The 112130-nt window shown below is 73.0% G+C and carries 102 protein-coding genes and 6 pseudogenes (1 of these 108 running past the window's edge); 51 read left to right on the forward strand and 57 right to left on the reverse strand.

What is annotated here, in order from left to right:
• Positions 1-114: 114 nt before the first annotated feature.
• Both ACZ404_RS32160 and ACZ404_RS32165 read right to left on the reverse strand, forming a co-directional pair.
• Positions 115-738: a DUF305 domain-containing protein gene (locus tag ACZ404_RS32160; protein WP_468446073.1), complete on the reverse strand. Its 624-nt coding sequence runs from the start codon at positions 736-738 to the stop codon at positions 115-117.
• Positions 739-817: 79 nt separating this feature from the next.
• Positions 818-1210, reverse strand: a complete 393-nt coding sequence (locus ACZ404_RS32165; RefSeq protein WP_468446075.1) for a DUF6153 family protein — start codon at positions 1208-1210, stop codon at positions 818-820.
• Between the two features lie 502 nt (positions 1211-1712).
• Here ACZ404_RS32165 and tal point away from each other — a divergent pair.
• Positions 1713-2837: a transaldolase gene (gene tal / locus ACZ404_RS32170; protein WP_468446077.1), complete on the forward strand. Its 1125-nt coding sequence runs from the start codon at positions 1713-1715 to the stop codon at positions 2835-2837.
• 50 nt (positions 2838-2887) lie between these two features.
• A complete protein-coding gene (locus ACZ404_RS32175) occupies positions 2888-3382 on the forward strand; it encodes a universal stress protein (protein WP_468446079.1) in 495 nt (164 codons plus the stop codon).
• Between the two features lie 222 nt (positions 3383-3604).
• Here the strand turns inward: ACZ404_RS32175 and ACZ404_RS32180 are convergent, their stop codons facing one another.
• Positions 3605-4072, reverse strand: coding sequence for a universal stress protein (locus ACZ404_RS32180; RefSeq protein WP_468446080.1), 468 nt, complete (start codon positions 4070-4072; stop codon positions 3605-3607).
• A gap of 198 nt (positions 4073-4270) precedes the next feature.
• Between ACZ404_RS32180 and ACZ404_RS32185 the strand changes: the two genes are divergently transcribed.
• Complete coding sequence (locus tag ACZ404_RS32185) at positions 4271-5158, forward strand: universal stress protein (protein ID WP_468446082.1); 888 nt, start codon at positions 4271-4273, stop codon at positions 5156-5158.
• 26 nt (positions 5159-5184) lie between these two features.
• Here ACZ404_RS32185 and ACZ404_RS32190 read toward each other — a convergent pair whose 3' ends face one another.
• Positions 5185-6201, reverse strand: a complete 1017-nt coding sequence (locus tag ACZ404_RS32190; RefSeq protein WP_468446084.1) for a TerC family protein — start codon at positions 6199-6201, stop codon at positions 5185-5187.
• Between the two features lie 430 nt (positions 6202-6631).
• Between ACZ404_RS32190 and ACZ404_RS32195 the strand changes: the two genes are divergently transcribed.
• Entirely contained in the window at positions 6632-7351 is a 720-nt protein-coding gene (locus tag ACZ404_RS32195; protein ID WP_468446086.1) for a lysophospholipid acyltransferase family protein, read from the forward strand.
• An 80-nt stretch (positions 7352-7431) separates the two neighbouring features.
• Here the strand turns inward: ACZ404_RS32195 and ACZ404_RS32200 are convergent, their stop codons facing one another.
• The 8 genes from ACZ404_RS32200 to ACZ404_RS32235 form a co-directional block, all read right to left on the reverse strand.
• On the reverse strand, positions 7432-8997 hold the full coding sequence (locus ACZ404_RS32200) for an alpha/beta hydrolase (RefSeq protein ID WP_468446359.1): 1566 nt from the start codon (positions 8995-8997) through the stop codon (positions 7432-7434).
• Positions 8998-9162: 165 nt separating this feature from the next.
• Positions 9163-9933: an urease accessory protein UreD gene (locus ACZ404_RS32205; protein ID WP_468446088.1), complete on the reverse strand. Its 771-nt coding sequence runs from the start codon at positions 9931-9933 to the stop codon at positions 9163-9165.
• Positions 9921-10598 carry an urease accessory protein UreG gene (ureG, locus tag ACZ404_RS32210; protein ID WP_468446090.1) on the reverse strand — a complete coding sequence of 226 codons (678 nt, stop codon included), beginning with the start codon at positions 10596-10598 and terminating at the stop codon, positions 9921-9923. Before ureG ends, ACZ404_RS32205 begins: the two co-directional genes overlap by 13 nt.
• 61 nt (positions 10599-10659) lie before the next feature.
• Complete coding sequence (locus ACZ404_RS32215) at positions 10660-11334, reverse strand: urease accessory protein UreF (protein WP_468446092.1); 675 nt, start codon at positions 11332-11334, stop codon at positions 10660-10662.
• The gene (locus ACZ404_RS32220) at positions 11334-13055 is read right to left on the reverse strand and encodes an urease subunit alpha (protein ID WP_468446094.1); all 1722 of its coding nucleotides are present in this window, start codon (positions 13053-13055) and stop codon (positions 11334-11336) included. Before ACZ404_RS32220 ends, ACZ404_RS32215 begins: the two co-directional genes overlap by 1 nt.
• Positions 13048-13359: an urease subunit beta gene (locus ACZ404_RS32225; protein ID WP_361240474.1), complete on the reverse strand. Its 312-nt coding sequence runs from the start codon at positions 13357-13359 to the stop codon at positions 13048-13050. Before ACZ404_RS32225 ends, ACZ404_RS32220 begins: the two co-directional genes overlap by 8 nt.
• A 9-nt stretch (positions 13360-13368) precedes the next feature.
• Positions 13369-13671: an urease subunit gamma gene (locus ACZ404_RS32230; RefSeq protein ID WP_468446096.1), complete on the reverse strand. Its 303-nt coding sequence runs from the start codon at positions 13669-13671 to the stop codon at positions 13369-13371.
• 225 nt (positions 13672-13896) lie between these two features.
• Complete coding sequence (locus tag ACZ404_RS32235) at positions 13897-14175, reverse strand: type II toxin-antitoxin system Phd/YefM family antitoxin (RefSeq protein ID WP_468446099.1); 279 nt, start codon at positions 14173-14175, stop codon at positions 13897-13899.
• 85 nt (positions 14176-14260) lie between these two features.
• Here ACZ404_RS32235 and ACZ404_RS32240 point away from each other — a divergent pair, with 85 nt between their 5' ends.
• From ACZ404_RS32240 to ACZ404_RS32250, 3 genes are all read left to right on the forward strand, one after another.
• Positions 14261-14896 (forward strand): ATP-dependent Clp protease proteolytic subunit, encoded by a 636-nt coding sequence (locus tag ACZ404_RS32240; protein WP_468446101.1) that lies wholly within the window; start codon positions 14261-14263, stop codon positions 14894-14896.
• Positions 14897-14903: 7 nt separating this feature from the next.
• Complete coding sequence (locus ACZ404_RS32245) at positions 14904-15212, forward strand: hypothetical protein (RefSeq protein WP_468446103.1); 309 nt, start codon at positions 14904-14906, stop codon at positions 15210-15212.
• Positions 15213-15779: 567 nt separating this feature from the next.
• Entirely contained in the window at positions 15780-16253 is a 474-nt protein-coding gene (locus ACZ404_RS32250; protein ID WP_468446105.1) for a C40 family peptidase, read from the forward strand.
• A gap of 191 nt (positions 16254-16444) precedes the next feature.
• Here the strand turns inward: ACZ404_RS32250 and ACZ404_RS32255 are convergent, their stop codons facing one another.
• Positions 16445-16903 carry an ATP-binding protein gene (locus tag ACZ404_RS32255; RefSeq protein ID WP_468446107.1) on the reverse strand — a complete coding sequence of 153 codons (459 nt, stop codon included), beginning with the start codon at positions 16901-16903 and terminating at the stop codon, positions 16445-16447.
• 212 nt (positions 16904-17115) lie between these two features.
• Between ACZ404_RS32255 and ACZ404_RS32260 the strand changes: the two genes are divergently transcribed.
• Positions 17116-17976 carry a helix-turn-helix domain-containing protein gene (locus ACZ404_RS32260; protein ID WP_468446109.1) on the forward strand — a complete coding sequence of 287 codons (861 nt, stop codon included), beginning with the start codon at positions 17116-17118 and terminating at the stop codon, positions 17974-17976.
• A gap of 9 nt (positions 17977-17985) precedes the next feature.
• Positions 17986-18210 (forward strand): DUF397 domain-containing protein, encoded by a 225-nt coding sequence (locus tag ACZ404_RS32265; RefSeq protein ID WP_468446111.1) that lies wholly within the window; start codon positions 17986-17988, stop codon positions 18208-18210.
• Between the two features lie 54 nt (positions 18211-18264).
• Here ACZ404_RS32265 and ACZ404_RS32270 read toward each other — a convergent pair whose 3' ends face one another.
• The gene (locus ACZ404_RS32270; RefSeq protein ID WP_468446113.1) at positions 18265-19392 is read right to left on the reverse strand and encodes an 8-amino-7-oxononanoate synthase; all 1128 of its coding nucleotides are present in this window, start codon (positions 19390-19392) and stop codon (positions 18265-18267) included.
• Between the two features lie 147 nt (positions 19393-19539).
• Here ACZ404_RS32270 and bioB point away from each other — a divergent pair, with 147 nt between their 5' ends.
• The 4 genes from bioB to ACZ404_RS32290 all read left to right on the forward strand — a co-directional run bounded on the left by bioB (position 19540) and on the right by ACZ404_RS32290 (position 23958).
• A complete protein-coding gene (bioB, locus tag ACZ404_RS32275) occupies positions 19540-20835 on the forward strand; it encodes a biotin synthase BioB (protein WP_468446115.1) in 1296 nt (431 codons plus the stop codon).
• Complete coding sequence (locus tag ACZ404_RS32280) at positions 20828-22108, forward strand: adenosylmethionine--8-amino-7-oxononanoate transaminase (RefSeq protein WP_468446117.1); 1281 nt, start codon at positions 20828-20830, stop codon at positions 22106-22108. The genes bioB and ACZ404_RS32280 overlap by 8 nt, the downstream gene beginning before the upstream one ends.
• Positions 22109-22121: 13 nt before the next feature.
• Positions 22122-22847 (forward strand): dethiobiotin synthase, encoded by a 726-nt coding sequence (gene bioD, locus ACZ404_RS32285; protein WP_468446119.1) that lies wholly within the window; start codon positions 22122-22124, stop codon positions 22845-22847.
• A 418-nt stretch (positions 22848-23265) separates the two neighbouring features.
• Entirely contained in the window at positions 23266-23958 is a 693-nt protein-coding gene (locus ACZ404_RS32290; RefSeq protein WP_468446121.1) for a class I SAM-dependent methyltransferase, read from the forward strand.
• 22 nt (positions 23959-23980) lie between these two features.
• On the opposite strand, the pseudogene ACZ404_RS32295 reads toward ACZ404_RS32290, so the two are convergent.
• Positions 23981-24260, reverse strand: a pseudogene (locus ACZ404_RS32295) (fic family toxin-antitoxin system, toxin component); the annotation flags it as partial.
• 155 nt (positions 24261-24415) lie between these two features.
• On the opposite strand from ACZ404_RS32295, the gene ACZ404_RS32300 reads away from it, so the two are divergent.
• The 8 genes from ACZ404_RS32300 (at position 24416) to mug (ending at position 33998) form a co-directional block, all read left to right on the forward strand.
• The gene (locus ACZ404_RS32300) at positions 24416-25225 is read left to right on the forward strand and encodes an ABC transporter ATP-binding protein (RefSeq protein ID WP_468446123.1); all 810 of its coding nucleotides are present in this window, start codon (positions 24416-24418) and stop codon (positions 25223-25225) included.
• A 4-nt stretch (positions 25226-25229) separates the two neighbouring features.
• A complete protein-coding gene (locus tag ACZ404_RS32305) occupies positions 25230-27797 on the forward strand; it encodes an ABC transporter permease (RefSeq protein ID WP_468446125.1) in 2568 nt (855 codons plus the stop codon).
• Between the two features lie 294 nt (positions 27798-28091).
• Positions 28092-28517 carry a GNAT family N-acetyltransferase gene (locus tag ACZ404_RS32310; RefSeq protein WP_468446127.1) on the forward strand — a complete coding sequence of 142 codons (426 nt, stop codon included), beginning with the start codon at positions 28092-28094 and terminating at the stop codon, positions 28515-28517.
• Positions 28518-28667: 150 nt separating this feature from the next.
• Complete coding sequence (locus ACZ404_RS32315; RefSeq protein WP_468446129.1) at positions 28668-30023, forward strand: hemolysin family protein; 1356 nt, start codon at positions 28668-28670, stop codon at positions 30021-30023.
• A complete protein-coding gene (locus ACZ404_RS32320; protein WP_468446131.1) occupies positions 30020-31033 on the forward strand; it encodes a hemolysin family protein in 1014 nt (337 codons plus the stop codon). The genes ACZ404_RS32315 and ACZ404_RS32320 overlap by 4 nt, the downstream gene beginning before the upstream one ends.
• 93 nt (positions 31034-31126) lie before the next feature.
• On the forward strand, positions 31127-31915 hold the full coding sequence (locus ACZ404_RS32325; RefSeq protein ID WP_468446133.1) for an SGNH/GDSL hydrolase family protein: 789 nt from the start codon (positions 31127-31129) through the stop codon (positions 31913-31915).
• A 98-nt stretch (positions 31916-32013) separates the two neighbouring features.
• Positions 32014-33456 carry an adenylosuccinate lyase gene (gene purB / locus ACZ404_RS32330; protein ID WP_468446135.1) on the forward strand — a complete coding sequence of 481 codons (1443 nt, stop codon included), beginning with the start codon at positions 32014-32016 and terminating at the stop codon, positions 33454-33456.
• Complete coding sequence (gene mug, locus ACZ404_RS32335) at positions 33453-33998, forward strand: G/U mismatch-specific DNA glycosylase (protein ID WP_468446361.1); 546 nt, start codon at positions 33453-33455, stop codon at positions 33996-33998. The genes purB and mug overlap by 4 nt, the downstream gene beginning before the upstream one ends.
• 42 nt (positions 33999-34040) lie before the next feature.
• Here mug and ACZ404_RS32340 read toward each other — a convergent pair whose 3' ends face one another.
• On the reverse strand, positions 34041-34478 hold the full coding sequence (locus ACZ404_RS32340; protein ID WP_468446136.1) for a hypothetical protein: 438 nt from the start codon (positions 34476-34478) through the stop codon (positions 34041-34043).
• Positions 34479-34700: 222 nt separating this feature from the next.
• On the opposite strand from ACZ404_RS32340, the gene ACZ404_RS32345 reads away from it, so the two are divergent.
• Positions 34701-35858 (forward strand): ROK family transcriptional regulator, encoded by a 1158-nt coding sequence (locus tag ACZ404_RS32345; protein ID WP_468446138.1) that lies wholly within the window; start codon positions 34701-34703, stop codon positions 35856-35858.
• 76 nt (positions 35859-35934) lie between these two features.
• Here the strand turns inward: ACZ404_RS32345 and ACZ404_RS32350 are convergent, their stop codons facing one another.
• Both ACZ404_RS32350 and ACZ404_RS32355 read right to left on the reverse strand, forming a co-directional pair.
• Positions 35935-36696: a GntR family transcriptional regulator gene (locus ACZ404_RS32350; RefSeq protein ID WP_468446140.1), complete on the reverse strand. Its 762-nt coding sequence runs from the start codon at positions 36694-36696 to the stop codon at positions 35935-35937.
• Positions 36697-36830: 134 nt separating this feature from the next.
• Positions 36831-37633: pseudogene (locus tag ACZ404_RS32355) on the reverse strand (sigma-70 family RNA polymerase sigma factor).
• Positions 37634-37754: 121 nt separating this feature from the next.
• Here ACZ404_RS32355 and ACZ404_RS32360 point away from each other — a divergent pair.
• The gene (locus ACZ404_RS32360; protein WP_468446142.1) at positions 37755-38420 is read left to right on the forward strand and encodes an NADPH-dependent F420 reductase; all 666 of its coding nucleotides are present in this window, start codon (positions 37755-37757) and stop codon (positions 38418-38420) included.
• Positions 38421-38560: 140 nt separating this feature from the next.
• Complete coding sequence (locus tag ACZ404_RS32365; RefSeq protein WP_468446144.1) at positions 38561-39391, forward strand: alpha/beta fold hydrolase; 831 nt, start codon at positions 38561-38563, stop codon at positions 39389-39391.
• Between the two features lie 87 nt (positions 39392-39478).
• On the opposite strand, the pseudogene ACZ404_RS32370 reads toward ACZ404_RS32365, so the two are convergent.
• A pseudogene (locus tag ACZ404_RS32370) lies at positions 39479-40375 on the reverse strand (EamA family transporter); the annotation flags it as partial.
• Between ACZ404_RS32370 and pdxR the strand changes: the two are divergent.
• The 3 genes from pdxR to ACZ404_RS32385 all read left to right on the forward strand — a co-directional run bounded on the left by pdxR (position 40366) and on the right by ACZ404_RS32385 (position 45100).
• Entirely contained in the window at positions 40366-41796 is a 1431-nt protein-coding gene (pdxR, locus tag ACZ404_RS32375; protein WP_468446146.1) for a MocR-like pyridoxine biosynthesis transcription factor PdxR, read from the forward strand. The pseudogene ACZ404_RS32370 and the gene pdxR overlap by 10 nt on opposite strands.
• Positions 41797-41913: 117 nt before the next feature.
• Positions 41914-43500, forward strand: a complete 1587-nt coding sequence (locus ACZ404_RS32380) for an alkaline phosphatase D family protein (RefSeq protein WP_468446148.1) — start codon at positions 41914-41916, stop codon at positions 43498-43500.
• Between the two features lie 169 nt (positions 43501-43669).
• Positions 43670-45100 (forward strand): GNAT family N-acetyltransferase, encoded by a 1431-nt coding sequence (locus ACZ404_RS32385; protein ID WP_468446150.1) that lies wholly within the window; start codon positions 43670-43672, stop codon positions 45098-45100.
• A gap of 412 nt (positions 45101-45512) precedes the next feature.
• Here the strand turns inward: ACZ404_RS32385 and ACZ404_RS32390 are convergent, their stop codons facing one another.
• On the reverse strand, positions 45513-46715 hold the full coding sequence (locus ACZ404_RS32390) for a trans-sulfuration enzyme family protein (protein WP_468446152.1): 1203 nt from the start codon (positions 46713-46715) through the stop codon (positions 45513-45515).
• Between the two features lie 59 nt (positions 46716-46774).
• On the opposite strand from ACZ404_RS32390, the gene ACZ404_RS32395 reads away from it, so the two are divergent.
• Positions 46775-47266, forward strand: a complete 492-nt coding sequence (locus tag ACZ404_RS32395) for an Lrp/AsnC family transcriptional regulator (protein WP_468446154.1) — start codon at positions 46775-46777, stop codon at positions 47264-47266.
• Between the two features lie 33 nt (positions 47267-47299).
• Positions 47300-48991 (forward strand): DUF885 domain-containing protein, encoded by a 1692-nt coding sequence (locus ACZ404_RS32400; protein WP_468446156.1) that lies wholly within the window; start codon positions 47300-47302, stop codon positions 48989-48991.
• Between the two features lie 13 nt (positions 48992-49004).
• Here ACZ404_RS32400 and ACZ404_RS32405 read toward each other — a convergent pair whose 3' ends face one another.
• On the reverse strand, positions 49005-49832 hold the full coding sequence (locus ACZ404_RS32405; protein ID WP_468446158.1) for an SDR family oxidoreductase: 828 nt from the start codon (positions 49830-49832) through the stop codon (positions 49005-49007).
• A gap of 173 nt (positions 49833-50005) precedes the next feature.
• On the opposite strand from ACZ404_RS32405, the gene ACZ404_RS32410 reads away from it, so the two are divergent.
• The 4 genes from ACZ404_RS32410 to ACZ404_RS32425 all read left to right on the forward strand — a co-directional run bounded on the left by ACZ404_RS32410 (position 50006) and on the right by ACZ404_RS32425 (position 53749).
• On the forward strand, positions 50006-50683 hold the full coding sequence (locus ACZ404_RS32410) for a hypothetical protein (RefSeq protein ID WP_468446363.1): 678 nt from the start codon (positions 50006-50008) through the stop codon (positions 50681-50683).
• 161 nt (positions 50684-50844) lie between these two features.
• The gene (locus ACZ404_RS32415; protein WP_468446160.1) at positions 50845-51099 is read left to right on the forward strand and encodes a ferredoxin; all 255 of its coding nucleotides are present in this window, start codon (positions 50845-50847) and stop codon (positions 51097-51099) included.
• On the forward strand, positions 51089-52480 hold the full coding sequence (locus ACZ404_RS32420) for an NAD(P)/FAD-dependent oxidoreductase (protein ID WP_468446162.1): 1392 nt from the start codon (positions 51089-51091) through the stop codon (positions 52478-52480). The genes ACZ404_RS32415 and ACZ404_RS32420 overlap by 11 nt, the downstream gene beginning before the upstream one ends.
• Before the next feature lie 33 nt (positions 52481-52513).
• Entirely contained in the window at positions 52514-53749 is a 1236-nt protein-coding gene (locus ACZ404_RS32425; RefSeq protein WP_468446164.1) for a cytochrome P450, read from the forward strand.
• Between the two features lie 31 nt (positions 53750-53780).
• Here the strand turns inward: ACZ404_RS32425 and ACZ404_RS32430 are convergent, their stop codons facing one another.
• Positions 53781-54296 (reverse strand): immunity 21 family protein, encoded by a 516-nt coding sequence (locus ACZ404_RS32430; RefSeq protein WP_468446166.1) that lies wholly within the window; start codon positions 54294-54296, stop codon positions 53781-53783.
• A gap of 37 nt (positions 54297-54333) precedes the next feature.
• A complete protein-coding gene (locus ACZ404_RS32435) occupies positions 54334-54807 on the reverse strand; it encodes a rhodanese-like domain-containing protein (protein ID WP_468446168.1) in 474 nt (157 codons plus the stop codon).
• A 94-nt stretch (positions 54808-54901) separates the two neighbouring features.
• Between ACZ404_RS32435 and ACZ404_RS32440 the strand changes: the two genes are divergently transcribed.
• On the forward strand, positions 54902-55348 hold the full coding sequence (locus ACZ404_RS32440) for an Lrp/AsnC family transcriptional regulator (RefSeq protein WP_468446170.1): 447 nt from the start codon (positions 54902-54904) through the stop codon (positions 55346-55348).
• A 6-nt stretch (positions 55349-55354) separates the two neighbouring features.
• Here ACZ404_RS32440 and ACZ404_RS32445 read toward each other — a convergent pair whose 3' ends face one another.
• The 5 genes from ACZ404_RS32445 to ACZ404_RS32465 all read right to left on the reverse strand — a co-directional run bounded on the left by ACZ404_RS32445 (position 55355) and on the right by ACZ404_RS32465 (position 61578).
• Complete coding sequence (locus ACZ404_RS32445) at positions 55355-58345, reverse strand: AAA family ATPase (protein WP_468446172.1); 2991 nt, start codon at positions 58343-58345, stop codon at positions 55355-55357.
• Entirely contained in the window at positions 58342-59505 is a 1164-nt protein-coding gene (locus ACZ404_RS32450; protein ID WP_468446174.1) for an exonuclease SbcCD subunit D, read from the reverse strand. Before ACZ404_RS32450 ends, ACZ404_RS32445 begins: the two co-directional genes overlap by 4 nt.
• A gap of 107 nt (positions 59506-59612) precedes the next feature.
• The gene (locus tag ACZ404_RS32455) at positions 59613-60239 is read right to left on the reverse strand and encodes a YigZ family protein (RefSeq protein WP_468446176.1); all 627 of its coding nucleotides are present in this window, start codon (positions 60237-60239) and stop codon (positions 59613-59615) included.
• 35 nt (positions 60240-60274) lie between these two features.
• Positions 60275-60844 (reverse strand): SixA phosphatase family protein, encoded by a 570-nt coding sequence (locus ACZ404_RS32460; RefSeq protein ID WP_468446178.1) that lies wholly within the window; start codon positions 60842-60844, stop codon positions 60275-60277.
• The gene (locus ACZ404_RS32465) at positions 60841-61578 is read right to left on the reverse strand and encodes a hypothetical protein (RefSeq protein ID WP_468446180.1); all 738 of its coding nucleotides are present in this window, start codon (positions 61576-61578) and stop codon (positions 60841-60843) included. Before ACZ404_RS32465 ends, ACZ404_RS32460 begins: the two co-directional genes overlap by 4 nt.
• Before the next feature lie 146 nt (positions 61579-61724).
• Between ACZ404_RS32465 and ACZ404_RS32470 the strand changes: the two genes are divergently transcribed.
• The 3 genes from ACZ404_RS32470 to ACZ404_RS32480 all read left to right on the forward strand — a co-directional run bounded on the left by ACZ404_RS32470 (position 61725) and on the right by ACZ404_RS32480 (position 64262).
• Complete coding sequence (locus ACZ404_RS32470; RefSeq protein ID WP_468446182.1) at positions 61725-62144, forward strand: CoA-binding protein; 420 nt, start codon at positions 61725-61727, stop codon at positions 62142-62144.
• A 202-nt stretch (positions 62145-62346) separates the two neighbouring features.
• Positions 62347-63984: an APC family permease gene (locus ACZ404_RS32475; RefSeq protein WP_468446184.1), complete on the forward strand. Its 1638-nt coding sequence runs from the start codon at positions 62347-62349 to the stop codon at positions 63982-63984.
• Positions 63985-64121: 137 nt separating this feature from the next.
• A complete protein-coding gene (locus ACZ404_RS32480; protein ID WP_468446186.1) occupies positions 64122-64262 on the forward strand; it encodes a hypothetical protein in 141 nt (46 codons plus the stop codon).
• A gap of 130 nt (positions 64263-64392) precedes the next feature.
• Here the strand turns inward: ACZ404_RS32480 and ACZ404_RS32485 are convergent, their stop codons facing one another.
• The gene (locus ACZ404_RS32485; protein WP_468446188.1) at positions 64393-64767 is read right to left on the reverse strand and encodes an ArsR/SmtB family transcription factor; all 375 of its coding nucleotides are present in this window, start codon (positions 64765-64767) and stop codon (positions 64393-64395) included.
• 59 nt (positions 64768-64826) lie between these two features.
• Here ACZ404_RS32485 and ACZ404_RS32490 point away from each other — a divergent pair, with 59 nt between their 5' ends.
• On the forward strand, positions 64827-65873 hold the full coding sequence (locus ACZ404_RS32490) for a cation diffusion facilitator family transporter (protein ID WP_468446190.1): 1047 nt from the start codon (positions 64827-64829) through the stop codon (positions 65871-65873).
• A gap of 2 nt (positions 65874-65875) precedes the next feature.
• Here ACZ404_RS32490 and ACZ404_RS32495 read toward each other — a convergent pair whose 3' ends face one another.
• The gene (locus tag ACZ404_RS32495) at positions 65876-66433 is read right to left on the reverse strand and encodes a YbaK/EbsC family protein (RefSeq protein ID WP_468446192.1); all 558 of its coding nucleotides are present in this window, start codon (positions 66431-66433) and stop codon (positions 65876-65878) included.
• Between the two features lie 58 nt (positions 66434-66491).
• Positions 66492-67064 (reverse strand): helix-turn-helix domain-containing protein, encoded by a 573-nt coding sequence (locus ACZ404_RS32500; protein WP_468446194.1) that lies wholly within the window; start codon positions 67062-67064, stop codon positions 66492-66494.
• A 111-nt stretch (positions 67065-67175) separates the two neighbouring features.
• On the opposite strand from ACZ404_RS32500, the gene ACZ404_RS32505 reads away from it, so the two are divergent.
• Positions 67176-68033 (forward strand): EamA family transporter, encoded by an 858-nt coding sequence (locus tag ACZ404_RS32505; RefSeq protein ID WP_468446195.1) that lies wholly within the window; start codon positions 67176-67178, stop codon positions 68031-68033.
• Between the two features lies 1 nt (position 68034).
• On the opposite strand, the gene ACZ404_RS32510 is transcribed toward ACZ404_RS32505, so the two are convergent.
• Positions 68035-68799 carry an acyltransferase gene (locus ACZ404_RS32510; RefSeq protein ID WP_468446197.1) on the reverse strand — a complete coding sequence of 255 codons (765 nt, stop codon included), beginning with the start codon at positions 68797-68799 and terminating at the stop codon, positions 68035-68037.
• Positions 68800-68907: 108 nt separating this feature from the next.
• On the opposite strand from ACZ404_RS32510, the gene ACZ404_RS32515 reads away from it, so the two are divergent.
• A complete protein-coding gene (locus ACZ404_RS32515; protein ID WP_468446199.1) occupies positions 68908-69435 on the forward strand; it encodes a gamma carbonic anhydrase family protein in 528 nt (175 codons plus the stop codon).
• A gap of 11 nt (positions 69436-69446) precedes the next feature.
• On the opposite strand, the gene ACZ404_RS32520 is transcribed toward ACZ404_RS32515, so the two are convergent.
• The 8 genes from ACZ404_RS32520 to ACZ404_RS32555 all read right to left on the reverse strand — a co-directional run bounded on the left by ACZ404_RS32520 (position 69447) and on the right by ACZ404_RS32555 (position 87607).
• The gene (locus ACZ404_RS32520; protein WP_468446201.1) at positions 69447-70094 is read right to left on the reverse strand and encodes a DedA family protein; all 648 of its coding nucleotides are present in this window, start codon (positions 70092-70094) and stop codon (positions 69447-69449) included.
• Positions 70095-70177: 83 nt separating this feature from the next.
• On the reverse strand, positions 70178-71245 hold the full coding sequence (locus tag ACZ404_RS32525; protein WP_468446203.1) for a class I SAM-dependent methyltransferase: 1068 nt from the start codon (positions 71243-71245) through the stop codon (positions 70178-70180).
• A 16-nt stretch (positions 71246-71261) separates the two neighbouring features.
• Positions 71262-72446, reverse strand: coding sequence for a glycosyltransferase (locus ACZ404_RS32530; protein ID WP_468446205.1), 1185 nt, complete (start codon positions 72444-72446; stop codon positions 71262-71264).
• Positions 72443-73249, reverse strand: coding sequence for an alpha/beta fold hydrolase (locus ACZ404_RS32535; protein WP_468446207.1), 807 nt, complete (start codon positions 73247-73249; stop codon positions 72443-72445). The genes ACZ404_RS32530 and ACZ404_RS32535 overlap by 4 nt, the downstream gene beginning before the upstream one ends.
• 3 nt (positions 73250-73252) lie before the next feature.
• Positions 73253-73573, reverse strand: coding sequence for an acyl carrier protein (locus ACZ404_RS32540; protein ID WP_468446209.1), 321 nt, complete (start codon positions 73571-73573; stop codon positions 73253-73255).
• Positions 73570-78090: a beta-ketoacyl synthase N-terminal-like domain-containing protein gene (locus ACZ404_RS32545; protein ID WP_468446211.1), complete on the reverse strand. Its 4521-nt coding sequence runs from the start codon at positions 78088-78090 to the stop codon at positions 73570-73572. The genes ACZ404_RS32540 and ACZ404_RS32545 overlap by 4 nt, the downstream gene beginning before the upstream one ends.
• Before the next feature lies 1 nt (position 78091).
• A complete protein-coding gene (locus ACZ404_RS32550) occupies positions 78092-85273 on the reverse strand; it encodes an SDR family oxidoreductase (RefSeq protein WP_468446213.1) in 7182 nt (2393 codons plus the stop codon).
• Between the two features lie 375 nt (positions 85274-85648).
• Positions 85649-87607, reverse strand: coding sequence for an RICIN domain-containing protein (locus ACZ404_RS32555; RefSeq protein ID WP_468446215.1), 1959 nt, complete (start codon positions 87605-87607; stop codon positions 85649-85651).
• Positions 87608-88016: 409 nt separating this feature from the next.
• Between ACZ404_RS32555 and galU the strand changes: the two genes are divergently transcribed.
• Positions 88017-89033, forward strand: a complete 1017-nt coding sequence (gene galU / locus ACZ404_RS32560; protein WP_468446217.1) for a UTP--glucose-1-phosphate uridylyltransferase GalU — start codon at positions 88017-88019, stop codon at positions 89031-89033.
• Between the two features lie 69 nt (positions 89034-89102).
• Here the strand turns inward: galU and ACZ404_RS32565 are convergent, their stop codons facing one another.
• Positions 89103-89555, reverse strand: coding sequence for a DUF4442 domain-containing protein (locus ACZ404_RS32565; protein ID WP_468446219.1), 453 nt, complete (start codon positions 89553-89555; stop codon positions 89103-89105).
• 70 nt (positions 89556-89625) lie between these two features.
• On the opposite strand from ACZ404_RS32565, the gene ACZ404_RS32570 reads away from it, so the two are divergent.
• From ACZ404_RS32570 to ACZ404_RS32580, 3 genes are all read left to right on the forward strand, one after another.
• Positions 89626-90636, forward strand: coding sequence for a DUF8017 domain-containing protein (locus ACZ404_RS32570; protein ID WP_468446221.1), 1011 nt, complete (start codon positions 89626-89628; stop codon positions 90634-90636).
• Positions 90637-90711: 75 nt separating this feature from the next.
• Positions 90712-91776 carry a DUF8017 domain-containing protein gene (locus tag ACZ404_RS32575; protein WP_468446223.1) on the forward strand — a complete coding sequence of 355 codons (1065 nt, stop codon included), beginning with the start codon at positions 90712-90714 and terminating at the stop codon, positions 91774-91776.
• 220 nt (positions 91777-91996) lie between these two features.
• A complete protein-coding gene (locus ACZ404_RS32580; protein ID WP_468446225.1) occupies positions 91997-92143 on the forward strand; it encodes a hypothetical protein in 147 nt (48 codons plus the stop codon).
• Positions 92144-92166: 23 nt separating this feature from the next.
• On the opposite strand, the gene ACZ404_RS32585 is transcribed toward ACZ404_RS32580, so the two are convergent.
• The 3 genes from ACZ404_RS32585 to ACZ404_RS32595 form a co-directional block, all read right to left on the reverse strand.
• Positions 92167-93012, reverse strand: coding sequence for a spermidine synthase (locus ACZ404_RS32585; protein WP_468446227.1), 846 nt, complete (start codon positions 93010-93012; stop codon positions 92167-92169).
• 18 nt (positions 93013-93030) lie between these two features.
• On the reverse strand, positions 93031-94200 hold the full coding sequence (gene tuf, locus ACZ404_RS32590; protein ID WP_468446229.1) for an elongation factor Tu: 1170 nt from the start codon (positions 94198-94200) through the stop codon (positions 93031-93033).
• 99 nt (positions 94201-94299) lie between these two features.
• The gene (locus tag ACZ404_RS32595; protein WP_468446375.1) at positions 94300-94467 is read right to left on the reverse strand and encodes a hypothetical protein; all 168 of its coding nucleotides are present in this window, start codon (positions 94465-94467) and stop codon (positions 94300-94302) included.
• Positions 94468-94530: 63 nt separating this feature from the next.
• Here ACZ404_RS32595 and ACZ404_RS32600 point away from each other — a divergent pair, with 63 nt between their 5' ends.
• Positions 94531-95295, forward strand: coding sequence for a TVP38/TMEM64 family protein (locus ACZ404_RS32600; RefSeq protein ID WP_468446231.1), 765 nt, complete (start codon positions 94531-94533; stop codon positions 95293-95295).
• 24 nt (positions 95296-95319) lie between these two features.
• Here the strand turns inward: ACZ404_RS32600 and ACZ404_RS32605 are convergent, their stop codons facing one another.
• Positions 95320-96489, reverse strand: coding sequence for a thiolase family protein (locus ACZ404_RS32605; protein ID WP_468446233.1), 1170 nt, complete (start codon positions 96487-96489; stop codon positions 95320-95322).
• Between the two features lie 118 nt (positions 96490-96607).
• On the opposite strand from ACZ404_RS32605, the gene ACZ404_RS32610 reads away from it, so the two are divergent.
• Positions 96608-97078 (forward strand): winged helix-turn-helix transcriptional regulator, encoded by a 471-nt coding sequence (locus ACZ404_RS32610; protein ID WP_468446235.1) that lies wholly within the window; start codon positions 96608-96610, stop codon positions 97076-97078.
• Between the two features lie 116 nt (positions 97079-97194).
• Here the strand turns inward: ACZ404_RS32610 and ACZ404_RS32615 are convergent, their stop codons facing one another.
• Entirely contained in the window at positions 97195-98124 is a 930-nt protein-coding gene (locus ACZ404_RS32615; protein WP_468446237.1) for a DUF6807 domain-containing protein, read from the reverse strand.
• Positions 98121-99278, reverse strand: coding sequence for a Gfo/Idh/MocA family protein (locus ACZ404_RS32620; protein WP_468446239.1), 1158 nt, complete (start codon positions 99276-99278; stop codon positions 98121-98123). Before ACZ404_RS32620 ends, ACZ404_RS32615 begins: the two co-directional genes overlap by 4 nt.
• Before the next feature lie 225 nt (positions 99279-99503).
• On the opposite strand from ACZ404_RS32620, the gene ACZ404_RS32625 reads away from it, so the two are divergent.
• A complete protein-coding gene (locus ACZ404_RS32625) occupies positions 99504-99683 on the forward strand; it encodes a hypothetical protein (protein ID WP_468446241.1) in 180 nt (59 codons plus the stop codon).
• Positions 99684-99703: 20 nt separating this feature from the next.
• Here the strand turns inward: ACZ404_RS32625 and ACZ404_RS32630 are convergent.
• Positions 99704-100162, reverse strand: a pseudogene (locus ACZ404_RS32630) (DUF4291 domain-containing protein); the annotation flags it as partial.
• A gap of 142 nt (positions 100163-100304) precedes the next feature.
• Here ACZ404_RS32630 and ACZ404_RS32635 point away from each other — a divergent pair.
• The gene (locus tag ACZ404_RS32635) at positions 100305-101780 is read left to right on the forward strand and encodes a pentapeptide repeat-containing protein (RefSeq protein WP_468446243.1); all 1476 of its coding nucleotides are present in this window, start codon (positions 100305-100307) and stop codon (positions 101778-101780) included.
• On the opposite strand, the gene ACZ404_RS32640 is transcribed toward ACZ404_RS32635, so the two are convergent.
• From ACZ404_RS32640 to ACZ404_RS32655, 4 genes and pseudogenes are all read right to left on the reverse strand, one after another.
• A complete protein-coding gene (locus ACZ404_RS32640; RefSeq protein WP_468446245.1) occupies positions 101781-102563 on the reverse strand; it encodes a hypothetical protein in 783 nt (260 codons plus the stop codon).
• A 230-nt stretch (positions 102564-102793) separates the two neighbouring features.
• Positions 102794-103144: pseudogene (locus tag ACZ404_RS32645) on the reverse strand (hypothetical protein); the annotation flags it as partial.
• A 159-nt stretch (positions 103145-103303) separates the two neighbouring features.
• A complete protein-coding gene (locus ACZ404_RS32650) occupies positions 103304-103942 on the reverse strand; it encodes a Cap15 family cyclic dinucleotide receptor domain-containing protein (RefSeq protein ID WP_468446247.1) in 639 nt (212 codons plus the stop codon).
• A gap of 2 nt (positions 103943-103944) precedes the next feature.
• The gene (locus ACZ404_RS32655) at positions 103945-104829 is read right to left on the reverse strand and encodes a nucleotidyltransferase domain-containing protein (RefSeq protein WP_468446249.1); all 885 of its coding nucleotides are present in this window, start codon (positions 104827-104829) and stop codon (positions 103945-103947) included.
• 293 nt (positions 104830-105122) lie between these two features.
• Here ACZ404_RS32655 and ACZ404_RS32660 point away from each other — a divergent pair, with 293 nt between their 5' ends.
• Positions 105123-105821 (forward strand): DUF4291 domain-containing protein, encoded by a 699-nt coding sequence (locus ACZ404_RS32660; RefSeq protein ID WP_468446251.1) that lies wholly within the window; start codon positions 105123-105125, stop codon positions 105819-105821.
• A 625-nt stretch (positions 105822-106446) separates the two neighbouring features.
• Here the strand turns inward: ACZ404_RS32660 and ACZ404_RS32665 are convergent.
• The 5 genes and pseudogenes from ACZ404_RS32665 to ACZ404_RS32685 all read right to left on the reverse strand — a co-directional run bounded on the left by ACZ404_RS32665 (position 106447) and on the right by ACZ404_RS32685 (position 110007).
• On the reverse strand, positions 106447-106812 hold the full coding sequence (locus ACZ404_RS32665) for a hypothetical protein (RefSeq protein WP_468446253.1): 366 nt from the start codon (positions 106810-106812) through the stop codon (positions 106447-106449).
• Positions 106813-106907: 95 nt separating this feature from the next.
• Positions 106908-107549, reverse strand: a complete 642-nt coding sequence (locus tag ACZ404_RS32670) for a hypothetical protein (protein WP_468446255.1) — start codon at positions 107547-107549, stop codon at positions 106908-106910.
• An 89-nt stretch (positions 107550-107638) separates the two neighbouring features.
• Positions 107639-109150 carry a restriction endonuclease gene (locus ACZ404_RS32675; RefSeq protein WP_468446257.1) on the reverse strand — a complete coding sequence of 504 codons (1512 nt, stop codon included), beginning with the start codon at positions 109148-109150 and terminating at the stop codon, positions 107639-107641.
• A gap of 209 nt (positions 109151-109359) precedes the next feature.
• Positions 109360-109536, reverse strand: a pseudogene (locus ACZ404_RS32680) (DUF4291 family protein); the annotation flags it as partial.
• Positions 109537-109593: 57 nt separating this feature from the next.
• The gene (locus tag ACZ404_RS32685) at positions 109594-110007 is read right to left on the reverse strand and encodes a cytidine/deoxycytidylate deaminase family protein (protein ID WP_468446259.1); all 414 of its coding nucleotides are present in this window, start codon (positions 110005-110007) and stop codon (positions 109594-109596) included.
• A gap of 306 nt (positions 110008-110313) precedes the next feature.
• On the opposite strand from ACZ404_RS32685, the gene ACZ404_RS32690 reads away from it, so the two are divergent.
• Positions 110314-110796, forward strand: coding sequence for a nuclear transport factor 2 family protein (locus ACZ404_RS32690; RefSeq protein ID WP_468446261.1), 483 nt, complete (start codon positions 110314-110316; stop codon positions 110794-110796).
• A gap of 70 nt (positions 110797-110866) precedes the next feature.
• Positions 110867-112130, forward strand: the 5' portion of a protein-coding gene (lnt, locus tag ACZ404_RS32695; RefSeq protein ID WP_468446263.1) for an apolipoprotein N-acyltransferase. It continues 311 nt past the right edge of the window; only the first 1264 of its 1575 coding nucleotides appear in the window; the start codon lies at positions 110867-110869; its stop codon lies beyond the right edge, outside the window.

Raw genomic sequence — 112130 nt, forward strand, 5'->3', positions numbered from 1 at the left:
TCTGGGGGGGGGGTGGGTGCGGGGGGGGGGGGTGGGGGGGGGTGGGGGGGGGGGGGGGGGGGGGGGGGGGGTGGGTGGGTTTGTTCCCCCCCCCCCCCCCGCCCGCTCATGCGGTCAGCTCGCGCTCAGCAGCCGCCGCATCTCCTCGATCTCGGCGTTCTGCGCGGTGACGATGCCGGCGGCCAGGCGCTTGGCGGGGCCGTAGGCGCCCTTGGTGCGCTCCGTGGTGGCCATCCGCACGGCGCCCTGGTGGTGCTCGACCATCAGGGACAGGAACCTCCGGTCGAACTTCTCGCCGGTGGCCGCTTTCAGGCCGGCCATGTCCTGCTCGCTCATCATGCCGGCCATGCCGGCCATGCCCGCGTGGCCGGAGTGATCCATGTCGGCGGCGGGGACCTGCTCGCCCCAGGACTTCAGCCAGCCGGTCATGGTGCGGATCTCCGGGTCCTGGGCCTTCTCGATCCGGGAGGCGAGGTCCTTCACCCGAGCGGAGGAGGCCCGCCCGTCGGCCAGCTGCGCCATCTCCAGGGCCTGCCGGTGGTGCGGGATCATGTCCTGCGCGAAGGACACGTCCTGGGCGTTGTGGCCGGTGGCCGGGGCGGTCCCGGCCGGGCTCGCCGGGCTGCCGTGGTCCGCGCGGGCCGCGCCGTCGTCGCTTGCGCAGGCGGCGAGGACGAGGGAGGCGACGCCGGTCACCGCGACGAGGGCGGCACGGCGCATCGGGGTACGGGTGGTCATGCTGGAACTCCGTCTGTTCTGAGGGTGTCTTCGGGCATGCGTGAGCACGACCGCACCGGGGGCGCGGCCGTCGCGGCCTCTAGATCCGCAGGAGTTGGAGTTCCGCCAGGGACGGTGGGGCACGGGCGCCGTCCGGTGCCGTGGCCGCCCGGACACGCGCGGCACGGGCCGGCACGGGAGCGGCCACGGGGTCGGGGGCGAGCGCGGGCAGCTCCGGTCCGCCCTTCACGGCGCCGGACGCGCAGGTGGGGTCCGCGTGGTGCATCCGCGGGCCGGCGTCGCACCCGCAGTCGTCCTGCGCGGTGACCACGACGCCCGGGTGCGCGGCACGGGCATGCACCTCGTGTCCCGCCATGCCGCCGCCCGGCGCCAGGGCGTGCATGCCCAGGAGCCCGGCGAGCACCGCCAGCACCAACAGCACGCCAAAACGCCGGCTGAGCGGCAACGGGGCATGCGGTGCGGTGGCGGCCATCGAGATCATCCTACTGGGCCCCTGGACGACTCGGCCGCCGGGACGCGCTCGGGTGCCGCCGGGACGGGCGTCCCGCCGCCGACCGCGCCCGGGGCACCGGGCCCGACGGCTCGTCCCGGTCAACGCCCTGGCCGGCGGTCCGTGCCCCGACGTGAACGTGCCACGGCCGGCCGCGCACGAGGCCCAGGTGGACGGTGAGCTTCCCTTCCGCCGCGTTCCACTCCGCGGTGCCGTCGCTCGAGCCGGGGTGGAGCACGATCGGCTGGAGACGCGTTTCTCGCAGATGAGACGGCGTGGCCATCCGTCGCGGGGAATTCATCGACCGCAACATCGTCGGTGCGCGTGCTGCGTGACTTCACGACCGCCCTCGGGACAGATTGCGGGCCGCTGACCTGCCAGAGACCATGGGGCTACGGACAAGCTCTGGTGCGGGCCGCGGACGGGCAGCAAGAAAGCCTTCGGCTACTCACTCCGCCTTTCGCGCGGGAGGAGCGGCAGCGTCATGCATCCCTTGAACACACTCAGCGATGCCGGAGTGTCGATTTGGCTGGATGATCTCAGTCGGGAGCGGCTGGTGTCGGGGAGCCTGGCGGACCTTGTCAGGAACGACCGGGTCGTGGGGGTGACCACCAATCCGACGATCTTCGCCAAGGCCATCACGAGCGGCAACGCGTACGACGCACAGATCCAGGATCTGGCGGCCCGCCGCGTCGGGGTCGACGAGGCGCTGCGGGCGCTGACCACAACCGACGTCCGATGGGCGTGCGACGTCCTGCGCCCGGTCTACGACGCGACGGACGGCGTCGACGGGCGCGTCTCCATCGAGGTCGACCCCCGGCTCGCGTACGACACCGCGGCGACTGTCGCAGAAGCGCGGGCCCTGTGGTGGCTGGTCGACCGGCCCAACCTGTTCGTGAAGATCCCGGCCGCCCGGCAGGGCCTGTCGGCGATCGCCGCCTGCCTGGGCGAAGGAATCAGCATCAATGTCACGTTGATCTTCTCCCTCGCCCGCTATGACGAGGTCATGGCCGCCTTCCTCGAGGGGATGGAACGCGCCCGCGACACGGGCCGGGAACTGGCCGGGATCGGCTCGGTGGCTTCGTTCTTCGTCTCCCGAGTCGATGCCGAGGCAGACGCACGCCTGGACAAGGCCGGCACCGCGCAGGCGGCCGAGCTGCGAGGACGAGCGGCGATCGCGAACGCGAGGCTGGCCTACCAACACTACGAGCGGGTCTTCTCCTCACCGCGCTGGCACGCCCTGCGGGATGCGGGGGCCCATCCGCAGCGTCCGCTGTGGGCTTCGACCTCTGTCAAGGATCCCGCGTACGACGACACCCGCTACGTGACCGAACTCGTCGCACCCGGCGTGGTCAACACCATGCCCGAGGCCACCTTGCGTGCGGTCGCCGACCACGGCCGCGTACCGGCCGACTCGGTCCGCGCCCACTATGACGACGCTCAGCAGGTTCTCGATGGGCTGCGGACAGTCGGCGTGGACTACGACGACCTCGTGCAGCACCTCGAGGACGAAGGCGTGTCGAAGTTCGACGCCAGCTGGGCGCGGCTGTCCGAGCAGCTCGCCAAGACGTTGCGGAGCCGGCCCGCAGCCAAGGAATCCGCACGCTGAAGGACCGCTGCTCGTTCGGTCACTGTCAACAGCTGCGGAAGGATCCCCCGATGACCGACACTCCCGCGCACGTCCCGGTTGGTCCCGTCGTGGTCGGCACGGACGGCTCCCCGGACGCCCGGCGCGCTGTGCTCTTCGCTCTGCGCGAGGCACAGCTGCGTGGCACCGGTCTGAGGGCGGTCTGTGCCTACGACTACACCCCTGCTCGCCACACGGCCTACGGATGGATGGCTGCGCCGGAGGGCGACGTCAGCGTGTACGAACAGCTCCGCGATGTCGTCCGGCAGGGGGTGACCGACACGGTCAACGAGCTGCGTCAGCAGCTCGGCGGGCCGCACGTGGAGGTGGAGATCATCGCGGCGGCGGGACGCCCTGCGCAGGTCTTGCTGGATGCGAGCAAGGACGCCTCTCTGCTGGTGGTCGGCACTCGTGGTTCGGGCGCCTGGGGGCGCCTCATGCTCGGATCGACCAGCACGGAGGTCGTGCACCACGCCCACCTGCCCGTCGTCGTCGTGCCGGCCGACTCCCGCGGTGCCCCCTCCTGACGATCCGAGGACTCGCGGGCATGCTCTGGCGGCTGCAGCTGCAGCGGACGGTCTTTGCTGATGGCCCCAGTGGGGTGATCGCCTCGGGACTTCGCCGGCCCGGCCCGGCCGGCCAGCGGATCGGGAGCCCCGGCTGGGAACAGGCGATGGACGCGTTGCGCTGCCCGCCACCCCTCTCGAGCACGCGGTTCCTGAACCGCACTGACTGGGCCCTGTGCCGCCTCACTCGGCCGGTGTACTGGAGTCCGTCGTCTCGACGGGCGCACGAACGATGACGACCGGACAGGTGGCGTGCTGCGCACACTTCTGACTCACGGAGCCCAGCAGCGTTCGACGGAATCCACCCATACCCCGGCTGCCCACTACCAGGGCCTCGGCCCCCTTGGCCTCACCGATCAGTACCTCGGCGGGGTTGCCCCTGACCAGACGCTTTCGCACTTTGGCAGCGCCGGACTCACCGAGAACCTGGTGCACCTGGTTGGCGAAGCTCTGCTCGGCGATGGTTCGGTCGAAAGTAGGGTCCACCGCGGGCGCGGACCACCCGTACGCCCAGGGCACCTCCCAGGCAGCCACTGCCACGACATCACCGCTGATCAGCTCGGCATACCGGACGGCCCAACGAAGCGCGACATGCGACGAAGGCGAGCCGTCGACACCCACCACGACGCGGGCCGACTCCTGCTTCCCCATGAGATGTGCCCTTTCTGGTCTCGTATGCGTCCAGACTGTGCGACGCAGGGGCGTTTCGCCATGCAACCCCGGCCGAGAGATGCACAACCAGCTTGCCGACCCAGGACGGTCGAGCCGACGGCCGCGCGGTCGGCCCCTTGATCTTTGGCAGCAGGAAGTCGTCGGAGCGAACCTGGATGTACGCATACAGGAGGTGTGATGAGCGGTCTGGTCGTGGTGGGCGTAGACGGTTCGGCCTCGAGTCTGGCTGCGGTCGAGGCGGCGGCCCGGGAGGCACAGTGGCGCGGCGCAGGGTTGCGGCTGGTGCATGCGTTCATCTGGCCCGCCATGCACGTGCCGTTGGGCCGGTCGCCGCTCGGCCCTCCTGAGGGCGGCTTGAGCAACATGGTGGAAGGCCTGCTGACCGAGGCGGAGGAGCGCGCCAGGTCTGTGGCCCCTGAGGTCGACATTTCCCGCGCTGTGGTGACAGGGGACGCGCTGACGGTCCTGGAGGGGCAATCGCGTGCTGCGCAACTCGTGGTTGTCGGGTCCCGCGGTATGGGGGGCTTCGTCGGGCTGATGGTGGGATCGACGGCGGTGCATCTCGCGGCGCACGGCCGGTGCCCGGTGCTGGTCGTCCGTGAGCAAGGTGAGCGCTCAGGGCCGATCGTGGTCGGTGTCGACGGTTCCTCGGCCGGTGCCGGAGCGGTCGATTTCGCCTTCACCGAGGCGGCCCTACGCGGAGTCGACCTCATTGCCTTGCACGCCTGGACCAACTGGAACGCACCGATGCCGGAGCCGCATGACGTGGAGATGCCGTACGCGAACGGCCCGGAGGCGCTGCCTGCGCAGGAGGAGCGTCTGCTGTCCCAGGCGCTCGCCGGCTACCAGGAGATGTACCCGGGCGTGAGCGTGAAGCGCGAGGTGGTCCAGGGCGGGACGCGGGAGGCGCTGATCGAGGCGAGCCACAAGGCCCAGCTTCTGGTGGTCGGTGCACGTGGACGCGGCGGTTTCGCCGGACTGGTGCTCGGATCGGTGAGCCAGGCCATGCTGCATCATGCACACTGCCCAGTGGCGGTGGTCCGCAGCCCCGACAACAGTCGCTGACCAGCTCCAGGCGGCCTCTGGGCACGTCAACCGTCGGTGCGGCTGCCGTGCTCGGCACCCCGGAGTGGTGGGCTGCCCAGTACGGCACCGGCGTGAGCCCGGGCTGTGGGATCGCGGCGGGACTTGATCAGGCTCGCCACGACGGTGGCCGCGAGCACCGCACCGACGACAGCCAGCGAAACGGCGGTGCTGATCTCCGGGATGCGGGATTCGATGCCGTGGCCCCAGTGCAGGACGAGCTTCGCGCCGATGAACGCAAGAATGACCGACAGCCCCGCAGCGAGGTACACCAGGCGATCCAGCAGCCCGGTGACCAGGAAATACAGCGCCCGAAGGCCCAGCAGGGCGAACGCGTTCGCCACGAAGACGACATACGGCTGCTCGGTCACACCGAAGACGGCCGGGATCGAGTCCAGGGCGAACAGGATGTCCGTGCCGCCGATGGCGATGAACACCACGAACAACGGGGTCACCGCGCGCCGTCCACCCATACGGCTCACCATCCGCCCACCGTCATAGCTGTCGGTGACAGGCAGGAGCCGTCGGCAGGACCGCACCAGCACGTTGTTCTCGATATCGGGGACCTGGTCACGGTGCCGGTAGAGCTGGACTGCCGTCCACAACAGCAGCAGGCCGAAGATGAGGAACATGAAGGAGAACAGTGACAGCAGCGCCGCCCCCAGGGCGATGAAGACGGCCCGCAGGACGAGGGCCGCGACGATGCCGAAGGTCAGTACGCGCTGCTGATGCTCACGTGGCACCGCGAACGTGGACATGATGATCACGAAGACGAAGAGGTTGTCGACGGACAGGCTTTTCTCCACGATGTAGCCGGCGTAGTACTGCGCGCCGTACTCCCACCCCACCACTTGCGCGAAGACCACGCCGAAGATCACCGCGACCGCGATGTAGAAGATCGACCAGAAGACGGCTTCCCGGAATCCCACGGCGTGCGGGCGGACCGAACCCACCACAAGATCGACGGCAAGCAGCGCCACGATCGCGGCGATGGTCAGGACCCAGCCGAGCGCGGTAACCGACATACCAAGACCTCCGCATCGCAGGACACAAGGACATGGTTTCCGACCACACCGGCCCCCGCTGCGCAGAAGCTGCTGAAAGCACTCGGCAGACGCAGGGCCAGTTGTCCACGGAAGGAGCGGGCGAGAAATCGGCGTCCGGCGTAGTGAAATCCGACAGGATGGGCTTCGATCTCTCAGGGGTGTCGTCGGTTCGCCGGCAGGCATGCACGCAGTGTGAGCGGGTTCGCCTGTGGGCTTCTTGCTCGGGCTGTGGTTTCTGCGAGGTCGAAATCCTGACGGAGCATCAGGTAACTCGGTGAAGAGTCAGCATGAGACCGACCGAACGTGGCTACAGATGACGACAGGTGCACATCCGTCTACACCCGCCATTGATCGGTCGACCCGGGGAAACGCCGGTTCCGTGGGGAGCTGGTGACGTGAGGAGCGAGCCGTGTTCTACTACCTGCTCAAGTACGTGCTGCTGGGCCCCCTGCTGAGACTGGTCTTCCGGCCACGGATCGAGGGGCTGGAGCATGTGCCGGCGTCGGGGCCGGCGATCGTCGCCGGGAACCATCTGTCCTTCTCCGACCACTTCCTGATGCCGGCGATCCTGAAGCGGCGTATCACCTTCCTCGCCAAGGCGGAGTACTTCACCGGACCGGGCCTCAAGGGCCGGCTCACCGCGTTCTTCTTCCGCAGCGCCGGGCAGATCCCGGTGGACCGCTCCGGCAAGGACGCGGGGCAGGCCGCGATCCGCGAGGGGCTCGGCGTACTGCGCCGCGGTGAGCTGCTCGGGATCTACCCGGAGGGGACCCGGTCGCACGACGGGCGGCTGTACAAGGGCAAGGTCGGCGTCGCCGTGATGGCGCTGACGGCGGGGGTGCCGGTGGTGCCGTGCGCGATGATCGGCACGTTCGAGGCGCAGCCGCCGGGGAAGGTCGTCCCGAGGATCCACCCCGTCGTCATCCGCTTCGGCAAGCCGCTGGACTTCTCCCGCTACGCGGGCATGGAAGGCGAGAAGGCCATCCTGCGGGCCGTCACCGACGAGATCATGTACGCGATCCTGTCCCTGTCCGAGCAGGAGTACGTCGACCAGTACGCGGCCGTCGTCAAGGCGGAGCAGACGGCGGCGAAGAAGGAACGGAAGTTCCCGCGGGCGCCGCTGAGTTGAGCTCCCTCTGCCGAGTCGGGCGGGCATGGCGAAGGGGCGGCCGGAGGTTCCGGCCGCCCCTCGGTGCCGTACCGGGGTGGCTACGGCTTGGGCGTCGCGTGCGGCGCGCAGGTCATGTCGGAGGTGTCCAGCTTGCCGGAGAGCAGGTAGGCGTCGACCCGCTCGTTGATGCAGGGGTTGACCAGGCTGGTCACACCGTGGGAGCCGGCGCCCTTCTCGGTGATCAGGCGGGAGCCCTTGAACCGCTTGTGCAGGGAGACGGCGCCCGGGTACGGGGTCGCCGCGTCACGCGTGGACTGCACGATCAGCACCGGCGGCAGACCCCGGTGGGTGCGCACCTCGACCGGGGTGTGCTGCTTGGCCGGCCAGGTGGCGCACGGCAGGTTCATCCAGGCGTTGGCCCAGGTCATGAAGGGGTAGTCCGTGTTGAGCCTGGTGTTGTCCCGGTCCCACTTCTTCCAGCTCGTCGGCCACTTGGCGTCGGCGCACTCGACGGCGGTGTAGACGGCGTTGCCGTTCTCCGCGCTGATGTTGCCGGCCGTGTCCGACAGGTCGGGTGCGGCGGCGTCGACCAGCGCCTGGGTGTCCCCGGCGACGTACTTGCTGAACACCGAGGCGACCGGCACCCAGGAGGAGTCGTAGTACGGGGCGCTCTGGAAGAAGGAGATCAGCTCGGCCGGGCCGACGACCCCGCCGATGGGGTGCTTCTTGGCGGTGGCGCGCAGCTCGAGCCACTGGGCCTGGACGGCGGCGCGGGTGGTGCCGAGGTGGAAGGCGGCGTCGTTGGCGGCGACCCAGTCCTCCCAGTCCTTCCAGCGGCCCTCGAAGGCGATGTCCTGGTTCAGGTTGGCCTCGTACCAGATGTTCTCGCGCGAGGGGTCGACCACGCTGTCGACGATCATGCGGCGCAGGTGGCCCGGGAAGAGGGTGCCGTAGACGGCGCCGAGGTAGGTGCCGTAGGAGACGCCGAGGTAGTTGAGCTTCTTCTCGCCCAGCGCGGCGCGGATGACGTCCAGGTCGCGGGCGGTGTTCGGCGTGGTCATGTACGGCAGCATCCGGCCGCTGCGCTCGGCGCAGCCCTCGGCGTACTCGCGGGCGAGCTTGCGCTGGGCGTCCTTGTCGGCCTTGCTGTCCGGCACCGGGTCCATCTTGGGTGCCTTGACGAATTCCTGCGGGTCCATGCAGGAGATGGGCGCCGAGTGGCCGACGCCGCGCGGGTCGAAGCCCACGAAGTCGTAGGCCTTGGACACGTTGGTCCACAGCGGGTTCTTGGTGGTGACGCGGCGCGGGAAGCGCAGTCCGGAGCCGCCGGGGCCGCCGGGGTTGTAGACGAGGGAGCCCTGGCGCTCCTTCGCGGTGCCGGTGTTGCCGATGCGGTCGACGGCGAGCTTGATCTGCTTGCCGTAGGGGTGGGCGTAGTCGAGCGGCACGCTCACCCAGCCGCACTGGATGGGCTTCTCCAGGCCCCAGTCGGCGGGGCAGTCCTGCCAGTCGATGCCGGTCTTGGCGGCGCGGGCGGCGGCGATCTCGGCGCCCCGGGCCTCCCGGTCCCGGCCGTGGCGGCTGTCGGCGCTGGCCGCGGGCGCCGAGACGGCACCGGCTATCAGGGTCGCGGTGACGAGTGCTCCGGCCGAACCGAGCGCCATCAGGCGGCTCTTCGGTCTGTTGTGCCTCAAGTGGGCCCCTCCCCCTGTGTGGTTGTCAGTGGTCAGCGGGGATCCTCTCGGCTGTGAGCCGCCTGAGAACAGGGGTCACCGGCCTTCTTTACCAATCCGATAAACGGTTGATCGCGTCCCGCTGAGCGGAACGGCTCAGACCGGCAGGGCGGCCAGCGCCTCGTCCAGCAGGCGCCGCAGCCGCAGCGCGTCCGGGGCCACGGCGCTGACGAGTACGGCCGGTCCGGCGAGCGGCATCAGCGCGGCGCACTCCCCCAGCATCCGTGCCTCGGCCGGCCGCTCTGCAAACTCCGGCCGTACGACGATCAGTTGGCCCACCGACCGGAGTCCCCCGAGCACGGCGGGCCCGTCCCAGCCGTCCGGAGCCCCGGGCCCGCAGCGCAGCTCCTGGTCCAGCACCGTGCGGCCCGCGACGCGCACCGTGAGCCGGCTGGTGAGCCGCCCGGGCTCCTCCCCCACGCGCCCCAGCACCTGCTCCTCGCGCAGCACCAGCCGCGCCCCGGCGGCGAGTTCGGCGCGCGTGGTGACGTGCAGGTCGCTGCCGCCGGCCGAGATCAGCTGCTCGGGCAGCCAGCGCAGCTCGGCTCCCCGGGCCACGTCGAGCCGTACGTCGTACCGCGCCTCGCCCTTGGCCTGGCCGGGCAGCGCGATCGTGGCGGCCGCCGACCCCACGGACAGCCGGGCTCCCTCCTCCACCCGTGTCTCGACGGTGAACCGGTCGCCGCCGAGCGGCCCGCTCATCGCGCCGACCAGCATGACCCGCGCCCCGTCGCCGGTCGCCCGGGTGCGGCGCGGCGCGAGCGGGCCCGCGCCGTCCAGCACCGGCAGGGCCGTACCGCCCCGTCCGTCGGCGCGGGCGACGATCCGCGCGTGCGCCCGGACGCCGGCCGCCGTCACGCCGTCCACGCCGCGAGCCGCTCCCGCACCCACGCGGCCACGTCCGCGACCCCGGTCCCACCGCGCAACGACTGGAGGACCACCGGGAGTTCGGCCCGCTGCGCCTTGGCGTCGGCGGCCATCCGGGCCAGGTCGGAGCCGACGTACGGCGCGAGGTCGGTCTTGTTGACGACGAGGAGGTCGGCGGTGGTGACGCCGGGGCCGCCCTTGCGCGGGATGTCGTCGCCGCCGGCGACGTCGATCACGAAGATCTGGGCGTCCACGAGCCCCTTGGAGAAGGTGGCGGTGAGGTTGTCCCCGCCGGACTCCACCAGGATCAGGTCCAGCGGCCCGACCGTGTCCTCCAAGTCCTCCACGGCCTCGAGGTTGGCGGAGATGTCGTCGCGGATCGCGGTGTGCGGGCAGGCGCCGGTCTCCACGGCCGTGATCCGCTCGGGCGGCAGCACGGCCTCCCGGAGCAGGAACTCGGCGTCCTCCCGGGTGTAGATGTCGTTGGTGACGACGGCCAGCGACAGTTCGTCGCGCAGCGCCCGGCACAGCGCGGCCACGGTCGCGGTCTTCCCGGACCCGACGGGACCGCCGAGCCCGATCCGCAGGGCGCGGCGGGCGCCGTCGGGACGGTGGGCGTCCGCGCTGACGGCGGCGGGGCCGGGGTGGGTGTGGTCGAGGTGCATGTCAGCGGCTCCGTTGGGCAGCAGGGACGGTGTGTGCGGGGCGCAGAGGCCCCTGGCGGGCTCAGGACGCGAACAGCCGCACGGCCCACCCCGCATGCCACTGCGCCCCGGTCTCCAGCAACGGCCCGGACGCCGCCGGCAGTGCGTCGACCCCCTCGTCGAGCGCCTTCCGCGCGGCCTCCACCGCCGTGTCCGCGACCCGGTCCAGCTCGGGTGCCAGCCGCGCCAGGACGCCGGTGGCGTCGAACGGGTCCAGGCTCAGCAGCCGCACCGTCGCCGTCGCCGGGCCGCTCACGCTCTCGTACAGCGCGCAGTACGCCGCGTCCTCGGGCGCCAGTCCGGCCGCCCGCGCGGTCACGCCGAGCACGACCGGCTGGTGGGCGCCCTTGGGGAACTCCCGGGCGAGCCCGTCGAGTTCGGCCGACGGCCAGCTCGCACGGGCGGCCCGCACGAGCTGCCGCCCGAGCCGCCGCGCGGCGGCGCGCAGCGCGGGCGAGGGTGTACGGGCGTCCGCCGCCGCGTCCAGCTCGGCCGGCGGGACGCCGAGTACGGCGGCGGCCGCCAGGGCCCCCGCGACGAGTCCCGCGGTGTGCAGCCGTCCCCGGCAGAATTCCTCCAGGCCGGCCGCCGAGGTGATCCGCCCCGCCTTGACGGCGGCCTCCGCCCCGCCGGAGTGCGCGTGCCCTCCGGCGGGGAAGCGGCCGTCGGCCAGGACGAGCAGTGCTGCCCTGGACATCAGAAGAGGAAGTAGCGCTGGGCCATGGGCAGTTCTGCCGCCGGTGCCGCCTCGACCAGTTCGCCGTCGATGTGCACGGCGAAGCTGTCTGGGTCGATGCGCACGTGGGGCCGCGCGTCGTTCTCGCGCATGTCGGCCTTGGTGACCGGCCGCGTGGACTCGATGGCGGTGAACCGCTTGCCGAGCCGCAGCCGTTCCGGCAGCCCGTCCTCCAGCGCGAGCGGTGCCACGAAGTTGACGGAGTTCGCGGCGGGCGCGCGCCCGATCGCGCCGTACATCGGGCGGGGCAGGATCGGCTGCGGGGTGGGGATGGAGGCGTTGGCGTCGCCCATCTGCGCGTACGCGATCTGGCCGCCCTTGAGGACCAGGTGCGGCTTCACGCCGAAGAACGCGGGCTCCCACAGGACGAGGTCGGCGAGCTTGCCGGTCTCGACCGAGCCGATCTCCCGGGCGAGTCCCTGCGCGAGGGCCGGGTTGATCGTGTACTTGGCGACGTAGCGGCGGACGCGCCGGTTGTCCGCCCGGCCGTCCCCGGGCAGTGCGCCCCGGCGGCGCTTCATCACGTGCGCGGTCTGCCAGGTCCGCAGGATCACCTCGCCGACCCGGCCCATGGCCTGGGAGTCGGAGGAGATGATGGAGATGGCGCCGAGGTCGTGCAGGACGTCCTCGGCCCCGATCGTCGACGGCCGGATCCGCGACTCGGCGAAGGCGAGGTCCTCCGGGACCGCCGGGTTCAGGTGGTGGCACACCATCAGCATGTCGAGGTGTTCCTCGGCGGTGTTGACGGTGTAGGGCCGGGTGGGGTTGGTGGAGCTCGGCAGGACGTGCGGCTCGGAGACGACCGTCATGATGTCGGGCGCGTGCCCGCCGCCGGCGCCCTCGGTGTGGTACGCGTGGATGCCCCGCCCGGCGATCGCGGCGAGGGTGTCGCCGACGAACCCGGCCTCGTTCAGGGTGTCGGTGTGGATCGCGACCTGGATGCCGGTCCGGTCGGCCACGGTCAGCGCGGCGTCGATGACGGCCGGGGTGGAGCCCCAGTCCTCGTGCAGCTTCAGCCCGAGCGCGCCGCCGCGGATCTGCGACAGCATCGCCTCGTGCGAGACGGTGTTGCCCTTGCCGAGGAAGCCGATGTTGAGCGGGTAGTGCTCCATCGCCTCGAACATCCGGGCGAGGTGCCAGGGGCCCGGTGTCACGGTGGTCGCCTTGGAGCCCTCGGCCGGTCCGGTGCCGCCGCCGACCAGGGTGGTGACGCCGGAGGACAGGGCCTCGTCGGCGATCTGCGGGCAGATGAAGTGGACGTGCGCGTCGATGGCGCCGGCGGTGAGGATCCGCCCGTTGCCCGCGATGACCTCGGTCTCGGGGCCGATGACCAGGTCGGGGTGGACGCCGTCCATGGTGTCCGGGTTGCCGGCCTTGCCGATGCCGGTGATCCGGCCGTCCCTGATGCCGACGTCGGCCTTGACGACGCCCCAGTGGTCGACGACCACGGCGCCGGTGATCACGGTGTCGGGGGTGCCGTCGGCGCGGGTCGCGCGGGACTGGCCCATGGACTCGCGGATGACCTTGCCGCCGCCGAAGACGGCCTCGTCCCCCGAGCGCCCGGGCCCGCCGGACCGGTCCTCCTCGATCTCGATCAGCAGGTCGGTGTCGGCGAGCCGGATGCGGTCGCCGGTGGTGGGCCCGAACAGGTCGGCGTAGGCGGCGCGGGAGATCTCAGGCATCGAGGGCACCTCCGGTCTCCCCGCGCAGCCCCGGCACGATCCGCGCGCCGGCGAGGGGCACGAGTTCCACGTCGACGGGGATGCCGGGCTCGAAGCGCACGGCGGTGCCGGCGGCGACGTTCAGCCGCTTGCCGCGGGCGGCGGCGCGGTCGAACTCCAGGCCGGGGTTGGCCTCCGCGAAGTGGTAGTGGGAGCCGACCTGGACCGGCCGGTCGGCGGCGTTCAGGACGGTGAGCCGGGTGACCTCGCGGCCCTCGTTGCAGACGACGGGACCGTCGGCGAAGAGCACTTCTCCGGGAATCATCGGGGCCCCTCAGACGATCGGCTCGTGGACGGTGACGAGCTTGGTGCCGTCCGGGAAGGTGGCCTCCACCTGCACGTCGTGGATCATCTCAGGGACGCCCTCCATGACGTCGTCCCTGGTCAGGAGCTTCCGTCCGGAGGACATCAGGTCGGCGACGGTACGGCCGTCGCGCGCGCCCTCGAGGATGTGCGACGTGATGAGGGCGACCGCCTCCGGGTGGTTCAGCCTGAGCCCCCGGGCCCTGCGCTTCTCGGCCACGTCGGCCGCGACATGGATCAGCAGCCGCTCTTGCTCGTGCGGGGTCAGGTGCACGTCCCACCTTCCAATCCTCGGTCGACACAGGCAGAAAAACCCCTGGTCGCGTGGATCGGCAGGCTAGTTCCCCGGAGTTTCAGGGACGTTAACCGGGCCTTGGGCAGTCCATGACCGGGCGATGGGACCGCTCATACCCGGCCGGAAGTCGGCTGCCCGCGCCCGCGAAGCGGCTGCCCGGGAAGACGACTGCCCGGGAAACGGACCGGAACGGGCCAGAACAGCTCAGGAGGCGCCGGGCCCGCGGTGTTCGGCGGCGATGCCGAACCGCTGCCGGTCGCGGGCGGCGGGCGCGGCCTCGCGCACCCCGGACACCGAGCTGATCACCTGCTCCTCGGCCGGCTCGTCGAGCGCGTCGAGCCGCTCCAGGTCGGCGGCGGAGACCAGGGCGACCAGAGGCTTGCCGTGCCGGGTCACGACGACCCGCTCACCGCCGTACACCACCCGGTTGATCAGATCGGCGAGCTCAGCCCTGGCTTGCGTCACCGGAATCTCGTAGGCCATGCCCCCCATCGTACGTCAGGTACGTCCTGTACATTTTTTACAGAAGCAGAGCCGCGGAGGCCCTGCCGCGAGGAGGGGTATGCCCATGACCCGACCGTCCGCCCGTCACGTCCTGCCCGAGTTCACCGAGCGCACGAGCACGGGACACCGCACGCTGGATCCGTACTCCAAGCTGTTCGAGAGCCGGGTCGTCTTCCTCGGCACGCCCCTCGACGACTCGGCGGCGACCGATGTGATCACGCAGTTCATGCACCTCGAACACGCCGCCCCGGACCGGGACATCACGCTGTACCTCAACTGCCCGGGCGGCTCGTTCAGCGCGATGACGGCCGTCTACGACACGATGCGGTACGTCACGTGCGACGTGGCGACCTACTGCCTGGGCCAGGCGGCCTCGGTGGCGGCGGTGCTGCTCGCCGCCGGCGCGCCGGGCAAGCGGTTCACCCTGCCGGGCGCGCGCATCGTGGTGCGGCAGCCGGCGCTGCCCGAGCCGGCCGAGGGGCAGCCGAGCGACCTCGTCATCCAGGCGGAGGAGCTGTCCCGGATGCGGGCGCTGATGGAGGAGATGCTCGTCCGGCACACCGGGCGCACCGCGGAGCAGGTCCAGCAGGACCTGGAGCGGGACCTGATCCTGGACGCGCCCGGCGCGCTGGCGTACGGCCTGGTGGACGGTGTCGTCCCGAGCCGCCGGGACACCCCCGGCGCCCGGCACGCGGGGTGAGCCGCCGATGCTGCCACCGGAGCTTCCGCCGCTGCCCGCGCTGACGCGCGCGGAGGGTGAGTTGATCGACCGTTATCTGGAGGTGGTGGACCTGCTGGGCCGGATCAACCCGGCGCAGTCCGCGGACACCTATCGCGCGCTGCGCGCGGCGCAGGGCCTGGTGCGCACGGCGGCCGGGCTGCGCGACGCGCTGGCCCTGATGCACCAGCGGGGCGAGACGGAGCTGCACGGGGACACGCTGGCACGGGCTCTGCGGGTGCTGGACGGTGAGCGCCGCACCGCGCGCGTCGCGCTCCCGCCGGACTGCGTCGGCTGAGCGGGACGCGTGTCCGGCCCGCACGACACCCCGGTGTCGAGGGGCCGTGGGGGCCGGAGTTGAAACGGGCCGAACGATGGTCGCCCGGCCGGCGTATCCATGGACGAGTTTCCGGACCTCCCGACTTGCGCACCGTCCGGCTCCGAAGGTCGCCGGACGGTGCGTCGTCCCAGGTCCGGGGCTACGCAGGGGAATTGACGGTGACTCGAACAGAGCAATGTCCACCCGAACGGGCGAGTGGTGAGTAACGCCACAAACTCGCGGTTCCGTTGGGATTTTCGGACAGGTGTGGGTGAAGATCCCTGACTGACGACAAGCCCCCGCCACCGCGGCGGGGCGGTCCGGGCGGACGCCGAGTCCTGCCGCCGCCCGGATGACCGGTCGACAGGAGTGGATCGGCAGGAGTGGAGGACCCGAGCAAGACGGGTCGCCGGGAGGAACGTTCGTCGGTGACGGGCGGTCGTGCCGAGCAGCCCTTGGGGTGAAGCCGTGGCAACGCGGCCGGGCAACTTCGCCAGCCCGAATCCGACAGGTCATCCTTCACAGGCGGCTGACGAAGGGTTGCGCATGACTGCGCTCAATCGTGTCCCGTCGCTGATGGCCCGGGCCGGTACGGCCTCGGCACTCACCCTCGCCGCCGTGGGCGGCTCGATCGTGGTCCCCGGTCTCGCCACCGATGCCTCGGCCGCGACCATCGCGTCCAAGGCGCTGAAGATCGCGGCGTCCAAGAAGGGGGCGCCGTACGCCTGGGGTGCCACCGGGCCGCGCCGTTTCGACTGCTCGGGACTCACGCTCTACTCGTTCAAGAAGGCGGGCAAGAAGCTGCCGCGTACGGCGGCTCAGCAGTACAACAAGACGCACCACATCTCCGCCGGCCACCGCAAGGCCGGTGACCTGGTCTTCTTCCACTCGGGTTCCTACGTCTACCACGTTGGCATCTACGCCGGTCACGGCAAGATCTGGCACGCCCCGAGGACCGGGGACGTGGTCCGGCTGCAGAAGATCTGGACCCGCAGCGTCTGGTACGGCCGCGTGAGCTGACCCCCGCACGACCAGGAGCCGGCTCCAGCCCCAGGGCCGCTCCTCGAGCCACCCGCGCCGCCTCGGTGCCCCGCCTGAAGCCGCGGGGCGGGACCGGGGCGGCGCGGCGACGCACCGGGCCGCTCCTCCCCCCAGCGCCTGCCGTCGGCACCGCCCGGCTCCCGCAGGCGAAGCCCGCCCCTCCCGCCGGGCTACGGCTCGGTCTGGCCCGCCGTTGCGATCGGTTCCGGTGTCAGGGTCCAGGGGAGTTCGATGGTGACCGTCTTGCCGCCCTCCCGGGTGGGGCGGACGTGGAGTCTGCCGCCGTACTCCGCGGTGAGCCAGCGGACGATGACCATGCCGCGGCCGTTGTCCTGCTGCACCGCGGCGGGCAGTCTCTTCGGGAAGCGCGGATGGCTGTCCGTGACCCCGATGCGCAGATGTTCGTCACGGTCCAGCGCGATGTCGACCGTGAAGGTGGGTGACTGACCGAAGGTGTGCTGTACGGCGTTGGTGGCGAGTTCGGAGACGATGAGACGCACGGTGTCGGCCGTCTCGGTGTCCGACGGCAGGCCCCACTCCGCGAGCGTCCCCACCACGTAGGAGCGGGCGGCGGAGACCGAGGCGGGATCGCTCGGCAGAGTGACGGATGCTTCCAGATGGTCTGCCATGGCGACGTCGTCCCTTTCCCACGGGACCGCAGTCCGACGAGGAGCGGATGGTTCGAGTACGGTCCCGGACTGGTGCTTCTTCGTCAGACTGCCACCACCGGGCCGGTCAGGGGAGCGATCCACCAAGATATGCATATATCTGTCGCTCAAAGCGGTGAACCCTGCGACGCGTAACCGTATTTGGGCGGCCCTCGAGGAGTAAGGAGGAGCCCATGCAGAACGGGCCGGCGGTGCGCCGTCGCAAACTGGGCGCCGAACTGCGCACGCTGCGCACCGGAGCGGGGCTCACCAGCGGCGATGCGGCCCGTCTGGTGGGCTGGCACCAGTCGAAGGTGAGCCGTATCGAGACCGGCGCGAGTGGCGTGAAACCGGCCGATGTGCGGTTACTCCTGGACGCCTACGGCGTACGGGACCGCCAGCTGCGCGAGTTGCTGCTGATGCTGGCGGGGTCGGAGGAGACCGGTGCCCGCAACCGCTGGTGGCACGCCTACCGGGGGATCCTGCCGCCCACCTACCGGGACTTCATCAGTCTGGAGTCGCAGGCCAGCGGCATGCGTACCCTGGAGACCACGGTGGTCCCCGGCCTGCTGCAGACACCCGAGTACGCGCGCGCGGTCACCCGGGCCGCCGTGGAGGGCGTGGCCGAGGAGCGGCTGGACGCGCTGGTGGAGGTGCGGCTGGCCCGGCAGGACGTGCTGCGCTCGGATCCGCCGCTGGCGCTGAGCGCCGTCCTGGACGAGGCGGTGCTGCGGCGCGAGGTCGGCGGGCCGGAAGTGATGGCGCGCCAGCTGGAACGGCTGGTGGAGGCCGCGCGGCTGCCCCAGGTACGGCTCCAGGTGCTGCCGTTCGCCTCGGGGGCGCATGTCGGCCTCACCGGGCCTTTCGTTATCTTCTCATTTCCGAGCACTTCTGATCTGGACGTGGTTGTTCTCGACCAGTTGACGAGTAGCCTCTATCTGGAACGGAAAGAAGACCTCTTGGCCTACTCCGAGGCCTTCAACACCCTTCAGTTCCACGCCCTTTCACCCGAGGACTCGTTGGATTACATCGCCGGGATAGGTGACGGCGCGTAAGGAGGCACCATGTCAGCACTGCCTCGGAACGTCCCTGCCAGTACCGATCTGCACGACGTGCACTGGCTGCGCAGCAGCTACAGCACGGGAGCCAACAACTGCGTGGAGACGGCCCGGCCGCGCTCCGGCCCCCGGGCCGGGCTGCTCGCCGTGCGCGACTCCAAGAACCCGGCCGGACCCGCGCTGCTCTTCTCCCCCGGGAGCTGGGCGGGGTTCGTGGCCACGCTCCGCTGAACTGATTTCAGCCCCAGCCGCTCCTCGCGCGAAGCCCGGCCGTGTCACGCCGACTCATGGTCGAGTCTCGCCGATCACCCGTACAGCGCGTTCGATCTCGGCCCCGGACAGGTCCGCCCGGGCGGTCAGCCGCAGCCGTGAGATGCCGTCGGGCACGGAAGGAGGACGGAAGCATCCGACGGCGAGTCCCGCGGTGCGGCAGTCGGCCGCCCAGCGCACGGCCTGGTCCGGGGACGGTGCCCGCACGGAGACCACCGCGGCGTCCGGTCGTACCGCCTCCAGACCCGCGGCGGTCAGCCGTGCGTGCAGTTCGGCGGCGACCTGCCGGGCCCGCGCGGCCCGCTGCGGCTCGCCGCGCAGCAGGCGCAGCGCCGCCAGCGCCGCGCCCGCGGCCGCCGGGGCCAGGCCCGTGTCGAAGATGAACGTGCGGGCCGCGTTGACCAGATGGTCCACCACCCGCGCCGGACCGAGCACCACCCCGCCCTGGCTGCCCAGCGACTTGGACAGCGTGGCCGTGACGACCACGTCCTCGGCGCCCGCCAGCCCGGCCGCGTGCGGGGCGCCCCGGCCGCCGTCGCCGAGGACCCCGAGCCCGTGGGCGTCGTCGACGACGAGCCCGGCGCCGTACTCCCGGCAGGCCTCGGCCAGTGCGGCCAGCGGGGCCGCGTCCCCGTCGACGGAGAAGACGGTGTCGGAGACGACGATCGCCGCTCCCTCGTGCGTGCCGAGCGCCTTGCGCACGGCCTCGGGGTCGGCGTGTCCCACGACCTGCGTCGTGCCGCGGGCGAGCCGGCAGCCGTCGATGAGCGAGGCGTGGTTGCCCGCGTCGGACACGATGAGGGAGCCGTGCGGGCCGAGCGCGGTGACCGCGGCCAGGTTGGCGGCGTACCCGGAGGAGAACACCAGGGCCGCCTCGAAGCCGCAGAAGTCCGCGAGCTCGCGCTCCAGCTCGGTGTGCAGCTCGGTGGTTCCGGTGACCAGCCGGGAGCCGGTGGCACCGCCGCCCCAGGTCCGGGCGGCCCGGGCGGCCCCTTCGGCGACCTCGGGATGGTGGGCGAGGCCCAGGTAGTCGTTGCTCGCCAGGTCCAGCAGCGGCGAGTCGGCGGGGCGTGGCCGCAGGGTCCGCACGAGTCCGGCGCGCCGCCGCGCCTCGGCCTGCTCGCCGATCCAGCCGAACGCCATGACTCCTCCGTGCTTTTGTAGGTAGCGGACAGACCCTAGCGGCACGGCCCGCCACCCAGGGTGTGGCAATACCCACACGATGAAGCGTCCGCAGTTGTGCAGACTCTCCTTGGCCCGAAGCGGTCGCGTAGGAAAGGATCAGGCCTCATGGACCTGCTGAACACGCTGGTGGACAAGGGGCTGCGGCGCGAGCTGCCGACCCGTGACGAGGCGCTCGCCGTGCTCGCCACCTCCGACGACGACCTGCTCGATGTGGTGGCCGCGGCCGGCAAGGTGCGCCGGCACTGGTTCGGCCGGCGCGTGAAACTCAACTACCTGGTCAACCTCAAGTCCGGCCTGTGCCCGGAGGACTGCTCCTACTGCTCCCAGCGCCTGGGGTCGACGGCGGGCATCCTGAAGTACACCTGGCTCAAGCCCGAGGAGGCCTCCGAGGCCGCCGCGGCGGGCCTGGCCGGCGGTGCCAAGCGCGTGTGCCTGGTGGCGTCCGGGCGCGGTCCGACGGACCGGGACGTGGACCGGGTCTCCGAGACCATCAAGGCCATCAAGGACCAGAACGAGGGCGTCGAGGTGTGCGCCTGCCTGGGCCTGCTCTCCGACGGCCAGGCCGAGCGACTGCGCGACGCGGGCGCCGACGCCTACAACCACAACCTGAACACCTCCGAGGCCACCTACGGGGACATCACCACCACCCACACGTACGCCGACCGGGTGGACACGGTGAACAAGGCGCACGCGGCCGGGCTGTCCGCCTGCTCCGGTCTCATCGCCGGCATGGGCGAGAGCGACGAGGACCTGGTGGACGTCGTGTTCTCGCTGCGCGAGCTGGACCCCGACTCCGTTCCGGTGAACTTCCTCATCCCGTTCGAGGGCACCCCGCTCGCCAAGGAGTGGAACCTCACCCCGCAGCGCTGCCTGCGCATCCTGGCGATGGTCCGGTTCGTCTGCCCGGACGTCGAGGTGCGCATCGCGGGTGGCCGTGAGGTCCACCTGCGCACGCTGCAGCCGCTCGCGCTGCACCTGGCCAACTCCATCTTCCTCGGCGACTACCTGACCAGCGAGGGCCAGGCGGGCAAGGCCGACCTGGAGATGATCGCGGACGCCGGGTTCGAGGTGGAGGGCGCCGGCGAGGTGACCCTGCCGGAGCACCGGACGGCGGCCACCGGCGGCGGCTGCGGCTCCCACGCGGAGGCCGGCTGCGGCTCGCACGCCGAGGCCGGCTGCGGCTCGCACGCCGAGGCCGGCTGCAGCTCGCACGCCGAGGCCGGCTGCAGCTCGCACGGCGACGCGGGGTGCGGCTCGCACGCCGAGGCGGGGTGCGGCTCGCAGGAGGGCGGCGGTGTCTGCGGGACGGCGTCCGCGCCCGCCCCGGCCGGCCAGCCGCGCACCGACCTCGTCGCCGTCCGCCGCCGGGGTGCCGGAACGGACCTCGCGCCCAATGCCTGAGCTGGGCGTGCCCGAGCTGCTGGAGCTGGACCGACGGCACGTGTGGCATCCGTACGGCCCGATGCCCGGACGTGTCGAACCGCTCGTCGTGGAGTCGGCGAGCGGGGTCCGGCTGCGGCTCGCGGACGGCTCGGGCGAGCTGGTCGACGGCATGTCCTCGTGGTGGTCGGCGATCCACGGCTACAACCACCCCGTCCTCAACGAGGCGGCGCGGGAGCAGCTCGGGCGGATGAGCCACGTCATGTTCGGCGGCCTCACGCACGAGCCCGCCGTACGGCTGGCGAAGCTCCTTGTCGACATGTCGCCCGACGGCCTGGAGCATGTGTTCCTCGCCGACTCCGGCTCCGTGTCGGTCGAGGTCGCGGCGAAGATGTGCCTGCAGTACTGGCGCTCCCTCGGCCGGCCCGGGAAGCACCGGCTGATGACCTGGCGGGGCGGCTACCACGGCGACACCTGGACCCCCATGTCGGTGTGCGACCCCGAGGGCGGGATGCACGAGCTGTGGAGCGGGGTCCTGCCCCGGCAGGTGTTCGTGGACGCGCCACCGGCGGACTACGAGGAGTCGTACGCCGAACAGGTGCGCGCGGCGATCGCACGGCACGCCGGTGAGCTGGCCGCCGTGATCGTGGAGCCGGTGGTGCAGGGCGCGGGCGGCATGCGGTTCCACTCCCCCGCCTATCTCCGGGTGCTGCGCGAGGCGTGCGACGCGCACGACGTGCTGCTGGTGTTCGACGAGATCGCCACCGGGTTCGGGCGCACCGGCCGGCTGTTCGCGGCGGACCACGCGGGTGTCACGCCCGATGTGATGTGCGTGGGCAAGGCGCTGACCGGCGGTTACCTCACCATGGCCGCCACTTTGTGCACCGCGCGCGTGGCCGACGGCATCTCGCGCGGCGAGGTGCCGGTGCTCGCGCACGGCCCGACGTTCATGGGCAACCCGCTGGCGGCGGCCCTCGCCTGCGCCTCGATCGAGCTGCTGCTCGGGCAGGACTGGCAGACCGAGGTCAAGCGGATCGAGGCGGGCCTGCGGGCGGGGCTCGCTCCGGCCGCCGCTCTGCCGGGCGTGCGGGACGTGCGCGTCCTGGGCGCGATCGGCGTCGTCCAGCTCGACCACGCGGTCGACATGAAGGCCGCGACGGACGCTGCCGTACGCGAGGGCGTGTGGCTGCGCCCGTTCCGCGACCTGGTGTACACGATGCCGCCGTACGTCACGTCGGACGAGGACGTGGCACGGATCGCGCGCGCGGTGTGCGCAGCCGCGCGAGAAGGATGAGCAGGGTGATGACATGCCGGTACTGGTGATCACGGGGACGGGCACGGAGGTCGGCAAGACGGTCACGACCGCGGCCGTCGCCGCGGCGGCGCTCGCGGCCGGGCGGTCGGTGGCCGTGCTGAAGGCCGCCCAGACGGGCGTACGGCCGGACGAGCGCGGGGACGCCGACGAGGTCGCCCGCCTCGCCGGTCCGCTGACGGCCACCGAACTGGCCCGCTACCCCGAGCCGCTGGCGCCGGGTACGGCGGCCCGGCGGGCCGGGATGGCCCCGGTGCGCCCGCGGGAGGTGGCCGATGCGGCGGCCAAGCTGGCCGCCGAGCACGACCTGGTGCTGGTCGAGGGCGCGGGCGGGCTGCTCGTACGGTTCGACGCGGCGGGCGGCACGCTGGCGGACGCGGCCCGGCTGCTGGACGCGCCGGTGCTGGTCGTCGCCACGGCGGGCCTCGGCACGCTGAACACCACGGAGCTGACGGCCCGTGAGCTGCGCGCGCGGAAGCTGGAGCTGGCCGGCGTGGTGATCGGCAGCTGGCCGGACGACCCCGACCTCGCCTCCCGCTGCAACGTCCTGGACCTGCCCGAGGTGGCCGACGCCCCTCTGCTCGGCGCGCTGCCCGCCGGCGCGGGAGCCCTGCCACCCGCGGACTTCCGCACCTCGGCCCCCGGTTGGCTGGCCCCATCCCTGAACGGCACCTGGAACGCGGAGACCTTCCGGACCCGGGAGGCACCGCAGGGGCGATGAACCCTGCCATACCCGGCGAGGTGCCTCCAGCGGGCGCTTCGCCGGGGAGAAGCACCGGCGCCCCGTGCCCGGCGCCCCGTTGCCCGGCGGGCCGGGGCTGTGCCGCACGCCGTCTTCCCTTCGGCAGCGGGTGGTTGGGCGGCACCCGGGGACGCCGGGACCTTCGCGATCCGGCAGACACCGCTGGGCAGTGACCCCCACGACGCGCGGCGAGGCGTCTTCGCCGCGTTGCCCGCCCGGGCCAGGGGCGTGCCGCCCGCGGTCTTCCGTGCGGCCGTGCCCGGTTGACCGGCCCCCGCAGGAGCGAGCCGTTTCGGGTTCGCGAAGCGGCTGCAAGGCAGTCGAGGCGTGCACGGCGGGGGTGTGATGCGGCTTCGCGGGGGAGAATCTCCCTAGGCCCGTCCTCCGGGAGGTTGCCATGCGGCTGTCGTCGGCCGGTTCCGGCAAGGTGGCGAAGAGCCCCGTCCACCACCCGCTGTTCGCCCGCTGCTACGCCCGGGCCAGCGTCGGCGCGGAGACCCGGCTGGGCCTGGCCGAGGTACGCGAGCGGCTGCTCGCGGGGCTGTCCGGACGGGTGATCGAGATCGGCGCGGGCAACGGGCTGAACTTCGGCCACTACCCGGGGACGGTCGCGGAGGTCGTGGCGATCGAACCGGAACCGCTGCTGCGGCGGCTGGCGCTGGACGCCGCCCTGCGCGCCCAGGTCCCGGTCGACGTGGTGCCCGGCACGGCGGAGGCACTGCCGGTCAAGAGCGAGGCCTTCGACGCGGCCGTGCTGTCACTGGTGCTGTGCAGCGTGCGGGACGTGGCGCGGGCGCTCGGCGAGATCCGGCGGGTGCTGCGGCCCGGCGGCGAGGTCCGGTTCTTCGAGCACGGGCGGGGCGGCGGCAGCGCGATGCGGCTGACCCAGCGCGCCCTGGACCGCACGGTGTGGCCCGCGCTGAGCGGCGGCTGCCATCTGTCCCGGGACCCGGTCGCGGCCCTGCGCGAGGCCGGGTTCGACCTCGGCCCGCTTCGCCGGACGATGCTGCCGGAGCGGGGCCCGGCGCTGCCCGCCTCCTACTGCACGCTCGGCACGGCCTGGCGTCCCGAGGAGCCGGACGCACGGTGACCCGCCGACGGGTCACCGGCTCCGCCTCACCGCTGTGCACCAGCCGTGCCAGAATCGCGCACCTGCTCGGGTGTGAGACGACCTTCTGCCCGGTGGCCACCAGGCAGCCGTAGGCCACGGCGGAGGCGAACAGCGCGTGGGAGCGTTCCAGCGCCGGCACCCGGATGAGGAGCTGGAAAGGGCGGCGGCGCGCGGGTGCGGGGTGTCGTAGATGGGCACGCCGCATACTCGGCCCGGTGCCGGGCGACGGCGGCGACGAGCGCGCCCCAGTGGGTGGCCTGCGGATTCTCGGGCGGGACCAGCTGCGGCCCTCGCCGGAACCGGTGCCTGCTCGACGCCGGCGCTCGGGTGCCGGCAGGGGCAAGGATGTCCGGCTGTCGTTCTGCTGTGCGGCGGGTCACACTAGGCTCGGCCGGAGCGAGGCAGTCACGAGGGAGTCGAGGACCGGGAGGCGGTCTTGTCCACACCTGCTGCGGAACACGCGCCGGGCCGGTCACCGGACGGCGGGATCGCGGCCCGCGCGCGCGGGCTGACCAAGGCGTACGGCTCGGGCGAGACGGCCGTACTGGCACTGGACTCGGTGGACGTGGACATCACGCGCGGCCGTTTCACCGCCGTGATGGGCCCCTCCGGGTCGGGCAAGTCCACGCTGATGCACTGTCTGGCGGGCCTGGACAGCGTCTCCGCCGGTCAGGTCTGGCTCGGCGACACCGAGATCACCGGTCTCAAGGACCGCGAGCTGACCCGGCTCAGACGGGACCGGATCGGCTTCATGTTCCAGTCGTTCAACCTGATCCCGACACTGAACGCGGCCGAGAACATCACGCTGCCGATGGACATCGCGGGCCGGAGACCCGATCCGCGGTGGCTGGACCAGGTCATCGACACGCTCGGGCTGCGCGAGCGGCTGACCCACCGCCCGGCGCAGCTCTCGGGCGGCCAGCAGCAGCGCGTGGCCTGCGCACGGGCGCTGGCCGCACGGCCCGAGCTGATCTTCGCCGACGAGCCGACCGGCAACCTGGACTCCCGGGCCGGCCTGGAGGTGCTGGGCTTTTTGCGCAGCGCCGTGGACGACCTCGGGCAGACCGTCGTCATGGTCACCCATGACCCGGGCGCCGCCGCCCACTCCGACCTGGTGCTCTTCCTCGGCGACGGGCGGATCGTGGACGAGATGGAGCGGCCGACGGCGGAGGCGGTCCTGGAGCGCATGAAGGCGTTCGACGTGGTGCGCGGCCGACTCGGCGACAGCGCCGCGAGAGAGGACTGACCCGGTGCTCAAGGCGACCTTGCGGAGCTTCCTCGCGCACAAGGGCCGGCTGGCGCTGTCCGCGCTGGCCGTGGTGCTGTCCGTGGCCTTCGTCGCGGGCAGCCTGATCTTCTCCGACACCGTGACCCGCACCTTCGACCGGCTGTTCGCCTCGACCGCCGCCGATGTCACGGTCGGGCCGAAGCAGGACCTGAGGTCGCCGGTGCCGACCGGCGCGGTCCAGACCGTGCCCGCGGCTCTCAGAAACCGGGTGCTGAAGGTCGACGGGGTCGCGGCGGCGTACGCGGACGTGTCGGTGCAGAACATCGTGGTGGTCGACCGTCACGACAAATCGGTCGGCCCGACCACCGGCGCCCCCACCATCGCCACCGCCTGGCACGTCACCCGTCGCAGCCCGGTGCAGCTGACCTCCGGTCACGCGCCGCACGGCCCGGGCGAGGCGCTGCTCGACGCGGACACCGCCGGCAAGAAGCACGTGCGGATCGGCGACCCGCTGACGATCCAGGCACAGCCGGGCACGTTCCGGGTCCGGGTGGTCGGCATCGCCACGTTCACCACCACCAATCCGGGCGCGGCCCTGGTCTTCCTGGACCCGGCGGTGGCCGGCCGCGAGCTGCTCGGCTCCGCCGCCCGGGCCACCAGCATCTCGGTGGACGCGGCACCGGGGGTGACCGACGCGCAGCTCAAGCACCGGGTCCGCGCGGCGGTCGGCACCGGCAGGTACGACCTGAGGACCGCCGGCGAGCAGGCCAAGTCGGCCGCGGCGGACCTCGGCACCTTCCTGGACGTGATCAAGTACGTGATGCTGGGCTTCGCCGGCATCGCCGTGCTGGTCGGCATCTTCCTGATCGTCAACACTTTCGCCATGCTGATCGCCCAGCGCACCCGCGAACTGGGCCTCCTGCGGGCCCTGGGTGCCGACCGGCGGCAGGTGCGGCGCTCGGTGCTCACCGAGGCGGTGCTGCTCGGCGTGGTCGGCTCCACGGTGGGCCTCGCGGCCGGCATCGGGCTCGCGCTGGGGCTGATCCACCTGATGAGCGCCTTCGGGATGAACCTGAAGGCGACCGAGATGGTCATCGGCTGGGGGACGCCGGTGGCGGCGTACGCCGTCGGCGTGGGGGTCACCTTCGTGGCCGCCTATCTGCCCGCGCGGCGCGCGGCGGCCGTCTCACCGATGGCGGCGCTCGTGGACGCCGAGGTGGCGGGTGTGGGCAAGCCGCTCAAGGTCAGAGCGATCGCCGGGGGCGTGGTCGGGGCGGCCGGGGCCGCGGCGCTGGCCGGATGCGCAGCGGCTTCGAGGACCGCCTCCGCGGTCTCTCTGCTGGGTCTGGGCGTGGTGCTGACGCTGATCGCGACCGTCGTCGCCGGGCCGCTGCTGGTCCGGCCGGTGATCCGCGTGCTGGGCGGCGCGTTCCCCGCGGTGTTCGGGCCGGTCGGCCGGATGAGCCAGCGCAACGCCCTGCGCAATCCGCGCCGCACCGGGGCCACGGCGGCCGCGCTCATGGTGGGGCTCGCGCTGGTCGGCGGGATGTCGGTGGCGAGCGCCTCGATGTCGGCGTCGTTCGACCGGCAGATCGACAAGACGCTGGGCGCCGACTTCACCGTCCAGAACGCCAACTTCACGCCGTTCACCAAGGAGGTCACCAAGGCGGTGGCCCGGACGCCCGGCGTCGGGCTCGTCGTACGGCAGCGGATCACACCGATCGCCGTACGGCTGCCGGACGGCAGGCGCGTGGAGACGGCCGCCGCCGGGTACGGGCCCCGGCTCGACGACGTCGCCCACATCACCTACGCGCGGGGCGGCTCGGCCACCGCGCTGGCCGCCGGGCACCTCGCCATGGACGCCGGTTTCGCCGAGGACCACGGGGTGCGGGTCGGCAGTGTGCTCCCGGTGGAGTTCCCGGGCGGCCGGCGGGCGGACCTGACCGTGGGGGCGCTCACCGACCAGGAGTCCGCCGAGGGCTTCGGCACCCAGGGCGGCATCTTCTTCGGGCTGACGACGCTGGAGAAGCACGCGCCGCGCGGGCAGGACTCCGCCCTGTTCGTCAACGCGGCCGCCGGCACGAGCGCCCAGCAGTTGCGCGCCGCCCTGGAGCAGGCACTCAAGCCCTATCCGCAGGTGCAGGTGCGCGACCAGGCCGACTACAAGAAGCTGGTGCACGACCAGATCTCGGTGCTGCTGTACCTGGTGTACGCGCTGCTCGGGCTGGCGATCGTCATCGCCGTCCTCGGGGTGGTCAACACCCTCGCGCTGTCGGTGGTGGAGCGCACCCGGGAGATCGGGCTGCTGCGCGCCATCGGTCTGGGCCGGCGGCAGCTGCGGCGGATGATCCGGCTGGAGTCGGTGGTGATCGCGGTGTTCGGCGCGGTGCTGGGGCTGGCCCTCGGGCTGGTGTGGGGCGTGTGCACGCAGCAGGTGCTGGCGCTGCAGGGCCTGACCGCGCTGGCGATCCCCTGGGGCACGATCGTCGCGGTGGTGATCGGCTCGGCGGTGGTGGGCATCGTGGCGGCGTTGCTGCCGGCGCTGCGGGCGTCCCGGATGAACGTCTTGGCGGCGATCGCGCACGAGTGACGGAAATCGCGACGACAGCTCAAGTCACCACCGCACGGGGAGAGTTCCTGCCGCGTCCGTTCCGCTTCGGGGCCGGCCTGCTCACGTCCGGACCCGCCGGGTGGCAAGCCCGGTGCCGCCGCGCCGAGGAGCTGGGCGCCCGTGGCGGCCGCGGCGGTGACCGGGCGGCCCCGGCTCGGCACGCTCGTGTGCGCAGCCTCTCCCGGGAGTTCGGTCCGAGGTGACCCGTGGGGTCACGTCGTGCCGAGCGGAAACCGATCGCCCATCCGGGCGGCGTTCTGATTGGCTCGGCCCATGAGCGATCTTCACATCCGCCACGCCATCCTCTCCGACATCGACCCCGTGCTGCGGTTCTGGGGCACCGCCGCGGAGGGGACGAGCATCAGCGACGACCACGACGGAGTGGCCCGGCTGATCGCACGAGACCCCGAAGCCCTCCTCCTCGCGGAGCGCGACGGCCGCCTCGTCGGAACCGTGATAGCGGGCTTCGACGGATGGCGCTGCTCCGCCTACCGGCTGGCCGTACACCCCGACCACCGTCGGCAGGGGATCGCCACCGCCCTGCTGGAGGCGGCCGAACAGCGCTTCGTCGCCCTGGGCGGACGGCGGGTCGACGCCATGGTTCTGGAAGCCAACGAACGGGCACAGCACGCGTGGGCCGCTGCCGGCTACCGGCGGGAGGACCACTGGCGGCGCTGGGTGAAGCCGCTCGGCCGGTGAATTTTCCGGCCTCTTTGCCCATCCTTTACCATTGAGGGAGCACTCGGCCCTCCATGAAAGGTGTGAGCCTCCGCCCATGGGCGATCCTCCCAGTCCGCGACACCGCGCGTTCCGTCCCGCCCTGTCCGATCATGGGACGGGGGTGACCCGATGACCGAAGTGCTGCTCCTTCTGGTGGCGGTCCTGCTGTCACTCGCCTGCGGTGCCTTCGTGGCGGCGGAGTTCTCGCTGACCACGGTCGAACGCGGCGAGCTGGAGCGTGCCGCCGAGCGCGGCGAGCGGGGCGCCCAGGGTGCCCTGAAGGCCGTACGGAACCTCACCTTCCAGCTCTCCGGCGCGCAGCTCGGCATCACCGTCACCAACCTGGTGGTCGGCATGCTCGCCGAACCGTCGATCGCCAAGCTGCTCGCCGGGCCGTTCCAGGCGATGGGTCTGTCCCGGACGACGGCGAGCTCGGTGGCGCTGGTGCTGGGCACGGCGCTGTCGACGGTGTTCCTGATGGTCGTGGGCGAGCTGGTGCCCAAGAACTGGGCGATCTCCTCGCCGCTCAAGGTGGCCCTGCGGGTGGGCAGCGCGCAACGCTGGTTCAGCGCCGCCTTCCGGCCGTTCATCACACACCTGAACAACACGGCGAACCGGGTGGTGCGCCGGATGGGCCTCGAGCCCGCCGAGGAGCTGGCCTCCGCGCGCGGGCCGCAGGAGCTGGCGGCCCTCGCCCGGCACTCCGCCAAGGCGGGCGCGCTGGAGCCGGACACCGCCGAGCTGTTCGTCCGCACACTGAACCTGGCCGAGCTGACCGCCGCGAGCGTGATGACGCCACGCGTGCAGGTCCTCGCCCTGGACGCCCAGGCGACCTGCGAGGACGTGGCGAACGCGACCAGGGCGACCGGCCTGTCCCGGTTCCCGGTCTACCGCGGCAGCCTCGACTCGGTGGTCGGCATCGCCCACATCAAGGACGTCCTCGCGGTGCCCGCCGAGCAGCGGCCGCGCCGCACGGTCGCCCAGGTGATGCGCGACCCGCTGCTGGTCCCGCAGTCCCTCACCGTCGACCGGCTCCTGGACCGCCTGTCCGGCAGGCACACCATGGCCGTCGTCATCGACGAGTACGGCGGCACGGCGGGCGTGGCCACCCTGGAGGACATCGTCGAAGAGGTCGTCGGCGAGGTGCGCGACGAGCACGACCCGCACGAGACGCCCGACCTGGCCTCGGCGGGCGCCGACGACACGGGCCGGGCGCTGTACGCGGCGGACGGCGCCGCCCGCACGGACCAGCTCGCGCGCGTGGGCCTGCGGGTGCCCGAGGGGCCGTACGAGACCCTGGCCGGTCTCGTCGCCACCGAGCTGGGCCGCATACCCGCGGCCGGCGACACGCTGGAGGTGGCCGGCTGGCGGCTGGAGGTCGTGGACGCCTCCGGGCGCCGGGCGGCCCGGGTGCTGCTGCACGCGCCACTGACCGACGAGGACGGCACCGCCGGGCGCCGTGAGAGGACGGAGGGGGCGCGATGACCGCCGTGCAGCTGCTGATCGGTCTGGCGACGCTGGTCGTCAACGCCTTCTTCGTGGGTGCGGAGTTCGCGCTGATCTCCGTGCGCCGCTCGCAGATCGAGCCGCTCGCCCAGGAGGGCGACCGGCGGGCGAGGAGCGTGGTGTGGGGCCTGGAGCACGTCTCCGCGCTGCTCGCCGCCGCCCAGCTGGGCATCACACTGTGCACCCTGGTGCTGGGCGTGGTCGCCGAGCCGGCGATCGCGCATCTGCTGGAGCCGGTGTTCCACGCGGTCGGCGTCTCCACGAGCGCCGGCCACGTGGTGTCCTTCGTCATTGCGCTGACCCTGGCGACGTACCTGCACATGCTGATGGGCGAGATGGTGCCGAAGAACGTCGCGCTGGCCGAACCGGTGCGCAGCGCCCTGCTGCTCGGCCCTCCGCTGGTGGCGCTCTCCCGGGCGCTGCGCCCGGTGATCTTCACGATCAACGCCTTCGCGAACGGGCTGCTGAAGCTGCTGCGGGTGGAGGCCAGGAACGAGGTGGCGGCCACCTTCACGGACACCGAGCTCGCCGAGATCGTCAAGGATGCCAGCGAGGCCGGCCTGATCGACACCCGGGCGCAGGAGCGGCTGCACGACGCGCTCGAGCTGGGCAGCCGCCCGGTGCGGGACGTGGTCGTACCGCTGCAGCGGGTGGTGTACGTGCGCGTGGGCGTCACGCCCGGCCAGTTGGAGCGGCTGTCGGCCGAGTCCGGCTTCTCCCGCTTCCCGGTGGTCGACGTGGGCCGCCGGATCGTGGGCTACCTGCACGTCAAGGACGCGCTCGACGCCCTCGCCCGCGACGCGCCGTTCCGGCTGCGCGACATGCGGTCCATCGCGCGCGTCCGCGAGGGCACCCCGCTGGACGACGTGCTCACCGCCATGCGCGGCAGCCGTACGCACCTGGCGGCCGTGCTCGGCGAGGACGGGCGGCTGGCGGGGCTGGTGACCATGGAGGACGTGCTGCGGGAGCTGTTCGGGCAGCCGGCGTGAGTGGCCGATGTACGGCACGGAACGGAGGCCGCCGTCGGCGGACCGAGGGCGACCGACCGACGGGTATGGAGCCGGGATACCATCGCTGTCGCCATGCAGACGAATCCCGCATCTCCCGCCCACACCAGCCTCGTCGCGGTCGGCGACTCCTTCACCGAGGGCATGTCGGACCTGCTCCCCGACGGCTCCTACCGGGGCTGGGCCGACCTCCTCGCCGCCCGGATGGCCGCCCGCACCGAGGGCTTCCGGTACGCCAACCTCGCCGTGCGCGGCAAGCTGATCCGGCAGATCGTCGATGAGCAGGTGGAGGTGGCGGCCGCGATGAACGCGGACGTCGTCACGCTCGTCGGTGGGCTGAACGACACGTTGCGACCCAAGTGCGACATGGGCCGGGTACGTGGCCTGCTGACCGAGGCCGTGGAGCGGCTCGCCCCGTCCTGCAAGCAGCTGGTGCTGATGCGCAGCCCCGGCCGGCAGGGACCGGTGCTGGAGCGGTTCCGGCCGCGCATGGAGGAGCTGTTCGCCTGCGTCGACGAGCTGGCCGAGAGGCACGGCGCCCTCGTGGTCGACCTGTACGGCGCGCCCTCGCTGGCCGACCCCCGGCTGTGGGACGTGGACCGGCTGCACCTGACCGCCGAGGGGCACCGCCGGGTCGCCGAGGCGGTGTGGCAGACGCTCGGCTACGACGCCGAGGACCCCGAGTGGCGCACGCCGATGCCGGCCACGCTGCCGCCGGGCTGGGTGACGCGCCGGGTCGCGGACGCACGGTTCGCCCGGCAGCACCTGCTCCCCTGGATAGGCCGCCGCCTGACCGGCCGCTCCTCCGGCGACGGCCGCCCGGCGAAGCGCCCGGAACTGCTGCCGTACGAGGGCCGGGCCTGACCTCCACACGGCTGGGGTGAAGTGGCGCAGGTCTCGTAGCTTCCACCGAACGGAACCGTGGCGCTGGCCTGCACGAATCGCCAGTAGACTCTGGACACGTGACTTCTGCGCCCGCCAAGCCCCGCATCCCGAACGTCCTCGCCGGACGCTACGCCTCCGCCGAGCTCGCCACGCTCTGGTCGCCCGAGCAGAAGGTGAAGCTGGAGCGGCAGCTCTGGCTCGCCGTGCTGCGGGCCCAGAAGGACCTCGGCATCGAGGTGCCGGACGAGGCGATCGCCGACTACGAGCGTGTCCTCGACACCGTCGACCTGGCCTCGATCGCCGAGCGCGAGAAGGTCACCCGGCACGACGTGAAGGCGCGGATCGAGGAGTTCAACGACCTCGCCGGGCACGAGCACGTGCACAAGGGCATGACCTCCCGCGACCTGACCGAGAACGTCGAGCAGCTGCAGATCCGGCTGTCGCTGGAGCTGATGCGCGACCGCACGGTGGCCGTGCTGGCGCGCCTCGGCAAGCTCGCGGGCGAGTACGCGGAGCTGGTCATGGCCGGCCGCTCGCACAACGTGGCCGCGCAGGCCACGACCCTCGGCAAGCGCTTCGCGACCGCCGCCGACGAGCTTCTGGTGGCGTACGGCCGGGTCGAGGAGCTGCTGGGCCGCTACCCGCTGCGCGGCATCAAGGGCCCGGTGGGCACCGCGCAGGACATGCTGGACCTGCTGGGCGGGGACGCCACCAAGCTCGCCGAGCTGGAGCGGCGGATCGCCGGCCACCTGGGCTTCTCGCAGGCCTTCACCTCCGTCGGCCAGGTCTACCCGCGCTCGCTGGACTACGAGGTCGTCACGGCGCTCGTGCAGCTCGCCGCGGCCCCGTCGTCGCTGGCGAAGACCATCCGGCTGATGGCCGGGCACGAGCTGGTCACCGAGGGCTTCAAGCCGGGCCAGGTCGGCTCCTCGGCCATGCCGCACAAGATGAACACCCGCTCCTGCGAGCGCGTCAACGGCCTGATGGTGATCCTGCGCGGGTACGCGTCGATGACCGGCGAGCTGGCGGGCGACCAGTGGAACGAGGGCGACGTGTCCTGCTCGGTGGTGCGCCGGGTCGCGCTGCCGGACGCGTTCTTCGCGCTGGACGGCCTGCTGGAGACCTTCCTGACGGTGCTCGACGAGTTCGGCGCGTTCCCGGCCGTCGTCGCCCGCGAGCTGGACCGGTACCTGCCGTTCCTCGCCACCACCAAGGTGCTCATGGGCGCCGTGCGGTCGGGTGTGGGCCGTGAGGTGGCGCACGAGGCGATCAAGGAGAACGCCGTCGCCACCGCGCTGGCGATGCGCGAGCAGGGTGCCGAGCGCAACGACCTGCTCGACAAGCTCGCCGCCGACGAGCGCCTCCCGCTCGACCGCGAGCAGTTGGCCGCGCTGATGGCCGACAAGCTGTCCTTCACCGGTGCGGCCGCCGACCAGGTCGGTGTGGTCGCCGGCCGGATCGAGGAGATCGTCAAGCAGCACCCGGAGGCCGCCGGCTACACCCCCGGAGCGATCCTCTGACCCGCTTCACCCGGGCGGAACTGGAGGCCGCCCGCGACCGCCTCGTCCCGGACGTGGTCGCGGACGGTCTCCGTGTGCTGTTCTGCGGGATCAACCCCGGTCTGATGACGGCGGCCACGGGCCACCACTTCGCGCGGCCCGGCAACCGGTTCTGGCCGGTGCTGCACCTGTCCGGCTTCACCCCGAGGCTGCTGAAGCCCGCCGAGCAGCAGGAGCTGCTCACGTACGGGCTCGGCATCACGAACGTGGTGGCACGGGCGACGGCGCGGGCCGACGAGCTGACCGCCGAGGAGTATCTCGAGGGCGGCAGGCTGCTGGCGGCCAAGGTGGCGCTGCTGAAGCCGGCATGGCTGGCGGTGGTCGGGGTGACCGCGTACCGGGCCGCCTTCGGGGATCGCACGGCCCAAGTGGGGCCGCAGGAACGGGGCATCGCAGACACCCGGGTGTGGGTGCTGCCCAACCCCAGTGGCCTCAACGCGCACTGGACGACGGCGACGATGGCGGAGGAGTTCGCCCGGCTGCGGGAGGCGGCACCGGCCTAGCCCCGGCGGCCGTGCGGCCGTGCGGCCGTGCGGCCGTGCCGGTCAGGGTGGGTCCGTGGAGGTGACCACCGCCAGGAGCTGGAAGGGGAGTTCGCCGTCCCACTGGGATATGCCCAGGACGATCCAGCGGCCCCCGGCCCGCCACGCCTGCACGTCCGGGACATGCGTGGCGAGGGTGGCCCAGGGCTCGGGTATCTCCTCCCCCGCCAGCGTCCGCAGGAACACCCCCGCCAGGCCGAACGCGTCCGCCGGACCCCATCGCTCGGCCAGCCGCTCCCCCAGCGCGTCCCGGTCGGCCTCGAACTGCGCCTCCGTCTCCTCCCGCTCGCTTCCGTCGTCCTCGTAGAAGTCGCCGCTGGTCTCCAGCGCCGCTGTCAGGTACCCCGGCCCGCCCGTGCCGACGTCCGTCCGGCCGTGCTCCGCCGGGAACTCCCGGGCGCACAGCTGGTCGATCACGGCAAGACAGTTCGCGATGTCCATGTGATCCAGTAAAGCGGGCACCACTGACAATTGGCGGCCCGTCAAGCACCCCTGTGCCCGAGGAGCTTCACGGCCCACGCTCCCGTGAGCGTCGGCGCTCCCGCCACGCCGCCCGGATCCGCGTGACGGCCGCCTGCGGATTCCGGCCCGCCCGGCGCTCGCCGGGGTGGGCCGGGCCGAGTACGATCCGCCCAACACGCCCGCGAGCTGGGAGGACGGACGGTGGGGCAGCTGACCGGTGGCGATCCCTCGCTGCTGCGGAGGATCAACTCGGCGGTGGTGCTGCACGCGCTGCGTGCCACGGACTGCGCGACGCTCACCGAGGTCACCCGGGTCACCGGACTGTCCCGGCCGACCGTCGAGGGGGTCGTGGAAGGGCTCATCGAGGCGGGGCTCGTGGTGGAACAGGCGGCCGAGGAGGGCACCGCGCGCCGTCAGGGTCGGCCCGCCCGCCGGTTCCGGTTCCGTGCCGAGGCCGGGCATCTGCTGGGCCTGGAGATCGGCGCGCACCGGGTGGCCGCGCTGCTGTCCGACCTGGACGGCCGGCTGCTGGGCGCGCAGGCCAAGGAGGTCGACGAGACGGCTCCGGCGGACGAGCGGCTGGACCGGCTGCGCGGTGCGGTCGCCGAGCTGCTGCGCCGGGCCGGGGTGGCGCGCAGCTCCCTGCGGGCGGTCGGGGTGGGCACGCCGGGCATCGTGGAGGCCGACGGCACGATCCGGCTGGGGACGGCGCTGCCGGAGTGGACGGGCCTTCGGCTCGGTGAACGGCTCAGCCGCTCCTTCAAGTGCCCCGTGCTGGTGGAGAACGACGCCAACACGGCGGCCGTCGCGGAGCACTGGAAGGGGGCGGCGACGGAGACCGACGACGTGGTCTTCGTGCTGGCCGGGCTCAGCCCGGGCGCGGGTTCGCTGATCGGCGGGCGGCTGCACCGCGGGTACGGCGGGGCGGCCGGGGAGATCGGCGCGCTGCATCTGCTGGGCCGGGAGGCGACCCCGGAGACGCTGCTGTCCACCACCGACGAGCCGCTGCATCCGCTGGACGAGCAGGCGGTCGCCGAGGTGTTCGCGCTCGCCCGGCAGGGCGACCGGCGGGCCCGGGCGGCCGTCGAGAGGTTCATCCAGCGGCTGGTGCACGACGTGGCCGCGCTGGTGCTGGCCCTCGACCCCGAGCTGGTCGTCATCGGCGGCTGGGCGGCCGGTCTGGACGGCGTCCTCGATCCGCTGCGCCGTGAACTCGCCCGCTACTGCCTCAGGCCGCCCCGCGTCGCCCTGTCCCTGCTCGGCGAGGCGGCCGTTCCCACGGGTGCCCTGCGCCTTGCCCTCGACCATGTCGAGGAGCAACTCTTCGCGGTGGAGGGCACGGTGACGGCCCGCCGCTGATCCGGCCGGGGCGCGCGATCACCACGAGCCGGACCGGCGGCGGGCCGCTCGGGTGCGACCGTTCGACGCAGGCGGGTCAGGAGGCTCGCTGTTCCGGGTCGTGGTGTATCTCCACGTCGGGTGACTCGCCGAAGGTGAGCCGGCAGGTGTCCGCGCGGTAGGTGGCCACGGAGAGGGCGGCGGTGCGGCCCTCGGCGTGGAAGCGGGTGGTGACGACGAGGACGGGGGCGCCGGGCAGCCGGTCGAGGTCCTTGGCGTCGTCCGCGCGGGCCGAGCCCAGCTCGACGGCGCGGTCCTGGCCCTCGAGCTCCAGGCGCTGCAGCTCGCGCAGCACCGCACGGGCGCGTGCCGGGCCGTTCGGGGCGTCGATCGCGGTGAGGTCCGGCACGGAGGCGGCCGGGACATAGAGCAGTTCGGTGGCGACGAGCTGGCCCTGGGACGTCCGGGAGCGGCGCACCGTGTGCACGCTCTCGCCGGCGCCGGTCTCCAGCGCGGCGGCGACGGCGGCGGGCGGGGCGGCCCGGACGCAGTCCGTGGGCTGCCACGCGTCGTCGGAGGCCCCCGGCCAGGCGTGCTGCCGGGTGCCGACGGCCACGCCCACGCGCGGGGGCGCGACGGTCGTGCCGACGCCGCGGCGGCGCTGCAGCCGGCCTTCCAGCTCGAGCTGTTCGAGGGCCTGGCGGAGCGTGGCCCGGGCCACGCCGAAGCGGGCGGCGAGTTCGCGCTCGTTGGGCAGGATCTCACCGACCGAGAACTCGGAGTCCAGTGCCTCACTGAGTACGGTCCTGAGATGCCAGTACTTCGGTTCCGGCACCGATTCCAGCTGCGTGGTCCCCACCCTGTCCTCCGCAAGAGCCGTGGTCCGGCGGCTTTTAGCGCCCTTGTTTATTAAAGGTTGTTGCACTTATCTGCGACCATAGGGCGGCCGTACCCCTTGGTCAAGACCAATCCCCGTACGCGGGGGCGTCCGGCTCAGCCGGTCAGGGACCGCAGCTTGTCGGGGTTGCGGACGATGTACACGGCCGTGATGCGCCCGTCGGCGACGTCGACCCGGCCCCCGGCGCGGCGGTGCGCGCGGCGCCGGCCAGGAAGCGGCCCACCTTGTCGGCGGTGTGCAGGATCCGCACGGGCGCCTTCGCCTTGCCGCCGCTGTCGCCGACCAGCCGGACGTCGGGCGCGAGCAGGGACATCAGCGCGTCGAGATCGCCCCCGCCCGCGGCCGCGAGGAAGCGTTCGGCCAGGTCCCGGCGCCGGCCGGGATCCACCTCGTGGCGCGGCCGGCCCTCGGCGACATGCCGGCGGGCCCGTGCGGCGAGCTGCCGTACCGCCGCCCCGCCGCGCTCCGGGAGGCCGGCGATCTCGGCGTACGGAGCCCAAGGCCTCGCGGAGCACGAAGACGGCGCGCTCCAGCGGCGTCGGCGTCTCCAGGACGACGAGTACGGCGAGGGAGACGGAGTCGGCGAGCACGGCGCGCTCGGCGGTGTCGGAGACGGTGTCGCCGAAGTCGGTGACGTACGGCTCGGGCAGCCAGGGGCCGACATGGGTCTCGGCGCGTGCCTGAGCCTGACGCAGCCGGTCGATGGCCGGCCGGGTGGTGATGCGCACGAGGTAGGCGCGCGGTTCGCGGCCTCGGCGCGGTCGGCGCGGAACCAGCGCAGCCAGGCGTCCTGGACGACGTCCTCCGCGTCGGCGACCCGGCCGAGCATGCGGTGGGCGACCCCCATGAGGAGTTGCCGGTGCTCTTCGAAGACCTCGGTCGCGGTGTCGTCGCCCACCGGCCCCTCCCATCCGACACACCCCCCGGTGTCCAGGCGGAATCGGCCCGTCCAGGGCCGGTGCGGACCACAATGTCGGCGGACCGCCGGTGGCCGGCGGCCGGGGTCCGGGAGGTGACCGATGCGGTACGCGGTGCTGGGCACGGGCGAGGTGGGCCGCACACTGGCCGGCCGGCTGGTGGAGCTGGGGTACGAGGTGACCCTCGGCTCGCGTGCGAAGGACAACCCGGTGGCCCAGGAGTGGGCCACGGTCGCGGGCGGCCGGGCGCACGCGGGGACGTTCGCGGAGGCGGCCGCGGCGGCCGACGTGGTGGTGAACGCGGTGGGCGGCCGGGTGGCGCTCGCGGCGCTGCGGGCGGCGGGCGCGGAGAACCTGGACGGCAAGGTCCTGGTGGACGTCTCCAACCCGCTGAAGGTGGAGGACGGGGACGTGCGTCTGGACCCGGTGGAGTCCGACAGCGTGGGCGAGCAGATCCAGCGGGCCTTCCCGCACGCGCGCGTGGTGAAGACGCTGAACACCGTCAACTGCCAGGTGATGGTGGATCCGGGCCGGGTGCCGGGGGAGCACAACCTGTTCGTGTGCGGGGAGGACGCGGGCGCGAAGGACCAGGTGCGGGAGCTGCTCGGCGAGTTCGGCTGGCCGGCAGAGCGGGTGCTGGACCTCGGCGGGATCCGGTCGGCGCGGGCGGTGGAGATGCTGCTGCCGCTGTGGCTGACCCTCTTCGGGCGGTTCGGGCACCCGGACTTCAATGTCGAGGTGCGCCGCGCGCACCAGCCGCGCGCATGAGGGGTGCGGACGCGCGCGGTGCAGGACCGCGCGGTGGGCGGTACGGCGGGACACGCACCCCTCCGGGGGCTACCGGCGGGTAGTAATTGCTGACAAGCTGTCTACGGCGTCCGTCAGCAGCCCAGACGAGGAGCACCCCCATGTCCGCCACCGTCTCCTTCCCGGTCCGCACCGCCCTCGGCGCGCAGGACGTGACCGTGTCCTGCGCGCGGGTGGGCCGCGGTGAGCCGCTGGTCCTGCTGCACGGCATCGGCCACCACCGGCAGGCGTGGGACCCGGTGGTGGACATCCTCGCCACCGAGCGCGAGGTGATCGCCGTGGACCTGCCGGGCTTCGGGGCGTCCCCGGGCCTGCCGGCCGGCCTGGCCTACGACCTGCCCACGACCAACTCCGTGCTCGGCGCCCTGTTCGAGGCGCTGGAGCTGGACCGTCCGCACGTGGCCGGCAACTCCCTGGGCGGTCTGCTGGCCCTGGAGCTGGGCCGCGAGAAGCTCGTACGGTCCGTCACCGCCCTGTCCCCGGCCGGATTCTGGACCGAGGCCGAGCGGCGGTACGCCTTCGCGGTGCTGCTCGCCATGCGGGGCATCTCGCAGCGGCTCCCGCTGCCGCTGGTGGAGCGGCTGTCCCGCAGCGCGGCCGGCCGTACCGCGCTGACCAGCACCATCTACAGCCGCCCGGCCCGCCGTTCACCCGAGGCCGTGGTCGCCGAGACACTCGCGCTCGCGGGGGCCACCGGGTTCGACGCGACCCTGCGGGCGGGCACCACCGTCCAGTTCACCGACGGCCTGCCGGGTCTGCCGGTCACCGTGGCCTGGGGCACCCGGGACCGGCTCCTGGTGCGCCGCCAGGGCGTCCGGGCCAAGACGATCATCCCGCACGCCCGGCTCGTGCGACTGCCCGGCTGCGGCCACTGCCCGATGAACGACGACCCGGCGCTGGTCGCGCGCGTCCTCCTCGACGGCAGCCGCTGACCCGCGCGGACCGAGCGCGCCGGAGCCGAGGGCGACCCCGGCGCCCACCAGGGCGCTGCCCGCCGCCTGTGCGGGCCCGTAGGCGCCCGTGCCGAGCAGCGGGGCGGTGCATGCGGCGGCCACCGGGATGAGCCCGGAGAACAGCGTGGCGCGCTCCGCGCCGAGCCGCTGCATCCCCCGGTACCAGCACACGAAGCCTACGACGGTGACGACCACCGCCTGCCAGACCAGCGCGAGGGTCTCGGTGGTGTCGGGGCGGCGCAGCCAGGCCCCACCGTCGAGCACCGCACCGGTGAGCGCGGCCTCGGCCGCGGCGACACCGCAGACCGTGGCGGACAGCAGCCGCGGCCCGAGCGGGCGCAGCACCGGTGCGGCGAGGACCGCGAACCCCACCTCGCCGCCGAGCGCACCCGCCGAGAAGGCGAGCCCGGGTCCGTCCGTGCGCCCCCAGCCCTGCACGGTGAACGCGCCGACGGCGACGAGCAGCGCCCCCTGGAGCACCGCGCGCTGCGGACGGCGTCCGTCGAGGAGCGGGACGACCACGGCGACCACCACCGGCGCGCAGCCGACGAAGACCCCGGGGACGGCCGGTTCCGCGGTGCGTTCCGCGGCGAGGACGGCCAGGTTGAAGCCGACCATGCCGACGGCGGCCAGCAGGGCGAGACGTGCCCACCGGCGGGCACCGAGCGCGCGCAGCCTCCGGCCCGCGTCCCGTCCGGCGAGCGGGGCGAGCAGCAGGCAGGCCAGGGCGTAGCGCAGGAACTGGCCGCCGGCGTACGGGTAGTGGCCGAGGACGCTGTTGGCGGTGAAGGATCCGCCGACGAGGACGCAGGCGAGGGCGGCGAGCAGGGCGCCGTGGCGCGTGGCGGCCGTCATGCGCGCGTGCGGGTGTCGGTTGCGGGCGGTGGCAGGGGCTGCGGCGTTCATGACGGCGACGCTAGGAAGCCGGGCGGTCCGGTTTAAGGTCCACTTCCATGACGTCATCGGGGACCACTGGGGGCGGGCTCGCGGGTTCCGCGGCGTGGGAGTTGCTGCTGCCGGCCGCCTCGGCACCGGCACGCGCGCGGGGGCGTGCCCTTCAGGAGGCGTTGCGCGAGGCGATCCGCTCGGGCCGGCTCGCCCCCGGCACCCGGCTGCCCTCCAGCCGCGACCTGTCCGGCGACCTGGGCGTGTCCCGGGGGCTGGTCACCGAGGCGTACGAGCAGCTGACGGCCGAAGGCTATCTGCGCAGCGGGCGGGGTGCGGGGACCTGGGTGGGTGAGGACGTGCGGGCCGCCCGCCCCCGCGCGCGTGACCTCGCCCCCCGCTCCCCCGGCGCCCGCGCGGACTTCGTCCCGGGGACGCCGGACCTGTCGCTGTTCCCGCGGGCCGCCTGGGCGGCCGTGCACCGCGCGGTGCTGGCCGAGGCGCCGCACCACGAGCTCGGCTACCCGGACCCGCGCGGGCTGCCCCGGCTGCGCACCGCGCTCGCCGGGCTGCTCGCCCGCCGGCGAGGGGTGGTCGCCGACCCGGAGCGGCTGGTGATCGTCTCCGGTGTCGCGCAGGCGGCCACGCTGCTCGGATCCGTGCTCCACGCGCGCGGGGCGCGCACGATCGGGGTCGAGGATCCGGGCAGCCCGCAGCACGGCGCCCTGTACGCGGCGGCCGGCCTGGGCGCCGTACCGCTGCCGCTGGACGAGGACGGGCCGGCGCTCGGGGCGCTGCGCGACTCGGGCGTACGGGCGATGGTGACGACGCCCGCCCACCAGTACCCGACCGGGATCGCGTACTCCGCGCGGCGGCGCACCGAACTGCTCGCCTGGGCGCGGTCGGTGGACGGACTGGTCCTGGAGGACGACTACGACGGGGACTTCCGCTACGACCGCGCACCGGTGGGCGCCCTGCAGGGCCTGGATCCGGAGCGCGTCGCCTACATGGGGTCGGTCAGCAAGTCCCTCGCCCCCGGGCTGCGGCTCGGCTGGCTGCTGGTGCCCGAGGCGCTGGCGGAGGAGGTCGTGGAGCGCAAGCGGACCATGGACCTCGGTCATCCCTCCCTGGACCAGGCGGTGTTCGCGCGGTTCGTGGAGCGCGGCGACTACGACCGGCAGCTGCGCCGCTGCCAGCGCGCCTACCGGGAGCGGCGCGACGCCCTGGTGGCCGCCCTGGCCGAGCACTTCCCCGGGGCCCGGGTGTCGGGGATCGCCGCGGGCCTGCACGCCATCGCGGACCTGCCCGAACGGTACGGCCCGCAGGACGCCTTCCTGCGGCGGGTCGCCGCCGCCGGGGTCGCCGTACTCCCGCTCAGTGCCTGCACGCACGCGCGTACCGGCGACGAACGGGTCCGGCTGGTGCTCGGGTACGCGCATCTGTCCCCGGCCCGGACGGCGGCGGGCGTACGGCTGATGGCCGAGGCACTGGAGGGCTAACGGGGTGATGCGGCGGCGCGCGGGCCGTTGTTCACCTGCGGTTCGCGTGCGCGCCGCGGCGCACCAGTAGGTGTGGCTCCGCACACTGGCCGGATCCCCGTCCCTGGAGGCGCAGCCATGTCACACCGTCCCTTCCCCGGCCGCCGCAGCGTTCTGCGCGGCTCCCTCGCCGCGTCGGCGGCCCTGACCCTGCCCGCGGGCCTCGGCGCGGCGCCTGCGTTCGCCCTCTCCGGGCGCCCCGAGGCCCGGTGGGGCGTGCAGACGGGCGACGTGAGCGCCGACTCCGGTCTGGTGTGGGTACGTTCGGACCGCCCGGCGCGGATGATCGTGGAGACCTCGGCCACCGAGTCGTTCCGCGACCCGCGCAGATGGCACGGGCCGCTGCTCGGCGCCGGCACGGACTTCACCGGCACCACCCGGCTGCACGGCCTGCCCGCCGGCGAGCAGATCCACTACCGGGTGCTGCTCGCCGACCCCGACGACCCGCGCCGCACCGGCGAGCCGGTGACCGGCACCTTCCGCACCGTCTCCCGGCGGCGCCGCGACGGGCTGCGGTTCCTGTGGTCCGGCGATCTGGCGGGCCAGGGCTGGGGCATCAACCCCGACCGCGGCGGCTACCGGATCTACGACGCGATGGCGAAGCTGGACCCGGACTTCTTCCTGTGCAGCGGCGACAACATCTACGCCGACGGCCCCATCACCGCCACCCAGGCCCTGCCCGACGGCACCACCTGGCGGAACGTCACCACCGAGGAGAAGGCGAAGGTCGCCGAGACCCTCGCCGAGTTCCGGGGCAACTTCCGGTACAACCTGCTGGACGCGAACCAGCGCCGGTTCAACGCCCAGGTGCCCGGCATCATCCAGTGGGACGACCACGAGGTGCGCAACAACTGGTACCCGGGCGAGGTGATCGCCTCCACCGACACCCGGTACACCGAGAAGAGCATCGACGTCCTGGCGGCGCGGGCCCGGCGGGCGTTCGGCGAGTACTTCCCCGTCTCCACGCTGCGCCCGGGCGCCCGGGAGGGCCGCGTCCACCGGGTGCTGCGCCAGGGCCCGCTGCTGGACGTGTTCGTCCTCGACATGCGGACCTACCGCAACGCCAACTCGCCCGACGACCAGACGGTGGACCCGCAGGGCATCCTCGGCCGGGAGCAGTTGGAGTGGCTGAAGCGGGAGCTGGCCCGGTCGCGGGCGGTGTGGAAGGTGATCGCCGCGGACATGCCGCTCGGGCTGGTGGTGCCCGACCCGGTGGAGAGCAGGCCGAACTTCGAGGCGGTGGCGCAGGGCGACCCGGGCGCCCCGCTGGGCCGGGAGCTGCAGATCGCGGAGCTGCTGCGGTTCATCAAGCACCGCCGGATCACCGGCACGCTGTGGCTGACGGCCGATGTGCACCACACCTCGGCCCAGCACTACCAGCCGTCGCGGGCCGCGTTCACCGACTTCGAGCCGTTCTGGGAGTTCGTCTCCGGGCCGCTGAACGCGGGCGCCTTCCCGGCCAGTGCGCTGGACGGCACCTTCGGCCCTGAACGGGTGTTCGTCAAGGCGCCGACCGCGTCGAACGTCTCGCCCGCCGGCGGCTACCAGTTCTTCGGCGAGGTCGACATCGACGGCGACAGCGGTGAGCTGACCGTCCGTCTGCGCGAGCAGGACGGCACCGTGCTGTTCACCCGGACGCTGCAGCCGGGGCGGGTCGGCCAGTAGAACGCCGTAGGGGCGCCCTTGTCCCGTAGGCTCGGACGTGTGCCGCGCACCGGCGTCATCCCCCGGTGCGCGGCGCGGCACTTTTGGCGCAAAAAGGGCGCAAGCATGCTTTACCCATCGGTCACAAAGCGTTCGTGATCACGCAACACCGTTCCTTCACAGTGGATGCATGACTCCAGACATCTCTCCTGCGCACCGCACGAAGCACGGACGGCCGGTGCACCACTGGCGGCGGGACCTCGTCGAACTCGCCGCGCTGTTCACGGCCGTCGCGGTGGCCGACGGGGTGGCGAACCTGATCGGGCACGGGCCCGACGGACCGGCGCTGCTCGTGATCTCGGCGCTCGTCCTGGCGGCGACGGTGGCCTTCCACACCTGGTGGGCCAGGCGTCACGGGCACGCACCGCCGGCCGTGGATACCGGTGCCCGGCCGGCCGCGGGGGTGCGGCCGGCCGGGCCCGCCGAAGCCGTCTCCCCGGTACGGGACGTGCCCGGGGGGAGCGTGCTGTGGCGGATGCGGACGACGGTGCGCGACGAACCCGGCTCGCTGGCGGCGCTGTGCGCGGCGCTGGCCGGGCAGCGGGTCGACATCCTGAGCCTGCAGACGCATCCGCTGGCCGAGGGCACGGTGGACGAGTTCCTGCTGCGGGCACCCGAGGCGCTGGCCGCGGCCGAGATCACCCGGGCGGTGTCGCTGGCGGGCGGCGCGTCCACCTGGATCGAGCGGGCCGACACCCACGACCTGGTGGACGCACCCACCCGGGTGCTGGGCCTCGCGGTGCGTACGGCGCTGGACGCGGCGGAACTGCCGCTGGCGCTGCGGCAGTTGCTGGGCCGGTGCACGATCCGGTCGCTGCCCGCCGCGCCGGTCGGCGGGGGCCGCGGGCCGGAGCAGGTGTCCGACGAGGGGGTGCTGGAGGACACCGTGATGCGGCTGCGGGCGCCGGAGGGCGGCGTGATCACCGTGGAGCGGCCGTACCTGCCGTTCACCCCGGCCGAGTTCGCGCGGGCCCGGACGCTGGTGGAGCTGGACAGCCGGCTCGGTCCGCGCATCCCGGCCGGCCATGACGTCCTGACGCTGCCGGAGGGCAACGACATCACCGTGCGCCGGGTGGACACAGGTGACCTGGCCGCGGCGCGGGCGATGCACGACCGGTGCTCGTCGCGCACGCTCGGCATGCGCTATCACGGCCCGGTCGGTGACGCGGACCGCTACCTCAACCACCTGCTCAGCCCCCGCTTCGGCCGGACCCTGGCCGCCCAGACCGCCTCCGGCCGCATCGTCGGCCTCGGGCATCTGCTGTGGGACGGCGACGAGACGGAGGTCGCGCTGCTGGTCGAGGACGACTGGCAGCGGCGGGGCATCGGCGCCGAGCTGCTCGGCCGGCTGGTGGCGATGGCGGTGGAGGCGGGCTGCGAGAGCGTGTACGCCGTGACCCGGTCCTCCAACACCGGCATGGTCGCCGCGATGCGCAACCTCGGGCTGCCGCTGGACTACCAGATCGAGGAGGGCACCCTGGTCATCACGGCCCGCCTCGACACCGCCCGCGCCGCGACACGGAACGGCGAACCGCTCAGCCACCCGGCAGCCCGCGACTGACCCCGCCCCTCGACGAACGGACACCCCGGCCCCTTGCCGGACCGCCCGCTCCTCCCACCCACCAGCCCCGACAGCACCCGGCCGGTACGACGGCGGCCGACGGTGCCGTGGCCCGCGCGGCCCCGGGCCGGATGCCGTGCGGCGCCCGCGCGGTGGTCAGCCGGTCATGCCTGACGTGGCCGGGGCCGTGCGGGACCCGCGGCGGTCGGCCGGTGCACGCCCGGGCGGGGCAGCCGGTGCAGGCCGGGGTCAGGTCGGCCCCGACCGCGCCGGTGCCGCGCGGCCCGGCGGGATCCTGCGCAGGCGCCTCGCCGGAGGCCCCGGGCGCCGCGCCCGGGGCCTCCGGCGGGCCACCCGCACCGCCGGGCGCGCAGTGGGCTGCGCACCCCTTGGCGGTGGTGGTCGCGTCGGGTCAGCGGCCCACCGCCTCGCGCAGGGGGACCGCCTGCGGAGTGTGTTCGCCAAGGGCCCGGTCCAGGTCCGCCCAGAGGTCGTCGACGTCCTCCAGGCCCACCGACATCCGCAGCAGTCGGTCGCTCACGCCGGCGCCGCGCCGGTCGTCGGCGTCGACGATGCGGTGGCTGATGGACGCCGGGTGCTGGATGAGCGTGTCGACGCTGCCCAGGCTCACCGCCGGGGTGATCAGCCGGACCCGGGAGATCACCTCGTGCGGGTCGCCGTGCACCTCGAAGGCGACCATCGCGCCGCCCAGACGCGGATAGTGGACGCGGGCCACGCGCGGGTCCGCGGTGAGCCGGCGGGCCAGTTCGGCGGCGCTCGCGGAGGCGGCCCGCACCCTGACCGGCAGCGTGGACAGGCCTCTGAGCAGCAGATAACCGGCCAGCGGGTGCAGCACGCCCCCGGTGGCGAACCGTATCTGCCGCAGCTGCCCCGCGAACTCCTCGTCGCAGGCCACCACACCGGCCAGGACGTCGCCGTGCCCGCCGAGGTACTTGGTGGCGCTGTGCAGCACCAGCCGTGCCCCCTGCTCGGCCGGGCGCTGCAGCACCGGCGTGGCGAAGGTGTTGTCCGCGAGCAGCGGGACCGAGCCGCAGGCGTGGGCGACGGCCCGCAGGTCGACCTCGGCGAGTGTGGGGTTGGCCGGGGACTCGACCATCACCAGGCCGGTGTCGGCACGCAGCGCGTCGGCGATGCCGGCCGGGTCGGTCCAGGTGACCTCGGTGCCGAGCAGCCCGGCGGTCAGCAGATGGTCGCTGCAGCCGTACAGCGGCCGTACCGCGACCACATGCCGCAGTCCCATGGCCGACCGGGCGAGGAGGACGGCGCTGAGGGCCGCCATGCCGCTGGCGAAGGCGACGGCGGACTCGGTGCCCTCCAGCCGGGCGAGGGCGGTCTCGAAGCGGGCGACGGTCGGGTTGCCGAGCCGGCCGTAGATCGGCGGGCCGGCCGGGTCGGCCCCGCTGGTGGCGAAGGCGTCGATGCGGGCGGCCTCGGCCCGGCTGTCGTACGAGGGATAAGTGGTCGACAGGTCGATCGGCGGGGCGTGCAGACCCTGGCGGGCGAGGTCGTCGCGGCCGGCGTGCACGGCCTCGGTGGCCAGTGCTCTCGATGCGGTGCGTACGCCGTCGTAGGCACCGGTGCGGCTTGAGTCCATGGCGGAAGGGTGAACAGCGGACGGGGCTGTGGGGCTGGATCCCGTGTTACGTTCGGCGCATGGCCGAATCTGTCGTACTGGATCCGGTGGATCTCCATCTGCTGCGGCTGTTGCAGAACGACGCCCGGACCACGTACCGGGACCTCGCCGCGCAGGTGGGGGTGGCGCCGTCGACGTGTCTGGACCGGGTGACCCGGTTGCGCCGCTCCGGGGTGATCCTGGGGCACCAGCTGCGCCTGGACCCCGCGAAGCTCGGGCGCGGCCTGGAGGCCCTGTTGTCGGTGCAGGTCAGACCGCACCGACGGGAGCTGGTGGGGCCGTTCGTGGACCGGATCCGCGCACTGCCGGAGTCACGGACGGTGTTCCATCTGACCGGCCCGGACGACTATCTGGTGCACGTGGCCGTCGCGGACATGGCCGACCTGCAGCGGCTGGTGCTGGACGAGTTCACCGCCCACCGCGAGGTGGCCCGGGTGGAGACCCGGCTGATCTTCCAGCAGTGGGACTGCGGGCCGCTTCTGCCCCCGGCTGAATCCGGGAGGCACGGGTGACGCGGGCACAGTCGGCGTATGAGGATGGGCGGCATGTCTGAGATCCGCATCCCGCTGCCCCGTCAGGTCGCCGACGCGTACGTGGACGACCTCATCGCCCTCGACCCGGTCACCGGTACCTACCTCGGTGTCAAGGAGAGTTCGACCAGGCTGCCCGACTACTCGCCCGCCGGCCACGCGGCTCGCGCTCGGCTGGCGCGGGCGACCCTCGCGAAGCTCGACGAGGCCGAGCGGCAGCCCGGTGCGGACAGCGACGTGGAGCGGCGCTGCGGGCGGCTGCTGCGGGAGCGGCTGACCGCCGAACTGGCCGTGTACGAGGCGGACGAAGACCTGCGCGCGGTGGGCAACATGAGCACGCCCGGCCACTCGGTGCGGGACGTTTTCACGGTGATGCCGGCGCAGACCGAGGAGGACTGGGCGGCGATCGCCGAGCGGCTGCGCGCGGTGCCCGGCGCGGTCGCGGGCTATCGGGAGTCCCTGGAGCTGGGCCTGGAACGCAAGCTGTACGCGGCGCCCCGGCCGACGGCGACGTACATCGACCAGCTCAGCGAGTGGACGGACACCGACGGCAAGGGCCGCGGCTGGTACGAGGACTTCGCCTCCGCCGGTCCGGACGCGCTGCGCGCCGAGCTGGACGAGGCGGCCCGCTCGGCGACCGCCGCGCTGGTGGAGCTGCGGGACTGGCTGCGGGACGTGTACGCGCCCGCCGTCGAGGGGGCGCCGAACACGGTGGGCCGCGAGCGGTACGCCCGCTGGGCCCGCTACTTCAACGGCACCGACCTGGACCTGGACGAGGCCTACGCGTACGGCTGGTCGGAGTTCCACCGCATCCTCGGCGAGATGAAGCAGGAGGCGGAGAAGATCCTGCCCGGCGCCGGGACGCCGTGGGTGGCGCTCGCGCACCTGGACGAGCACGGCCGGCACATCGAGGGCGTCGACGAGGTCCGCGAGTGGCTGCAGGGGCTGATGGACCGGGCCATCGCGGACCTGGACGGCACGCATTTCGAACTCGCCGAGCGAGTACGCAAGGTGGAGTCGTGCATCGCCCCGCCCGGTGGCGCCGCGGCCCCGTACTACACGGCCCCCTCGGAGGACTTCTCGCGGCCGGGCCGGACCTGGCTGCCGACCATGGGACTGACCCGGTTCCCGGTGTACGACCTGGTGTCGACCTGGTATCACGAGGGCGTGCCCGGGCATCACCTGCAGCTCGCGCAGTGGGCGCACGTCGCCAAGGACCTCTCCCGCTACCAGGCCACGATCGGTGGCGTCAGCGCCAACGCGGAGGGCTGGGCGCTGTACGCGGAGCGGCTGATGGACGAGCTGGGCTACCTCACGGACCCGGAGGAGCGGCTCGGCTATCTGGACGCGCAGATGATGCGGGCGGCGCGGGTGATCGTCGACATCGGCATGCACCTGGAGCTGGAGATCCCGGCGGACTCCCCGTTCCACCCCGGTGAGCGGTGGACGCCGGAGCTGGCGCAGGAGTTCTTCGGCTCCCACAGCAGCCGGCCGGCGGACTTCGTGGAGAGCGAGCTGACCCGGTACCTGACGATCCCGGGCCAGGCGATCGGCTACAAGCTGGGCGAGCGGGCCTGGCTGCTGGGCCGGGAGAACGCCCGCGAGCGGCACGGTGACGCGTTCGACCTGAAGGCCTGGCACATGGCGGCCCTGTCGCAGGGTTCGCTGGGCCTGGACGACCTGGTGGACGAGCTGTCCCGGCTGTGACCTCCCCGAGGTCTCAACGCCGGAAGCCGCCCTCGGAGTTGACGACCTCGCCGGTGACCCAGCCCGCCTCGTCGGTGGCGAGCCACGCGATGAGCCGGGCCGGGTCGTCGGGGGCGCCCCAGCGTCCCGCCGGGAACCGTGCGGCGACGGCCGCGTGGGCCTCGCCGGTGGCGTAACCGGTGTCCACGGGACCGGGGTTGACGGTGTTCACCGTGATGCCGTGCTCGGCGAGGGCGGTGGACAGCGAGCGGGTGATCGAGGCGAGGGCGCCCTTCTGCAGGGCGTAGGCGATCTCGCCGGGCATGCCGCCCCCGAGGTCCTGCCCCGAGGTCGTCATCACCACGCGCCCGCCGCCGGTGCCCGACGGAAGCCGGGCGCGGGCCCGGGCGTACGCCTGGACGAGCAGCAGCACCGAGCGGGTGTTCACCGCCCAGTGGGCGTCCAGCATCGCGGCGTCGATCTCGTCCAGGGCGCCGTCGGACCCGCTGAGGGCGTGGTTCGCGACGAGGATGTCGAGTCGCCCCAACTCGCCCACGACCGTCTCGACCAAGCGGGCCGGTTCGGCGGGGTCGGACAGATCGCCGGGCCCCCGCACGACGCGCGTCCCGGGATCACCGAGCACCTCCCGGACGGATTCGGCCACGGCCTCGGGGTCGTCGGCGCCCCACGGCATGGCGGCGTCGTGCGGCACATGGTGATGCAGGTACACGCTCGCGCCGTGGGCGGCCAGCCGCCGGGCGACGGCACACCCGATCCCGGCCCGCCGGGAGGCCCCGGTGACCAGGGCGGTACGGCCGCGGAGGGGCAGGGGGTCGCGGTACAGGTCTGCGGGTCGTGACATGGGGGGCCACGGTAGGCAGTCCGGTCCGCGGGACGCGAGTGAATTACCGGCGCGGGCCGGGACCGCAGGGCGATGAGGTCCGGGCTCCGCCAAGTGGCCTCCCCCGGTGGCGCGGCGGGGCCGGGCTCGGCTTGCTGGGCACGTGGGCCGGTGCGGAAGGAGGCATGGCGCCGATGCGAGGAAAGGGGCCGGGGCAGCAGGCGCTCGAGACGCCGCGGGCCGCCGGGCTGGCCGGGGTGGTGTTCGCCCTGTTGCTGGCGGCGGCGATCGTGCTGGTCCGGCTGGGGATTCCCCAGGGCGCCGACGCGGTCACCGCACAGGGGTTCACGGACTCCGCCCGGCGCGGTGCCGTGCAGACGGCGCTCGCGCTGGTGCCGTTCGCCGGGATCTTCTTCCTGTGGTTCATCGGCGCCGTACGGGCCCATGTCGGTGCGGTCGAGGACCGGTTCCTCGCCACCGTCTTCCTGGGCAGCGGCCTGGTCTTCACCGCCACGATGTTCGGCGCCGCCGCGGCCGCCGCGGCCGTCCTGGCGGTCACGCACCCGGCGGGCAGCGCCCCCTCCCCCGCCTCCTGGGACTTCGGCCGGCACTTCGCGTACACCCTGATGACGGGGTACGCGATGCGCATGGCGGCCGTCTTCGTGTGCTCCCTGTCGGTCCTCGGGCACCGCCTGGGCGTGCTGCCGCGCTGGCTGTCGCTGCTGGGCTTCCTCACGGCGCTGGTCCTGCTGGCCCTGGCGTCGAACGTGCCGTGGGCGGAGCTGGTCTTCCCCGCCTGGTCGCTGGTGCTCAGCGTGCACATCCTCGTGGTGAGCCGCCGTGCGCGGCCCCGTACCGCCGAGCCGGCCTGAACCCGGCCGCCGACGGCACCTCACCCGAACGGCCCTCCCGCCGCGCGACGCCCCCGCCCGGGATCCCATGCTGGCGAGCGGGACATGACCGCCGTCCGGAGGTGCCGCACCCTACGGGCGGTGCGCCACCGGACCTGGCCGCCGGAAGGGGCGCAGCGTCGATGAGGCTCGTCGTCGATCTCAACAAGTGTCAGGGGTACGCGCAGTGCGCGTTCCTCGCGCCCGACGTCTTCGCCATGCACGGCGAGGAGGCGCTGGTGTACAACCCGCGGGCGGAGGAGGAGCAGCGGGAGCGGCTGGCACGCGCCGTCGCCGCCTGCCCGGTGCAGGCGATCACGGCCGACGGCCTGGACGGCGCGGGCGGCTCGGCCGGTGCGGCGGCCGGGTCCGGGCAGGAGGCGTCCGATGGTCGCTGACTACGTCGACTGGCTCCGCCGTGAGGGCCGGATCGTGATCGTCGGTGCCTCGCTGGCCGGTCTGCGGGCCGCCGAGACCCTGCGCGAGGAGGGCTTCGCCGGGTCGCTCACGCTGATCGGCGACGAGCCGTACGAGCCGTACGACCGGCCGCCGTTGTCCAAGGCGGTTCTGCTCGGCAGGGCCTCCCCGCGCCACACGGAGCTGCCCCACCGCCGGGAGGTCGACGCGAAGTGGCGGCTGGGTGTCGCGGCGACCGCGCTGGACCTGGCCGCCAAGCGGGTACGGCTGGCCGACGGGGACGAGGTGGAGTACGACCGGCTGCTGATCGCCACCGGTGTCCGTGCCCGGCCGTGGCCGAAGGAGGAGGAGGCCCGGCTGGACGGCGTCTGTCTGCTGCGCACCCGGGACGACGCGGTCGATCTGTACCAGCGGCTGAAGTCCGGGCCGCGCAGGGTGTTCGTCATCGGTGCCGGGTTCGCCGGGTCGGAGGTCGCCTCCGCGTGCCGGGAGATGGGGATCCCCGTCACGGTGGCGGAGCGTGCCGGCGCCCCGCTGGTCGGGGCGCTCGGCGGGGTGATCGGTGCGGTCGCCGCCGATCTGCAGGTGGAGAACGGCGTGGATCTGCGCACCCGTGTCACGGTGACCGCGCTGGAGGGCGACGCGGTCGGGCGGGTGCGGGCGGTCCATCTGTCCGACGAGAGCGTCGTCGAGGCGGACGTGGTCGTCGTCTCGCTGGGGTCGCAGCGCAACACCGAGTGGCTGACCGGGTCGGGGCTGGGCGCCGGGCCCCGGGGGATCGCCTGCGACGCGGGCTGCCGGGCCTTCGACTTCCGGGGCATCGTCACCGACGACGTCTTCGTCGCCGGGGACGTGGCGCGCTCCCCGCACGCGCTGTTCGGCTACCAGTTCCTGTCGCTGGAGCACTGGGGCAACGCCGTCGCCCAGGCGGAGACGGCCGCGCACAACATGATCTGCCATGGCGCCGACCGGCGGCCGCACCTGTGGATGCCGGCGTTCTGGTCCTCGATGTTCGGCGTCAACGTCAAGTCGGTCGGCGTACCGCCGATGGGCGAGCAGCTGATGATCACCCAGGGTTCGCTGGCGGAGCGCCGGTTCGTGGGCGTCTACGGCCACCAGGGCCGGATGGTGGCGGCGGTGAGCTTCGACAACACCCGCTGGCTGGAGTTCTACCAGCGGCAGATCGAGCGGGGCGCGCCGTTCCCGGTGGAGTTCCCGACGGTCGACCGCCGCCCGGAGGGCCGGCATCCCGTCCCGGCCGACTTCCCCGACCCCTCCCTGCCCACGCACGGCCCCACCGTGACCCTCAGCGGCTACTCGCCGGCCGACCGCCAGCTGGTCTTCACCCCGGCCCGGCACTGACCGCCGCCCGGCCCCGACGCTCAAGGACCTGTCATGACGCAAGCCTCGCTGGTGCGCCAGATCACCGACTTCGCCAACCGCGCCGACCCGTATCCGCTGTACGAGGAGCTCCGCAAGACGCCGGTGCTGCACGAGGAGGAGGGCGGTCCGTACGTCATCAGCTCGTACTACGACATCGAGAGCCTCCTGCACGACCCGCGGATCAGCTCCGACGCCGCCAATCTGGCCGCCGCCGGGGACGACGAGGTGTCCCAGACGGAGAGCACCGGGCTGCCGCCCTCCTTCATCCGGCTCGACCCGCCGGAGCACGACCGGCTGCGGCGCATCGCGAACAGTGCGTTCGGGCCGCCGCACAAACCGCGCCGGGTGGCGGACATGCGGGGCGAGCTGGCCTCGATCGTGGCCGGGCTGATCGACGGTTTCGGGGACGCGCGCGAGATCGACCTGGTCGACCAGTTCGCCTATCCCTTCCCGGTGACGGTCATCTGCCGGCTGCTCGGCGTGCCCCGGGAGGACGAGCCGCGCTTCCGGGCCTGGGTCGACCCGCTGGTCGCGACCCTGGACCCGGAGACGCGGCAGGAGGCGGACCCCGAGTTCGTGAAGTCGGCGCAGGAGGCGCGGATGCAGCTCGGCATGTACCTGGCCGGGCTGGTCGAGCAGCGCACCAGGGAACCGCAGGACGACATGCTGTCCGACCTGGTGCACAGCCAGGGGCCGGACGGTGCCATGACGATGATGGAGGTGCTCAGCACGTCGGTGCTGCTGCTGATCGCCGGGCACGAGACGACGGTCAACCTCATCACCAACGGCATGCTGACCCTGCTGCGCCACCCGGAGATCCTGCAGCGGCTGCGGCAGGACCCGGGGCTGTCGGTCAACATCGTGGAGGAACTCCTGCGCTACGAGCCTCCGGTGCAGCTGGTGCCGCAGCGCACCTGCATCGCCGACATCGAGGTACGCGGCGTGACCATCCCCAAGGGGTCGCGGATCTGGCTGGTGCTCGCCGCCGGCAACCGGGACCCGGAGCGGTTCCACGATCCCGAGCGCTTCGACCCGGACCGCGGGGACATCCAGCACCTGGGCTTCGGCAGTGGGATCCACAGCTGCTTCGGCGCGCCGGTGGCCCGGCTGGAGACGCAGATCGCGCTGGCGGAGCTGGCCCGGCGGCTCGAGAACCCGCGCCTGGTCGAGGACCCGCCGCCGTACCGGCAGAACGCGGTGCTGCGCGGCCCGCGCCATCTGAGGATCGCCTTCGACGCGCTGCGCTGAGCGGGCCGTGGGGAGCGGGCCACCGGGCGGCTCAGGGTGCCAGGCGTCTGAGCTGGACCAGGCCGAACCAGGTCTCCGGGCCCGGCTGGGCGTAGGTGGCGCGCACGGCGTACGACCCCGCCGCGAGGGGGATCCTCAGGTGCTCCTGGTGGTCCGCCTCGCCGCCCGGCCACGCCGAGTCGAAGAGGACCACCGGGCCGGGCACGTTCCAGCACATCTCCTGCTCCCACACGGCGGTCTCGAGCGCGGCGGGGACCTGCGCCAGCAGTTCGTGCTCGGAGCCGGCGGCGGACCAGCGGACGAAGGCGGCGTGTTCGGGAAGGTAGGAGGTGGATGCGGGTTCGTCACCGAGGACGAGGGCGGCGCTGTCGCCGACGGGGAGCAGGCCGACGTAGCCGTCGACCTCGCAGGCGCGGTCGTAGTCCGTGTCGAGTTCCTCGCTGTCGGCGCCCGCCCAGAACGGCAGCACCGTCTCCGGTACGGCTATCAGCGGGCCGCCGCCCGACTCCACCCACTCCAGCGCGCCTGGTTCCGCGTATCGAGCCATGCGCAGAACCTACACGCCCCGCACGGGGCACCTCGGTTCAGCAGCCGCACTCGCCGGCGACGGGGGCGGTCAGCGGGTCGGCGCCGCGCCGGGCCGCGCCCTGCCAGGTCTCGTACGGGAAGCCCTCCCGGGCCCAGTACTCGAAGCCGCCGAGCATCTCCTTGACCCGGTAGCCGAGTTCGGCCAGGGCGAGCGCGGCGCGGGCGGCCCCGTTGCAGCCCGGCCCCCAGCAGTACGTCACCACGGGTACGGACCGGTCGAGGAGCTGCCCGGCCTGCTCGGGAACGAGCGCGGTCGGCAGGTGCACGGCGCCCGGGACGTGCCCCTGGTCCCAGGACTCGGTGGAGCGGGTGTCGACCAGGACGAAGCCGGGGTCGCCGCCGGCCGCGAGCGCCGCGGCCACGTCGGAGACGTCGGTGTGGAAGGCGAGGCTCGCCCGGAAGTGGGCGGCGGCCTCGGCGGGGGCGGCGGGGGCGACGCGCAGGACGGGGTTCACGGTGTCGATCGTCATGGCGGAAAATCTATGGCCGCCCGCTCGCACACTGAACCGACGATCCCCGGGGTCGGCCTTGATCGGCCGGGGATTTCCCTGCTATCCATCCGGCATGACCATGTATTCCCCGGACGCCACCGACTGGCGCATCCTGGACGTCCTGCAGCGCGAGGGCCGGGCGAGCTACGCCGAGCTGGCCCGCGCCGTCTCCATGTCGCCGAGCGCGGTCACCGAGCGGGTGCGCCGCCTGGAGGAGGCCGGGGTCATCCAGGGGTACGCGGCGGTCGTCGACCCCGAGCGCCTCGGCCTGCCGATCCTCGCCTTCGTGCGGCTGCGCTACCCGAACGGCAACTACAAGCCGTTCCACGACCTGGTGGCGGTGACGCCGGAGATCCTGGAGGCCCACCATGTGACGGGGGACGACTGTTTCGTGATCAAGGTCGCCGCCCGTTCGATGCCGCATCTGGAGGAGATCTCCGGCCGGATCGGCGCGCTGGGCTCGGTCACCACGAGCGTGGTGTACTCCTCTCCCCTGCCCCGGCGCCCCGTCGGCCGCTGAGCCGCCTCACACGCCCCGCCGGCGCAGCGAGGAGCCCGATCTGCCCTTCACGACCTCCAGTTGGGCGTGGATCCGCCGCCGCAGGTCGGGGACGTGGCTGACGATGCCGACGCTGCGGTCGCGTTCACGCAGGGAGTCGAGGACGTCGAGGACCTCGTCCAGGGTCTGGTCGTCGAGGCTGCCGAAGCCCTCGTCGATGAAGAGGGTGTCCAGCCGGACACCGCCCGCCTCGTCGGTGACCACGTCGGCGAGGCCGAGGGCGAGGGCGAGGGAGGCGAAGAAGGTCTCGCCGCCGGAGAGGCTGGCGGTGTCCCGCTCGCGGCCGGTCCAGGCGTCGACGACGTGCAGGCCGAGGCCGCTGCGGCCGCGTCCGGTGCGGTCGTCGGAGTGGACGAGGGTGTAGCGGCCGGAGGACATGCGCTGCAGGCGCACGGTCGCGGCGGCGGCGACCTGCTCCAGGCGGGCCGCCAGGACGTACGACTCCAGGCGCATACGGCGTTCGTTCTCGGCGGAGGTGCCCGCGGTGAGGGCGGCGAGGCGGGCCACCCGGTCGTACTCCTCGCGCAGCGGGCCGAGCCGGCGGACGGCGTCGGTGGCGCGTGCGGAGAGGCGGTCCAGCTCCGTGCAGCAGCGGGCGGCCGCGTCGCGTGTGGAGGCGGCCTCGCGCAGCCGCCGCTCTGCCCCCACCGCCGCCCGCTCCGCGGCGGCGGGGTCGGCGGGCGGCTGCCGGGCGGCCGTCGCGGCGTCGGTCTCGGCGAGCATGGCCCGGACGGCCGCCTCCTCCGACTGCCAGGCGTCCAGGCGGTGTTGGAGCTCGCGGTGGGCCGCGGCATCGAGGAGGGCGGCGGCCGCGGCGCGGGGGGTGTCGAAGCCGGCGCGGTAGGCGGCGTCGGCGAGGCGGGCGTCGGCGTCCTTGAGTCGCTGGGCGGCGTCCTCGGCGGCGCGGGCGGCCTCGGCGGCGTCGGTGAGCAGGGCGGCCTGCCGCTCCAGCTGGGCGGCGCGGGCGGCCACACTGGCGGCGGTTCCGCGCGCCTGCGCCAACTCCTCCTCCAAGGCCGCCTGTTCGCGTTCCAGGGCCTCGCGCCGGGTGACCCGGGAGGCGGTGCGGACGGCGGCCTGCTGACGGGCGTCCAGGCGCTGCTCGCGTTCCCGCTCGGCCTTGCGCAGCTCCTCGTGCGCGGCGTGCAGGGCGGAGGCGTCGCGGCGGGCGCGGGCGTACTCCTGCTCCAGCGCCTCGGCCTCGGCAGCGAGTCGGTCGGTCGGGGTGTCGCCCGCCTCGGCGGTGGCGGCGGCCAGGGCCTCGCGGACGACGCCGAGGCGCCGCTCGTCCTCGGTGTGCTGTTCCGCGGCCCTCTGGTGGGCGGCGAGGGCCTGCTCCTCGGCCGCGCGGTCGACGTGTCCGGCGTCCTTGCGGGCGGGCGCGGGGTGCTCGGTGGCGCCGCAGACGGCGCAGGGCTCGCCGTCGGTGAGGTGCGCGGCCAGCTCCGCCGCGATGCCGTTCAGGCGCTGTTCCTTCAGGTCCAGCCAGTGGGCGCGAGCGTCGAGAGCCCGCTGTTCGGAGGCGCGGATCCGGTGCCGGGCCTCCTCCAGGTCCGCGGCCAGTGCGTCGCGGGTGCGCGCGGCGGCCAGGCGGCGCCGGGCGGGCTCGCGCTGCACATCCAGCTGTTCGGCGCGGGTGGCGGCCTCCTGGGCGGAATCGATGCGGGACTGCAGTGCCGTGCGCAGGGCGTCCCACCCGGCCAGCCAGGTGTCGGCCTCGCGCAGCACCTCCTCGTCGGCGTGCTCCTGCCGGTCCAGGCCGGCCCGTTCCTCGGCCAGGCCGGCGAGCCGCGTCTCCGCGCGCCGGGCCGACTCCAGGCCGCCCAGCTCCTCGGCGGCGCGACGGGCGGCGGCCGCGAGTCCTGCCGGGCCGGCATCGGCGTGGGAACCGGGGAGCGTGCCGCGCGCGCGTGCCTCGGCCTCGGCGGCGTTCCGGTGCTCGGCCTCGGTGGCCTCCCGCAGCTCCAGCGCGGGCGCCACCGCCTCCGCCTTGCGGGCGCGCTCCATCCGCTCCTGGTCCTCGCGGTGGGCGCCGGACCGTTCCTGGAGGCGCTCGGCGCGCCGCCGGGCCTCGGCGAACCTGCCCTGCAGCCGGGCGAGTTCGCGCTCCTGCTCCAGGGCGCGGCGCGCCGCGGCGTGGGCGGACTCGGCGGCCTCGAGGCGGCAGTGGGCGAGGGTGAGCCGTTCGCGGGCGGTGCTGCGGGCGACGGCGGCGGCGCCGAGCACGGCCTCGGCGAGGCCCGGTTCGCCGGCGGCGAGCTCGGGCAGCTCCATGGCGTCGCCCGCCTCCTGCTGCATGCGGTGCGCGTCGGCGAGGAGCGCGGCGTCACCCTCCCGCACCCGCGCCTCGGTCGCCTTCCGGCGTTCGGCGAGCCGCTTCTCGACGTCGGCGAAGCGCCGGGTGTCGAAGAGGCGGCCCAGCAGCCGGCCGCGGGCCTCGGCGTCGGCGCGCAGGAAGCGGGCGAAGTCGCCCTGGGGCAACAGGACGACCTGGCAGAACTGCTCGCGGCTCATGCCGAGGAGCTGGGTGATCTCCTCGCCGATCTCCTGGTGGGAGCGGCTGCGGTCCTTCCAGGCGCCGGCCGGTGCGTCGTACTCGCGCAGCCACGTCTGGGCCTTGTCGACGGTCGTGCCCGTGCCGCGCAGCTTGCGGCGCTCCCACGGTGGCTGCCGGGTGATCTCCAGCCGGCGTCCGGCGACGGTGAGTTCGAGCCGGACCTCGGTGCGGGTGCCCGGCTCGGCGTGGTCGCTGCGCAGGTTCATGCCCTGGCCGCTCTGCCGGGCGCCGGGCACGGAGCCGTAGAGCGCGTAGCACACGGCGTCCAGGACGGAGGTCTTGCCGGCGCCGGTCGGGCCGTGCAGCAGAAACAGCCCGGCGGCGGACAGGGCGTCGAAGTCGACGCTCTGGGTGGCGCCGAAGGGCCCGAAGGCGGTGAGGTCGAGCCGGTGCAGCCTCATCGCGCCACCTCACGGACGGCGTCGTCGGCGCGCACCGCGTCGAAGGCCTCGCGGAGCACGGCCGTCTCCTGCGCGTCGGGCCCGGCGCCGCGCACATGGGCGACGAAGTCCTGGGCGATCTGCTGGTCGCTGCGGCCGGCGAGGCGCCGGGCGTACGACACCTCGGGGTCGTCGGGGGCGCGCTCGGGCGCGAAGACCAGGCTGAGCGTGTGCGGGAAGCGCTCGGCGAGCCGGGCCATGGGGTCGGCGGGACGGACCGGGTCGGTGAGGGTGGCCTCCACCCAGGCGCCGGTGTGCCGGGCCAGACCGGGGTCGGCGAGCAGGTCCTCCAGGGTGCCCCGGATGCGGGCGAGCGGGCGCGGCACCGGGCAGTCGAGCCGCTCGGCGGTGACCGAGCCGGCCGCGTCCAGGTCGATCAGCCACATGCTCTTGCGGTGGTCGGCCTCGGAGAAGGAGTAGGCGAGCGGGGAGCCCGAGTAGCGCACGCGCTCGGTCAGGGTCTGGCAGCCGTGCAGATGCCCGAGCGCCACATAGTCCACGCCGTCGAAGACCGCGGCCGGTACGGCGGACACGCCGCCGACGGTGATGTCCCGCTCGCTGTCGCTGGCCTGTCCGCCGGTGACGAAGGCGTGGGCGAGGACGACGGAGCGGGTACCCGGCGCGCGGGTGGCGAGGTCGGCGCGCACGCGGTCCATGGCGGCGGCCAGCACGGCCTCGTGTCCCGCACGGTCGACCCCGAACTCGTCCTTCACCAGGGCCGGTTCGAGATACGGAAGCCCGTAGAAGGCCACGTCCCCGTGGGCGTCCCGCAGCACGACGGGGGTGCCGGCGGCGGACGGCTCGGTGCGCAGATGGATGCCGGCGCGGTCGATGAGCCCGGCGCCGACACCGAGGCGGCGGGCGGAGTCGTGGTTGCCGGAGATCATCACCGTGGGCACACCGAGGCCGGCGAGGCGGTGCAGGGCGTCGTCGAACAGCTCGACGGCCGCCAGCGGGGGCACCGCCCGGTCGTACACGTCGCCCGACACGACCACCGCGTCCACCGCGCGCTCGCGCACGGTGGCGACCAGGTGACCGATGAACCCGGTCTGGGCCCCGAGCATGTTCACCCGGTGGAAGGCCCGGCCGAGATGCCAGTCGGACGTGTGCAGGATCCTCATGATCCCCGAGACTAACGGCCGGGTCCGACAGCACGGGCGGTTACTCCCGTATCGAACCGTCATGACCGGCCCGCCGAAAGACCGTTATGTCCGATTGATCCGGAAGGTCAGGCATCTCCGTAGGCTTCTCCGCCCAGTTCGAACCCGGCCGTGCCCGCCGTCACATCCGCCAGCCACGCGCGGAAGGCGTCCACCTCGGCGTCCGGCAGGCCGACCTCCAGGGTCACGGCCTCGCCGTAGCGGACGTCGCGCACCTCGCGCCCGGTGGACCTGAGGTCGTTCTGGACCTTGCCCGCGCGCTGATGGTCCACGGTCACCGTGGCCAGCCGGAAGCGGCGCCTGGTGCGGGTGCCGAGCGCGTCGAGGGCCTCGCCGACCGCTCCGCCGTAGGCCCGGATGAGCCCGCCGGCGCCGAGCTTGACGCCGCCGTAGTAGCGGGTGACGACGGCGACGACGTACCGCATGTCGCGGCGCAGCAGCATCTGGAGCATGGGGACGCCGGCGGTGCCGCCCGGTTCGCCGTCGTCACTGGCCCGCTGGACGGAGGCGTCGGCGCCGATGACGTACGCCCAGCAGTTGTGCGTGGCGTCGGCGTGCTCCCTGCGCACGGCCGCGATGAACTCCTGGGCCTCCTGCTCGGTGGCCGCGGGGCCGAGCGCGCACAGGAAGCGGGAGCGGTTGACCTCGGTCTCGTGCACACCCGCGCGCGCGACGGTGCGGTACTCGTCCTGCATCCCGCCAGCCTATGCGGGGCGCCGGGCCCCCACGGCTACCCCTTCCTGCCGCCGTCCCGCCCGCCCCCCTTCTTCCCGCGCGGCACGGTGAACGACGTCAGCAGGGCCGTGCCCGGGCCGAGGGCCGGCCAGCCGGTGCCGCGCCAGGACAGGACGGCGACGGCGGAGGTGGGGAACTTCACGCGCACCCGGGCGAGCGTGTCGTCCAGGCCGTCCCGGGCCAGTGTCACGACCAGCTCCTCCAGCCCGGGGTTGTGCCCGACCAGCAGCAGCGTCTCGACCTCGCGCGGCGTCTCGCGCACCACCTCCAGCAGCTCCGGTGCGGCGGCCCCGTACAGCCGCCGGTCGTAGCGCACCGGGGGCGGGGTGCCCCACTGCGCGGAGGCCAGTTCCCAGGTGCGGCGGGCGCGGACGGCGGGGGAGCACAGAGCGAGGTCGGGCAGGCAGTCGGCCTCGGCGAGGGCGCGGCCCGCGGCCGGGGCGTCCCGCAGTCCGCGCGGCGCCAGCGGGCGGCGGTGGTCCGCGACGCCCTCGGGCCAGTCGGACTTGGCGTGCCGCAGCACGACCAGCCGCCGCAGCGGGCCCGCGCCCGCCCGCTCGATCACGCGAGGCTCCCGAGGTCACGGGCCAGGTCGAGGGCCAGCAGACGGTCGGCGTAGGCGTAGGTCTCGAAGCGGGCGCCGTCCGGCAGGCCGGGGGCGCTCTCCACGTCGCCGAGCACGCCGAGCACGCCGGGCAGGTCGAGGTCGTCCTCCCAGGCGGCCCGCAGCCGCGCCCGCACCTCGTCGGGCACGGGCCGCGAGGGGCTCCGCGCCCACCCGGCCACGGCGCGGCGCCAGCGGGCGAGCCGGTGCTCGGCCTCGCCGAGCACACCGGCGTCCAGCCGCACCGGCTCGCCGCGCGGGGCGGTGAGCAGGGCGAGGCGCAGGGTGGTGGGAGAGGAGAGGAGTTCCGCGAGCGGCGTGTCGGCCTCCGACGAGAGCACCGGCGCCACCGACAGCACCGTCCCGTTCCCGGGGACCGGGTCGTCCTCCCCCAGGACGTGCACCACCTGCGCCTCCCCCAGCCCCGAGGCCAGGTCGCGGCCGTCCTCGAAGGGGCGGATGGCGAGGATGGTCGCGGCGGTGCGCAGTTCCACCGGGTCACGGGGTGCGGCGAGGGTCGCCCAGACGGGGGTGCCGCCGAGTTCCAGGGCGCGGACGAGGAGGTCGGCGGTGAGCAGGACGCGCAGGGCGGTCGGGTCGAGGCCACGGGCGTGGGCCTCGATGCGGGTCAGGCCGCGGCGCGCGGGCGCGGCGGCGACGGACTCACCGGTTCGGGCGTCGAGGATGCGCAGCACGGCCCGAGCGTAGGCGTGCGGGCGGCCGTACGTGGGCACCTTGCGCCGATTCCGGGCACCGTGGCGGGGTACCGGGGGCGGGAATCAGCCCCTGACGGGCGCTGTTGCCCGTCACGACGGTTCCCCCGCAGCCCGAGGAGGCACGTGTGCACGGCGACGACGCGACGGTCCGCAGGATCCTGACCGAGCTGGGTGACACCTGGGCGGTGGTCGGCCTGTCCGCCAACCGGGGGCGGGCCGCCTACGGGGTGGCGCGGGTGCTGCAGCGGTTCGGCAAGCGGATCGTGCCGGTGCATCCCAAGGCGGAGACGGTGCACGGCGAGCGGGGGTACGCCTCGCTCGCGCAGATCCCGTTCGAGGTGGACGTGGTCGACGTTTTCGTCAACAGCGGCCTGGCCGGCGCGGTCGCCGACGAGGCGGTGGCGAAGGGCGCGAAGGCGGTGTGGTTCCAGCTCGGTGTGGTGGACGAGGCCGCCCAGGAGCGGACCCGGGCGGCCGGACTTGACATGGTCATGGATCGCTGCCCGGCGATCGAAATTCCCCGCCTCCAGCTGCCCGCCTCCTAGGCTGTCTCACCGTCTTCTCACAATTCACGGCTGAATATTGACATTCGACCCGCGGTCTGACCTGTACGAAGGCTGTGACCAAGACAGGCAAGATCCCGGGTCAAAATTTGGCAACCACTCTTTTGTCGGCGCGGAAAGACTTCCTAACCTGTGGCGTCCTTGCTCGTTAATCCTGCGTTTACGATCTGAGAGGCCACTTGACATGGTGAAAGTCGACCATGCTGTGCCGGTTGCCACGAAAGACCCTGGCGGCCTGCGCCGGGACGTGGGGCTGATCGGACTGATGTGGGCCTCCGTGGGCTCCATCATCGGGTCCGGTTGGCTCTTCGGCGCCGAGAAGGCGGTCGTGGTGGCCGGTCCCGCGGCGATCATCTCGTGGGTGATCGGCGCGGTGGCCATCGTGCTGCTGGCGCTCGTGCACGCCGAACTCGGCGGCATGTTCCCGGTGGCGGGCGGCACCGCCCGCTACCCGCACTACGCGTTCGGCGGCCTGGCCGGCATGTCCTTCGGCTGGTTCTCCTGGCTCCAGGCGGCGACCGTGGCCCCGATCGAGGTCGAGGCCATGATCGGGTACGCCAAGCACTGGAAGTGGGCCGAAGGCCTGCAGCACGCCGACGGCACCCTCTCCACCAGCGGTTTCCTCACCGCACTCGTCCTCATGGCGATCTTCGTCGCCGTGAACTTCTTCGGTGTCCGTGCCCTCGCGCACACCAACAGCGCCGCCACCTGGTGGAAGATCGCGGTCCCCCTCGCGGCGATCTTCGTCATCGCGATCGGCAACTTCCACCCGGGCAACTTCACCTCCGAGGGCTTCGCCCCCTTCGGCGCCAAGGGCGTGCTCGGCGCGATCAGCTCCAGCGGCATCATCTTCGCCCTGCTCGGCTTCGAGCAGGCGATCCAGCTCGCCGGTGAGAGCCGCGACCCGAAGCGCGACCTGCCCCGCGCGACGCTCGGCTCGGTCGCCATCGGCGCCGTGATCTACATCCTGCTGCAGGTCGTGTTCATCCTCGCGCTGCCGCACAGCTCCTTCGCGCACGGCTGGGCCAAGCTGGACTTCCCGGGCATCAGCGGCCCCTGGGCGGGCCTGGCGACCCTGGTCGGCCTCGGCTGGCTGAGCTTCGTGCTCTACCTGGACGCGATCATCTCCCCCGGCGGCACCGGCCTGATCTACACCACCGCCACCTCCCGCGTCTCCTACGGCCTGGCGAAGAACGGCTACGCGCCGAAGCTCTTCACCAAGACCGACAAGCGCGGTGTGCCGTGGTTCGGCCTGATCATCTCCTTCGTCACCGGCGTGATCTGCTTCCTGCCGTTCCCGAGCTGGCAGGAGCTGGTGGGCTTCATCACCTCGGCGAGCGTCCTGATGTACGCGGGTGCGCCGCTGGCGTACGGCGTCTTCGCCGACCGGCTGCCGCACATGGAGCGCCCCTACCGTCTGCCCGGCGGCAGGTTCATCTCGCCGCTGTCGTTCGTGGTCGCCAACCTGATCATCTACTGGGCCGGCTGGGACACTCTGTGGCGCCTCGGCTTCGCGATCCTGCTCGGCTACGTGCTGCTCGGCTCCTACGCCTGGTACGCGATCCGCAAGAACCTGCCCGACGCGCCCCGGCTGGACTTCAAGGCCGCGCAGTGGCTGCCCGGCTACCTGGTGGGCATGGGCGTGATCTCCTGGCTCGGCGGCTTCGGCGGCCGGGGCTACATCGGACTGTGGTGGGACATCGCGGTCGTGGCGGTGTTCTCGCTCGGCATCTACTTCTGGGCCAAGGCCACCGCGTCGAAGCCCGAGGCGATCGAGCGCAGCATCGAGGAGGTCGTGGTCACCGACGCTCCGGCGCACTGACCGCACCCGCACCCCTGTGTCCCGTCAGCCCGGGCGGCAGTTCCGCCCGGGCTGACGGGACACCGTCGTCATGCCGGGGTGACAGACCCTTCCCCCACCCCTGCTCCGCGTCCGCGCAGCGCCGTGCGGTCGTCGTCGTGGGCGCCGGGCCCGCCGGGTTCACCGTCGGCAACCTGCTGCGGGCCGCTTCCGTCGACCTGAACCTCGCCCAGCACGACGCCTTCCTGCTCGCCGACCTGCTGGTAGTCCACACCCGGCGCAAGGACGCCTCCGAGTAGCCGTCCGGACCGCGGTGTCCTCCGGGGATCCGTTCCGCGCGGGCACCACGCCGGCCCGGCTGTGCCGGCTGTTCACCTCGTCGGCCGGGGCGGCGGCCTTCGCGGAGCAGTACCCGGGCTCGGCCGCCGCCTACTGGGCCTCGGACGGGTCGTCGGGGCGCCGTTCGGCGAGGCGGTGGTCGGCCACCTTCAGGGCCTCCTCGACCAGCCGGCGCAGATGGCCGTCGCGCAGGGAGTAGACCACCCGGCGGCCCTCCTTGCGGGTGTTCACCAGCCCGGCCAGGCGCAGCCGGGCCAGGTGCTGGCTGACGGCCGGGCGGGCGGCGGCGCACGCTCCGGTCAGCGTGGTGACGTCGGCCTCCCCCGCCGTCAGCGCGTGCAGCAGGGTCAGGCGGGTGCGGTCGCCGAGCAGGCCCAGAAGCTCGGCCGCCACGGTGAACTGCTCGTCGCCCGGGGTGCGCTGCTGCTCATGATGCGCAGGTGACAGGTGCATGCGTGCGCTCATAGGCACATAATGGTCCCCGTGGACGCGGTACGTCCACTCCCGGACGGAAGGGGATCCCGGTGAGCGACCGGCACACGCATCGGCACCACGAGGCACCGCACGGCCATGCCCACCCGTCCCCCGGGCTGCGCCACCGCCTCACCCATCTCCTGACCCCGCACTCGCACGAGACCGCCGACAGGCTCGACCCCGCCCTGGAGTCCTCGGCGCGGGGCATGCGGGCGCTGTGGGTGTCGCTGGCCGTGCTCGGGGCGACCGCGCTGGCGCAGGCGGCGGTGGTCGCGGTGTCCGGGTCGGTGGCACTGCTCGGGGACACCGTGCACAACGCGGCGGACGCGCTGACGGCCGTACCGCTGGGCATCGCCTTCGTCCTGGGCCGGCGCGCGGCCACCCGGCGGTTCACCTACGGCTACGGGCGCGCGGAGGACCTCGCGGGTCTGGCCATCGTGCTGACCGTCGCCGCCTCCGCCGCGTTCGCGGCCTGGGCGGCCGTCGGCCGGCTGCTCGACCCGCGCCCGGTCGCGCACCTGCCGGTGGTGGCGGTGGCCGCGCTGGTGGGGTTCGCGGGCAACGAATGGGTCGCCCGTTACCGGATCCGGGTGGGCCGGGAGATCGGCTCGGCCGCGCTGGTCGCCGACGGGCTGCACGCCCGCACGGACGGGTTCACCTCGCTCGCCGTGATGCTGGGCGCGGGCGGCTCGGCGCTGGGGTGGCACCTGGCCGATCCCGTGGTGGGGCTGGTGATCACGGCGGCGATCGCGCTGGTCCTGCGGGACGCGGCGCGGGAGGTGTTCCGCCGGGTGCTGGACGCCGTCGACCCGGCGCTGGTGGACGAGGCCGAGCAGGCGGTGCGCACGGTGCCGGGTGTGCGGGGGGTGGGCGAGCTGCGGCTGCGGTGGATCGGGCACCGGCTGCGGGCCGAGCTGGCGGTCGTCGTGGACGGCGCGGCGACGGTCCGTGAGGCCCACGCGATCGCGGTCGAGGCCGAGCACGCCCTGCTGCACGCCGTGCCGGGACTCACGGCCGCCCTGGTGCACGCCGATCCGGCGCCGGTGCCGGGCGAGACCGACCCGCATCTGGCGCTGGCCCACCATCTGACGGGCTGAGCTCAGGCCACCCCGAGCCCCTCGATCACCACCGCGCCGGGCAGCTCGGCGAGCGCCTTGCCCGGCACCAGCAGCTTGCCGCGCCGGCGTCCGCTGCCGACCAGGACGTAGGGCAGGTCGACCACGGCCGAGTCCACCAGGACCGGCCAGTCGGCGGGCAGCCCGACCGGGGTGATGCCGCCGTACTCCATGCCGGTCTCGCCGGTCGCGGTGTCCATGGACGCGAACGAGGCCTTGCGGGCGCCGAGCCGGCGGCGCACGACGCCGTTGACGTCGGCCCGGGTGGTGGAGAGCACCACACAGGCCGCGAGCGTGGTCCCACCGCCCCGCTTGCCCGCGACCACCACGCAGTTCGCCGAGCGCTCCAGCAGGTCGCGCCCGTAATGCTCGACGAAGACGGCCGTGTCGGCCCAGCGCGGGTCGGTGTCGACCCAGACGATCCGGTCGGCGGGTACGCCGCCCCGCCAGTGGCGTACGGCGTCGGCGACCGGGGCGATCAGCTCGTCCAGGCAGTCGGGGGCCGGGACGGCGGTGTCGAAGTGTCCGATGGGGGCGCGCATGCCCGCACGCTAACAGTCCGTGCGGGGGGCGTTCGGCGACAGCCCGGGGGCCGGGTGCTCAGCGCACCGGGGGCACCGAGACGGTCATCACCATCTCCACCGGGACGTCGCCCTCGTTGCCGTAGACGTGCGGGGTGTTGGCCTCGAAGGTGGCGCTGGCGCCCGCCGGTACGACGTGCGGCACGCCGTCCACGGTGAGGGTGAGGTCGCCCGCCGTGACATGGACGAGTTCCACCGTGCCGGCCGGGTGCGGGTCGGACGGGCTGCGGTCGCCGGGCATCAGACGCCAGTCCCACATCTCCAGCGGGCCGGGGGCCTCGGTGCCGGCCAGCAGCCGGTTGTAGCTGCCCGCCTCGGTGTGCCACAGCCGTACGGCCTGGTCGGCGGGGACGATGCGGACCTTGGGGCCCTGCTCGTAGTCGAGGAGCGTGGTGACGCTGACGCCGAGGGCGTCACCGATCTTGACGACGGTGCCGATGGAGGGGTTGGTGCGGGCCTGCTCGATCTGGATGAGCATGCCCCGGCTGACTCCCGCCCGGGCGGCCAGCGTGTCCAGGGTGAAGCCGCGTTCGGTGCGCCAGCGCTTGACGTTGCGCGCCAGGGACTGGGTCAGCAGGTCGAGGTCCGACACGTCACATCCATCGGTTCCGTCGGGGTCACTACAGTGAATGACAGGGTCCATCTTGCTGAACTACGGTGGGGTGTACCCGTTCGTTCATCGCACTGTACTGCGAGGTGGCCCGTGACAGCATTCTTCGCGCTGACCACCAGTCTCCTGTGGGGGCTGGCCGACTTCGGCGGAGGCCTGCTCACGCGCCGCACGCCCGCGCTGACCGTGGTGGTCGTCTCGCAGGCGATCGCGGCGGCCGTGCTGGGCGCGATCGTGGTGGCGACCGGTGGCTGGAGCGAGGCCGGTCCGCGGCTGTGGTTCGCGGTGGCGGCCGGTCTGGCCGGCCCGGTGGCGGTGTTCTCCTTCTACAAGGCCCTGGCGCTGGGCCCGATGGGGGTCGTCTCCCCGCTCGCCACGCTCAGCGTCGCCGTGCCCGTCGGAGTGGGCCTGGTGCTCGGCGAGCGGCCCGGTCTGCTGCAGGTCTCCGGCATCGCGGTCGCCGTCACGGGTGTCGTCCTCGCGGGCGGCCCTCAGCTCCGGGGCGCGCCCGTGCAGCGCCGGACGATCCTCCTGACCCTGGTCGCCGCGCTGGGCTTCGGCACGGTGTTCGCACTGATCACGGAGGCCTCGACCACCGTCACCGGCCTGTTCCTGTCCCTGTTCGTCCAGCGCGTCACGAGTGTCGCGGCGGGCGGTGCGGTGCTGTACGCCTCCGTCCGGCGGGGCACCCCGGCGCTGCCGGAGGGCGGGCTCGGCCGGGCCGCGCTGCCGGCCCTGGCCTTCGTCGGCCTCGCGGACGTGGCCGCCAACGGCACCTACGCCGTCGCCGCCCAGCACGGCCCGGTCACCGTGGCGGCCGTGCTGGCCTCGCTCTACCCGGTGGTGACCGCCCTGGCCGCGCGCGGCTTCCTCAGCGAGCGGCTGCGCGGCATCCAGGCGGCGGGGGCGGGCCTCGCCCTGCTGGGCACGGTGCTGCTCGCGACGGGCTGATTCAGCTCTCGGCCTCCAGCCGGGCCAACTGCTCGGCGCCCTCCTCGTCCAGCTCGGCGAGGGCGCGCAACTGCTCGGGGGTGATGCCCTCCGGGAGCGGCACCGGTGCCGGGGTGCGCAGCGGCGGCTGCCAGCCGTCCTCGGGGGTCCAGCGCCGTACGACCCGGGCGGGCGCCCCCGCGACCACCGCGTGGTCGGGCACGGTGCCGCGCACCACCGCGCCGGCCGCCACGACCACGTTCCTGCCGATCCGCGCGCCCGGCAGGATCACCGCGCCGGTGCCGATCCAGCAGCCCGGGCCGATCTCCACCGGCTCCATGCGCGGCCACTGCCGGCCGATGGGCTCGTGCGGGTCGTCGTAGGAGTGGTTGGTGGAGGTGACGTAGACGTACGGGCCGAAGTAGCAGTCGCGGCCGATGGTGACCGTGGTGTCGGCGATGACATGGCTGCCCCGGCCGAGCACGACGCCGTCGCCGATGCGCAGGATCGGCTCGGGGCCGAGATCCAGGTCCGGCATGAGGCCGGCGGTGAGGGTGACCTGCTCGGCGATGATGCAGTGGGAGCCGAGGTGGATCCAGGGCTCGCCGAAGACCGTGCCGAGCGGGAAGGCCAGCCGGGTGGCCTCGCCGATCGAGCCGAAACGGAACCGGCCGGGGTTCCCGGCCGTCACCGAACCCGTGCGCTGCACCCAGGCCCAGCCCGCGTGGACGGCGCGCTGCACCAGGTGGCGTCTCCAGGACGAGAACGTGTTCTTGCGCTTCGGCACGGGGTCACGTTACTCACCGGTTGCCCCCGAGGAGAGGGCGTCCTGCTGTGATCTTCACCCCAGCCGGTGTCGTACCGTGCGGGGTACGACGGACGCGAGGAGACGGTGATGACGCACAAGGCGCTGATCGTGGGCATCGGCGGCAAGGAGCCTCAGGTGGATCCCGAGGCGTTCGTGGCGCCCACGGCGTCCGTGATCGGCGATGTCACGCTGCAGGCGGGGGCCAGTGTCTGGTACGGGGCCGTCGTGCGCGGCGACGTCGAGAAGATCACCGTGGGGGCGAGCGCGAACGTGCAGGACAACGTGACGCTGCATGCCGACCCCGGGTTTCCGGTGCGGATCGGTGAGCGGGTGTCGATCGGGCACAACGCGGTGGTGCACGGGGCGACCGTGGAGGACGACTGCCTCGTCGGGATGGGGGCGACCGTGCTGAACGGGGCGGTGATCGGGGCGGGGTCGCTGGTCGCGGCGCAGGCGCTGGTCCCGCAGGGGATGGTGGTGCCGCCGGGGTCCCTGGTGGCGGGGGTGCCGGCGAAGGTGCGCAGGGCTCTGTCGGCGGAGGAGAAGGAGGGGGTCACCCTCAACGGCACGCTGTACGCCGAGTTGGGCAAGGCGCATCGCGGGGTGCATGAGTAGGCCGTGGAGCCTCAGTCTCCGGCACCCACCGGTTCCGCTTCTCGCTCTGCTGTCGTCTGGGCCTTCTTGGCCCTGCGTTTGATGATCAGTACGGAGGCCAGGCCGATCAGGACCGCTGCTGCCAGGCCCAGGTAGGAGAACTTCTTCAGCCAGCCCTCGGCCACGACGCCCACGTAGTAGATGACCGCCGTGGTGCCGCCCGCCCAGCAGATGCCGCCGAGGACGTTGGCGATCAGGAACTTCCAGTACGGCATGTGCAGGACGCCCGCGAGGGGGCCCGCGAAGATGCGCAGGAGGGCGACGAACCGGCCGAAGAAGACCGCCCACATGCCCCACTTCTCGAAGGAGCGCTCGGCGGTCGCGACATGGCCCTCGCCGAAGTGTCGGGGGAACTTGGCCCCCAGCCAGGCGAGCAGGGGCCGTCCGCCCTTGCGGCCGATCGCGTAGCCGATGGAGTCGCCGATCACGGCGCCGGCGGTCGCGCAGGCGCCGAGGACGACGGGGTTGACCCCGGTGTGCTGGGAGGACATGAGCGCCGCCGACACCAGGACGATCTCACCCGGCAGCGGGATGCCCAGGCTCTCCAGACCGATCACCAGGGCCACCACGGCGTAGACGGCGGCCGGGGGCACCGTGTCGAGCCATTCCTGGACGTGCACCGCCGGTTCCTCCCGTGTAGCTGTCCTCGGCCTGCCGGGGCGTGGTGTGGTCAGCGGCCCCAGGGGAAGGCTACCTGGTTCGGTCAGTCGCGGCGGGCGACCAGACGGTAGGCGTTGGCCAGGCCGAGGCGGTGGGACAGGGACCGTACCGCGAAACGGTCCAGGAGGGCGGCCGTGAGCAGCGCGGGCACGCCGGCCAGGAGCAGCGCGGCGCGCAGGGTGCGCCGGAGGGTGCCGGGCGGCTCGGGCAGCCAGGGCGCGTCCTCGCGCGGGGCGGCGTGGTCGAGAGCCAGCCAGACGGCAGCGAGCAGGTCGACCGGGTCGTGCGGTTCGGCGTGCTGCTCCGCGACCACCGTGAAGCCGTGCTCGGCCAGCCTGCGCCGCAGGTTCGCCACCGGCATGAAGTGCAGGTGCTGCGGCTGCAGCCAGGGCAGCCACCAGCGACCGAGCAGGCGGGCGTAGCGGCTCTGCGGGTCCGGCACCTCGATCAGCAGGTGCCCTCCGGGGCGCAGGGCCTGGTGGGCGGCGCGGATCTCGCGGTCGGGGTCGGTGCTGTGCTCCAGGTAGTGGAACATGCTCAGCACGTCGTAGCGGGCGGCGAGGTCCGGGGCGAGGTCGGGGAAGGCGCCGCGGTGGGCGTGCTCCACGCGGCCCTCGCGGGCGGCGAACTCGACGCCGTCGGTGAAGTCGAGCCCGTCGAAGGTGGTGCCGGGCAGCACGGTCCGCGCGGCCTCGCAGAAGTGGCCGTGGCCGGTGCCGACGTCCAGCCAGGTCTTCGGGGCGGGGTCGTGCGGCAGCATCGCCTCGGCCCGGCCGCGGTACATCGCGGTGCGGCCGCCGAAGGTGCCGCTCATGCGCTGCTCGCCGAGCCCGTCGTAGAAGTCCCGGTAGTAGAACTCCAGGCCCTCCTCGGTCAGCCGCGGGTTCTGGAAGACGTGGCCGCAGTCCGTGCAGCCCTCGAGGGTGAAGCGGCCGGGCTTGTGCTGGAGCAGGTCGGTGGTGCGCAGGCGGCGGGCCAGGCGGCTCGAGCCGCACCAGGGGCAGGTGGTGCGGCGGGGGGCGAAGAAGCGCTCGGTGCCGCCGGCCAGGTCCGCCCGGTAGGCGGGGCGCAGGGCGGCGATGCGCTCGCTGTCCTTGGAGTGATCGCTCATCGGCTCTCCTTGGCCGTCATCGGCTGCTGTGCGCCGCCAGTCGTTCGAGGTGGGCGGCGGCCGCGCGGGCGCCGCCCGCGGCGCGGAACGCCGTGCGGACGCGCGCGGCGGCGGCCCGGTGGGCGTGGTCGTACAGGACGGTGTCGAGGGCGGCGCCCAGCCGGTCGGCGGTGACCCGGCCGAAGCGCACCCGGACGCCCGCGCCCGCGTCGACGACCTGGCCGGCCACGACGGGCTGGTCGTCGCGGATGGGGGCCACGACGAGCGGTACGCCGTGCCAGAGCGCCTCGCACACGGTGTTGTGCCCGGCGTGGCAGACGACGGCGTCCGTCCGTTCGAGCAGCGCCAGTTGTGGCACGGACGGCAGGATCAGGACGTCCTTGTCGGCGGGGTCGGCGGGCAGCGTGCCGCCGGGGTCGACGAGCACCGACTGCACCCGGTCGGCGCGTGCGCGCAGCGCGGTGAGGCACTCGGCGAGGAAGCGGCCGCCCGCGTCGGCGTTGGCGGTGCCGAGGGTGACCAGCACCTTCGCCCGGCCGGGGTCCAGCCGGTCCCAGGGGAACCCGGGGCCGGCCGGCCGGTCTGTCGGCGCGGGGCCCACGTAGTGCACCCGCTCTCCCAACGGTGCCTGGGGACCGATGAGTTCGGGGGTGCTGAAGACGAGGAGGAGGTGGGGCGAGTAGCGCGGGTCGGCGTCCCCCGCCGGGTCGCCGATGCGGGTGCGCAGCTCGGCCAGGCGCCGGCGCAGCCACTCGGCCACCTTGGGCAGGCCGTCGTAGGCGCCGGTGAACTCGGCGGAGGTGGTGGCGGAGGTCGCCCAGGGCAGGCCGAGGCGTTCGGCCACCAGGGCGCCGGCGAAGGCCTGCTGGTCGGCGACCACCACCCGCGGGCGGAACTCTGCCACGGCCGCGCGGACGCCGGGGGCCATCGCGTCGGCGAGCGGCACCAGATACGCCTCCCACAGGAACTTCAGCGCCTCCGCGCCCCGCAGCCCGGGCGGCCGTACGGCGCCCTCGGCGCCCGGCACCGGGCCCGCGCAGGGGAAGACCCGCGTGTGCTCGCCCGCGAGCCGCCGGACCAGTGCCGGGTCGGCGCACGCCCAGGCCACCCGGTGGCCGCGCGCGGTGAGCCGGGCGGCGACACCGACGGCCGGGTTGACGTGCCCGACCAGGGGCGGGACGACGAACAGGAAGCCGCTCACCGCACCCCCGCCCCGTCCACCGAGCGGATCAGGTCCAGGATGTGGCCGCCCACGGCCGGGGCCGCCTCGACCAGCACCGAGTGCTCGTGCCCCGGCAGCACGACCGGCCGGAAGTCGGCGAGCAGGGCCTCCTTCAGCGGCACCAGGTCCACGAGGTCGGAGTCGCCGCCGTACACGCCGAGGACCGGGCAGCGTACGGCCCTGATCTGCTCCTCGGTCAGCACCCGGCTGGCGGGGATGTCCCGGCCGAGGGTGGTCTCCCGGGCCAGCCGGGCCGCTCCCCTGGCCAGGCGGGCGGTGTTGTGGCCGCGGTGCGCGGTGATCCAGGCGAGGGCGTCCGGTTCGTTGTGGGCGAGTTCGCTGATCACGCGGCGCAGGATGCCGCCCAGTTTGGCCGCCCAGGCCGCGGTGGCGGGTTCGGACTCGATGAGGGTGAGGCTGGCCGTGCGGCCGGGGTGGCGGGCCGCGTGGCCGAAGGCGACGGTGCCGCCGTAGGAGTTGCCGACGAGGTGCACGGGGCCGGTGACCGCCAGCCGGTCCAGCAGCGCCTGAAGGTCGTCGATGTTGTGGTCGAGGGTGTAGCCCTCCGGTGGGCGCTCGCTGCGGCCGTGCCCGCGCAGGTCGTACATGACGACGTCGAGGCCGGCCGCCGCGAACCGGGGGGCGACGGTGAAGTAGTAGCTGGCCAGGCTGTCCGTGAGCAGTCCGTGCACGAGGACGACCGTGGCGTGCGGCGTGCGGCCGTCCGGGGGCCGCATCCGCTGGACGTGCAGCCGGATCCCGCCGGCGTCGATCATCGCCATGGATCAGCCCGCCTCCGTGGCCCGCAGGCTCGCCACCACGTACTCCACGAGCCGGCCCACGGTCAGCTCGATGATCTCGTCGAACTCCATGCCGGCCAGGAACTCGGCGAGGTTGACCCGCCGTCCGTACCGCTCCTCCAGCAGGCCGGCCAGGGTGACCAGGTCGATGCTCTCCAGCTCCAGGTCGCGGTTGAAGGTGGTGGACATGCCGATCACCACGTCGTCCTCGCCGTACTCCGCGAGCAGGGTGCGGAGCATGCCGGTGACCTCGGCGAGCACGGTGTCGGTGGTGGACCGCGCCGGCACCGGCGGGGTGGGGTTCATCGGGTGTACTCCTCGGCTGCTCGGTCGTCTTGTCCAGGGCCGGTGGCGGGTCCGGCCGTCCAGGCCACGACGTAGGCGCGTCGGGGCAGGGAGGGCGGGTTGTCCGCCGGGGCGCAGTGCACGGGGTAGGCGCGCTCCAGCCGCCCGGAGACCACCAGCCGGGTTCCGTCCGCACCGGCCTCCCGGACGGCGAAGTCCCGTGGCCGGCCGCCGAATCCGGCGCCCTCGGCCTTGGCGACGGCTTCCTTGGCGGCCCAGAAGCGGGTGCACCACAGCGCCTCGGTGTCGGGGCTGCCGCCGGAAAGGGCGCGCAGCAGCCGGAGTTCGTCCCGGCCGAGGGCGGTGGCGATCGTCGCCGGGTCGCGTGCGGTGACCTCTTCGATGTCGATGCCCGGGCCCGGGTGCGGGGCGTGCGGCCGTACGATCGCCACGCCCGCCTCGGCCCGGTGGGCGAGCGAGACGTCCAGCGGGGGCAGCGTCCGGCCGTGCACGCCGGTGACGTACGGGCGGCCCGTCCCGTCGTTGTGCACGCGCAGTTCGGCCGGGAAGACGGGACCCTCGCCCTGCTGCCAGAGCCACTGCCGTACGGCGTCCTTGACGGCGATCCGGCCGAGCAGCCACTGCCTGCGGCCGCGCGGCGGACGCCCGGCGTACGCGGCCCGCTCGGCGCTGCCCAGTGAGTTGCGCATGATCAGCTCGCGGGAGGCGAGGTCCGGCCAGCGCTCGTGGACCAGCGTCCAGCCGCCGGGCCGGGGTTCGGAGAGGGTGTGCCGCTCGGGGAAGCGTTCGACGGGCCGGGTCGTCGGGTCGTTGTCGAAGCGGCGGTCCTGCCAGCCGGTGAGGACGGCCCACACCCGGCCGCCGACGGTCAGCTCCGCGTCCGCCTCCAGGACGGTGTCGGTCAGCGTGGTGATCCGCAGCAGGCACGCGACCCGGGTGCCGGGCGCCGGGTGGGGCCCGTGGAACCGCATGTGCCGCATCTGCACGGGGAACACCACGGTCCGTTCCGTCCGGGTCGCCATGATCCAGTAGCCGAGCAGCTGGCCCACGTTGTCCAGCAGGGCGCCGGGGGCGGCGGGCGCGGTGATGACCCCGCGGATGTGCCGCTCGCCGATCGCGGTCAGCTCGGTGAGGCCCTGGAACGCCGGGCCGTGGAACATCCAGCGGTCGCGGTAGATCCGGTCGGCGGTGTGCTCGGGGAGCCGTTCCGGGGCGTCCGGGCGCGGGCTCGGCGGGGGCGGTGCGGGGTGGCGCGGGGCCAGTTCGACGACGGCGCGGGCGGTGGGACCGAAGGTGACGGACACGCGCTCCGGGTGGCCGGGCTCGGGGGTGAGGGTGATCTGCACGTCCACCGGCGGGGTCGCGGTGAGCCAGCGGTCGAACCGGGCTCCGTGCACGGCGACCGCGCGCATGCCGGGGGCCGCGGCCTCCGCCGCGTCCATCATGTGCCGGACGATCGTGGTGGCGGGCACCACGGGCCAACGGTCCTCCGCGTCCGGCCAGTCGGGGCGTTGCGGGAAGAAGCAGTGGTCCAGGAGGTGGGGCATGGACCGGGCGGAGACATGAAGGGTCGTGGCGGCCCGCACGACCGCTTGCGGGGCCGTGGCCCTGTGTCGTACGGGTGGCTCGGCGCCGGGGCCCCGTCCGCGGCCCGCCGCGATCAGTTCGGCGGCGGTGTCGGCGGTGTCCCGGAGCAGGGCGGTGAGTTCGGCGGCGGCCGGGAGGTGCGGGGCGAGGGCGTCGAGCGGTGAGGGCTGTGCCGTGGGGCGGCTCTGCCGCATCGACGAGCGCAGTGCCTCCAGGGCCGGCCCGCGGAGCGACACCAGGGCGCCGTCGAGGTCGAGAGGGACCGGTGGGCGCGTTGCCGCGGAGGATCGCGCCGGCGGCACCGCCGGGCTCACCCGGGCCCCGCCCGTCCACAACGCGGTGGCCACGCGGCGCAGTTGCGCCATGCCGGTGCGGTGGGGCGCGTTGGCGGTGACGGTGAGGTGGTCGCGGTCGGCGAGGGTGTCGGCGATGAGGGACGACAGGCGGCCGGAGCCGGTCTGGACGAAGGTGCGGTGGCCTGCCGCGTACAGGGCCTCGATCAGTTCCCGGAACCGCACGGGCTCCAGCAGGTGCCGTACGAACAGCTCGCGCACCGCCGCCTCGTCGCGCGGGAAGGGTGCCGCTGTGGTGCCCGACCACACCGGTACGGCCGGGCGGTGGAGGTGGAAGCGGCCGGCGGCCTCCTTGATCGGGGCCAGGTACGGCTCCAGCATCGGCGTGTGGAAGCCGGAGCGGAACGGCAGCACCTGGCACAGCACACCCTGGGCGCGGAAGGACCGTACGAACTCCTCGACCGACGTGTCCGGCCCGCAGACCATCGACTGGCGGGGCGCGTTGTCGTGGGACAGCACGACCCCGGATCCGGCCCACTCCCCGGCGAGGGCCTCGCGGACCCGCTCGGCGGACGCCCCCACGGCAGCGAACACGAGCCCCGGCACGGTGACCTCGTCCGGGTCGAACGCAGCCATGAACGCGTCGACCTGGCCGCCCGAGTAGAGCCCCGCGGCCACCATGGCGGTCCACTCGCCGACGCTGTGCCCGGCGACCGCGTCCGGTACGACCCCCATGCGCCGCAGCGCGGCGTCCAGCAGACGTCCGACGCCGACGACCCCGAAGCCGTGCCGCCCGACGTCGCCGACCCGTACGTCCGTTCCGGTGAGCGGGGAGAGTCCGAAGTGGGCGGCGATGTCGTCGACGCGGGGCTCGAAGTCGCCCTCCAGGCCCGGGAAGACGAAGGCCAGCCTGCCGCCGTCGGGACCGAGCAGCGGGGCGGGCCGGAACCAGACGTCGCCACGGCCCTGCCAGGCCGTGCCCCGGCCGACCGCGCGGCGGGCCAGGGCGAGCCGCTTGGCGGTGGGCCCGACGACGCCGAGCCGGACGGGCCCGGCGTCGGGGTGTGGCCGCGCGGGGTCGAGGCCGGCGGCCAGGACCGCCGGGTCGTCGGCGTCCAGGAGCGCGGCCAACCGGTCGGGGCTGTCCGCGGCGAGCAGGAGGACGCGTTCCGGCTCGGCGACCGGGGTCCGGTTCCGCCGTGGCCTCGTCCCGGCCCCCGGTGCTTCCTCCAGCACCACGTGGGCGTTGATCCCGCCGAACCCGAAGGCGTTCACGGCGGCCCGCCGGACGGGCTGGTCCGGGTGGGTCTCCCAGGGTCGCGCGCGGTCCAGGGTGCGGAAGCGGGTGGCCGCCAGGCCCGGGTGGGGGTCGTCGCAGTGCAGGGTGGGCAGGAGGGTGCCGTGGTGCAGGGCGAGAGCGGCCTTGACCAGGCCGGCGACTCCGGCGGCCGGCATGGTGTGGCCGATCATCGACTTCACCGAGCCGAGTACGGCGCGTTCCCCGGCGTCGGTGGTTCCCGGCCCGAACACCTCGGCCAGGGTGGTGAGTTCGGCCGTGTCCCCGGCCGGGGTGGCGGTGCCGTGCGCCTCCAGCAGGCCGAGGGAGCGGGGGGCGGCGGGGTCGAGTCCGGCGGCCCGCCAGGCCTGGCGGACGGCCCGGGCCTGGCCCCCGGGGTCGGGGCTGACGAGCCCGGCGGTGCGGCCGTCGCTGGCCACGCCGGTGCCGCGGATCACCGCGTAGACGCGGTCGCCGTCGCGGGCGGCGTCCGCGAGCCGTTTGAGGACGACGACGCCGGTGCCCTCGCCGATGAGGATGCCGTCGGCGGCGCGGTGGAAGGGGCGGCTGCGCTCGGTCGGGGACAGGGCGCGGAGCTGGGAGAAGACACTCCAGAGAGTGATGTCGTGGCAGTGGTGCACTCCCCCGGCGAGCATCAGGTCGCAGCGGCCGGTGGCCAGTTCCGTGACGGCCTGGTCGACGGCGACCAGCGAGGAGGCGCAGGCCGCGTCGACGGTGTAGGCGGGGCCGCGCAGGTCGAGCCGGTTGGCGATGCGGGAGGCCGCGAGGTTGGGGACCAGGCCGATCGCGGACTCGGGGCTGTCGGGACCGAGCCGTTCGGTGAACGCCTCCCGTACGCGGTCGAGCTGGGCCGAGGACAGCTCGGGCAGCAACTCGCCCAGGGTGCGTACGAGTTGCCCGGCGGTGCGCACCCGCTGGTCGAGCCGGACCAGGCCGGGAGTGAGGTAGCCGCCGCGTCCCAGGGCGACGCCGATCCGGTGCCGCTCGGGCAGCCGGTCCTCCCCGCCCGCGTCGGCCAGGGCGGCGGCGGCCACGTCCAGGGCGATCAGCTGGTCCGGCTCGGTGCCCGGCACGGAGGCGGGCATGATGCCGAACCGGGTGACGTCCACCGCGGCCAGGTCGTCCACGAATCCGCCGCGCCGGCAGTAGATCCGGTCGGCCGCGGCGGGCCCGCCGGCCGTGTCCGGCCGGTAGTAGTCGGCGTCCCAGCGGCCCTCGGGCACCTCGCGGATCGCGTCCACGCCGTCGCGCAGATTGCGCCAGTAGGCGTCGAGACCGGCGGCGCCGGGCAGCAGCACCGCCATCCCGACGACGGCGACGGGAGTCTGCGGCTCCGTCATGTCACCAGCCCGACGCGGTGTAGACGACGGCGCGTGCCGAACGGTCGCCCCAGGCCAGCTCCCTCAGCAGGGCCGCGGTGCCCTCGTCCGGGTCGATCAGCCGCACGCCCCGGCGGGCGTACTCCCGGCCGAGTTCCTCGCCGACCATGCCGGTGTGCGGGCCGGACGGCGCCCAGGGGCCCCAGTGCACGGTGAGCGCGCGGTGGCCGGTGCGGGCGGCCCAGTCGGCGCCGAGGCGTTCCAGGGCGTCGTTGGCGGCGGCGTAGTCGGCCTGGCCGCGGTTGCCGAGCACAGCGGCGATGCTGCCGAACAGCACCGTGAAGCCCGGCCCGTCGGGCAGGTCCTCCAGCGCGGCGAGCAGGGCGGCGGCGCCGGCCGTCTTCGTGCCGTAGACGCGCCGGAAGGACTCGGGGGTCTTGTCGGCGATCAGCCGGTCCTCGATGACCCCGGCGGCGAAGACCACCCCGTCGAGCCGGCCGTGTTCGGCGTGGATCTCCTTGACCGCCTGGAGCGCGGCGTCCCGCTCACGGAAGTCGACCGAGCGGTAGCGGGCCCCGCTGCCGAGGGCGGTCAGCTCGGTGAGCGTCGCGGTGATCTCCCGCTGGGCGAGGATCAGTTCGGCGGCCCGGTTGACCTCGGCGGGCGTGCGCGAGCCCTGTGCGGCGAGGACGGTGCGCAGTTCCACGGCGGTACGGGCGGCGGCGGTCTCCGGGGGCTCCGGCGCGGTGGGTGCCGGGGTACGGCCCAGCAGCTCCAGGCGGCAGCGGCTCGCCGCGGCCAGCGTGGCGGCGAACCTCGCGGTGATGCCACGGGCGCCGCCGACCAGCAGCACGACGGAGTCCCGGTCGAGCCCGAGCGCGGCGGCCTCGGCGGCACCGACGCCGGCCGGTCCGGCACCGGTGCTGCCGAGCGGGCCCAGCGGCGCGGGCACCAGCTCCAGGCCGTGCCGCCGGCCGGTGGCGGTGCGCAGCACGACGGGGGCGGGGTCGGGCGCGAGCAGCTCGGCGAGCAGGGTGTCGGCGAGGGCATCGGGTGCCGACGCGGGAGCGGTTCCGGGGACGGTGACGACCCGGGCGAGGGTGTCGGGGTACTCCCGGGCGACGGTGCGGAAGAGGCCGTCGAGCCCTGCCGCCCTGGTCGCGCCCTCGCCCTCGGCCGGGCGGACGGCCAGCAGGCTGCGCGGGGCGCGCGCGAGGGCCGCCCGCAACACCGGGTACGCCTCGGGCAGCACCGGAAGCTCGGCACCGGAGAGCGCGCCCAGGTACAGGACGCCGTCGACTCGGCCGTCCGCCTCGCCGAGGAGGTGGGTCGCGTCGGCGGTCACCGTCTCGGCGCCGTGGGCCCGAAGCCGGGCGGCGACCTCGCGGGCCGCGCCCCCGCCGGTGCCGAGGAGCACGAATCGGCTGCCGGAGAGGGTAGTTGCGGGGTCGGCCGAGGGTTCCGGGAGCGGGGTGGGGCGCAGTGCGCAGCGCTTGGGCGGGTCGCCGAGGCCGGCCGGGGTGGTGGGTGCCCGGGGTGCCGTTTCGGTGGGGGGCGGTGCCTGGTCGCCGCCGGTGACCCGCTCCGCCAGCCACGCCGTCACCGCTGCCGCCGTCCTGGCCCTGGCCAGTTCCTCCAGCTCCGTGTCGTCCAGCAGCTCCGCGCCGCCCGCGATGCCCAGGCGTCTGGCGAGTTCGCCCGCGATCTCGGCCCGCTTGATCGAGTCGATGCTCAGGTCCGCCTCGAGGTCGAGGTCGGGCTCGATCATGTCGACGGGGTATCCGGTGCGCTCGCTGATGATCTCCCGTACGACGCGATCGATGTCGCGCTCGGGCTCCGGGGCTGCCGACGGGGGCTGCTCGGCAGGTCGTTCGGCCTGCGCGGCGGGCGCGGCCTGCGCGAGCGGAAGGGCAGGAACGACGGGTGCGGCGGGGGTCTGCGGCATCGCTGTGGGCGTCGCGCCGAAGTAGGTGAGCAGCACGTCGCGCTGGGCCGCGATCATCTCCCGGCTGGTGCGCAGGAACTCGGAGATCAGCGCGTCCCGGTCGGCCGGGGTGCCGTACGGCGGGTTCGTCGTCACAGTCGTCTCCACGACGCGTCGGGCCGGTGCCAGGGAACCGGCGAGGGGTGCTCCGTCGGCGGTGCGCACGAGGTGACCGTCGACCGTCCAGCCGGGCCGCCGGGGCGCCGGTGTGCGCAGCGCGTCGACGGCGTCACGGCCCCGCAGGAGCCAGGCGGTGCGCACCGGCAGCCCCAGGACGGCGAGTCGGGCCAGTGCGTCGAGCCAGCCGGGCAGTCCGCTGTCGGCGCGGGGCTCGCAGGCGACGGTGCGGTGCGGGCGGTCGCCGAGGATCTGGCCGACGAGCCGGGTGAGGACGGTGCCGGGGCCCGCCTCCACGAAGATCCGCGCTCCCGCCTCGTACATCGCCTCGATCTGGGCCGCGAAGGCCACCGGCGCACCGATCTGCGCGGCGAGTTCGGCGCGCACGGCGTCGGGGTCCGGCGGGTACGGCGCCGCGGTGCGGTTGGCCCAGACGGGGAACTCGGGTGTCCGTACCGTCTTGTCGGCCAGGACCTTCGCGAACCGCTCCCCGGCGGCGGCCACCACCGGGCTGTGGAAGGCGCAGGCCACCGGGATGCGACGGGCTCCGTACCCGGCCTCGCGCAACAGGCGTACGGCGGCCTCGACGTCCGCCGTCGGTCCCGAGACGACCGACTGCTCCGGTGAGTTGTGATTGGCGAGGACGACCGACTCCGGCGCCTCGCGGGCGCGCAGCGCGCGGGCCACGTCCTCGGCGGAAGCCGCTACGGCGGCCATGGTGCCGGGCTCGTCGCCCGCTGCCGCCAGGATGGCGCTCGCGCGCTCGCCGCTCAGCTCCAGCAGGGTCTCGGGGTCGAGGGCGCCGGCCGCGCTCAGGGCGACCAGTTCGCCGTAGCTGTGCCCGCCCGCGAGGTCCGGCTGGATGCCGGCGGCGGTGAGGAAGGCGTGGGCGGCGAGGCCCGCGATGCCGAGCGCGGGCTGTGCGGCCCGGGTGTCGGTGAGGGCTGCCCGGCGGCGTTCCCGTGCGGCCTCGTCGAAGGCGGCGGGCGGGTACAGCGTGTCGGCGTGGGCACGGCCGAGATGCAGATAGTGGCGCAGTTCGGGGAGGGTGACCAGCAGGTCGGCGAGCATGCCGGGGCGCTGGCTGCCCTGGCCGGGGAAGAGGAAGGCGACCTGGGCCCGGTGATCGCCGCCCGGGGTGGAGGCGTCGCTGCCGTCCCCGGCCGGGGCCGGGTCGTGGAGGTGTATCCCGGCCGCCGGGTCGTGCTCCCCGGCCAGCACCCGGCGCAGTTGTCCGATCAGCTCGTCCACGTCGCGGGCCACGACCGCCGCCCGTACCGGTTCGTGGGACGTGTCCGCGCGGTGGGCCGCCGTGAGCGCCAGGTCGCGCAGGCGCCAGGGCCGGCCGTCGGTGTCGGCGGCCCGCAGGATCTCCTCGACGTCCCGGGGGGCCGCGGCCGTGTCCCGCCCCCGGAACAGGAACAGCTCGGCGGGCCAGGCGTCCAGGGTCTGCTGCGGCGGTACGGCGTCGCCGTACGCGCTCAGCACTGCGTGGAAGTTGGTGCCCCCGAAGCCGAACGCGCTGACGCCGGCGAGGCGTTCGGCGGCCGGTGCCGCCCAGGGCTGGGCCCGGGTGTGGAAGACGAAGGGGCTCTCCTCCTCCGACCAGGCCGGGTTGGGTGTGTCCAGGTGCAGGGTGGGCGGCTTGACGCCGGTGTGCAGGGCGAGGGTGGTCTTGATCAGGCCCGCGAGCCCGGCGGCGCACTTGGTGTGCCCGATCTGAGACTTGACCGAGCCGAGCGCGCAGCCGCCGCGGGCTGCGCCCGCCTCGGTGAACACCTCGCCGAGGACGCGGAGTTCGGTGCGGTCGCCGACGACCGTGCCGGTGCCGTGCGCCTCGACCAGGCCGACCTCGGCGGGTGACACGCCGGCCTGGCGGTAGGCACGCTCCAGGGCGGCCCGCTGTCCTTCCGGGCGAGGTGCGGTCAGGCCGAGGGAGCGGCCGTCGCTGGCGGAGCCGAGGCCCTTGATCACGCCGTACACGCGGTCGCCGTCGCGTTCGGCGTCCGCGAGCCGCTTGAGGACCACGCAGGCCACGCCCTCGCCGAGGGCGATGCCGTCGGCGGAGCCGTCGAAGGCGCGGGAGCGGCCGGTGGGCGACAGGGCGTGCACCGAGGAGAACAGGACGAAGTCGTTGATGCCGTTGTGCAGGTCGGCTCCGCCGCACAGCACGACGTCGCTGGTGCCGGAGACGAGTTCCTTGCAGGCCACGTCGAGCGCGGCGAGGGAGGAGGCGCAGGCGGCGTCGACGGTGTAGTTGGCGCCGCCGAGGTCGAGGCGGTTGGCGATGCGGCCGGAGATGACGTTGGCGAGCATGCCGGGGAAGGAGTCCTCGGTGAGCCGGGGCAGCTGCTCCTCGAGGCCGCCGGGGACTGCGCCGTAGTAGGACGGCAGGACGGCGCGCAGGGTGGCGGCGTTGGAGAGGTCGCTGCCGGCCTCCGCCCCGAAGACGACGGAGGTGCGGGAGCGGTCGAAGTCCCGGCCGCCCTCGCCGTATCCGGCGTCGTCCAGGGCCCTGCGGGCGGCCTCGAGGGAGAGCAACTGGACCGGTTCGATGCTGCCGAGGGAGGCGGGCGGGATGCCGTAGCGCAGCGGGTCGAAGGGGATGCGGGGCAGGAAGCCGCCCCACTTGGAGGCGGTACTGCCGGACGCGTGGTGCACGGCGGGGTCCCAGCGGTCGGGCGGGACCTCGGTCACGGCGTCGTGTCCGGCGACCACATTGGCCCAGAAGGCGGCGAGGTCGGGGGCGCCCGGGAACATGCAGGCCATGCCCACGACGGCGACGTCCAGCGGCGCGGGCGGAACCGGCTCGGCGGCGGGACGGGCGGTCGGGCGTGCGGCCCGGGCGGTGAGGAGGGCGGCGGCGCCTTCGGTGACGGCGTGGTGCAGCTTCGCGACGGTGGTGGTGGCCGAGCGCAGCACGGCGACCTCGCCTGCCATGAACATCCCGTCGGTGAGCTGCCGTTCCTCTCCCACGTCGGCCAACTCGCCCGGTCCGGACCGCTCCACGCCCTTGCTGGCGATCCGCAGGCGCCCGACGTTGAGCCGCTCCAGTGCCTCCCACACCTCGCGGTCGGGCAGCCCGGACGCGCGTAACGCGGCTTCCTGGTGCCGGTAGCCGGCGGTGAAGGGGCTGGGGACGCAGCGGGTGGCGTGGCCGGGCGCGGTCTCCAGCAGCGCGGTCCTGGTGGCGGTCAGCACCTGGCGCTGGAAGAGGGGCTGGATCGCGCCGTGGGTCACGGCCTCCTCGGTGAACAGGTAGGCGGTGCCCATCAGGACACCGACGGCCGCTCCCCGGGCGGTGAGGGGTGCGGCCACGGCGGCGGTGATCGCGGCGGACCTCGCGTCGTGGATGCCGCCCGCGAAGAACACCTCGAGCTGCGCGGGCGTCCCGGCGTCGGCGCCGTCCAGGAAGTCCTCCAGTACGGCGAGTTGGGCCTCCCAGAGCGGGAAGGAGGCGCGTGGCCCGACGTGGCCGCCGCACTCGGAGCCCTCGAACACGAACCTGCGCGCCCCTGCGCGCAGGTACTGCCCCAGCAGGCCGGGCGAGGGCACGTGCAGGAAGGTCCGGATCCCGGCCCGCTCCAGCGCCTCCGCCTGGGCGGGCCGTCCGCCCGCGATGATCGCGTGCGTCGGGCGCAGCTCCCGTACGGCTTCCAGTTGGGCGTTCCTGATGTCCTCGGGCGCGAAGCCGAGCACGCCGACGCCCCAGGGCCGGCCGTCGAGCACGGCACGCGCCTCGGTCAGCATCGACCGGGTCCGCTCACCGTCGGCGAGGGCCAGCGCCAGGAACGGCAACGCCCCGTCGGCGGCGACGGCAGCGGCGAAGGCCGCCTGATCACTGACCCGGGTCATGGGCCCCTGCGCCACCGGCAGCCGGGTACCGAGCGCCCGACTCATCGCCGACCCCGCCCGCAGCGCGCACGCCGGCCCACTGCCGTCCAACTCCCCTGACCTGCCGGCCGATTCGCGCGTCCCGGCCCACCCGCCCCCGACCGGCTTCATACGCCGGGTACCGGTGCCGCCTGCGAGGGCATTGGCCTGCGATTCCCCTGCGGCCGACCCCGCGCCTTCTGCGCCGGCCGGCCGTCCGGTGCCACTGGCCGGCGGTTGCCCCGGGGCCGCCCCGCTGCCCTCCGCGCCGGCCGGCCGTCCCGGGCCACCGGCCGGCGGCTCGCCCGCGCCTGCTCCTGCGGGCAGCCCTCCTGCCCCGCGGCCCCCCGGTTCCCCCGCCCCTTCGTCCTCGGTCGCTGCGACGACCTCCCGTATCGCCGCCCGCACCCCCCGCACCGTCCCCCGTACATCCCCCCACCGCTCGGCGAACCGGGTGGCGAGGAAGCCGTCCTGGCCCACGGGGAGCAGTTGGCGGCCCAGGTCACGGGCGCCGAGGAGGGGCGCCGGCGCGTCGGGGTCGTCGGACGGCGGAGGCGGCGCGTCGGGGCCGCGGCGGCGCAGTACCCGGTGCCCGGCCAGCACCACCGTCTCGGAGCCGTCGAGCGACCGCAGCGCCGCCCGGACCGCCTCCGGCAACCGCGACTCGGCCAGCAGGGCCAGTTGGCTGTCGAGGACGACACCGGCCGCCCCGCCGGCCACTGCGGCCGCAGCCGTACGCGGGCCGATGCCTCCACAGGCCCAGATCGGTACCGTCAACTCCTCGTCGCTGAGCAGCTGTTGCAGCAGGACGAAGGTGCTCAGCTCGCCGACCCGGCCACCGCTCTCGGCGCCCCGCGCGATCAGCCCGTGCGCCCCGGCACGGACCGCCTGCCGGGCCTGCGCCAGATCGGTGACCTCTGCCAACACCCGGTGGCTCGCGGCCACTTCGACCGTGTCCCAAGGTGCGTCCGGTGCCAGGACCACGGTGTCGGGAGCCCCGTCCAGTCCGGCGAGGTCGAGCCCGCAGCGCGCGGTCGCCCGGACCCCGAAGGGACCCGGTGCCGTCCGTCTCAACCGGTGCAGCTCCTCGCGGGATCTTCGGTCCCCGGCACCGAGGTCGAGGATGCCGAGCGCACCGGCGCCGCACGCGGCGGCAGCCAGTCCGGCGTCGGGTTCTCCGAAGGGGGTGAGGCACAGGATCAGGTCGTGGGCGCGCACGGGCGAGGTCATGATGCTCCGAAGAATCGGCAAGACAGCACGGTGGGGGGTGTGCGGCAGGACACTCTGGTGCGGAGGCCCCCGGAAACTAGCGAGGGACTTACTGACGGGTCAATAAGGCCGCGCCCTTTTCATGAGCGACGGCATCGATTCGGCCAGCGCACCGAATTCCCCGCAAGGCCCGACAATCCGAGCAGGCCTCTGTGGCCGGATGGGCGGCACCGACGTCACGGGCCGCCCACCAGATCTCCACAACTCCGTCAATCCACCGGGCCGACCCACCGTGCGTTCACCCGGCGACGCCCCGCCGGGACACATTCCCGGCGTCTGTAAATTCCAGGTCGTCTCCACCCGGTGGCGCGATCCCGGCGCATGGCCTCTCGGACATCAGCCGAGCGCCGGGTCCACGCCCGCCGGCACGGAGGCGAGGACCCCCGCGACCGGGGTAGCCACCCGAGAGACGACCGGGGAGACAGCCGGGGGAACGACACGGGAGACGACGGGGGAAACGCCATGGGAGACGACCCGGGCCACAGCGGCCCCCACCGGCCCGTGCGGGCCGGCAGGCCGGGCCGGACGCGGCTCCTCCTCGTCGCCGACCTGGGCCACCCGGGTCTCGTACACCGGCGCCGACGGCTGCCCCTGCTGCCCTGGGCGCCCCGGCCTCCCGTGCGGCGTCTCCTCATCCGGCCGCCCGGGCGGCTGCCCGGCAGCCCCCTCCGAGGGCCCGGGCCGCCCGAGTCCCGGAGTCCCCGGCGTACCCGGCGCCTCACCGCCGGCGTCGGGCCCCGCGTCCGGCTCCAGCACCCACCGCTGCCCCCGCGCCCCGTCCCGCGCCGCCACCACCACGCGTCCCGAGGAGTGCCCGGCCCCCGGAGCGAGGACGAGGCCCTTGGGCCCCCGGAGGAGCAACTCCCCCCGGATCGTCAGGTCGTACGCCACCTCCCCCGCGTGCACGACGCAGCCGGAGACCACCACCGCCCGCGTTCCGGGATCGGCGGCCAGGCACAGGCCGGGGTCGACGGCGCTGCGCAGCAACCCGTCCTCCTCGTACGACCACTGCTGCGAGGCGGCGGAGGAGCACTCCGCGAGCCGGGCCTCGGCGCCCGCCTCGACCCTGCCCCCGGGCACGTCCAGGCAGCGCCCGGAGGCAAGGCTGCGCAGCCTGCCGTGAGCGATCTCGGCGGACCGGCCGGCCGGGGCGGTGGACGACGAGGCCGCGGCGGACCGCCCGCCGGCCACGTCGCTCGCGCCCGTCGCGCCGGGCCCGCCGGAGTGACTGACCGGGGCACCCCAGGTCCCGTCGGAACCGCCCCCGCCCTCGGACCAGCCCCTGGCGACGAGCACGGTGGCCAGCAGCGCGAGCGAGGTCAGCCCGACGCCCACCGCCAGGGCGGCACGGCGCCGCGCCTCGGGTGTCATGCCGGGGCCGCCCTCCACCGCCGTGCGGTGCCGCCCGCCCGCCGCCGGGCGTTCGGCGGAGGGTTCGGACGGCGCCTCCTGCGCCGCGGCGCCGTACCCCGGGCGCGAGTCGAGGTACCGGCGGGCGCCCCAGCCGAGCACGGTCTCGGCGAGCAGGACCTCCAGGCCACCGTCGAAATGGCCGAGCTGTTCCGCGGCGAACCGGCAGTGACGGCAGGCCGTCAGATGCTCCTGGACATCGGGCAGCAGGGAGCCGCCGCGCCGAATGGGGACGTCCAGGAGCCGGCTGTAGAAGCGGCATTCCCTGGTGGGCGCGAGTTCCCGGTGGGCGCGTACGCAACCGGCCCGGAATTGCTCACGGGCCTGTTCCAGAGCGGTCGCGGCGGTGGCCGTGTCGATCCCCAACAGACCCGCCGGTATGGTTATGGGCTCCGCCTCGACCTCGGTATGCCACAGAAGGCATTGAGAGGCGCCGGGAAGGGCCTGGAATGCGCGCTCGGCGAGCTGCCGCCTTTCCGGCGTCCCGGGCGTCGTCGCGCGTAGACCACGGCCTCCGTTGGGTTTGCGCAGTTCGGGCATGACGACGCACGCCCCCTCGTCCGCGGCCCAGCCGCGGACGGTCTCACGGACGGCCACCAGCAGTTGCGGACGCAGCGCACCGCCGACCGCCCCGCCCGTCAGCCGCCCGAGCACGTGATGGAAGGCGGCGGTGGCCACCAGGTGCGCCGAGGCGTCGGCGGCGGCCAGGCAGACGACGGCGTAGTCGCGGGTGGCCCGCCAGTGGCGGGCGAGCAGCAGGGCGACGGCGTGGTGCCGGCGGGCGTGCGGTCCGGCCAGCAGGGCGACGAGATCGCGGTCGGACTCCCCGGGCAGCGAACCGGGGCGTGGCGGGAACGGCGGGCGTGGGGGGTAAGGGGACTGCATGGAAACCTTTTCCTTTCCAGCCGACAGGGCGGCATGCGAAAGGGCGCCCCGTCGAAAAGCAGTGCCTGATTGGTGCATACCTGGAAGGGCGAAGGCCGGAACCGAACGCCATGACCACGCCCTCGAGGAGTGGCTCACCTTGACACAGGCCATCCAGGGGAAACAAGAACTGAGAATGCATCAGTTTCCACGCCGAGGAAATGCACAATGGTTACCGGCGGTATCCCCGTGCGTCTGCGTGACGGAAGGTCACACCAGCGTCAACTTGTGCGCGCCAAAAGCCGGATGACACACCAAATCTCCAAGTTCCCGCCCCGGCCGGCGGACGACACGCACGGTGCCGGCCACCCACAGCCCGCTCCCATGCTTCTTACGGCGCACTCTCATCCGCGTGCCCCAGCATGGCCGCATGACCGCCCCCCACTCCATGATCACCCATTCCCCGGCCCCCGGCTCCCCGTCCGCGCGTACGGTGCGCAAGGCGGTCGTCCCGGCGGCCGGGCTCGGGACCCGGTTCCTGCCCGCGACCAAGGCGACGCCGAAGGAGATGCTCCCGGTGGTCGACAAGCCGGCCATCCAGTACGTCGTCGAGGAGGCCGCCGCGGCCGGCCTGGACGACATCCTGATGGTCACCGGCCGGCACAAGCGGGCGATCGAGGACCACTTCGACCACGCCTTCGAACTGGAGCAGACGCTCGCGGCGAAGGGCGACACCGTGCGCCTGGACGCCGTACGCGATCCGGCGCGGCTCGCGGACATCCACCACATCCGCCAGGGCGACCCGCTCGGCCTCGGCCACGCCGTGCTCTGCGCCCGCCGGCACATCGGCGGGCAGCCCTTCGCCGTGCTCCTCGGCGACGACCTGATCGACCCGCGCGAAAGCCTGCTCAGCCGCATGCTGGAGGTCCGCGAGCGGTACGCGGGCAGCGTGGTCGCGCTGATGGAGGTCGACCCGGGGCAGATCCACCTCTACGGCTGCGCGGCGGTGGAAGCCACCGGCGAGGACGGTGTCGTACGCGTCAGGGGCCTGGTCGAGAAGCCTTCGCGCGAAAAGGCGCCGAGCCGTTACGCGGTCATCGGCCGCTACGTTCTGGATCCCGCCGTGTTCGGCGTCCTGGAGCGCACGCCGGCCGGCCGGGGCGGCGAGATCCAGCTGACCGACGCCCTGCAGGAGCTGGCCGCGGCCGGCACGGTGCACGGGGTCGTCTTCTCGGGCCTGCGCTACGACACCGGCGACAAGGCCGACTATCTGCGCACGGTGGTCCGCCTGGCGTGCGCCCGCCCGGACCTGGGACCAGAATTCCGCGCCTGGCTCAGGGAGTTCGTGGCGAGCCAGGAGGACTACAAGGAGGACGAGGAGGACGAGGAGAACAAGGACGGCGAGATCGGTGAGGCCGGGGGGCGGGCACGGCGCAGGGCAGCCTGAGGACATGGGCAAAGACACGGCAGGAGGGCGGCCGGCCGGGCCCCTCCTGCCCCATGTCCCGTAGGCGTCCTAGCTGTTGGGACGCAGCGTCCACACCACCGTCATCTCGCCCGTCACGGCGCCGTCCGCGCGGCGGATCTCGATCGCCACAGGGAACTCGGGGCGCTGTCCGGCGTCCAGTTCGGCCACGACCTCGGCGGCCGGGCGGCCCAGGGTCGCGGTCGCCGTGACGGCGCCCATCGCCAGCTTCTTGTAGGCGATCTCGGCGCGCACGGCGAGCGGCACGGCGCGCGAGAGCTGGTCGCCGAAAGCGGCCAGCACGATGGCGCCGCTGGCCGACTCGCCGAGCGTGAACATCGCACCGGCGTGCGGCCCGCCCACGTGGTTGTGGTACGCGCCCTGGTCCGGCAGGGACACCACGGCCTGCTCCGGAGAGGTCTCCAGGAACTCCAGGTTCAGCGTCCGGGCCATGGGCACGGTGGCGGCGAGCATCTCGCCGATCGACATCTGGTCTGCGCTCATGCCCGCATGTTACTTGTGAGTAGCAGGGCTGGCCAGTGTCGTTCCGATCACCTCTGTATCGTTGCCGCCCATGTGGCCAGGGGAACAGCCGCCGGGGAGCGGCCCGCAGCACAATCCGTACCAGCAGCCCGGCTACCAGCAGCCGAACCCGTACCAACAGGCCGCCCCCCAGCAGCCGAACCCGTACCAGCAGGGCCCCCAGCAGCCGAACCCGCAGCAGCACTACGGCGGGCAGCAGCCGCCCGCCCCGTGGGACCGGCCCACCACCGCGGCGCCCCCGCCGCGGCCGGGCGGCGGACGCACCAAGCTGGTGGCGGTCCTCTCGGCGGCGGCCGTGGTCGTCGCCGCGAGCGTGACCGGGTTCCTGCTGCTCGGCGGCAAGGGTGAGGACGAGGCCGGTCCCGGGCCGAGCACCACCTCCGCCGCGCCGACGTCCTCCGCCTCCCCGGCGGACGACCCGCGCTCGGCCGGGGGCGGCCAGAAGCCGACGGTCGCCGGGTGGAAGGTCGTGGTGAACCCGGACACGGGCATCGCCTTCGACGTCCCCGCCGACTGGCAGGTGCGCGCCACCTCCTGGGTCCACTACGTCACCGACGACGCCGACCCCGACGAGAAGATCCTGGCCGCCATGAAGGCCCCCGCCGTGCTCAAGGAGAAGTGGTGCGGCACGGACGCGGACAAGGACGGCAGGACGGACTACACCTCGCTCGCCAACGTCGGCACCCGCGCCAACAAGGACGCCGGAACGACCGCGGAGGTCGCCCGCGGGGACTCGGCGAACTGGGTCTACGGCCAGTACGCCCAGCCCAACCACAAGAAGGTCTCGACCGGACGGGTCGGCTCGTTCACCACCACCTCCGGCATCACGGGCAGCGTCGCCACCTCGCGTTCGTCCGGCGTGGAGAAGAAGGGCAAGTGCGACGTGGACGGCAAGGCGACCACCTTCGCCTTCAAGGACGCCGACGGGGCCCTGCTGTCGTGGTCCTTCGTCGGCGCCGCCGGCGTCTCCGAGGAGGTCCCGGACGCGACCGTACGCAAGATCATGGCAACGGTACGGCTGTACCACGTGTCGGATTCCTGAGCCGGCCGCTTCGGTACGTCCCCGACGAGGGCCGGTGACCGAACCGTGTCCCCGGGCGCACTAGGGTTACTGGCCATGTGGCCAGGAGAGCAGCCGCCCGGGGGCGAGCAGAACCCGCAGAACAACCCGTACCAGCAGCCGGGTTACCAGCAGCCGAATCCGTATCAGCAGCCCGGTTACCAGCAGTACCCGCAGCAGCAGAACGGGCAGCAGCAGCCGTACGGACAGCAGCAGCCGGCACCGTACGGTCAGCAGCCGCAGTGGGGGCAGCCGCCCACCACGCCCCTGCAGCAGCCGGGCGCGCCCCTGCCGCAGCCCCCGAAGGGCGGCGGCGGGCACACGAAGCTGATCGCGATCACGGCGGCCGCGGCGGTCGTGATCGCCGCCGGTGTGACCGGTTTCCTGGTGCTCGGCGGTTCGAAGGACGACAAGGCGGACAACGGCAAGGGTGGCGGGCACACGAGCCAGTCGCCGACGCAGAGCCCCACGGCCACCTCCTCCTCGGCCGACGACGACCCGCGCGGCGGCGAGGCGGAGAAGCCGACCATCGCGGGCTGGAAGGTCGTGGTGAACGCCAAGTGGGGCATCGCCTTCGACGTGCCGGCCGACTGGGAGGTCCAGTCGAGCGGCCTCGCCATCGGCTTCGAGTTCCAGAAGTCCGACAAGGACAAGGGCATCACCATGTCGGGCCTGGCCGAGTACCGGTCCAAGTGGTGCACGTCCGACGACGACAAGGACGGCCGGACCCAGGACACGCCGCTGGCCGTCGTGGGCAGCAAGGGCGCGAGCGGGGCCAAGAACACGGACGAGATCGCGATCAACACCCCGCCCTGGTGGGTGTACGGCGGCTACACCATGCCGGACAAGAAGAGCATCTCCTGGGACAAGAAGCCCACCGCCTTCACGACCGACTCGGGCATCGTGGGCAGTTACGCCTGGGCCCAGTCGACCGACACACCGCGCAAGGGCAAGTGCGTCACCGACGGCAAGGCGCTCACGTTCGGCTTCAAGAACTCGGCCGACGACTACGTGTCGGTCAACTTCTACGGAGCCAAGGGCGTGAAGGACGAGGTCTCCAGGGCGACCGTCCTGAAGATCCTCAGCACGGTCCGCCTGCACGGCACCCCGACGGCCGACTGACCGGCGCTGGCGGGCCCCGCCGAGTCCGTGTTCGGTCGTACTCCCGCGCTGTGGGGCTGCGCCACCCTGGTCGTGCTGGTCACGGCCCTCGTCCTGCTGATCCCGGACGTCCGCGCCCTGACCCGCCGCACCGAGCGGGTCGCCGCCTCCTGCGCCGGCGGCGAACGCCCGGTCGGAGGCTCGGACGAACACATCGTTCGGCAGTGCGGCACGGCGGCGCGTGGGGTTGCCCCAGCGGCTCTCCCTGACGGCAGGCCCGCTGCGGCTGCTGGAGGGCGGCTTTCCCGGCCGGGACTGTGTGCGCGCGGTCGCCGAGCACCACGTGAAGGGGGCGCCCGCGGCGGTCCGGCGCCGCCCGTCGCGGTGATCCGGGCCCGCAGGGGCAGGCCCTCAGCCGATGCCGAACGCCCCGTCGGGCGGCTCGGGCGAAGGTACGGCGTCGTCGTCCTGGACCGGCCGGGCGTCGCCGGTGAAGTCCCGCAGGGCCGGGCCGTGTTCGACGCGGGCCGGGAAGGCGTCGGCGGCGGTACGGCGTGCCAGGGCAGCCGTGTCGACCGGGCGGTGGGAGGCCACCAGGATCGCGTTGCCGAACCGCCGGCCGCGCAGCACACCCGGTTCGGCGATCAGCGCCAGCTCCTCGAACGCGGCCGCGAAAGTGGCCAGTTGGGAGCGCAGGAAGGCGAACGGCGCCGCATCGGCGAGGTTGGCCAGATACACGCCGCCGGGACGCAGCACGCGCTCGGCCTCGCGGGCGTAGGTGAGCGAGGTCAGGTGGGCCGGGACGCGCGAGCCGCCGAACACGTCGGCGATCAGGACGTCGGCCGAGTCGTCCGGCGCGGCCTCGAGCCAGGCCCGGGCGTCGGCGGCGTGCAGCGCGACGCCCGAGCCCGCCGGCAGCGGCAGATGCTCGACGACCAGCTCCAGCAGGGCGCGGTCGGCCTCGACCACGTCCTGCCGGGAACCGGGACGGGTGGCGGCCAGGTACCGGGGCAGGGTGAGCGCTCCCCCGCCCAGGTGCACCACGTCCAGCGGCCGCCCGTTCTCGTCCAGCGTGTCCAGCACGTACCCGAGCCGCCGGGCGTACTCGAACTCCAGGTACGCCGGATCGTCCAGGTCGACGTAGGACTGTGGTGCCCCGTCGACCGTGAGCAGCCAGGCGTGCTCCCGGTCGACGTCCGGCATCAGTTTGGCGGTGCCGTGGTCGGTGGCCCTGAGGACCGGTATGGCTTCGCTCACGGCACCATTGTCACCGGTTCAGCCCACGGAGGTGACCGTGCCGGCCCCCACCGTCCTGCCGCCCTCGCGGACGGCGAAGCCGAGCCCCGGCTCCAGCGGCACCTCCCGGCCCAGTTCGACGGTCATCTCCACCGTCTCCCCGGGCCGGGCGACCGCCGCCTCGCCGAGGTCGATGTCGCCGACCACGTCCGCCGTGCGGATGTAGAACTGCGGCCGGTACCCGGTGGACACCGCGGTGGTGCGGCCCCCCTCGCGGCCCGACAGGACGTACACCCGCGCGGAGAACCGGCGGGCCGGCACCACACTGCCCGGTGCCGCCACGACGTGCCCGCGCCGGACCGCGTCCCGCGGGACCCCGCGCAGCAGCAGCGCCACGTTGTCCCCGGCCTGCGCCTCCTGCATGGGCTTGCCGAAGGTCTCCAGCCCGGTCACGACCGTCTCGACGTCCGCGCCGAGCACGTCGACGCGGTCGCCGATCCGGACCACACCGCGCTCCACCGCGCCGGTGACCACGGTCCCCCGCCCGGTGATGGTGAGCACGTTCTCCACGGGCAGCAGGAACGGCGCGTCCAGGTACCGCTCGGGCATCGGGACGTAGGTGTCCACGGCGTCGAGCAGCGCCTCGACGGAGGCCGTCCAGCGCGGGTCGCCCTCCAGGGCCTTCAGCCCGGAGACCCGTACGACGGGCACCGCGTCCCCCGGATAGCCCTGCGCGGTGAGCAGTTCGCGGACCTCCAGCTCGACCAGGTCGGTCAGCTCCTCGTCGCCCGCGTCGGCCTTGTTCAGCGCGACGACGATGTGGTCGACGCCGACCTGGCGGGCGAGCAGGACGTGCTCGGCGGTCTGCGGCATGATCCCGTCGAGCGCGGAGACGACGAGGATCGCCCCGTCGAGCTGGGCGGCGCCGGTGACCATGTTCTTGACGTAGTCGGCGTGGCCCGGCATGTCCACGTGCGCGTAGTGCCGGGTGTCGGTCTCGTACTCGACGTGCGCGATGTTGATGGTGATGCCGCGGGCGGCCTCCTCCGGGGCCCGGTCGATGCGGTCGAACGGCACGAAGGTGCCGGTGCCGCGCTCGGCCAGGACCTTGGTGATGGCGGCGGTCAGGGTGGTCTTGCCGTGGTCGACATGGCCCATCGTGCCGATGTTCAGGTGCGGCTTGGTGCGCACGTATGCCGTCTTGGACATGGCTGTACCTCGAAGCCTCTCAGCCGTACGAAGGAACGCGGGACCCCAAGGACTGGCCGACCCTCCCCCTGCGGGGTCCGCCGGACGTTCCGGAGAGGGTCAGCTTCGGGCGCCGTCGACGGCGGCCACGAGGATCGGGACGGCAGCCTTCGGCGCATCCGCGACGGCGGATGCTGCGAGGAGGAAGGCGTACCGGAACATGTCGACGATCATCGCCGACGTTTTGTCCGGCGTCGAATGGTTTTTCGCCGCGGCGGAGTGGGACACACTCCGCGGTCTGACCATCGGACCATGCGGCGATCACACTCGTTCGTCGGTTACTGTCACCGGATGCCCGATGCCACCAACCGCTCTGGCGGCACCGCCACGGCCTGTTCCCCGGCCGCCGCGGCGGAGGTCGCCGTCCCCCTGCCCCGCGCGGGGCTCGCCGCCCGCTGTACGCGCGCGGTGCTGTCGCCGTACGCGCGGCTGTCGTTGCTGCTCGCCCTCCTCGCGGGTGCCGCGGTGTGCGTGCTGCTGTTCGAGCCGCAGCGGCTGCTGACGCACGGCTGGCCGCCGCAGCTCGGCGGAGCCGCGGCGGCCGTGGTGTTCGCGGTGGCGTACGGGCTGTGCACCGTGGCGTTCGTGCCGCGGCCGCTGCTGAACCTGGCGGCGGGCGCCCTCTTCGGCTCCCAGCTGGGGCTCACGACGGCCCTGGCGGGCACGGTGCTCGGGGCCGGGGTGGCCTTCGGGCTCGGCCGGACACTCGGGCAGGACGCGCTGCGCCCGCTGCTGCGGGGGCGCTGGCTGAAGGCGGCCGACGGGCAGCTCAGCCGGCACGGCTTCCGTTCGATGCTGGCGGCGCGGCTCTTCCCGGGGGTGCCGTTCGCGGCGGCGAACTACTGTGCCGCCGTGTCCCGGATGGGCTGGCTGCCGTTCCTGCTGGCCACGGGGCTGGGCTCGATCCCCAACACCGCCGCCTACGCGGTCGCCGGGGCCCGGGCCTCGGCGCCGACCTCGCCGGCCTTCCTGATCGCGATGGCGTGCATCGCCGTACCGGCGCTCGCGGGCACGGTGGTGGCCTGGCGCAAGCGCCACCACCTGCGCGGCCGCTGAGCCGCCGCGCCTCTCGCCGTACCGTCAGACCCTTTCCAGGATCATCGCGTTGGCGAGTCCGCCCGCCTCGCACATGGTCTGCAGGGCGTAGCGGGCGCCGCGCTCGCGCATCGCGTGGACGAGGGTGGTGGTCAGCCGGGTGCCGCTGGCGCCGAGCGGGTGACCGAGGGCGATGGCGCCGCCGTGCACGTTGACCCTGGCGAGGTCGGCGCCGGTGGCCTGCTGCCAGGCGAGGACCACGCTGGCGAAGGCCTCGTTGACCTCGAACAGGTCGATGTCGTCCAGGGCCAGCCCCGCCCTGCGCAGCACCTTCTCGGTGGCCGGGATCACCCCGGTGAGCATCAGCAGCGGGTCGGAGCCGGTCACGGCGAAGCTGTGCAGGCGGGCGAGGGGGCGCAGGCCGAGGAGGGCCGCGGTCTCGCTGGAGGTGATCAGGACGGCTGAGGCGCCGTCGTTGATCGGGCTCGCGTTGCCCGCGGTGACGTTCCACTCGATCTGCGGGAAGCGCTCGGCGAAGGCCGGATCGTGGTAGGCGGGCCTGAGACCGGCAAGGGTCTCGGGTGTGCTGTCCGGGCGCACGCACTCGTCGCGGGCGACGCCGTCCAGGGGCGCGACCTCGGCGTCGAACAGGCCCGACTGCCACGCGGCGGCGGCCTTGCGGTGCGAGGCGACGGCGAACTCGTCCATCCGCGCCCGCGTGAGGGACCACTTGGCCGCGATGAGCTCGGCGCTGATGCCCTGCGGGACGAGCCCCTCCGGGTAGCGCTCGGCGATGCCGGGGCCGAAGGGGTCCGCGCCGGGCGGCACGTTGGACCACATCGGCACCCGGCTCATCGACTCCACGCCACAGGCGACGACGAGGTCGTACGCGCCCGAGACGACCCCCTGGGCGGCGAAGTGCACGGCCTGCTGGGAGGAGCCGCACTGGCGGTCCACGGTGGTCGCCGGGACCGTCTCGGGGAAGCCGGCGGAGAGCACGGCGTACCGGGTGGTGTTCATGGCCTGCTCGCCGACCTGGTCGACGGTGCCGCCGATGACGTCGTCGATGAGCGCCGGGTCGACGCCGGAGCGCTCGACGAGGGCGCGCAGGGTGTGGGCGAGGAGCTGCACGGGGTGGACGTGGGCGAGGGAGCCGTTGGGCTTGCCCTTGCCGATGGGGGTGCGTACGGCTTCGACGATGACTGCGTCGCGCATGCTGCGGGCCTCCTTGGCCGACGGGGCGGTGACCGGTGCGATTACCGGTGAGTAGGAAATCCAAACTCACCATAGCTCGGTGGGTTGGAAAATCAAACCCTCCACTAGAATGTCCCCCATGGCCGCCACGAAAGACCCGCGCCCCTGCTCCATCGCCGACGCCCTCGCCCTGGTCGGCGAGAAGTACTCCCTGCTCGTCCTGCGGGAGGTGTGCCTGGGCAACGGCCGCTTCGACCAGCTGGTGCGCAACATCGGCGCCCCGCGCGACATCCTGGCCGCGCGGTTGCGCCGGCTGGTGGACGCGGGGATCCTCACCAAGCGCGCCTACAGCGAGCGCCCGCAGCGATTCGAGTACCGGCCCACACCGGCGGGCCTCGAGCTGGAACCGGTCCTGATGACCCTCAAGGAGTGGGGCGACCGGCATCTGCGCAAGGGCACCGACCTGCCCATGGTGGTCGAGCACACGTGCGGCAACGAACTGGTGCCGGTGCTCACCTGCCGGGCCTGCGGCGAACCCGTGCACCACGAGGACCTGACGGCCCACCCCCAGGCCCCGGGCTGGACGGTCGCGGGCCCGACGGCGGCCTGACACCCCGCCGCGCGCCTACCGCGCCCGGCGGTACGGGACCCCGGCGGCGGGCCGGTCGCGGACGCCCGGCCGTGCGACGGCCGCCCCGCCCGGCAGAGCCGGGAACGCCCCGGCGCTCACCAGGGATGCGCCTCCAGGTAGGTGACGACGTCCTCGCGCCGCCAGGCCCCGTCGGCCACGACCACCCGGTACCGCCGGCGGAGTGTGTCGCCGGGGGCGAGTGCCAGTTCCTCGTAGAACGCCCAGGAGGGAGCGACCCCGGCGAACGGGTCGTTGCGGACGAACCAGTGGGCCGGGTGGGCGCCCCGCTCGCCGGCGTGGTCGTTCTCGGGGGCGTGCGCGAAGAGCAGGGTCGCGTGGCCGTCGACGCCGTCGTGCTCGCCGGAGAAGGCGAGCCAGGGCGCCTGGGTGCCCATCAGCCCGGGCCCCTCCCCCTCGGGCCCGGTGATCCGGCCGTCCCGGAACGCCCGCGGGCCGCGCCAGAACAGCCCGGTGTAGCCGGCCATCTCCCGCCCGGCCGTGGTCGGGCTGCCGAACCGCAGCGGCTCCGCGCGCCGGTTGGTGACGGCGCTCGTCCAGGTCAGCGCCCATGAGCCGGAGTCCGGTTCCACGTCGTGGACCTCGATCCGCCGCTCCTCCTCGGCCCACAGCTCACCGTCGTGCGGGTGCCAGGTCAGCCGCTCGGCGATGACGGCCCGGCCGCCCTCCGCCCGGACCTCCTCGAACCCGGCGTGCCGCATCGAGCCGACCCGCTCGGGGAGTGCGAGATACCCCTGGCCATGGACATAGCTGTTGCCGCCCCACAGGTTGGCGCCCGACAGGTGCGAGGAGGTCAGCGACAGGCCCTTGTGCCAGCGGTGGTCGTTGGGCCGGTAGTCGGTGACGACGGCACCGGCGAGGGTGCGGACCGGGTGCAGGTACGGCTTGGGTGCCTCCCAGGCCGCCTCCGGGCGGTAGACGTAGGCGAACAGCTCGACGCCGGTGGCCGGTTCGGCCACCGTGATCCGGTCGCCGTGTGCGTGGACGAGACGCAGCCCGCCGCTCATGCCGGTACCTCCTCGGCCGTTCCTGGCGCCCAGCCGGGCGCGTCGCCGTGCAGGGCGGTGTAGTACGGGTCGCCGGAACCGATGTCGCCGGCCCGGACGGTCGCGTCCGTGAACGCCGACTTGTACAGCGCGGTGATCAGCTCCAGGCTGGTGCGCCCGTCCGCCCCGCTGCTGCGCGGCCGCTCCCCGGCGCGCATGCTCGCGACCAGCTCGCGCAGTTGCGCGAGGTGGGAGCTGGGCACGTCGGGACCGAAGTGGCGCCAGGCGGCGGCCCGTTCCGGGGGCACGCCCGGGGCGGGAGTGATGCGCCAGTTGTCGTTGGCGTGGCCGTACAGGTGGGTCAGTTCGACGGTGGCGCGCTCGCAGTCGATGCGGATGCGGGAGACCTCGTCGGGGCTGAGCACGCTGTTGACCACCGTGGCCAGCGCGCCGCTCTCGAAGCGGACGAGGGCGGTGGAGACGTCCTCGGTCTCCACGTCGTGCACCAGCCGTCCGGCCATGGCCCGCACCTCGCTCCACGGCCCGAGCAGGTCCAGCAGCAGATCCATCTGGTGGATGCCGTGGCCCATGGCCGGTCCGCCGCCCTCGGTGCGCCAGCGGCCCCGCCAGGGCACCGCGTAGTAGGCGGTGTCCCGGTACCAGGTGGTCTGGCAGTGGGCCACCAGGGGGCGCCCCATGGCCCGCTCGGCGAGCAGCCGCCGTACGTGGGAGGAGCCGGAGCCGAAGCGGTGCTGGAAGACGATCGCCGCGTACGGCCCGCCGGCGGTGCCCTCCTCGGCCTCGATCGCGTCGAAGTCGGCGAGCGAGGGCACCGGCGGCTTCTCGCACCACACCCAGGCCCCGGCGCGCAGCGCGGCGACGGTCTGGGCGCGGTGCAGGGTCGGCGGGGTGCAGACGGAGACGAGGTCGGGCCGCTGCTCGGCCAGCATCCGGTCCAGGTCGGTGTAGGCGTGCGGGATGCCGGTGTCCGCGCACAGCGCCTCCACGGCGCGCTCGTCGACGTCGACGGCGGCGACGACCTCCGTCTCGCCCTCTTCGGCGAGCCGGGCCAGCGCGGGCAGATGGCAGCCGCGCCCGATGGCGCCGGTTCCGACGACCGCGGCCCGGATGCGCCGCCCGGCGAAGGGGGCGGTCGGGAGTGGGGAGCGGGACATGGGCGGTTTCAGCACTCCTCCGGGGACGGCTACGGGCTCTGGGCGCCGCCGCGATTCTCTCAGCAAGCGCTTTCTGCTGCTCGGCAACGTAAGCGTCGGCCCCGACGCGGGTCAACACCGCCCCGAGTTCGCCCCGTCGGGGGTCAGTCCTCGGTGACCAAACCCATACGGTCTGTGTAGCCGCGCGGTAGCGCACGGTCAGTTCTTGCCCCTAGGCTTGTCGGCATGTCCCCCGATTCCCCGCCCCCTGGTTCCGTGCGCTCCGCTGCCGAGCTGAACGAGCAGATCCGGGCGCTGTGGCTGCGCGCGAGCGGATCCCTGACGGCCGAGGAACGCGCGGAGTACGAGCTGCTGGTGGTCGAGTGGGCCGAGGCCGTCCGCAGCCGGATCATCAAGGCGGCCTGACCCCCGCCGCGCCCCCGCGTCTACGCCCGCAGGTGCGCGAGCACCTCGTCGGCCACCGGATAGGCCCGCTCCTCGGGCAGCAACTCGGCGGCCCGCTCGAGCCGTCCGGCCCGTACCAGAGCGTGCACCTCGGTGGCCAGCGGTGTCACGTCCTCGACACCGGTGATCCACTCGTCGGCGTACCGGGCGGCCGCCTCCCCCGCGAGGCCGAGCTGCAGCGAGCGGTGGGCCAGCGGGTTGAGGTGCAGGTCCCGCTCAGGATCCCACTGGACGCGGGCCGGGGACCGTCTCAACTCCCGCTTCCACGCGGCCCGGTCCTCGTGCAGAGCGGACACGTAGTGCGACAGGCACGCGTGGCGCAGCGCCCATTCGAAGCCCTCGCGGCTGATCTCCACGGCCAGCACGGTCTCCTGCCCCTCCTTCGTGCCCCAGCCGCAGCGGTACATCATCCACAGGAAGGACGGCTTGATCCAGGTCAAGCAGTGTTCACAGTTCTATTCATCTCTCTGCGGTCCACCACCCACGCTCGTCAAGGCGCGAGCCGATCAACGATGCGAACGCGGAGGGACGCCGACGGCCGAATGTGATCAACTCGCGTCGCACAGCCGGTAGCCTTCCCACGTGCATTCGTATGAGGAACTCAGTGCGGCAGAGCGCGAGTTGTGGGATGCCTACCCCACTGGTCGTCCAGTGGAGCTCCGCACGGGTGAATCGGGGGACGACCCGGAAGGCGGGGACGACTGGGGAGCCGACCGGACGATCCGCGCCACGGTCGTGGCCGCTCTGCTGCGTGGTGCACATCCCGAGCAACCGGGTACGGCGCCGGCTCTGCGTCTCAGCGGTGCACGCATCAGTGGGGCTCTTGATCTCGACAACGCCGAGATCGGGCATGGGCTGTGGTTCGAGGAGTGCTGGTTCGAGCACGGCGTGAGTTTCTACGGGGCCTCGACCCGTTCGATTTCGATGAAGGGCAGCCGCGTCCCCGGAATCGACTTGACGACAGCCCGCGTCGAGGGTCGTCTGTCACTGAGAGACACTGTTGTGCACGGCACGTTGTCACTCCTGAACACGCGGGTATCCGGCGAGTTGCTTCTCAGCGGGGCGACCCTTGACCAGCCTGATGACTGGGCGATGTTCGCTGGCGGCCTTGTCGTGGAGGGGGGACTCTTCTGCCGACGAGCCACTGTGTACGGGGGAATGCGGCTCCTCGGTGCGCGATTGTCCGGTGGCCTCCACATGGAGCGAGCGCGGATTCACCGTCCCGGCGCCGTCGCGCTCATCGCTGACAATGCCACGGTGACGACGTTGGCGTTGTCGGAGGGATTCACTGTCCATGGGGCGATAAGCCTGCGTGGCACGCAGATATCGGACCAGCTCACCCTCGACGGTGCCATCCTCGACGCTGCCGGCACAACGCTGGACTGCACGCAGATGCGCGCGGGAGTCTTCGCCTACACCCCGGCCGAGGCATCGTCCGGCCTGATCGACCTGCGCGGAGCGCAGATTCTGACCATCCGCGACCGACCGGATGCATGGCCGGGGACTGTGCGGCTGCAAGGGCTCACCTACGATGCCTTGACCGTAGAGGATGGCGCCCCGACGAGCTCCGTCGAAGACAGAGTGGCCTGGATATGCCGGGATCCCGGTTACGCCTCGCAGCCGTACGAGCAACTGGCGAGCTGGTATCGACGAATCGGCCACGACGACGACGCTCGACGAGTGCTGCTTGCCAGGCAACGGCACCGCAGGAGGACCCTGAGCCTGCCGGCACGCCTATGGGGGCACCTGCTGGACGCCACCGTCGGATACGGGTACCGGCCGTGGCTCGCCAGCGTTTGGCTTGCGGCACTGGCTGTGCTCGGGACCGTGGTCTTCAGCGCAAACAGACCGCTACCCACTCAACAGGGTCAGACACCCCCGTTCCACGCCTTCGTCTACACCCTTGACCTCTTGGTCCCGGTCGGCGGGCTCGGCCAGCGCGGCGCCTGGTACTGGACAGGGACGACAGCGTGGCTGGCCTACGCTTTCATCGCAGCCGGATGGCTGTTGACAACGGCTGTCCTTGCCGGAGTGTCGCGAACGTTGAACAAGAACTGATCAAATGTCTGAGGCCGTGGACGGGCTGGACGCATCCACTGCGTCCAGCAGCGTGATCAGCGGACCGTTGTCGGGCTGGGCGTCCGGGTCCCACGCCGTCATCAGGTCGGCCAGGGCATGCGCGTAGTACCTGATGGCGGCGGTGATGCCACGCCTGGTGCAAGGCGCGGGTGCCGAACCGAGGACAGATGCCCACGCGTCCCACGCGGTTCCGCCGAAGCGGTGGTGGGTCGTTCCCGCTTCCCGGTCGCGCAGCAGCATGGCGGCGACCAGCACGTGTCTTGCGAGTTGCAGGGTCAGGTGCCCGCCGATCAATATGTCGTCGCGCGCTGCCTTGAACGAGGCAAGGACCGCGTCGAACCTGAAGTCATTGGTCAACTCATCCATGGGGCCGCCCTTGCCCAGTCCGGCCTGGTCGCGTGAGGGAGTTGCCGTATGCCCCGGGGGGACCGCCGCAGAGATGTCGATTCGGCGCAGGTCTCTCAGCACCAGACGGAGGGTGTAGCGGTGCGGGTCGCCGCTGCGGTTGGATGCGAATTCCGGCGCACAGCGGGAACGGAGGCGTTCGGCGAGGGCTTCCGCCATGCTGACGGGGTCTGGGGTGACGACCAGGACATCGAGGTCGGACCAGCGATCGAGGCCGAGACCGTGCCCTTGGGCAGACCCGTGCGAACGCAGATCGTGAATGCGCGGCTCCTCGTCGGCGAAGGCACGCAGCAACGGCATGAGGTCCGCCTGCCAGCCGGCCGGCGGCAGCCCGTCCGCAGTATCAGTCACGATCACGATCGACAGCTTGGCACTAACAGCTCCCTGCCGGCGGCCAGTCAGGTGGGTCCGGACCACGAAAGCGCCGGCTAGTCGTTCGAAGCCTGGGGCAGCGACAGCGGCGCATAGCCTGTCCGGCGGCCGAGGCAACGACCTGAGCCCTGTGGGTCAGGCTTGAGGTGGTAGTGCCCGTGGCCGGTCCCCCGAGTCCAGAGGGACAGATCGCTGCTCGTCGTTACAGCAGGGGTCTACCTGGAAGGTGAGGACCCAGCAGCCCGGATTTCGGAGCAATTGGGGTGGAAGATGTGCCGCCAGCGCTCCACGTGCGGACCGGAATGAGGCAAACCGCCGTCGCGGGAGAGCAGGACACGCTCGTTCGGCCAGGCTGGGGCAACGGCCTCCAGCTACCAACCGTCTCCGCTGGTGTGCAGGCCTCCTCCGAAAAGCCCGGCGATGCGCACCCTGCTCCCGGCGACTGGCCCCAACCCAGGACACCACAGAGCGGGATCCGCGTCGCGGCTGTCGTCCTCGGGGTCAGGGTCACGATCCCACGCGATCTTCTCCCCCGTGACGGCGTCGAAGAGACCGTGACCCTGCGAGTAACGCGTCCCTGGAGTCTGTGAACGCGGCTTGGTGACCCACGTCAAGCCGCGTTCGTAGACCCTTTCTCTCTGCTGGTCACTGGTCATCAGTCCTCCCGCTCCGCTCATCTGGGGTTGACATCGCTGACACATCGGTCTTCTGCGCTGACAGCACAGTCAGCTACAGGTGTACTCCGGGTCGGCCGCCTGCGCTTCGGCGAACGTGCCGTAGTGGATGGAGCGGTTGATCAGGGTGAAGTCCATGTCGCCAGCGGTGAACCGGCTGGTGTAGTAGTGCCCAGTTGCTGCCCGGGGATTCAGGCCCGTGACAGCGATGCGGCAGGCCCCTTCATGTCGGGGGCTGCGGTGCTGGTGCTCCACGCGGGGCGTGCTTTCGTAGAGGTACCCGATTTCTGCGGTACCGGAGTTCTCAGGGCAACTGATGGTGGCGTTGCTTGAGCGAGAGGTGCTCTCCTTAGTGCGGAGAGTGGCGTGCAGACTCCAGAATGTCTGCTCGATTGTCAGGTAAGTGGTGATCGGCCCCCGGTTTCCACCTTCGGGTATGTGGCTGTCCGGGCTCGGGGACAGGATCACGCGCCAGGTGCCGGTGACCCAGGGGCGGCCGGTAAAACGGTGGACGCCGGGCCAGCGCCAGGCCCACTTGTCGAAAACGACCACGCCGTATCCGACAGCAGCCGGGATATAGGCGAACATGTAACGGAACTGCGATGGGTACAGGCCCAGCACGAGCAGAATGCCTGTGTAGAGGGTGGCGGCGATGGTGGCGCCGGTGCGAATGGTGGTGGCCGTGCCCATTGTCAGCCTCCGTAGCCGAGGTAGTACCAGGCTCTTTCGATCAGTTCTCGCGCGTCCTTCTCGGTCCACTTCTGGCCTTCACCGAAGACCTTCTTGATTCCGTTCGGTTCCACCATGCGCTGCGAACCGGCCCACGTCCTCGTGAGTTGCCGGTAGACCTCCTCCAGACTCGTACGGACCGCGTCATCGAAGTCACCGGCGAGGAAGAGGGGGTTTGGCACGTTGTAGATCAGGCACTCGGAGAAGTACGACGGTAGGGCCTTAATGACGCCCTCGGTCGTGAGGGCGTTTTCCACGTGTTTCAGGACACGCACCACGAACTTGTACCGCAAGTTGGTGGTGGTGTTCTTCGTGCGGCCGTTGGCCAGCTGGTACTCGGGCCAGTTGACGATCCGCTTGCGGTTGCGACCATAAACGACACTTCCCACGTACTGGCCCCCCGGCGCCGAGAAGTCGTACTTCACCCACTTGAAGCACGGCACCACGTCGATGCTGGGACGGCTGCCGACGACCTCCGGCACGTAGAAGGCGATGTTGTGGTCCGCGTTCACCCATCCGAAGTGATTTGTGAGAGCGGCGTACACTTCCTCACGGAGCCTGGTCCTGGTCCACGTCCCCGCATCGGTCTGTTCACCAAACCACCAGGCTGCCGCGCCGTCAGTGTGACAGGGATCGTTCAGCTTCACCATGATGTCCACGTCGCTGTCGCCACGGACGTTGGTCTTGTTGGGGTAGGAACCCTTCGCAGCGACCGTGATGTCAAGCTCCCGGAATGGCCCGTGCCGGTTGACTGCCGACTTCACCATGCGCTCGGCCCGCTCCAGCCGAAGCTGCTCGGAAGGGCCGGGCGGATTCTTCCACTTGTCGATCAGAGCGAGCCGCTGCATGATCGTCAATTGTCTTGCCACGTGCCCCTCCCCGCATTCCGCACTGCACCGGGAACAGCGTACGGGCGGGTCCTGACAAACCGATCTACGTAAGACACGCCCGACCGAGGCTGCAGCCAGCACGGCTACGTCTCAGGCATCACTGACGTGTCGTGAACCTGGGCAGACCGTCGTGCAGGAGTCGTCCATGCCACCGGACCCCTCCGGGATCGCGTGGCCGGTGTGCCCAGTCGCGGCGAGCGACTGTCGAAAACCGTTGGCCACCGTAGCCGGACGAGCCCACGCTGTACGCCATGGAAGAACCGCACCGCAGGATCCGCGCGCTCCACACGGCATCCACGATCACCGTCTACCAGGCTTACTCCCCTGAAATCGGAAGGCCCGCCATCCGTGACGGCCACTTTCCCGCCGCGTGGAAGCCTGACCGCATGACGTGGATCAAACCCAGCTTCCTGTGGATGATGTACCGCTCCAACTGGGGCACGAGCGCCGGGCAGGAGACCGTTCTTGCCGTCGAGATCGATCGCGACGGTTTCGACTGGGCGCTGCGCAACGCGTGTCTGTCGCACTACGTGCCCGAGCAGTACGCAGATCAGGCGGCGTGGAAGCGGCAGTTGCGGCGGTCCCCGGCGCTGGTGCAGTGGGATCCCGAACGCGACCTGAATCTGTGTCCCTTGCCGTACCGATCGCTGCAATTGGGGCTCTCGGGCGAGGCATCGGCACGTTACGCGGACGAGTGGATCGTGTCCATCAGTGATGCGACTCCGCTCGCCCGCCAAATCCGGGCCCTCGTCAGTGGCGGCGATGCGGACTCCGCTGCTCGACTCCTCCCCAAGGAACAGCCGTACCCCGCCGGTGACGAACTACTGGCCCACCTGCGCCCCCTGACCGGCGGTCCGGATGGGTTGGCCAAGGTCTCCCAGGCTGGCTACCACTCGGCATGTCCCGAACCAAGACGGACCGATGCGCAGGAGTCTGTGAAAACGGCTTGATGACCCATGTCAAGCCGCGTTCACAGACCTGTGCCGGACGGAGCGGCGGCGTTCTCATCTCTTCGCGGGCTCCCGCGTGGTTGTCCTGGCTGGCAGGATGGTCAACATGGAGATCATTCCAGGACAAGGCGTGGCCCTCGTCAGAATTGGCGATCCGCGCTCACAGGTCGAGGAGCGCGTCGGGTCTCCGTGTCACGGCCCGGGCGGACAGCGCGCCGTCTACACCACCTCCCCCACGCTGGTGATTCACCTACGCGGCTGACGAGACGGTCGAACTCGTGGAGGTCGGCTACAGCGGCGAAGGCGGCGATACCGAAGCGCACTACGACGGGGTTCAGCTGACCTATCGCTTTCTGGATGACGTCGTCGCAGACCTCCACGCCCTGGGGCACTCGAGCACGCCCTCAGACATCGGCCACGACTTCCACGCCGGCTTCTCCGTGTGGTCCATGCACTCGTTGTGGGCGCGTGACCTCGACCCGGAGGCGGGCGAGGACGACGAACGTGCGGTCTCCGAGGGAGTCTCGGTGGTGCCGTATACCCACTCACCGAAGGCTAGGGCGAGGCAGGGAAGTGGCGGGTATGCCTGGGGAGCGAACGCACTCCGATGCCACCCCTCCGCGGCTCAGCCGGTGTGCCGGTCCGTGGAGAGTAGCCACTGCCAGCGTTGACGTTCCGCGACGAGGGTGGCGGCCACGAGGAGAGACACGAGGATTGCCGCATGGATGGGCCATGCCAACCATGCGGCGATCGCGGCAGCAGCGAGCTGGAGCAGCACAAGCAGGATCGTGACCATACCCGAGACAGGGATGATCACCTGCGCCTTGTCTCCCGGAGTGGAGAAGACGGTCGGGAGGCCGACCAGTACCACCACCGCCAAGACGGCAAGCAGCCATGAGTACCTGGACAAGACCCAGGGAGTGGCCACCCAGGCGACGAGTTCCGCAGCGAAGCGCAGGACGGATGCGATGCGGTCGTCCGGTCTCTCCAAGTTCGCCCCCACAAGCCGTGTCGACCACCATCAGAGGATCTTACGGCCACGGATGGGACTGTGAACGCGCCTTGGTGATCCACGTCAAGCCGCGCTCACAAACCATGGTTGGCGCTTCGAGTCCACAGGGACAGATCGCTGCTCGTCGCTACGGCAAGAGTCTGCCCGGACGGCGAGAATCCAGCGGCACGGAGCTCGGAGTAGTTGGAGTGGAAGATGTGCCACCAGCGCTCCCCGTGCGGACCGGAGTGCGGCAAACCGCCGTCGCGAGAGAGCAGGACACGTTCGTTCGGCCAGGCCGGGGCAACGACCTCCAGCTTCCAACCGTCTCCGCTGGTGGTGTGCAGTCCTCCTCCGAGAAGCCCGGCGATGCGCACCCTGCTTCCGGCGACCGGTCCCAATCCAGGACACTGCAGAGCGGGGTCCGCGTCGGGGCTCCTGTCCTCGGGGTCCGCGTCACGATCCCGCGCGATCTTCTCTCCCGTGACGGCGTCGAAGAGACCATGGCCGTCGGTCGATACGACCATCACCAAGTCCTGGCCGGTGCCGGGGTGCGAGGCGAAGCCGATCCCGAGCAGTCCGCCGACCGGGGCGTAAGCGATGCGCCGCCAGGGCTCGGGCGCCGGTACTACTGGGGCCGCAAGGAGTTTTTGCCGCATCGTCTGTTGGTAGGGGGAAAGCTCCGACTCAGGACCTGGCTGCTCGACCGGAGGTTCGTTCTTCGTCCACTTCGTCACGCAGCCATGATCCATACTTCAGCGGGTTCACCCAACACAGTTCCAACAGCCAGGCAGCAGCCCAGAGCGCACCGGCTCAGCGGTCAGTGTTAGACACGGGTGTCCCAGCCAGGCGGAGTCTTGGGCAGGCTGATCAGTGCATCGATCCCCAGGTGCTCCAGCAGGAGAGCCTTGAGTCCGCGGCCGTCGATGAGTTCCATACGGCCGGTGCGGTAGGCGAAATCCTTGCTGGCCTTACCGAACCATGCGGTGGTGACGATGATCCCCTTCGCTGCGGCTTTGTCATGCATGACGCCGGCCAGAGCGCGCACCGTGTCGGCTGGTACCGCATTGCGGGTGCGCTTCGCTTGGATGATGCACAGCCCACCCACGATGGGATCCTCGTTGGTGGCGACGGCGTCTATACCGTCATCACGGGAAGCCTGCGTCACCCAGGCTTTGAGGCCAATGGCCTCGAACAGGCGCCGAACGAGGTGCTCGAACTCGATCGGATCCAGTTCCATGAGGTCGAGGCGGTGATCGAGCCCGGCGACGACGTCGAGGTCCGGCCCCCACTTGTACTTGGTGAGGTCGAAGGTGACGACAGGACGGACGGGTTCAAGGTCGTAGGGGTGCTGTGAGACGACAGCGTTCAGATGCCGGAGGCATTCGACCGGGTCGAGCTCAGGCTCGTCCAAGACAAGATCGTCCAGAGTCTCCCTGGTCGCGCGCACGCTGATGAGGCAGGGACGGATCGCCTTGCCGGTGGCACGGTTCTTCGCTTTCACATGGCCGTTGAAGACGACCACATCGACCAAGGCTGCAGGGGCCAGCGTGAGCACTTCATTGATAGCGCGCAGGGCCAGGCGAGCGACCAGGAGCCGGTACATCTGTTTGATCTCAGCCTCTTTGCGTGGCTGGGCAGTCACAGCAGGTGGAGTCGAGGCCTTGTACCGGTATGCAGCCGCCGTCGGTACGACTGACTGCCCCGGTAGATCCACTTCCAGGAGCAACTCGCGTGCCTCTGGGACAAACGCGCATCGCCACGAGTCGCGCAACCCCTCAGGGTAGGACGCCTCGGTCATAGCGGCTTGCACAGCATCAGTGAGTGCCTCAGGATCGCCCGCCACGAGCGCCGCTTGCACTCTCTCAAGCCAATCAGGTGACGGAATGTACGGCGAAGAGAGAACAGAGTTCAGCTGTAAGACCCTTCGCTGCACCTCCGCTGTTCGCTGCTCAGCCTGCGCCCGCAGTTCCTGAGCCGCCTGCTGTTTGGCAAGTCGCTCCCGCTCAGCCGTTTGCCGCTGCGCAGCCCTTTTCTTCGCTTCAGCCTGTCGAGCTCGCGCCGCTTCGCGCTTGGCCAAGTCACGTTCGACCTGTTCAGCGGCCCGCGCTTGGGCCAGGCGCTCCCGCTCCGCAGCCTTCTGTGCCCGCGTCCACTCCTGGGCCTGCTCCCGATCCTGCCGCGCACGCTCTCGCTCTAGGCGCTTCCGCTCCTGCTCGGCAGCGCGCGCCGCTCGCTCCTGCAGTTGCTGCTGGCGCTTGGCTTCGGCTTCCTTGGCCTTCTGTGCATCGCGATACGCCTGGACCAACTGTGCCGTCAGTGATTTTTTCCGAGCCATCGTCCCCCCAACCACGGTGCTGGCAACGACTATGCCCAAGCGCCTGGCCGGCCAGTCGCAGGCAGGAAGGTTGGCTCGATCTGCGCTCAACCGGCACGGCCCGAGCACCGGGAGACTGCATCCCTAACAGGGACGAGCCGCCGCACTCATGCGCTCACTCGTCTGCGGCTTGGGTCGCTGCCCCTCGGAGTCTGTCAACACGGCTTGATGATCCAGGTCATCCGGTCCCGCTTCCAGGCCGCCGGAAAGCGGCCGGTGCGGGCCGCCGGGCCGCCGATCTCCGGGCGGTAGGCCTGGTAGACGGTGAGCGTCGACTCCGTGTGGCGGGCGCGGACACGGAATGTGGGTTCGGGTGCGGTCGATGGCTGGACTGACTGATCGTTCACGTGGGCAGGTTGGGACACCGGGCACGCGCCGCGCCACCGAATATCGGGGGACGCGATTCAGTCGGCGTCGAGCTGGTGGTCGGCCCAGACGTAGCTTTCGGGCAGCAGGTCGGTGATGGGCACGGCCCGGAGGCGGTCGCCCTGGCCGACGATCACCTGGAGGTGGGGGAAGTAGTCGAGGAGGACCTGCCGGCACCGGCCGCACGGAGGAACCACCCCTCGGTCGCGGTCGCCCACGGCGACGACCGTGTCCAGCTCGTGGGCCCCCTGGGCGGCCGCCGTACCGATGAGGACCAGCTCGGCGCAGGGCCCTCCGGTGAAGTGGTAGGCGTTCACCGCGGTGACGATCCGGCCGTCCCGGGCGCGGGCCGCGGCGGCCATGGTGTGGTTGTCGCCCCGGCAGCGCGTGCGGGCGACGTGCGCCGCGGCCTCGACGAGCTCGTGGTCGACAGGGTGGGTCTGCGTGGTCATCTCTCCGCCTTCGTCGGGTGCCGGCCACCCATGTCCCTGACCCGCGCGGCCGGCCCACGTGACAACTTCCGTCCCGCCGTGCCCCGCTGCGCGCCGAGGAGGGGGACCGATCAACACTGTGCCAGGTCCGGCAGCCCTCCCCCACATGGCCCAGTCGGAGCGGCCTGAAGCGCTGTGGTAGGTGTGCCGACCGAGGGCGGTTTCTCCGTGCAGCGGCACGACGAGCCCCCCCGTTCGAGTACCGGCCGGCCGCCGGCCGGCGCACGCCCCCTTGGCACCTCGGCCCCGGTGCCCAACACTGTGCCGATGACGCAGCGCGTGGAGCTTGCGACCGTGATGGACCGGCTGGCCGTGGACGAGGTGGTGACCGAGTACGCGATGGCGGTGGACGACGGTGACTGGGCCGCGTACCGGGACCTGTTCACGGCGGACGGGCGGGCCGACTACCGGTCCGCCGGCGGCATCGAGGGCGATGCCGGGCGGGTGGCCGGCTGGCTCGAGGAGAGTCTGTCGCTGTTCGCGATGCGGCAGCATCTCATCGTCAACCGCCGGGTCCGGTTCGGGATCCTGGAGCACGACACCGGGGACACCGCCAGGGTGCGGGCGGACTACATCAACCCGATGCGGTTCGCGGGCACCGGCGGCTCCGGTGCCCCGGACCTGGAGTGCGGGGGCCGGTACGACTTCGGTCTGCTGCGCACCCCGGACGGCTGGCGGCTGCGCGAGGTCGTCGTGCACGAGAAGTGGCGGCGGATGCCGGAGCGCAGCCCGGCCGCGGTGACCGACTGAACCGGCTCGCCCTGTCGGAGATCGCTTCCGGCGCGCACACTGGAGCCAGCCCTGGGTAGGGAGACTCCGTATGAGGACGATCGACCGCTGGCTGACCTCCCCGTGGCGGCGCTCGGGTGCCGCCGCCCTCGCGGGTGCCCTGCCCGTGTTCGCGTTCCCGGCGCCCGCGCTGTGGTGGTTCGCGTACGTCGCCCTGGTCCCGTGGATCCTGCTGGCCCGCTCGGCGCCGACCGGCAAACGGGCCGCCTACGACGGATGGTGCGGCGGTTTCGGGTTCATGGTGGCCGTGCACCACTGGCTGCTGCCGAGCCTGCACGTGTTCATCTTCCTGATAGCCGGGCTGCTGAGCGTTCTGTGGGCGCCCTGGGGATGGCTGACCCGCAGGTTCCTCGGCGGGACACCCTCGCCGGGGCGGTGCGCGGCCGGACTGCTGCTGCTGCCGTCGGCGTGGCTGATGGTGGAACTGGTCCGCTCCTGGCAGGGGCTCGGCGGGCCCTGGGGGATGCTGGGATCCAGCCAGTGGCAGGTGGGGCCGGCGCTGCGGCTGGCCTCGGTCGGCGGGGTGTGGCTGCTCAGCTTCCTGGTGGTGGCCGTCAACGTGGCGGTGGCGGTGCTGGTGTCCGTGCGCGCCTCGCGCCTGCCGGCCGTGGCCTCCCTGGTCACCACCGCCGTGGCGGCCTCCGCCGCCTGGGCGTGGGCCCCGCGCCCGGACGTGGCCGGGCGGGTGCGGATCGCCGTGGTCCAGCCGGGGATCGTGGACGGGCGTGACAGCCCCGTGAAGCGGTTCGACCGCGAGGAGCAGCTGACCCGGCGGCTCGCCGGGCAGGGCGTCGACCTGGTGGTGTGGGGCGAGTCCAGCGTCGGCTTCGATCTGGGGGACCGGCCCGACCTGGCCGGCCGGATCGCCGCGCTGTCCCGGCAGACCGGCGCCGACGTGCTGGTGAACGTGGACGCGCGCCGCTCCGACCGGCCCGGCATCTACAAGAGCTCCGTGCTCGTCGGCCCCGACGGGCTCACCGGTCAGCGCTACGACAAGATGCGGCTCATCCCGTTCGGCGAGTACATCCCGGCCCGTTCCGTGCTGGGCTGGGTCACTTCGATGGGCAAGGCTGCCGCCGAGAACCGGCGGCGCGGCACCGAGCAGGTGGTGATGAACGTCGGGCACGGGCTGCGGGTCGGCCCGCTGGTCTGCTTCGAGACCGCGTTCCCGGACATGAGCCGCCACCTCGCCGCGGACGGCGCCGACGTGCTCCTCGGCCAGTCGTCCACCTCCACCTTCCAGGGGAGCTGGGCCCCCGAGCAGCACGCCTCGCTGGCGGCGCTGCGGGCCGCGG

Source organism: Streptomyces sp. NPDC030798 (genome assembly GCF_055572275.1).

Bases quoted from the DNA above. Each gene is read 5' to 3' on its own strand.
- ACZ404_RS32385 (WP_468446150.1), top strand. From the start codon at position 43,670: ATGACTCCAGACATCTCTCCTGCGCACCGCACGAAGCACGGACGGCCG.
- ACZ404_RS32225 (WP_361240474.1), bottom strand. From the start codon at position 13,359: ATGATTCCCGGAGAAGTGCTCTTCGCCGACGGTCCCGTCGTCTGCAAC.
- ACZ404_RS32565 (WP_468446219.1), bottom strand. From the start codon at position 89,555: ATGAGCGCAGACCAGATGTCGATCGGCGAGATGCTCGCCGCCACCGTG.
- ACZ404_RS32455 (WP_468446176.1), bottom strand. From the start codon at position 60,239: ATGCAGGACGAGTACCGCACCGTCGCGCGCGCGGGTGTGCACGAGACC.
- ACZ404_RS32550 (WP_468446213.1), bottom strand. From the start codon at position 85,273: ATGACCTCGCCCGTGCGCGCCCACGACCTGATCCTGTGCCTCACCCCC.
- ACZ404_RS32420 (WP_468446162.1), top strand. From the start codon at position 51,089: ATGGTCGCTGACTACGTCGACTGGCTCCGCCGTGAGGGCCGGATCGTG.
- ACZ404_RS32535 (WP_468446207.1), bottom strand. From the start codon at position 73,249: ATGGCGATGATCGACGCCGGCGGGATCCGGCTGCACGTCCAGCGGATG.
- ACZ404_RS32400 (WP_468446156.1), top strand. From the start codon at position 47,300: ATGTCTGAGATCCGCATCCCGCTGCCCCGTCAGGTCGCCGACGCGTAC.
- ACZ404_RS32675 (WP_468446257.1), bottom strand. From the start codon at position 109,150: ATGGCTCGGAAAAAATCACTGACGGCACAGTTGGTCCAGGCGTATCGC.
- ACZ404_RS32625 (WP_468446241.1), top strand. From the start codon at position 99,504: ATGTCCCCCGATTCCCCGCCCCCTGGTTCCGTGCGCTCCGCTGCCGAG.
- ACZ404_RS32605 (WP_468446233.1), bottom strand. From the start codon at position 96,489: ATGCGCGACGCAGTCATCGTCGAAGCCGTACGCACCCCCATCGGCAAG.
- ACZ404_RS32410 (WP_468446363.1), top strand. From the start codon at position 50,006: ATGCGAGGAAAGGGGCCGGGGCAGCAGGCGCTCGAGACGCCGCGGGCC.
- ACZ404_RS32450 (WP_468446174.1), bottom strand. From the start codon at position 59,505: ATGAGGATCCTGCACACGTCCGACTGGCATCTCGGCCGGGCCTTCCAC.
- ACZ404_RS32160 (WP_468446073.1), bottom strand. From the start codon at position 738: ATGACCACCCGTACCCCGATGCGCCGTGCCGCCCTCGTCGCGGTGACC.
- ACZ404_RS32200 (WP_468446359.1), bottom strand. From the start codon at position 8,997: ATGGCGCTCGGTTCGGCCGGAGCACTCGTCACCGCGACCCTGATAGCC.
- ACZ404_RS32340 (WP_468446136.1), bottom strand. From the start codon at position 34,478: ATGGACATCGCGAACTGTCTTGCCGTGATCGACCAGCTGTGCGCCCGG.
- ACZ404_RS32445 (WP_468446172.1), bottom strand. From the start codon at position 58,345: ATGAGGCTGCACCGGCTCGACCTCACCGCCTTCGGGCCCTTCGGCGCC.
- ACZ404_RS32260 (WP_468446109.1), top strand. From the start codon at position 17,116: ATGCAGAACGGGCCGGCGGTGCGCCGTCGCAAACTGGGCGCCGAACTG.
- ACZ404_RS32525 (WP_468446203.1), bottom strand. From the start codon at position 71,245: ATGAGCGATCACTCCAAGGACAGCGAGCGCATCGCCGCCCTGCGCCCC.
- ACZ404_RS32660 (WP_468446251.1), top strand. From the start codon at position 105,123: ATGGAAGAACCGCACCGCAGGATCCGCGCGCTCCACACGGCATCCACG.
- ACZ404_RS32390 (WP_468446152.1), bottom strand. From the start codon at position 46,715: ATGGACTCAAGCCGCACCGGTGCCTACGACGGCGTACGCACCGCATCG.
- tal (WP_468446077.1), top strand. From the start codon at position 1,713: ATGCATCCCTTGAACACACTCAGCGATGCCGGAGTGTCGATTTGGCTG.
- ACZ404_RS32380 (WP_468446148.1), top strand. From the start codon at position 41,914: ATGTCACACCGTCCCTTCCCCGGCCGCCGCAGCGTTCTGCGCGGCTCC.
- ACZ404_RS32215 (WP_468446092.1), bottom strand. From the start codon at position 11,334: ATGTCCAGGGCAGCACTGCTCGTCCTGGCCGACGGCCGCTTCCCCGCC.
- ACZ404_RS32650 (WP_468446247.1), bottom strand. From the start codon at position 103,942: ATGGGCACGGCCACCACCATTCGCACCGGCGCCACCATCGCCGCCACC.
- ACZ404_RS32540 (WP_468446209.1), bottom strand. From the start codon at position 73,573: ATGAACCCCACCCCGCCGGTGCCGGCGCGGTCCACCACCGACACCGTG.
- ACZ404_RS32425 (WP_468446164.1), top strand. From the start codon at position 52,514: ATGACGCAAGCCTCGCTGGTGCGCCAGATCACCGACTTCGCCAACCGC.
- ACZ404_RS32270 (WP_468446113.1), bottom strand. From the start codon at position 19,392: ATGGCGTTCGGCTGGATCGGCGAGCAGGCCGAGGCGCGGCGGCGCGCC.
- ACZ404_RS32570 (WP_468446221.1), top strand. From the start codon at position 89,626: ATGTGGCCAGGGGAACAGCCGCCGGGGAGCGGCCCGCAGCACAATCCG.
- ACZ404_RS32575 (WP_468446223.1), top strand. From the start codon at position 90,712: ATGTGGCCAGGAGAGCAGCCGCCCGGGGGCGAGCAGAACCCGCAGAAC.
- bioD (WP_468446119.1), top strand. From the start codon at position 22,122: ATGCCGGTACTGGTGATCACGGGGACGGGCACGGAGGTCGGCAAGACG.
- ACZ404_RS32290 (WP_468446121.1), top strand. From the start codon at position 23,266: ATGCGGCTGTCGTCGGCCGGTTCCGGCAAGGTGGCGAAGAGCCCCGTC.
- ACZ404_RS32655 (WP_468446249.1), bottom strand. From the start codon at position 104,829: ATGCAGCGGCTCGCTCTGATCGACAAGTGGAAGAATCCGCCCGGCCCT.
- ACZ404_RS32615 (WP_468446237.1), bottom strand. From the start codon at position 98,124: ATGAGCGGCGGGCTGCGTCTCGTCCACGCACACGGCGACCGGATCACG.
- ACZ404_RS32280 (WP_468446117.1), top strand. From the start codon at position 20,828: ATGCCTGAGCTGGGCGTGCCCGAGCTGCTGGAGCTGGACCGACGGCAC.
- ACZ404_RS32555 (WP_468446215.1), bottom strand. From the start codon at position 87,607: ATGCAGTCCCCTTACCCCCCACGCCCGCCGTTCCCGCCACGCCCCGGT.
- ACZ404_RS32185 (WP_468446082.1), top strand. From the start codon at position 4,271: ATGAGCGGTCTGGTCGTGGTGGGCGTAGACGGTTCGGCCTCGAGTCTG.
- ACZ404_RS32310 (WP_468446127.1), top strand. From the start codon at position 28,092: ATGAGCGATCTTCACATCCGCCACGCCATCCTCTCCGACATCGACCCC.
- ACZ404_RS32325 (WP_468446133.1), top strand. From the start codon at position 31,127: ATGCAGACGAATCCCGCATCTCCCGCCCACACCAGCCTCGTCGCGGTC.
- galU (WP_468446217.1), top strand. From the start codon at position 88,017: ATGACCGCCCCCCACTCCATGATCACCCATTCCCCGGCCCCCGGCTCC.
- pdxR (WP_468446146.1), top strand. From the start codon at position 40,366: ATGACGTCATCGGGGACCACTGGGGGCGGGCTCGCGGGTTCCGCGGCG.
- ACZ404_RS32165 (WP_468446075.1), bottom strand. From the start codon at position 1,210: ATGGCCGCCACCGCACCGCATGCCCCGTTGCCGCTCAGCCGGCGTTTT.
- ACZ404_RS32255 (WP_468446107.1), bottom strand. From the start codon at position 16,903: ATGGCAGACCATCTGGAAGCATCCGTCACTCTGCCGAGCGATCCCGCC.
- ACZ404_RS32220 (WP_468446094.1), bottom strand. From the start codon at position 13,055: ATGCCTGAGATCTCCCGCGCCGCCTACGCCGACCTGTTCGGGCCCACC.
- tuf (WP_468446229.1), bottom strand. From the start codon at position 94,200: ATGTCCAAGACGGCATACGTGCGCACCAAGCCGCACCTGAACATCGGC.
- ACZ404_RS32435 (WP_468446168.1), bottom strand. From the start codon at position 54,807: ATGACGATCGACACCGTGAACCCCGTCCTGCGCGTCGCCCCCGCCGCC.
- ACZ404_RS32485 (WP_468446188.1), bottom strand. From the start codon at position 64,767: ATGAGCGCACGCATGCACCTGTCACCTGCGCATCATGAGCAGCAGCGC.
- ACZ404_RS32415 (WP_468446160.1), top strand. From the start codon at position 50,845: ATGAGGCTCGTCGTCGATCTCAACAAGTGTCAGGGGTACGCGCAGTGC.
- ACZ404_RS32175 (WP_468446079.1), top strand. From the start codon at position 2,888: ATGACCGACACTCCCGCGCACGTCCCGGTTGGTCCCGTCGTGGTCGGC.
- ACZ404_RS32240 (WP_468446101.1), top strand. From the start codon at position 14,261: ATGACCCGACCGTCCGCCCGTCACGTCCTGCCCGAGTTCACCGAGCGC.
- ACZ404_RS32515 (WP_468446199.1), top strand. From the start codon at position 68,908: ATGACGCACAAGGCGCTGATCGTGGGCATCGGCGGCAAGGAGCCTCAG.
- ACZ404_RS32365 (WP_468446144.1), top strand. From the start codon at position 38,561: ATGTCCGCCACCGTCTCCTTCCCGGTCCGCACCGCCCTCGGCGCGCAG.
- ACZ404_RS32315 (WP_468446129.1), top strand. From the start codon at position 28,668: ATGACCGAAGTGCTGCTCCTTCTGGTGGCGGTCCTGCTGTCACTCGCC.
- ACZ404_RS32235 (WP_468446099.1), bottom strand. From the start codon at position 14,175: ATGGCCTACGAGATTCCGGTGACGCAAGCCAGGGCTGAGCTCGCCGAT.
- ACZ404_RS32440 (WP_468446170.1), top strand. From the start codon at position 54,902: ATGACCATGTATTCCCCGGACGCCACCGACTGGCGCATCCTGGACGTC.
- ACZ404_RS32545 (WP_468446211.1), bottom strand. From the start codon at position 78,090: ATGACGGAGCCGCAGACTCCCGTCGCCGTCGTCGGGATGGCGGTGCTG.
- ACZ404_RS32360 (WP_468446142.1), top strand. From the start codon at position 37,755: ATGCGGTACGCGGTGCTGGGCACGGGCGAGGTGGGCCGCACACTGGCC.
- ACZ404_RS32600 (WP_468446231.1), top strand. From the start codon at position 94,531: ATGCCCGATGCCACCAACCGCTCTGGCGGCACCGCCACGGCCTGTTCC.
- ureG (WP_468446090.1), bottom strand. From the start codon at position 10,598: ATGCACCTCGACCACACCCACCCCGGCCCCGCCGCCGTCAGCGCGGAC.
- ACZ404_RS32250 (WP_468446105.1), top strand. From the start codon at position 15,780: ATGACTGCGCTCAATCGTGTCCCGTCGCTGATGGCCCGGGCCGGTACG.
- bioB (WP_468446115.1), top strand. From the start codon at position 19,540: ATGGACCTGCTGAACACGCTGGTGGACAAGGGGCTGCGGCGCGAGCTG.
- ACZ404_RS32320 (WP_468446131.1), top strand. From the start codon at position 30,020: ATGACCGCCGTGCAGCTGCTGATCGGTCTGGCGACGCTGGTCGTCAAC.
- ACZ404_RS32245 (WP_468446103.1), top strand. From the start codon at position 14,904: ATGCTGCCACCGGAGCTTCCGCCGCTGCCCGCGCTGACGCGCGCGGAG.
- ACZ404_RS32475 (WP_468446184.1), top strand. From the start codon at position 62,347: ATGGTGAAAGTCGACCATGCTGTGCCGGTTGCCACGAAAGACCCTGGC.
- ACZ404_RS32610 (WP_468446235.1), top strand. From the start codon at position 96,608: ATGGCCGCCACGAAAGACCCGCGCCCCTGCTCCATCGCCGACGCCCTC.
- ACZ404_RS32620 (WP_468446239.1), bottom strand. From the start codon at position 99,278: ATGTCCCGCTCCCCACTCCCGACCGCCCCCTTCGCCGGGCGGCGCATC.
- ACZ404_RS32430 (WP_468446166.1), bottom strand. From the start codon at position 54,296: ATGGCTCGATACGCGGAACCAGGCGCGCTGGAGTGGGTGGAGTCGGGC.
- ACZ404_RS32690 (WP_468446261.1), top strand. From the start codon at position 110,314: ATGACGCAGCGCGTGGAGCTTGCGACCGTGATGGACCGGCTGGCCGTG.
- ACZ404_RS32395 (WP_468446154.1), top strand. From the start codon at position 46,775: ATGGCCGAATCTGTCGTACTGGATCCGGTGGATCTCCATCTGCTGCGG.
- ACZ404_RS32265 (WP_468446111.1), top strand. From the start codon at position 17,986: ATGTCAGCACTGCCTCGGAACGTCCCTGCCAGTACCGATCTGCACGAC.
- ACZ404_RS32405 (WP_468446158.1), bottom strand. From the start codon at position 49,832: ATGTCACGACCCGCAGACCTGTACCGCGACCCCCTGCCCCTCCGCGGC.
- ACZ404_RS32685 (WP_468446259.1), bottom strand. From the start codon at position 110,007: ATGACCACGCAGACCCACCCTGTCGACCACGAGCTCGTCGAGGCCGCG.
- ACZ404_RS32495 (WP_468446192.1), bottom strand. From the start codon at position 66,433: ATGCGCGCCCCCATCGGACACTTCGACACCGCCGTCCCGGCCCCCGAC.
- ACZ404_RS32180 (WP_468446080.1), bottom strand. From the start codon at position 4,072: ATGGGGAAGCAGGAGTCGGCCCGCGTCGTGGTGGGTGTCGACGGCTCG.
- ACZ404_RS32190 (WP_468446084.1), bottom strand. From the start codon at position 6,201: ATGTCGGTTACCGCGCTCGGCTGGGTCCTGACCATCGCCGCGATCGTG.